Origin of the sequence: Nocardia africana NBRC 100379, assembly GCF_001612635.1 — a bacterium.
GTDB classification, from domain to species: domain Bacteria; phylum Actinomycetota; class Actinomycetes; order Mycobacteriales; family Mycobacteriaceae; genus Nocardia; species Nocardia africana.
In genome coordinates this window covers 115,343-230,685 of record NZ_BDAV01000015.1, presented here as the reverse complement: position 1 = coordinate 230,685, position 115,343 = coordinate 115,343, and the positions used below count along the sequence as shown (strand labels likewise).

Below are 115,343 nucleotides of genomic sequence, written 5' to 3'. Positions count from 1 at the left end.
GCGTCGCCGTTGCCGCGCGCGGCCACGGCCAGGCGCGCCGACACCGGAAGGATCTCGGGCTCGGCGCCGAGTACCCGGGCCAGCATGGCGGTATCGCGCTCCAGCACCGAACGCCAGTCGGGGTGAGCGTGAATTCCGTTCATGGCGAACAGGATTCGCGTTCCCACCGCGTGCAAGCGGGCCACCGGATCGAGCAGTGCGGAACCGACGGCGGCGCCGGGATCCACCAGCACCAGCGCCACCGGCGGACCGCTGCCGGGGCCGAAATCGGTGGCGGCGACCAGGGTTGCCGGATCGGCCACCGGATCGGTGAGTGCCACGCGCGGTTCGAAGCGGGACAGTTCGGTGCGCAGCAGGGTGGTGTTGGCATCGTCCGGTCCGATGACGGTGACCGGAACAGGCTGTGCTGCAACGGTTTCCGTATGGACCGCGGTAACTCCGCCCGGCGCGGCGGGTTTCGGGACCGGTTCGGCCGGAACCGCGCGCAGCAACGCGGAGCCCTGCGGATTCCACCGCTCGACGACGGCCAGCACCTCGGGATCCAACCCGGCCGCGCCGCCCGTCCGCCGGCCGTTCAGCTCGGCCGCCGCTCCGGGTACCTCACAGTCCGGCACTACTCATCCGCTCCCACATCCGCATGTATCCGTTGTGCAGCCGGATCGCGGCGCGGCGGGCGGCGGCCGGCATATCGCTGGCGGCCACCGCGCGCCAGCGTTGCGCGCGAACCAGCGCGTCGTCGGCGTCCGCCGGCGTCGCCGACGGATATCCGGCCGCGAGATGACGAACCTCCGGGCGAGCCAGTCCGGCCTGCAGCGCGGTCCACAGCGCCTCGTCACCGGCCAGGTAATCCTCGATCAGGTCGCGGGCACGCCCGCCGTCACCCTGCGGGATCGCGCGGGCGGCGATGCGAGCCAGCTCGTCGAGCAGATCACCGCCGCGCAAGGCCGCGATCTGCTCGTAGCGCTGGTGCAGACGCGCGTGCACCGGATCGATCCCGCTCACGGCGTGCAGTAGCTGCAGCAACTGCTGCGGTCCCAGCTCCGGTTCGTGACGCAGTGCGACCAGGGCACAGCTCACCCCGTACAGGCCCCAGCGCTCCAGGAGCGCCTGGCGATCGGCCACATCGGGCCCTGCCGATCGGTCGACGAACAGGTCGGGGGAGAGCGTGAGCGCCGCGCCGCCACCGGCCGCATGGCGGCGCAGCGTGCGCAGATCGTCGTCGCTCGGTGTGCCGGCGCGGGTACGGACGGCCAGTTCGGCGACCATCGGCGCCACCGGAACGCCCAGCACATGCGCCGCCTGATCGGCGGCCACCACCGCATCGCCCCAGCGTGAGCCCACGGCATCGGCCTTGTTGAGCACGACCATCGTGGTGTCGGGCCGCAAGGATTCGAGGACGCGGCGATCGGCGGCCTGCAGCGAACCCGCCAGCACATAGACCACGAGATCGGCGTCGAGCACCGGATCCGGCACGCCCGGCTGATCCACCGGCGCGGTCTCCTCCGCCGACATCAGGGCCAACCCCCGCAACAACGTCGACTTCCCGGCACCGGCCCGGCCGGTCACCTGAATCCGCAGCGGCCGCCGGAAGGCCACGGCCGCGCTCGCCAGCTGATCGGCGATGCCCGGTGCGGACCCGGCGCCGATCCGCACGGTGGAGATGAGTTGTTCGAGCTCCGGCACGGGCCCGGCGTGGTCGTTCACGAAGCCCGGCGAAGCGCTGGACGCAGTGGCTCTCGACACGGTTGATACCCCCTTCCGGCGGCAAATTCTGTCAGAAGCCGCGGTGGTTGTCGGCACCGACCGGATTTTCACCGGCAGGTCCGATGTTCGTTGCGCCACACGATGATGTGTAATCGATCACACGAAACCGCTTGCCCGAGCCCGCGACCGGCGACGATGGCCTGTGGATCGACAATCACCGCAGGTGAGCGGGATTCGGCGCGGAATTGGGAATCTCTCCGGTGGAACGATGGTTGCGCCTGTGGCACAGCATAATTCGACAGTGGTGAACTATCGGGTCACGGATCCGATCACCTACGCTGAAGCCGCCGGCGGCACCGCCGGTGCGCGGCCTCGGCGGTGTGGAACCCGGTCGGCCGTGCGCCTGTGCGCCGGCCCCGTGGATCCGAAGGAGGTTGCGATGAGCGTCAACGTGGACGTCATCGGTGACGACGGCGCCGCCGTCGCGACGAAGAACGAACGGCCGTTGCCGCCGTCGCAGGACCCCTTCTATCGCGCACCCGCCGACGTCGCCGCACACGCACCCGGAACCGTCCTGCGCAGCCGGCCCGTGCAGATCGCGCTGCTGGGCCTGATTCCGCAGCGGGTGACGGCGTGGCAGCTGCTGTACCGCAGCAACGACCTGCACGGTAACGCCGAGGTCGCGGTGACCACGGTGCTGCTGCCCGCCGATGCCGATCCGGCCGAACGCCGCCCGCTGCTGGCCTTCGAATCGGCGATCGACGCCGTCACCGAGCGCTGCGCTCCCTCCTATGTTCTCCGCCGCGGAGCCATCGTCCCCGGCGCGATCACCCAGCTCGAACTGCTGCTCGTCGCCAACGCACTGCGGCGCGGCTGGGCGGTGAGCATCGCCGATCACGAGGGACCCGACGGCCGTTTCGGTGCGCCCCGGGAACCGGGTTACCGCTCGCTCGACGGCATCCGTGCCGCCATGCGCTTCCGGCCGTTGGGACTCGATACCGATACTCCCGTCGTGGTCTGGGGTTATTCCGGTGGCGGGATGGCCGGCTCCTGGCTGGTCGAGATGGCTCCTACCTATGCGCCCGAGCTGACCATCGCCGGTGCGGTACTCGGTGCGCCGGTCGGCGATCCGGGTGAGGTGTTCATCCGGCTGAACGGCGGTCGGTACGCCGGGTTCCCCGCCATCGTGATCTCGGCGCTGCGCCAGGTATATCCGGCACTCGAGGACGTGCTCGACAAGCACATCACCGGCGCCGGGGAACGCCTGCTGGAACGCGCGGCTCAGCTGCCACCGATCGTGGCGCTGGCCCGGCTGGCCGGCCACGACGTCAGCAAATACCTCGATCACCCGCTGGAAGAGGTGTTGAGCACCCCCGCGATGTGCGAGATGTTCGACGATATGCGGCTCGGAAAGCACACCCCGCACTGTCCGATCCTGGTGATCCAGCCGCTGCACGATCGCATCATCGACGTGTCGTGTATCGATGCGCAGGTCGAGCGCTATCGCGCGGGTGGCGCCGCCGTCGGATACCTGCGCGACCGGCTGAGCGACCACTTCACGCTGTTACCGCTGGCCACGCCGCTGAGCCTGGACTGGCTGGCCGACCGCATCGCCGGCCGTCCGGTCACCGACGCCGACACCGATACCCGGACCGTCTGGTCGGTGGTGGCGTCCCCCTCGCGCTGGCGCGGGCTGTTCGAGCTGGCCGGTACCGCGGGCCGGATGATCCTGGGCCTGCCGCTGGGCAGGCAGAGCGAACCGGAACTGCCGCAGACACAGCCGCTGGCTGCCTGACACCGGGCCCCGCGCCCACTCGGCAACACTCCTGACCCGGGATTTTCCTGCTCGACGCGGTCGATTGCGGCCCTGATCATCGAATACTGGACAATGGACGCCGTGAACGACGCCGCGAACGACACCGCTGGTAGCGACGGGGCCGGAGGCGGCAGCTTGCGTAACCACGAAGGCCCCCGCGAACAGCGCGAAGATACCGCTGGTAGCGACGGGGCCGGAGGCGGCAGCTTGCGTAACCACGAAGGCGCCCACCCCGAGCGTGAGTCCTCCCGCCTCTACCCACGGGTGACGAGCTTCCGCTCGCGCCGTGGCGCGTTGACCGCGACCCAGCAGCAATCCTGGGAGCGGATGTGGCCGCGCATCGGCCGCGAGGTGAGCGACGAACCACTCGACGCCGCCGCCTGGTTCGGCCGGACCGCGCCGCTGATCATCGAGATCGGCTGTGGCACGGGGACGGCGACCGCAGCGATGGCCCAGGCCGAGCCGCAGTTCGACCTGATCGGCATCGAGGTGTACAAACCCGGTCTCGCCCAGCTCGTGCAGCGGATCGAGCGCGAAGGCATCGAGAACATCCGGCTCCTGCGCGGGGATGCCGTCGACGTCCTCGAACACATGATTGCCAAAGATTCGCTAGCTGGCGTGCGAGTCTTCTTCCCGGACCCCTGGCCGAAGGCTCGCCACCACAAGCGCCGGCTGCTGCAGCCGGCGACGATGACCTTGATCGCCAGCCGCCTGCAGCGCGGCGGGATTCTGCACGTAGCCACCGACCATGCCGGCTACGCCGAACACATCGCCGAGGTGGGCGCGGGAGAACCGCAGCTCGTAGGCCTGAACGAGGCCACCGGCGGCGATGTGGAACACCCCGGAACCGAGACGGTGATCGGCCTCGAACGCCCGGTGACGAAGTTCGAGAGCAAGGCGCATCGAGCCGGAAGCGCCATCACCGAGTTCATTTGGGGGAAGATCTAACTATGAGTCTCAGGGAGATGGCCCAGCCGGCCGACGAGGTTGCCGGAACAGTGCGCGGCGACGAATCGGACGTCGTCGCCGGCGCGGCGACCCCCGCCACGCCGGTCGCCGAACCCGCCGGCGTGCGGCGGGTGCTGCTGGTGTGGGACGCACCGAACCTGGATATGGGCCTGGGCGCGATCCTCGGCGGCCGTCCCACCGCGGCGTACCGGCCGCGTTTCGACGCACTCGGCCGCTGGCTGCTGGCCCGCACCGCCGAGTTGTCCGCCGGCAGCACGCAGCGCATCGAACCCGAGGCCACCGTCTTCACCAATATCGCCCCGGGGACTGCCGATGTGGTGCGTCCGTGGGTCGAGGCGCTGCGCAACGTCGGCTACGCGGTCTTCGCCAAACCGAAGATCGACGAGGATTCCGACGTCGACAGCGACATGCTGGCACATATCCAGTTACGCCGCGGCGGAGCCGGTCTCGCGGGGATCATGGTGGCCTCCGCGGACGGTCAGGCCTTCCGCGAACCGCTCGAGGAGGTCGCGGCGACCGGAGTTCCGGTCCAGGTGCTCGGATTCCGCGAGCACGCGAGTTGGGCTGTCACGTCCGATATCCTCGATTTCGTCGATCTCGAGGACATCCCGGGCGTGTTCCGTGAACCGCTGCCCCGGGTCAGCCTCGACTCGCTGCCCGACGAGGGAGCCTGGCTGCAGCCCTTCCGGCCGCTGTCCGCACTGCTCACCTCCCGCCCCGCTCAAGGAGTCGCTTAGTGTTCACCCGCTGGGGCGAGCTGGTCCACAGGTTCCGCTACACCGTGCTGGGTGTAGCGGTGGCCGCACTTCTCGCCCTGGGCGCGTACGGGTTCGGTCTGGAAAACCATCTGAGCTCCAGCGGCTGGTTCGACCCCGGTGCGGAGTCCTCGCAGGCCGCGGTGCTCAAGGACCAGGTCTACGGCCGCGACCACATGTCCGATGTGATCGTGCTCTACACCGCGCCGGACGGTAAGACCATCGACGATCCGGAGTTCGGGCGGAAGATCACCGACAATCTCAACAGCCTGCCCAGGGACCATCCGGACCAGATCAGCAAGGTCAACGTCGCCTACTGGAAGACCGAGACGGGCGATTGGAGCGCCTCGGCCACCGGTAGTAAGGACAAGAAGTACGCGTTCGCGTCGGTCGCCATCAAGGGTGACGACGACACGACCACGATGAACAACTACCGCGCGGTCAAGAACGCCTTCTACATCCCGGGTGTAGATGTCCAGCTGGCGGGCATGCAACCGGTCGCGGGAGAGCTGAACGACACCATCGCCTCCGACCAGAAGCGCATGGAGATGCTGGCCATTCCGGCCGTCGCGATCCTGCTGTTCTTCATCTTCGGCGGTGTCGTCGCCGCGGCCCTGCCGCTGATCATCGGTGGTCTCACCGTCCTCGGCGCCAACGGCATCGTCATGGCGATCACCCATGTCACCGAGGTGAACTCGTTCGTCGGGGCCGTGGTGTCGATGATCGGCCTGGGCCTGGCGATCGACTACGGCTTGTTCATAGTCAGCCGATTCCGCGAGGAACTGGCCGAGGGTTACACCACCCGCCAGGCCGTACGCCGATCGGTGATGACCGCCGGACGCACGGTCACCTTCTCGGCGACCATGATCATCGCCGCCAGCGCCGGCATGCTGCTGTTCCCGCAGGGCTTCCTGAAATCGGTCGCCTACGGCACCATCGCGACCGTGCTGCTGGCCGCACTGGCCTCGCTCACCATCCTGCCCGCGCTGCTGTCCATCCTCGGACCGCGCGTCGACGCGCTGGGATTCAAGCGGTTCCGCAAGACCAAGACCGCCGAAGAGGTCGAGAACGGGTTCTGGGGCCGCACCACGCAGTGGGTGATGAAGCACCCGCTGAAGGTGGCGGTGCCGCTGTGCATCATCCTGCTGCTGCTGATCATCCCGGTGAAGAACCTGAAGTTCGGCGGTATCAGCGAAACCTATCTGCCGCCGGACAATCCGACCCGCGTGGCGCAGGAGAAGTTCGACGAGATCTTCCCGCTGCGCCAGACCGACCCGATCCAGCTGGTCATCACCACCCAGAACACCGGCGAGATCAAGGCCATCCTCGACGAGGCCAGTGGCGCACCCGGACTCACCGATCCGTTCGGCACCCCGGGCATCCCGCCGAACGGCTCCGACGTCTGGGTGTCCGAGGCGACCATGGCGCCGGACGCGAACGTCGAGGACACGATCGCCTATCTGCGTTCGATCCACGTCCCCGACGATGTGGATCTGATGGTCGGCGGCCAGCCGGTTCTGATGCAGGACAGCATCGATTCGCTGCTGGACCGCATGCCGCTGATGATCGTGCTGGTCGTCTTCGTGACCACGCTGCTGATGTTCTTGACCTTCGGCTCACTGGTGCTGCCGATCAAGGCGGCGTTGATGAGCGCGCTGGGCCTGGGCTCCACGCTCGGCATCCTGACCTGGATCTTCGTCGACGGCCACGGCGCCGGGCTGCTCAATTTCACACCGCAGCCGATCATGTCGCCGGTGCTGGTGTTGATCATGGCGGTGATCTACGGCCTGTCCACCGACTACGAGGTCTTCCTGCTCTCCCGCATGGTGGAGGCGCGCGCCCAGGGCGCGAGTACCACCGAATCGGTGCGCACCGGAACCGCGCAGACCGGTCGCATCATCACCGCCGCGGCGCTGATCCTGCTCGTGGTGGTCGGCGCGTTCGCCTTCTCCGATCTGGTGATGATGCAGTACATCGCCTACGGCATGATGGCCGCGCTGTTCATCGACGCCACCGTGCTGCGCATGCTGCTCGTTCCCGCGACGATGAAACTGCTGGGTGACGACTGCTGGTGGGCCCCGGCCTGGATGAAGCGCATTCAGCAGCGCATCGGCCTGGGCGAACCCATCCTCGACGACGAACGTCCGGGCACCGGCGAGGTCGTCGACCTGGTCAAGACCACGCCGGTGACCGATCCGGTGACCATGCAGCTGCCGCAGCTGCCCGACGGGACGCCGAAGGGCCCGCGCAAGCCGCGGCGGTTGAAGTTCCTGCGCGTCGACCCGGAGGCCCCGACCGAGCAGTTGGATCGCATCGATCCGGCCGCGGCCGGTGCGCCCACGCGCGCGACCCACGCCAAGAGCCCGACCGCGCCGCGCGCGGAGAGCCCGACGCAGTCACGAGCCGAGGGGACCGACCGGACTCGCGTCGAGAGTTCCGAACCGTCGCGGGCAGAGGGCACCGAGCCGTCGGCGTCGCGGAGTGGGGGGCTCGAGGCGCGGGCCGGCGAGCCGGCGAAACAGCGGGCAGCGGAATCCGTTGCTCTCTCGGACGCCGAGGCCCAGAAGTCCGGCTCGTCCGCATCGGAGAAGCCGGACAAGGCCGAGAAGCCCGGGAAGTCGGAGAAGTCCCCGAAGCGCAAGCGTTTCGGCTTGCGCCGGTCGGACTCCGGCGCAGATGCGCCGTCGGCCGATTCGGGCAATGCCTCGCCCGGCGATCACGCTGACGACGCCTCGGACGGCACCGCGAATCAGGCACCGCCCGCTGCCCCTGGCTCCGCCGATGCCGCTCCGGCACACTCCCCGTCGGGTCCGGAGGCCGGTCGCTCGTCAACCTCGCCGCAAACGCCGGGCATCCGTTCCTCCCGCGTGCTGCCCCCGCCCGCCCGTCCGCAGCCGCCGCGCGCATCCGGCGGTTCCGGTGTCATCGGTGGTTCCGGAGTGATCGGTGAATCCGGTGTCATCGGCGCCGGTCCCTCCGCCGCAGACGAGGCGGTGCCTGGCGCGGGAACGTCCGAACCCGCCCCGAACCCGGGGCACGCCGCGCCGAATCCGGGACAGGCCCCTTCGCGCACCCCGGAACCCCCAGCGCCGCAAGCACCTTCGGCGCCGCCCTCGGTCTCGCTGCCCGGTTCGGATACCGCGCCGAACCGCGGCGTGGTGCGGCCACCGCAGGTCGTCCGCCCCGGTATGCCGCCCCGGACGGTGCCCGCCCCGGACACCGCTCCCGATGCCACCGATTCGGTGCCGCCGACGGCTCCGGTCGGCACCACGCCGCGGGTGCTGCCACCGAAACCGTCGAAGGTACCGCCGCATCCGTCGGTCCGCGCCCAGCTCTATCGACCGGACGCTCCGCCGTACCACCCGGGACAGCCGCCCGCCCAGGGGCCCGGGCAGACGCCGAGCGCCGGACGGCCCGGCCACAGCGGACCGCCCGCCGCTCCCGACGGCTCCGGACACACCCCGAACGCGCCGCAGGGCACCCCGGGTTCGTCCACACCGACCCGGCACGGCTCCGGACGGGCCGAACCGGCCGGACGCCCCCAGCAGGGGCCCGACCGGACGCAGCGCGTCGCCCCCGACGGACGGCCGCCCGCCGTGCAGCCGCCGCGGCGGATCCAGCCCGACGGCATGCGCCCTTCGCCTACGCGGACAACGGAATCCGGGCCCGGCAGTGTGCCCCCCGGCATGCCCCGGGAGCCGAAGGACACGGAGGCGACCCAGGAGTTGCACGAACCGGCGAATCCCGGAAACCGGCCACCGGCCGGCGGCCACAATGCCCCAGGGCCTGGGGCCGACCTCGGCTCGGCGATGCCGCATGGTCCTGGGCCGGCCGCTTCCGGCGCCGTGGACTCCGGAGCCTCGACGGCGCCGGACCGTGAAAACTCCGCGCCCGCAACCGAATCCGATACGTCCGGAGATGCGTCCGCTCACCCCGCCGGACCCGGTGGGGACAACCGCAACAACATCGAACAGTGGATGGCGGACCTGCGCTCGTCCCGCCGTCGCCCCGAGCCGGAACCGGCCGATCCCGACGACGAGGGGAAGCACCGCACCAGCGGCCGCACGGTGAGCGTCAACGAACTGCTGCGCCGCCAGAACCGGGACTGATCGCCTCGGGCGGGCCGGCGGTTTCCGTACCGGCCCACGCCCGAGGCTCTACCATGCCCCCATGCTGAACTCCGCGCGGAACGGGGTGCGTTGTTCCGCGACGGCGAGGGAAACATGATCGGACTCGGCCAGGTCGTCGAGTCAGAACCCCGACATCAGCTTCTTCCACTGCACGCCGAACGGATGCTTCGCGGTGATCGAGCTGAACCGGCTGCGCCCGTGCACGATGATGTGCAGCGGTCCGATCGGCGGGCCGGTACGCACCTTGTTGTTGGCGCTGGAGCCGATCAGCTCCACGCCGTTGAGGTCGACGGTCGCCTCACCGGGCAGGATCATGGTGAGCGAGCTGCAGAAATCGTCGACCCGGATCTCGACCACCTGGGTCGACATCACGGCCTGGGTGAAATCCAGCGTGACGCCCGACAGATAGCTGTTGACGTACAGCGAGGGCGGCACCTGCCACGGTCCCTTCCGGGTGACGCCGGACAACCGCGGACGAATCGCGGTTTCGGTCTCGACGCGTCCGCCGGGGGCGCCCCACCGCCACGTCGGAGCCGATCCGGGCGAGGCGGCCGGCTGCGCGGGATTCGGTTGTCCCGCAAGGCGAATCCCGGGCAGGTCGATCAGGACGGCGTTGAGTTCGCCGCGCGTCTTGGCCGCCAGCGCGGTATCCATCCGCTCAGTGAACTCACCCAGGGACAACATGCCCAGCCCGACCGCGCGCTGCAGCAAGGTACCGACGTGTTCGCGTTCTACATCCGATACTCGCAGGTCACGGTCGCCCACGGCTCCCCCGGTTCCCGCGGACCCCGGGGCGGAAACGGTCTCACCACCCATGTTCACGAGGCTACCGGCGCCGCAGCCGCGGCACATCAGGGCAATCCCTGATCCTGCCCCCGGCTCAGCCTTCGCCCGCGTCACCGCCGCCCGCATCGGACCGCGATTCGGCCGGTCGATACCGGCCCAGCTCGGGCCGGTCGGGGTCGGCGTGGAACATCGGCTCCCCGGGTTCCCCGGTATTGAGTTCCTGATACAGCTCTTCCGGGCTGCCGACCAGCAACGAGCGGATCGCGGTGTTCATCACCGCGACGAACGGCACCGCCAGCAGACCGCCCGCGATACCGGCCAGCACCACGCCAGCCGTGATCGCCAGCACTACCGCCAGCGGATGGATGCGCACCGCGCGTCCCAGCAACAACGGTTGCAGCACATGGCCTTCCAGCTGCATCACCGCCACCGTGATGCCGAGCACGATCAGCGCGGTGACGACGCCCTTCGTCATCAAGGCCAGGAACACCGCGATGAAACCCGCGAGCAGGGAACCGACGATCGGAACGAAGGCGCCGATGAACACCAGCGATGCCAGCGGAAGGGCCAGCGGCACACTCAGAATCGCCAGCCCGGCACCGATGCCGATGGCGTCGACGGCCGCCACCACGACGGTGGCGCGCACGAATCCGATCAGCGTGCCGAAGCCGAGCCGCCCGGCGGTACGCACCCGTTCGCGTTGCGGGGTGGGCACGATCCGGGTCACGAAATTCCAGATCTGGTCCCCGCCGTAGAGGAAGAAGATCAGGATGAACAGCGTCAGGAAGGCGCCGGTCAGGAATTCGCCGACCGCCGCGGCGGTCGTCAGAGCGCCGCTGGTCAGCGAATCCTGATTGGCCTCCAGGGTTTTGATGATCGTATTGCCACCGTTGCGGATCTGGTCGTTGCTCAGATGCAGCGGACCGTTGATCAGCCAGTCCTGCACGGTGTGGATGCTGGTCTTGAATTCGTCGGTCAGCTGCGGCACACCGGTGATGAACTGCTCGATCACGAAGGTGAAGATCCCCGCCAGCAAGCCCAGCGATCCGACCAGGGCCACGAATACCCCGATGCCGCGCGGCATTCCGAGGCGTTGCAGCAGATCCACCAGCGGCGAGAGCAACGCCGCCGCGAGCAGGGCGATCGCGACCGGAATGACCACCGTGGTCAGCTTGTGCGCCAGATAAGCGACCGCCAGCACCGCCACCAGGATGATCAGCAATCGCCAGCACCATTCGGCGCCTTGACGCACCAGCGGATGCACCGAGTCGGCGGCGCTGCGCTCGCGCCCGCGATCGGGTGCGCTACGGCTCGAAGCCGCCGATGCGACGCCCGCCGGGGCAGGCTCGGCCGGATTCCCGGAGGTCTTGCTGTCCCCACTCACGCCGCGAGCCTATCGGCCGGGGACGCAACCGGCACGTGTCCGCTCCGCCCGAATCCGGTGACCTACGACGCGCACCGCTAGATTGGTCAACGTGTCAGCGCCTCTGGAAGCGGTCAAACAGACCATGCGAACGCGCTGGCCGCTGTACCTCGCATCGATGCTGGCGGCCAATGCCTTCAGTGCGGTCCTGGTCTACGCGTTCATCCAGTACGGGCTGCCCGCGCCCGAGGGCACACCGAACGGGTTGCGGCGCGCCGGCCTGCTGCTTCCGGTGCTCGTGTTCTCGATCGGCGGATTTCTGAGCGTCACCGCCTCGGCGCTGATGCTGCGGCCGGTGATGCGCTGGCAGATGCGCGGCGGTCCGCCCAGTCGCCAGGAACAGATGGCGGCGTTGCACGCGCCGCTGCGGCAGTCCATCCTCCACCTGCTGTTGTGGCTGGTGGGTGGTGCGGTGCTGGCCGCGCGGATCATCGTGGAAACACCCGAGCTCGCGGGTGCGGTGATCGTCACCGAATGTATGGCCGCCACCATCGTGTTCGGCTTCACCTACATGCTGGGGGAACGGATCCTGCGCCCGGTCGCCGCGCACGCGCTGACGACCGGCACCTTCGATCACACCCTCACCCCCGGTGTCGGCACGCGCATGGCGATGACCTGGGGTATGGGCACGTTCGCGCCGACCATCGCGATCGTGCTGCTGTGCGTCACCCAGATCACCTCGCAGGTGCATTTTTCGGCGCAGTCGCTGGCCATCTCGATCCTGCTGCTGTGCGGGGTGGTGATCATGCAGGCGCTGGCGCTGTCGATGCTCACCGCGTCGAGCATCTCCGACCCGGTGCGACAGCTCTCCCGGGCGATCAACCGGGTGCAGGCGGGCGCGCGCGATGTGCAGGTCGAGGTCTTCGACGGCAGTGAGATCGGCCTGCTGCAGGTCGGTTTCAACCGCATGATGGAAGAGGCCGCGCAGCGCCGCGAACTCCAGGAACTGTTCGGCCAGCACGTCGGCGAGGAAGTGGCCCGGCGCGCGCTCGAGTACGGCACCGAACTGGGTGGTGAAACCCGGTTCGTGGCCGTGCTGTTCGTCGATATGGTCGGCTCGACCGCCACCGCCGCCGAGCGGCCGCCCACCGAGGTGGTCAGCCTGCTCAACGAATTCTTCCGGGTGGTGGTCGATGTGGTCGACCGGCACAACGGCCTGATCAACAAGTTCGTCGGCGATGCGGCGCTGGCGATCTTCGGTGCGCCACTGGACCGTCCGGACGCGCCGACCGCCGCGCTGGCCGCCGCCCGCGATCTGCGTGAGGCGCTGCGCGAGGTGCCGGGCCTGGACATCGGCATCGGGGTCTCGGCCGGACTCGCCGTCGCCGGAAATATCGGCGCCGCGAATCGCTTCGAGTACACGGTGATCGGCGATCCGGTGAACGAGGCCTCGCGCCTCACCGAATTGGCGAAGGAACATCCGGGCCGCGTCCTGGCCTCGGGCAGCGCCCTGTACTTCGCCGACGACGACGAACAGAAGCAGTGGATCTCCGGCGACGAGGTGCAATTGCGCGGCCGCCGTCGCAAGACCAGGCTCGCGTGGCCGAAGGCGCTGGGCTGAGCCGCCCGATGCTCCACCCCGCGCCGTCGTGGCCGGTTGACCGGCCACCACGCGTCCGCTGCCGCCTTCGGCCCCGGCCGCACTAGGCTGGGCGTCGTGACGGCCCACGCTGAACCCGGCGCCGAACCGGCGCGGCCCGTGCGGCGCAGGTTCCGCTGGTTGAAATGGGCCCTCGGCGTTGCCCTGTCGGCGTTGCTGATCGCCGAGGGCGTATACCTGTGGCCGCGCCTGCACGATTCCTGGCGCAACCTCACGGAGATCCACTGGGGCTGGGTCGCCCTGTGCATCTGGATGCAGGCGTTGTCGATGAGCGGATTCGGCCGCATCCAGAAACGCCTGCTGCGCGCCGGCGGGGTCGATGTCTCGCAGCGCGCGTCGGTATCGGTCGTCTACGGAGCCACCGCGATGTCGGTGTCGCTGCCCGCAGGCCAGGTGTTCTCCACCGCCTTCACCTATCGCCAGACCCGCCGCTGGGGTGCGAGTGCGATCGTCGCGTCCTGGCAGCTGCTGATGTCGGGCGTGGTCGCGACGAGCGGAATGCTGCTGCTCGGTGTGGGCGGCGCGCTGCTGGTCGGCAATCGCATCGGTCCGTGGAAGCTGGTACTCACGCTCGGAGCGGTGGCGCTGCTGGTGTGGGCGGGCAAATACGTCTCCGGCAATCCCGGTGCGCTGCAGGCGCTGGTGCGCCGCGGGGTGCGGCTGGTCAACCGGATTCGGCGACATCCGGCCGATGCCGGTCTGGCGCACGTCGACGAGGTGTTGCGACAGCTGGAATCGGTGGACCTGAACCGCCGCGACGCCGCGTGGGTCGCGTTCTGGGCGGTCGTGCATCGGCTCGGTGATGTGGCCTGCCTCGGTGCGGCCTGCTACGCGGTCGGCGCCGATCCCCGCTGGGCGGGCCTGCTGATCGCCTTCAGCGTGGGCAAGGCGGTCGGCACCATTCCGTTCGCACCCGGCGGCATCGTCTACGTCGACGCCACCCTGATCTACAGCCTCACCGCCGCCGCGGGACTGCCGGCAGCGCAGGCTGTGGCCGCCGCGTTCGTCTATCGCATGGTGAGTTTCATTCTCGTCGCGATCATCGGCTGGATCGTCTTCGTCTTCCGCTTCCGCAACCCGCAGTCCGATGACGCCCAGTTCGAGCAGGAATTCGAACAGCGCTCGGCTCTGCTCGCCGAACCCCGGCGCGCGGACGGCGACGTGAACCGGTCGCTACGGGGGACCGATTCGCCCGGTCCGGCCGAACCCGACGGCGAACCGCAGCCCTGAGCGGTCCCGGGATCCGGCTGCCGCATCGCTGTCACTACCCTGGCGACCGTGAGGAAATGGCTGCCGCTGCTGATCGATGTCGTGCTGGTGATCGTGTTCTGCGCGATCGGCCGGCGCAGCCACGACGAGGCGGTGGCGGCGGGTCTGTTGCGCACGGTCTGGCCGTTCGGGGCCGGCCTGCTGATCGGCTGGGTGATTGCTCTGGCGGTTGCCGGCCGCGGTCGGCTGTCCGCCGCGCTCGCGCGATTCGACGGATCGGCGGTGTGGCCGACCGGCGTGACGGTGTGGTTGTCGACGCTGATCGGCGGCATGGTGCTGCGAGTGATCAGCGGTCAGGGCACCGCGGTCAGCTTCGTCATCGTCGCGGCGACCGTCCTCGCGGTCTTCCTGCTGGGCTGGCGCGCGGTGTGGGCCCTCGCCGCCCGGCGCATTCGTGTCAGCGGCGCATCCGTGAACTGAGGTCCGATCGCTACTTGTTGTCGTCCGGGGTGGCGAGCGACTGCAGCATCCGCGCGGCCATCCGGGAGGTGGCGTCGCCGCTGTCGATATCGTCGATGTGGATCGCGAAGGCCAGGTCACCGGCGTTGGCGAGCAGCCACCCATCCGAACCGGCGTTCGCGGTGAAGGCGGTGACCCCGGCGTAGCGGGCGACCGTCACCTCCTGCGGACTTCCGGTCGCGTCGCGCAGCATGCCGCGCAGCTTGTCGACCACATCGCCGGGCAGCGGTTCCAGCTTGGCCTCGGTGCTGCCGGGCCGGCCGATCTCGATCATCGGCGGAGCCACCGATCCGCGCGCGATCGTGGCCGCCGCGATCGCCATCCCGAACGGGCTGGCCAGGATCGGATCGTTGGTGCCCTGCTTGACCTGCTCGACGCCGCGACCACCGATCGGGAGCCGGCCCGTGGTCTCGTCCAGTCCGGGCACCTTGAATCCGATGCCGACGCCCAGCATGGCCGCCGCCTCGGCCGCATCCTGCACCGAAACGTCCTGCGGCGCCTTCTTCTTCACGATCGACGCGACCGCCTTGAACAGGTCCATCGCACCGCCGACCGGATAGGTCGCGGTGAAGGCGGGCGCACCCTGGGCGCTGGCGTAGTTGTTCTGGGCCGCCGCGACCACCGCACCGGTGGAGGGCTGGATCGCCACGATCGACGCCGCCGTGCCCACGCTGACCACGGCGTCCTCGGCCGCACGCTGCAACTTCTGGTCCATCGTGGAGGCGATGTCCGGGCCGGGCGGGCCCTGATATCCGGCCAGCTGGGTGACCATCCGGCCGTCGGGCTCGAACAGCTGCACACCCCAGCCGGCGTGCTGATCCCGGTTCTCCTGCCACACCTTATGCAGCGCCTCGGTCATGGGCGACCACACCCGCCGGTCGGCGACGATCAGCTTCGGCTGCTTCTCCATCACCACGCCCGGAATCGAGGCCATCCGGGGTTCGAGAATCGCGAAATCGTCCTCGCGCAGGCTCACCGCGGTGATCGGCTTGCCCTGCGAACCCGCCAGCTGCTGCATCAGTGAGGCGCCGGTGATCAGCGGCGCGACCGGTGCGATGGCGTCGGCCAAGGCGTTGGTGGTGCCGACCGGATCACCCGTCTTGGTGGGATCCACCTTGATGACGTTGATGGTCTGCTGGGTCAGCAGCGGCCGGCCGTCGTTGTCGTTGACCTTCGGCGGCGGCGTCGCCTCGGTGCGGACCAGCTTCACCGACCGCTTGGAATCCAGTTGCGGCATGACGACGGTGGGGTCCCAGGAAATCCGCCAGCCGATAGCCAGCTTGCGGATGTTGCCCTGCAGGTCGTAGCTCCAGTCCTTACCCGGCCCGAAGTTCCAGGCGGCTTTCATGTTGAACATCGCCGAATCGCCGTCGAGGCTGATGAACTGAACCAGCTTGTAATCGGGCTTACCGGGCTGGAGTCCGTCGAACATGGACTTCAGAGTGCTCTCGGCACCGGAGGGGTACGAGGTCAGTGCGGCGGCGCCGGCGGCGTCGCGATCGTCCATTAGCTGGGTGAAATGCTCGACGACCGCTTCGGGTCCACTCGGCGTGCTGTGAAAATCGCACGACCCCATCACGATCGCTACGGCAGCAATTGCGGCCAGTGCCACTGCGCCCCGAACGCGAAAGCGGCGGGATCCCCACACATCCATGTCGCCCACTCTTCACTCTTGTCACTCCAGCAACAAGACCAACGGTACCCGAAGGAGTTGCCCGCGGTCCCACCTAGGCACCGACCGCATCTTCCATGCTCAGCGACCACAATAGTGCCCGATCACCGACATCCGTTGCAGCCGGTCGGCGAAATCCACGGACGTGTTCGGAGCTTCCCCTTTCCTCCGACAGCGAAACCTCTCGTGCTCTATGCGGCGTAATCTTGTAATCACAGTTACACAGGAACTTTGACAGTGAGGAAATGTCATGAGACACGGACACGGACGTGGATTCGGTCGGCCCGGCGGCTGGCAACAAGCGGACCTTCCGGACGCCGCCGACGCTCCGGACTGGTTCGCCGGAAGGTTGCCGAGCGAGTGGTTCAGCGGTCCGGCGACCATCGAGATCGACCGCGACGAGATCGTGGTGATCGGGGAACTGGCGCTGCCGGAACCCGAAGCCGGCGAGGACGAGGCAGCCGGATCCGAACCGTCACCCGCGACGGTGGACGGTCTGATCGCCCGCTTCCGCGAATCGACCCGCCCGGCGCGCATGCAGATCGCTCAGGAGGCTCAGGCGCGCTACGGCCGCAATGTCGCCTGGGGCGTCTCGGTCAACGGGGAACGCACCCTGTTCACCCATCTCTCGGTGCCGGTGATGACGCGGCTGCGCCAGCCCGAACGCAAGGTGCTCGACACTCTCGTCGACGCCGGCGTCGCCCGCTCCCGCGCCGACGCGCTCGCCTGGACGGTGAAATTGGCCGGTAAGCACGCCGAGGAGTGGCTGGCCGAACTGCGGTCGGCGATGCGCAAGGTGGACGACCTGCGAGCCGAGGGGCCGCGCGGCCTGTGACCGGGCTAGGGTACCGATCATGGCACCGATTCTCGTGCTCAACGGCCCGAATCTGAATATGCTCGGCACCCGCCAGCCCGAGGTCTACGGCTCGGACACCCTCGACGACGTGGTCGAGCTGTGCCGGGAGACCGCCGCCCGCTTCGATCGCGAGATCACCGCCTATCAGTCCAATTCCGAAGGGGCGCTGATCGATCGAATCCATGCGGCCCGCGGGGTGGAAGCCGGGATCGTGATCAATCCCGGCGGCCTGACCCACACCTCGGTCGCCCTGCGCGACGCCCTGGTGATTCCCGAGGTGCCGATCGTGGAGGTGCACATCTCGAATGTGCACGCGCGCGAGGAATTCCGGCACCACTCCTACATCTCGCCGATCGCCACCGCGGTGATCGCCGGAATGGGGATCCGGGGCTACGCGGCGGCGATCGAATTCCTCTGCACCCGTTGAGCTTTCGCTCAGACGCCGTCGCGCAGTAGCCGGTACATCGGCACTCCACCGGCGGCGACCACCTTCTCCCACAGCTCCCGCACGGTATGCGACAGCGTGGCGTCCACACCCACCTCCGCGCTGGTCTCGACGACGTGCGCCGCCCCCGCCACCATCATCCGGGCGGAAGCGGCGTCACCCCAGCCGCCGGATTTCGCGGCGGCGGCGTATTCGGCCATGAAGAAGGGGAACGCTTCGGCGGAGCGCTGCGCGAACGGCAGGAAGCGGTCCACGTCGTGGCCTGCGCGCTCGACCACCGCGAGGGCCTGGTTGTAGCCGATCAGCCAGGGATGGAACAGCGTGAGCAGGGCCTGGTAGAACAGCTGCGCCAGCCCGTCGTCGGTGCCGAGGTACTCCGGCGCGCTGAGCGGGCGCAGCAGGTCGGCATGTGCGTCGAAGACCTCGCGCGCACCGCTGTAGAAGATGTAGGACGCCGGATGGGTGATGGTGTCGCCGGCCGACATGAACCCGCCGGACAGGAACCGCGCCCCGTGCGAGCGCACCCATCGGGCGCCCGCGCGGGTGCGCTCCGGAGAATCCGAGGACAGGTTCACGATCACCTTGTCCCGCAACCGTTCCGGAGCCCGCCCCAATACGTCGTACATGGCGGCGTAGTGGGTGAGGCTCAGCAGGATCACCTCGTTGCGGTCCAGTGCCTCGGCCACCGACTCGGCGCGATGAGCACCCAGTTCCGCCATCGCCTCGGCCTTGTCGGCGCTGCGATTCCAGACCGTCACCTCGGTGCCCGCGGCCAGCAGCACGCGCACGATCGCCCGGCCCATCGGGCCCAGCCCGATCACCGTGACGGAGGAACGTTCGGACATGGTGTACTCCTTGCTGTTTCGAAGTTCTTCCGATCGGCGCCGGATTCGATCGTCACCGGGATCCGCGTCCGCGGCAATAACGCACGTCGACGTCCGGTTGCTTACCTCGACGTTCGGAAAATGGTCAGGAGGCCGAGATGGCGAACGAATGTGACACACAACACTCGGTATGCGGGATGTCGGTGGCCATCGACGTGGTCGGCGGCAAGTGGAAACTCCACCTGATGTGGGTGCTGGGTGAGGGCCCGCAGCGCTTCGGCCGCATCCGCGCCCTGCTGCCCGGGGTGAGTGAGAAGGTGCTCACCGAGAATCTCCGCCACCTGGAATCCCACGGCGTGGTCCGCCGCGAGGTGTTCCCCGAAATCCCGCCCCGGGTCGAATATTCGCTCACTCCCTCGGGCGTCGAATTGGCCGCTGCCCTGCGACCGCTCGAACAGTGGGGCGAGCGGCGCCGCGACGAACTGTTCGACACCGCGTCGGCGTGAGGGCGGATCAGCGCAGATAGTCGCCCGCTATGCGGGCGCCGAGTTCTTCGAGGAGGCGGGCGGCCTCGGCGATGGATCGCTCCGGATCGGGTTCGAGGTCGCTGAGGGGGTAGCAGCGGGCGAAGCCGGCGGCGCGGAGTCGCTCCGGGCTCAGGGCGCAGCGTCCGGCGACGGCGACTACCGGCGCGCCCGCGGCGGCGGCCGCGACTCCGGCGGGCGCCTTGCCGCGCAACGTCTGCTCGTCCATCGCACCCTCGCCGGTCACCACCACGTCCGCGTCCCGGACCCGGCCGGCGAAATCGATCAACTCGAGAATCACCTCGATGCCGGACCGCTGCCGCGCTCCCAGCACCGCCATGGCCCCGAATCCGGTGCCACCCGCGGCGCCCGCTCCGGGATGCCCGGCCAGGTCGGCGCCGCGCTGAGGCGCATCCCCCGTCCGGAGCGGGTGACCACTCGTGTCGACCAGGCGCGACCAATGAGCAAGGATCGCTTCGAGTTCGGCGCACTGCCGGGGTGAAGCGCCCTTCTGCGGCGCGAAAACCGCTGCGGCACCGTCCGGTCCGAGCAGCGGATTGTCGACGTCTCCGGCGAGTACGAAGTCCGCGTCCCGGACGGCCGGATGCAGAGCGGAGTGGTCGAGTCGACGTGCGCGAGCCAGAGCCGCTGCGCCCGAGCCGATTTCGGCGCCGTCCTCGTCCAGGATGTGCAGCCCCAGCGCTTGGAGCATGCCGGCGCCGCCGTCGGTGGACGCACTACCGCCCAGCCCGAGGACGACCTCGCGGATGCCGTGGTCGAGCGCGTGGCGGATCAGCACACCGAGCCCGTACGTGCCCGCACCCATCGGATCCGTTCGGCCGCCGGGTAATTCGACCAGCCCGACCGCTGCGGCCAATTCGACGACAGCCGTATTCCCCCGTACCGCGTAGCTCGCCGAATGCGGCGCGCCGGTCGGCCCGACGGTGTCGACCCGCACCCGCTCCCAGCCCGCGGCCACGAACGCGTCGACGGTGCCGTCGCCACCGTCGGCGACGGGTACCTGCCGGACCTCCGCATCGGGGGTCTCGCGCGCGATTCCGGCCGCGAGCGCCGCCGCCACCTCCGGCGCCGCCAGCGATCCCTTGAACTTGTCCGGTGCTATCACCACTCGCCACGGCTTTTCACGCACCATCGCCACCCCGATCCGTCGGCAAGCAGTCGAACACGCTCACGGTACTGCCCGTGCCCCGACCATGCCGGGAACCCGATCCACCGGAGCGGCCCGTCGCTCCGGCATCCCGGTGCGACGGTCGCGGGGCGGCCGGATCACGGCATCGGCGCCTGATCCACATGATCGATCCCGGCCTCGCCGGTACGCAGGTACCGCACCACGGCGTCGTCCAGCGGAGCATTACCGCGACCGAAGGTGCCGTGGTCACCACCGTCGACGGTGATCAGATGTCCGTGCAGGGCCGCCGCCATCGCGGGACCGCCCGGATACGCGGTCACCGCGTCGTGGCGACTCTGCAGTACCAGCGGCGCGGTGGCCAGGCCGTGGTCGGCGATCGGCGTCGGCGTCGTCACGGGATCCCAATCGGCGCAGGCCAATCCGCTGCGCACCAAGTCGGCGCGGGCGTCGAGGGCATTGCCGCCGGAGGCGACGATGGCGGCCGCCGAACCGATGGCGTCCAATCGGGCCGGCACCGCGTTCTCGTTGCAGGTGATCGCGGCGAACACCGCCTGGCCGGTCGGGTCGGTGCTCGCCACGCCCGCGATCGCGCGCATCCGCCGCAGATCGCCGGGTTGCGCGTTCGCCTCGGCCATCGCCTGCGCCAGACTCGGCCAGAAGCCGCGGGCGTAGGCGGCCACGGTGGTCGCCGACACCAGCGGCACCTGGGCCGACATGCCGCCGGAGATCAACGCGCGCACTAGATTCTGCGCCTTGCCCATCTCCTCGGTGCCGGCGTTCACTCCCTCGCGCGCCACTGCCGGCAGCGGTGCGGGCAGCTCGCGCGGCAGGTCGGCCGCCGACACCGGGGGCGGAGTCAGATTGGCGTACCAGCCGCCGCCCTGGGCCGACACCAGCCGAACCCAGGTCTCGTACACCCGCAGCGCCGAATCACCGAGGTGATAGACGGTGTCGTGCTGGGCGATCCAGCCGAACAGGTCGTCGAGCCGCTGTTTCCCGGCGTGCTGCTGCTGTGCGAACTGTTCGGTCCACACCCACCGGGGGTCGACATTCGAGTCCAGCACCATCCGCTCGACATGCTGGGGGAACAGCGACGCGTAGACCGCGCCCAGATAGGTCCCGTAGGAGATGCCGAGGAAGTCGATGCGCTCCAGCCCCAGCGCCGCGCGCACCGCGTCCATATCGCGGGCCGTGGTCTCGGTGGTGATGGTCCGCAGGTAGCCGGGCTGGGCGGCATCACATGCCTTCCGCAGCGGCTCGCGCTCGTGGTCACCGTCCTGTGTGACCTCGGCCCCGCACGTCAGCGGCGTCGACCAGCGCAATCCGCGCGGCTGTACGGCCACCAGGTCGTAGTGTTCGATCAGATCCTTCGGCAGTCGGTCCAGCCGGACGCCCCAGTAGTCGAGGGCGTCCGCACCGGGCCCGCCCGGATTGGCGAACAGCGTTCCGTAGCGCTGCCCGCTCGCGCGGATTCGACTGACGGTCACCTCGATTCGCGAACCGTCCGGCACGGCGTAGTCCATCGGCACCGAGATCGACGCGCAGCGCGTCGGCCGCCCGTCGCCGACGGAACCGGCCGGGCACGTCCCGAAATCCGGCTCGGCCCGCGCGGTCGCCGGCACCAGCGCGGCGAGCACCGCCGTCAGTACCGCGATGGTGGCCGATCGTGCCGCCGCAGGTAGTCCCCGTCGTCCCATCCCCGCTGTCTCCCCGTCCGGCCGGTCGACGGCCGTCGTCGCATCGAGCATCCGACCACTCGAGCCCCCGCATTGTCGCCACCCGTGCCGGGGTGCGACAACTCGAACCACGTCCGACACGGGGAAGGATGTCGGCGTAGTCGCGCACCGTCGGTGATCGACACGCTCTAGGCTCAGCGAATGACGCAGGGTGCGCAGCAGAACACCGAGATTCGAGACAACCCCGAGTTCGACCGATTCGAACTGTATGTCGACGGACAGCAGGCCGGGGTGGCCGCCTATCAGGACACCGCCTCCGAGCGCGCCTTCGTGCACACCGAGATCTATCCGCAGTTCGAAGGCCAGGGCTACGGTCGCCTGCTGGTGCAGGGTGCGCTCGACCGGACCGTGGAACAGGGCTTCGGCATCCTGCCGCTGTGCGCGATGGTGCATCATTTCGTCGAATCCCGGCCGCGCTATCTGGCGACGGTGCCGCAGTGGGCGCGGGAACGATTCGGCCTGCCGCAGTAGCCGGGGTGGCCGCTTCGGAACCGAACCGCGAATCACGCGCCACTAAACACAGCGCGCGCCCCGCGTCGGTGCGATGATGACTAGCGTGGCACGCGCAGAGGAACACGGCGACCGCCCGAGACGCGAATCCCGGTACGAGGAACAGGCGGTGCGGCCCGGCACCTTGCTGGTCTCGGCAACGGAGCTGGTCGAGCCCACTTTCCGGCGCACCGTGATCTACATCGTCGAACACAACGATGCGGGCAGTCTCGGTGTCGTCCTGAACCGCCCGAGCGAGACCGCGGTGCAGGACGTGCTACCACGCTGGGCCGATCTCACCGCCGGACCCCGCACCCTGTACGTGGGCGGGCCGGTGAAGCGCGATTCGGCACTGTGTCTGACCACGGTCCGCGTCGGTGCCTCGATCGAAGGCATCCGCGGGCTGCGCCGCGTGGACGGTCGCGTGGCGCTGCTCGATCTGGACTCCGACCCCGATTCGATCGCACCGCTGGTCGAGGGCATCCGCATCTTCGCCGGCTACGCCGGGTGGACCTTCGGTCAGCTGGAGGGCGAACTGGAACGGGGGGACTGGATCGTGTTGTCGGCGTTGCCGTCGGATCCGTTGGCGGGACGCACCGATCTGTGGGCGCACGTGTTGCGCCGGCAGCCGCTGCCGCTGTCGCTACTGGCGACACACCCCATCGAACTAGAACGCAATTGATTACGTATCCACGGAGTGTGGTCCCCCGACGCTCGCCTCGACCGAGGCGGCGGATACGCCCGGTCGGCACCGATGTCTGACTCCGCGATCCCCCCCGTCGACGCGGCGCCCGCCCGGGCGCATCTGTTGCGGGTGCTCTACGACGAACACGCACCGACCCTGTGGCGTTACACCTACAGCCTGGTCGGCGATGCCGGACGCGCCGAGGACATCGTGCAGGAGACGCTGTTGCGGGCCTGGCAGCGTCCGCAGGTCCTCGACCAGTCGACGGCCTCGGCGCGGGCGTGGCTGTTCACCGTGGCCAGGCATCTCGCGGTCGACGAGTTCCGCAGTGCGCGGCATCGGCGCGAGTACGGCACCGACACGCCGCCCGAACAGGCGGCTCCGGACGAGGCGGAGCGTGCAGTGGACAGTTGGGTGATCACCGACGCGCTGGCTCGGCTCAGCTCCGATCACCGAGAGGTGATCGTGCGGGCCTACTATCGCGGACTGTCGACACACCAGATAGCGAAAGAACTGGCGATACCCGAGGGCACCGTCAAATCCCGGATGCATTACGGGATGCGAGCGTTGCGTTCGGCCCTACAGGAGATGGGGGTGACGAAATGACATCGGCCGACACCGCGTCGCACGACGACTATGCGACCTGGGATGCCCCGTATGTGCTCGGCGCCCTCGATCCCGAGCAGCGGCTCGAATACGAGACGCATCTGTCCGAATGCGCCGAATGCCGGCTCGCCATCGCGGACCTGTCGGGCTTGCCGGGTCTGCTCGGCCACGTGCCCGATGACGTCGCACTCTCGCTGATCGACGACGCGTCCGCCGCCGACCATGCCGGCGGTTTCGGTGACGCCGGCTTCGACGCCCTGCTGAACCGGGTGCGCACGAGCGAAGCCACGACCGACGGCGCCGGGATACTGCCCTTCGAATCGCATCCCGGCACCGGCCCGGTACCCGAGTCGCCCGCGGCCGAGCCCGGCGGAACTGCGGGCACCGCGACGGCCGGCGAAACCCCCGCCGAATCCGGGCGAACCGAGCCGGAGCAGCCCCCCGCCTCGCTGGCCGCGGCGCGCGAGCGCAAGCGCAGCCGCAGCGGCCCGTGGCTGGCCCTGGCCGGTGCGGTGGCCGCCGCCGCGGCCGCGGTCGCCATCACCATCCCGATCACCGTCGCGCACACTCAGCACAACAATCCGCCCACCGCCGAGCAGGTGGTCACGGAACGGCAGATGGATCAGGTGATCCCGTCCCCGATCACCGCGAACTTCACGCTCACGCAGCTGAATTCCGGCACCCGCGTGAACATGTCGTGCAACTACGCGCCGTCGGATACCGATTACACCTGGGACGGCGCGCTGTGGGTGGTGCACACCGACGGCACGCAGTCGATGGTGGCGCAGTGGACGGCACATCCCGGGCAGACGGTGACCGCGGACGGCATCACCTCGTCCCCGGCGGACAAGATCCAGTCGGTCGAAATCCGTTCGACCACAACGAATCAGGTGTTCCTGCGCGGAACGGTGTGAGCGGCGGAGCGACAGTGCGGTCGCACCGGTACGGCTACCGGTGCGACCGAGTCCGTCGGCCCGGCTTCACAGCAGGACGAGGGTGGTGCACAGGGCGGCGACGGCGAGTGCCTGCAGGCCGACCCGGTAACCCAGGATGCTCTCCCACTTGTCCTGCAGTGCGCGAGCGTCGGCGGGAATGACACCGGTTTGCGCGGCCTGCGTCTGCGCGGTGTTGATCGGCTTGGCGATCCGCGCGTAGAGGCCGAGCCAGCACAGCAGCGCCAGCAGTGCGATTCCGGCCGCCACCGCGGCGCCGGTGGCTCCCGCCACGACCGCGAGGACGACGGCGAGCACGGTGCTGATCACACCACCGGCGCCGGCGAACGGCATCCGCCGGTCGCCGTAGTAGTGCCCCCAACCGGCCGAGACGGTCATCGTCGCGTCGTCGAGCTTGCGATAGACGGGCCGGAAGATGAGCGTGGCGGCGACATCGGTGCCGTAGACGATGGCGTTGGTGAGAACGGCCAGCACGGTGAGCATCTGGGCGGATGTGGTCAGCATGGGAAGGCTCCTAGTCGTCATCTAGCGTTGCTAGCTTCTGCAGCAACAGTAGATGGATCCGACTAGCTTGTCTAGCGATGCTAGAAAATTTACCGACGCCCTCCTACCGGACCGCGGCGCACCGATCTCCCGGGGCCTGCACAGGCCCCGGACGCATCCGAGGCACCGGCTCGGCGCGGCCCTCGAAAGCGTGCAGTACCGCGGCATCGGCACGCGGATCACCGACCGCGATCCGCGCACTGCCGTCGGGGTAGCCCTTGGCCGCGATCCCCGCCCCCGCCAGCGTCGCGTGGACCGCGGGGCCCGGCAGGTAGAGAAAGTTGCCGCGACTGCACGGCACGGCGAGGCCCCTGTGCCGCAAGGCCGTTCGAAGCAACTCGCGCTCGGCGGTGATATCGGCGATCCGCTCGGCGAGCTCCGCCGCCGCGGCATAGCAGGCGCGCACGGCGGCGACGGCGTAGTCGGGCATACCGAACGGCAGTTGCAGTCGCCGCACCCGTGCGATCAGCTCCGGCGCGCCGAACGCATAGCCGATGCGCAGTCCGGCCAGGCCGTACGCCTTCGAAAAGGTGCGCAGCACAAGCAGGTTCGGGTAGCGGTCGACGAGTTCGCGGTGGTCGACCGTTTCGTCCTCGGCCAGGAACTCCACATAGGCCTCGTCCAGGATCACCGGCACATGTCGCGGCACACCGAACAGGAAAGCCTTCAACTCCGCGGCGGGGGTCACGGTGCCGGTCGGATTGTGGGGGCGGCAGATCGCGACCAGCGCCGTGCGCTCGTCCACCGCCCGGGCCATCGCCGTCAGCCGCTGTCGTCCGCTCGAATCCAGCGGTATGCCAACAGCTTCCAGGCCCGCCATCGACGCCATGATCGGATAGCCGTCGAAGGTCGGCGTCGCGAGCACCATGCGCCGCCCCGGCCCCGACACCGCCTGCATGATCTGTAGCACCACACCGGTCGCCCCCGCACCGACGACCACCTGATCGGGATCGACGCCGAGGTGCGCGGCGATCACGGCCGGTAGCCGCCGCGGCAGGAATTCCGGATACCGATTGGCGCCGCGAATCGCCTCGTTCACCACCGCGAGCACCGAAGGCAATGGCGGGAAGGGGTTTTCGCTGAGCGTCAGATCGAACCGCGCCGGCGGCATCGGCTGCGTCACAGCGGGTTCCGGGGCGGAGGAATTCATCACGCCGCACCCCAGCGCACCGCGGCCGCGGCCGCGAAATCCCCGGCATGGGCGAAGGCCGCCAGCAGCACCACCGACCCGTTGCGCAACCGGCCGGCGCGGTTCTCGATATCCAAGGTCACCGGAATACCGGCGGCGAACAGATTTCCGCACCGATCGAAGGAATCCGGATGGCGTTCGGGGGATAGTTCCAGCGCATCGTGCCAGTTCCGCAGGAACAGCCGATTCGGCTGATTGGTGACGAAGGTGTCGATATCGCGGCCCTTCACCCCGATCCGATCGCACACCGCGAGGGCGAGTTCGGGAACCAACCGGTTGCCGCGCGCGAAGACCTTCGTCACCTTCGATTCGGTGAAACTCACGCAGCCCTGTCCTTCGCCGGGCTCCCAGTACTTGCGTTCGGAGCCGGTCGAGAAATCCATATCGCCGGCGAATTCCGGGAAGGTGCGGCATTCGATATCGAGAATCGGCGCACTGTTGTCCTTGACCAGCAAGCCCACCCCGCAGCCGTCACCCGGCACCGGCGCCTGCGCGAGCTTACGAATCTCGGTCTGCGTGAAGACCGGACCGGCGGTGTTCTGCGTGGTGGCGATCAGGGCGGTGCGGGCGTCGGTCGTCCGCAGAATCATCCGGGCCAGCATCATCATGTGGATGAATGCCGCGCAGCCGCCGTTGTGCACATCGAAGACCCATTTCGGGTTCATCCCCAGTCGCCGCGCCACCTCCGGCCCGGCGCCCATGACCGGATTGTCGGGGAGTTGGGTGTGGGTGAGCAGCACGTCGATATCGGCGAGCGTGCCGGCGCCGTGCCGTTCGATCAGCGGCGCGACCGCGCGTTCGACCATATCCACGGCGGTTTCGTCGCGGCCCTTGTGATGGCGGGCGCGCGGCGCGCGGAACATGACGTTCTTCGCCATCCGCTCCGAGCGCGAGAATTGCGTGAAATATTCGGTACCTACCGGCTCACCCGGCAGATAGCAGGCGACATCGACCAGACTGACCGGTGCCAGCCCCAGGGCGGGATCGGTGAAATCCATCTCGACGGACCTCCTCACTTCATCCACTCGGGCGTGATCGGAAGTCCGTGCGCGGCACGGTATTCGGCGATCGCCTTCAGGTTGTCCAGCTCCAGCCGATGTCCGGCGGAGAACATCTCCCAGAAATCGCCGACCCAGACCGGGCGGCCCGCCGGGGCCTTGTCGGGATAGGGATTCGCGTCGTAGAACGGGTGGCGGCAATTGGTCCACAGCACCACCGAACCGGGCTTGTTCAATACCACCTGGGCGTCGACGACCCGCATCAGATAGATCATCCACAGGTGTTCGCCCTGATCCCACGCACAGTGGTAGTCCACGGTCATCGCATCCGGGTTGGCCTCGGTGCGGGTGAAGATCCGGGTGTCCTTACCCAGCCGGTCGTAGGATTCCCACAGTCCCGGGGTGGCGGTTTCGGTGAATCCGCGCAGACTGTAGGTCCATTCCTCCAAACTCTGTGTGTGCGAGAGGTATTCGTACAATTCGCGCGGTGGTGCGGCGATGTAGTCCTGCACCGGGCAGAATTGACCGAAAATCTGGTCGTGGGGATAGACCGAGCGCAGCATATCCATGATGATCGGCGTGGTCTCCTCGCGATCGGAATTCTCGATACGCAACAATCCGGGTATGACCCGGTGCGGAAGATCGGGTATATCGCTGAGAGCGGGTGCGGTGCTGATGGTCACGGATTCCTCCTCGATGCGGACAGGAAGGGGATGAACGGCGGTATCTCGTCCGGATCGCAGTCGATCGAAACGAACGAGGGCCCGGGCGTTTCCAGGCAGTACGACAGCACTGTCGCGAGCTCGGCCGGCGTCGCCGGCGAGAAGGAGGGCAGATCCGGGAACATCGCCGCCATGCCGGCTCCCAGATGTGCTGTGTGGAATCGGTTGAAGCTGTACCGATCTCCGTAGAACAGTTGCTCACGGGTCACACACATGGCATGCGCCGAATTGTCGAGTACGACGAATGTCACCGGCAGCCCGTACTGGATCGCGGTGTGAATCTCCATGCCGTGCATGTAGAAGGCGCCGTCGCCGGCCACGACCACGGTGCGCCGCTCGCTACCGTCGTCGCGGTGCCGGCGGGCGAAACAGGAGCCGATGGCGGCGCCGAAAGCGTAGCCCATGCCGCCCATGCCGAGGGCGACGACGAAGCGGCCGTCGCGCGGTGGGCGGAGGTGATGCACCACCGATGCGCCGGTATTGCCCGCGTCGGCGAAGACATCGGTATCGGAATGCAATGTGCCGTTGAGTGTTTCGACGATATCGCGATACCGCAGGCCCGGTCCGTCCGCGGGCGGCACCGGTAGTGGATCCGGCGCCCGGCGCGGACGACGGGGATCCCCCCTGCCCGCGCCGGACTTCAGCTCGGAGGTCAGTTCACGGAGGGTGGTGGCCAGATCGGTACTGGTGGCGTGCACCGCGGAGACGTAGGGCGGCTCGCCGCCGACCGACGCCGTCGATGCGCCGAGCACCGCTTCCAGTCCGGCTCGCGCGGTCACCGGCATCCGGGTGCCGACCAGCAGGCACAGGGCGCTGCCGCGCAGAGCGTCGGCCAGTTCCGTATGGCCCATACTTCCGGCGACACCGAGAAATCCGTGTTCGGTGCAGTCGTACACATCCTTGGCGTCCGGCGCGACGCCGACCCCGGCGTCGAGAACCGCCGCCAGATCACGCAGTTGGTCGCGAGCATCGTCACGGGCGACCTGCGCGCCCGCGATGATCACGACCTTGCCGACGGCCCGGGCCGCCCGCAGCCCTTCGAGGAGCCGCTCGATACCGGCGTCGTCTCGGCCGTGTACCGGGCGTGGTGCGACGAACCGGCCGGCCACGAGTTCGGCTTGCTGAATATCCTTGGGCAGCAACAGGACCGCCGGACCGCCCGCTCGGGCGGCCGCGACGGCGCGGGACAGATGCGCCGGTAACGAAGCGGGCGTCTCCACCCGTGCGCAATACAGGGAGATCGTGTCGAAAAGCTCGGCGGCGTCGAAGGTTCCGGCTCGTCCGCTGGAATCCTGAAACGCGCCCTTACCTTCCAGATCGGTCGGCGCCTGGCCGACCAGGGCGAGCACCGGAATCCGCGAGGCGTGCGATTCCGCCAGTCCGGCAACCAGATTCATCGCGCCGCCACCGGAGGTCGCGCAGACCACGCCGAGACCCGCGGTGGTTCGGGCATACCCGTCGGCCATGGTGGCGGCGGCGAATTCGTGTTTGGCCACCACGGCGGTGATCCGGTCCGAGGCGTCGTAGGCCGCGTCGTAGAGATCTTCGATATTGGCGCCGTCCACACCGAAGATGTGTCGCACGCCCATGTCCGATACAGCCTGCACCAGGTAGTCGACCACTCGTGTCGGCATCGCCGCTCCTTCCCGTGGGGCGGTCCGAAGCCGGCCGCGCTGCCGGACCGAACGCACTCAGCGGAGATACGAACCACGCCCCCGGCCGGTTCACCGTCGCGGCATGTCGTCGCGAAAGGATTTTCTTGCCTGTACGTATACATCTACGTATAGTTGGGACATGCCGAACAAGACCGTGTACGTCTCCGACGACGATCTCCCCCTGTTCCAGCGCGCCCAAGAGCTGGTCGGCGGCAATCTCTCGGGTGCGATCGTGACGGCACTGCGCCGGTACATCGAGCTGGAGGAGGGGCGGCTGCAGGGATTCGACGAGATCGTCCTACGGGTCGGCCACAACGGCGCCCGGCAGGTGCGGTTCTCGGGGGTACTGCTCACCGAGTCGAGCGATATGGGCGACGAGCGCTTCGAGCGCATTCGCGTATATCGCACCCGCAAGGGCAAATACGTGCTGCACCGGCAGCGGTCGGAATGGACCGACTACCCCACCGACACCAACTGGCTCAAGGATCTGACCAATTGGCGGCGGATGCTCGGCGTCACCGATCCGGACTGGGGCGAATTCACCATGGACATCTACGAGTCACCGGCCGACCTGAAAGGCAGGGTTCCCGACAAGCTGTACGACCGCATCAGCGATCTGACCGAGCATCCGCAGATCGAGGATCTCGACATCTGATCGACCGCTTCGAGCCGAAATAACCCCGGCCACACCGCAACTCGATAACGACTCACCTTGTCCGCCGGTACCCTGCGGACACGGCTCGGTCGACGCATGCATTCATCGCCATCTTATTATGAAAGGACCACCATGAGTTCACCGGCCATATCGGTCACCGGTCTGCGGAAATCGTTCGCCGACCACGTGGTGCTCGACGGCATCGACCTCACCGTGCCGGAGGGCAGGATCTTCGCGCTGCTCGGCCCCAACGGCGCGGGCAAGACCACAACCGTGCACATCCTCGCCACCCTGACCCGGCCCGACGGCGGCGACCTGCGCGTCGGCGGCCACGATCCGGTCGCCGAACCCGACGCCGTTCGCACCGCCATCGGCGTGACCGGCCAGTTCTCCGCGGTCGACGAACTGCTCACCGGACGCGAGAACCTGCTGCTGATGGCGGATCTGCACCATCTGCCCCGCAGCGAGGGCCGGCGCATCGCCGACGACCTGCTGACCCGCTTCGACCTGCTGGACGCCGCCGACAAGGTGGCCGGGAGCTACTCCGGCGGCATGACGCGCCGGCTCGACCTGGCGATGACGCTGGTCGGCGGGCCGCGGATCATCTTCCTCGACGAACCCACGGTCGGCCTGGATCCACGCAGCCGGCGCGGGATGTGGGACATCATCCGCGAGCTGGTCGCCGACGGCGTCACCATCTTCCTCACCACCCAGTATCTGGAAGAGGCCGACCAACTCGCGCACCGGATCGCGGTGCTCGACCACGGCCACATCGTCGCCGAGGGCACGCCCGAACAACTGAAACGCCTTGTGCCGGGCGGACATATACGCCTGACCTTCGGCGACGAGGAACAGTTGCGCAGCGCCGCCGAACTGCTCGGCGGAACGACCACGGACTCGACCCTGGCGGTGCCCAGCGACGGCGGCGTCGCATCGCTGCGCGACGTCCTGGACCGGCTCGGCCGCGCCCGCATCGAGCCCGAAAGCCTCTCGGTACACACCCCCGATCTCGACGACGTCTTCCTCACCCTCACCGGCCGCACCACTCCCGAGAAGGAATCCGCACGATGACTACCCACACCCTCGCCGACTCCCGCACCATGTTGCGCCGGAACCTGGTGCACGCCAAGCGGTATCCCGGCATGACGATCAGCATGTTCGTGATGCCGCTGGTGATGTTGCTGATGTTCAACTACATCTTCGGCGGCGCACTGGAAAAGGCCACCGGCGGCAGTTACATCGATTACCTGGTCCCCGGCATGATGCTGATCATCCCGGCCTATCTGGTGGTCGGTGTCGCGGTGGCCGTCGCCTCGGATATGACCAAGGGCATCGTGAACCGGTTCCGGACCATGCCCATGGCACATTCCTCGATCCTCACCGGGCAGGTCGCCGGGACCGTGATCCAGGGAGTGCTCGGTGTCGGGCTCATGGTCGCGGTCGCGGCGCTGATCGGCTTCCGTCCCGACGCCACGATCGTGGAGTGGCTGGCCGCCTTCGGCCTCATCACCCTGGTGATCTTCGGATTGGCCTGGCTCGGAGTGGGTTTCGGGCTGGCCGCCAAAACACCGGAGAGCGCGAGCAACACCCCCACTCCGCTGATCTTCCTGCCCTTCCTCGGCAGCGGCCTGGCCCCCACCGACACCATGCCCGCCGGTGTCCGGCAATTCGCCGAGTACCAGCCCTTCACACCGCTGACCGAGACGCTGCGCGGACTGCTCATGGGCACGGCCATCGGCGGCAACGGCATCGCGGCGGTCGCCTGGTGCGTCGGCTTCGCGGTGGTCGGCTACCTGTGGTCGCGCTCGCTGTTCCGCCGCAAGACCAACTGAGCTATCGCCCGGTGATAAACGGACATACCGGTCGAAACCGCGTCGTCCGCGCGTGAGAACGTAGGACCGAGGCCGAGCGGCCCGGGCCGGCACCAACCGGCCCGGGCGGTCGGCGCAGTCGACGACCGGAAGGAGTGCGTCCATGGCCGCCCTGGACGAGAAGCTGCAGGACATCTATACCGAGGTACTGCAGCGCAACCCCGGCGAATCGGAGTTCCACCAGGCCGTGCGCGAGGTGCTCGACAGCCTCGGACCGGTCGTCGCCAAACATCCCCAGTACGTCGACGCGGCGGTGATCCGGCGGTTGTGCGAGCCCGAGCGGCAGATCATCTTCCGCGTGCCGTGGGTCGACGACAGCGGAACGGTGCAGATCAACCGCGGTTTCCGGGTGGAGTTCAATTCCGCGCTCGGCCCCTACAAGGGGGGCCTGCGGTTCCATCCGTCGGTCTATCTGGGCATCGTCAAATTCCTGGGCTTCGAGCAGATCTTCAAGAACGCGCTTACCGGAATGCCCATCGGCGGCGGTAAGGGCGGCTCGGATTTCGACCCCAAGGGGCGGTCGGACGCGGAGGTGATGCGCTTCTGCCAGTCCTTCATGACCGAGCTCTATCGCCATATCGGCGAGCACACCGATGTTCCCGCCGGGGATATCGGCGTCGGCGGACGCGAGATCGGCTATCTGTTCGGTCAATACAAACGCATCACCAACCGCTACGAATCCGGCGTGCTCACCGGCAAGGGCCTGAGCTGGGGCGGCTCGCAGGTGCGCCCCGAGGCGACCGGATACGGCACCGTCTTCTTCACCGAGCAGATCCTCGACCGGCGCGGCGAGAGCTTCGAGGGCAAACGCGTGGTGATCTCCGGCTCCGGCAATGTCGCCATCTACGCCGTGGAGAAGGTGCACCAGCTGGGCGGCACCGTCGTCGCCTGTTCCGACTCCTCGGGCTACATCGTCGACGACAAGGGTATCGATCTCGAACTGCTCAAGGAGATCAAGCACGACCGGCGCGGCCGCATCCACGAATATCCCGACATCGCCCGTGGCTCGGCGTATTTCGCGGATTCCGGCTCGATCTGGGCGGTGCCCTGCGATATCGCGCTGCCGTGTGCGACGCAGAACGAACTCAACGGCAGCGATGCCCGCCTGCTGATCGAGAACGGCTGCACCATCGTGGCCGAGGGCGCCAATATGCCCTGCACGCCCGAGGCGTCCCGGATGCTGGTCGACGCGGGCGTGATCTTCGCACCGGGAAAGGCCGCCAATGCCGGCGGCGTAGCCACCAGCGCACTCGAGATGCAGCAGAACGCTTCCCGCGATTCGTGGACCTTCGAACACACCGAACAGCGCCTCGAGACGATCATGCGCGACATCCACGACCGCTGCCTCGAGACCGCCGACGAGTACGGCACCCCGGGTGATTACGTCGCCGGTGCGAACATCGCCGGTTTCACCCAGGTCGCCGACGCGATGCTGGCGTTGGGCATCGTCTAGGGCGCGGCGGGGACCGCTGCGGTAGGCCATCATCGGAAATATGCCCGTTCCCCGACGTTTCCAGCCCAATCCGCCGCCGGCCGTGGGCACCCGCAGCCGGGTGCTGCTGCGGTTCCGGTGCGCGGGGCGGGAATTCCTGCTCCGGCAGACGATCGTCGAACCGGGCGGGGACAGTGGGTGGCATTATCACGACGGCACCCTGTTCGTGCTGGTCACCGGCAGCACTCTCGATCACCCCGGCACCGACTGCGTACCGGTTGCCTACCGCCGTGGCCGGATATTCCGCGAGCCCGCCGGCGCCGCCCACGCCCACACCGCCCGCAACCGCACGCGAAAACCCTTGCGGCTCACCGTCTTCTACGTCCTCCCGGCCGGCAGTCCGCTGTCCCGCTCGATCCCCGCACCGGAGTGCGACACCCACCGTGGATAGGACGCGCCCGGCGGTCAGCTCGTGAGCTCGCGCAGCACGCCGGGGAATTCGGTGAGATCTCGCAGGACGACATCGGCACCGGCGGCCCACAGCTGCGCCGCGTCACACGGACCGCTGGTCACGCCGACCGCATACGCCGACGCCGCGCGGGCGCCGCGCATATCGCCGATGTGGTCCCCGACGTACACGCTCGCCTCGTGGTCGCGCAGCGCCTGGGCCTTCTGTTCGGCCCAGAGGTCGCCGATCACGGCGTCGGCCGGGATGCCGAGATGCGTGAGGTGGAGTTTGGCATTCGGTTCGTATTTGCCGGTGACCACGATCACGCGGCCACCCAGCGCCCGGACCGCCGCGGTCGCCGCGCGGGCGCCGGGCAGTTCCACCGTGCCGGTGATGGCGAAATCCGGATACATCTCCCGGTACAGCTCGGCTACCGCCGGGACGCGGTCGGCGGGGAACCAGTTGGCCAGCTCGTGCTCCAGCGGCGGGCCGAGACGCGTGACGACCAGATCGCTGTCGATCGGGGTGCCGGTGCGTCTCGACAACTCCCGATAGCAGGCGCGAATGCCGGGACGCGAGTCGATCAAGGTCATATCGAGGTCGAAGCCGACCGTGAGCGGACCCGTCATATCCGACGGCCGGGCGCCGGACGGATCAATTGGCGGGCTGGCAGGCGTCGCGCAGCGAGCACGCGCCGCAGGAGCTGCCGCAGCCGCCGACCTCGGCGGGGGCGAGCCCCGCGATCGCGTCGTTGGCCGCGTTGACTCCGGCGCCCAGTGTGAACAGCGCCACCACCAGCGCCACCGCGGCGGCAACCAAGCCCACCCATACCGTCGCGACCAGCGCGATCGCACCGGCGGCGGCGAGCAGCAGACCCGCACCGACCGAGGTGGGCCCGGCGACGCGATTGGCCACGCGGTACGCCTCTTCGGTGCGGAGGGCTTCTTCGGTGTGCACACCGAAGAACCGATTGGGTGGCAGCGTGCCGGTCAGCCCGAGCACGCCCGTGACCACGGCCACGGCCGCCAGCAGAAACAGGAGGAGCGCGACCACGAACACCCGGCATACGGTACTCCGGTATCAAAACCTGGTGCCCGCGGGGCTCGCCGCCGCCGAGAACGCCCCGCTCACCCCTTTTTGGGTGCTGACGTGCGCAGGCTCTACCCTGAGTGACGACGTTGTCCACAGACGTTCACCAGGGGAACTCGGCGACAAGAAGGCAGGACCGTGCAGGACACTCGTGCAACCGATACAGCCGGCGCATCGACCGGCCGGGGCGACGGGCCCGAAAGCAGCCTGCCCACGCTTCCCGGAACCGATGTGCCCGCGCACCGCTACAACGCCGAACTGGCCGGCGCCCTGGAGAGCAAGTGGCAGCGGGTGTGGGCGGAGCGCGGCACCTTCCATGCGCCGAATCCGGTCGGCCCGCTGGCCGGCGAGACCCCGGCCGACAAGCTGTTCATCCAGGACATGTTCCCGTATCCGTCGGGCGCGGGTCTGCACGTCGGCCACCCGCTGGGTTACATCGCCACCGATGTGTTCGCGCGCTACCACCGCATGCACGGTCGCAACGTGCTGCACGCGCTGGGTTACGACGCCTTCGGCCTGCCCGCCGAGCAGTACGCGGTGCAGACCGGCGCACATCCGCGGGTGACCACCGAATCCAATATCGCCACCATGCAGCGCCAGCTGGACCGGCTGGGTCTGGGCCACGACCGGCGGCGCTCGTTCGCGACCACCGACCCCGAGTTCTACAAGTGGACGCAGTGGATCTTCCTGCGTATCTACAACGCCTGGTACGACACCTCGGCGAACAAGGCCCGCCCGATCGCGGATCTGGTGGCCGAATTCGCCGCGGGTGAGCGCCCCACCCCGGACGGCCGTGCGTGGGCCGAATTGTCCCCCGCCGAACAGGGCGCGGTGCTGGACTCGTATCGGCTGGTGTACCAATCGGATTCGATGGTCAACTGGTGCCCGGGACTGGGCACGGTGCTGGCCAACGAGGAGGTCACCGCCGACGGTCGCAGTGAGCGCGGCAACTTCCCGGTGTTCCGGAAACGCCTGCGGCAGTGGATGATGCGCATCACCGCCTATTCCGACCGCCTGGTCGACGATCTGGACCTGCTGGACTGGCCCGACAACGTGAAGGCCATGCAACGCAACTGGATCGGGCGCTCGCGCGGCGCCGAGGTCTCGTTCGGCGCGAACGGCGAGAACATCGAGGTCTTCACGACCCGGCCCGACACCCTTTTCGGTGCGAGCTATGTGGTGCTGGCCCCGGAACACGAGCTGGTGGACCGGCTGGCCGCCGCGCAGTGGCCCGCCGAGGTCGACGCCCGGTGGACCTTCGACGCCGCCACGCCGGCCGAAGCCGTTGCCGCCTACCGCAAGTCGATCGCCGCCAAGTCCGATCTGGAGCGGCAGGAGAACAAGGAGAAGACCGGCGTCTTCCTGGGCGCCTACGCCACCAACCCGGTCAACGGCGCGCAGCTGCCGATCTTCATCGCCGACTATGTGCTGTCGGGCTACGGCACCGGCGCGATCATGGCGGTGCCGGGCCACGACCAGCGCGACTGGGAGTTCGCGCGGGCGTTCGGCCTGCCGATCGTGGAAGTGATTGCCGGAGGCGACATCTCGGAGTCCGCCTACTCGGGCGACGGCCTGCTGGTGAACTCCGACTACCTGAACGGGCTGGACGTCGAGACCGCGAAGGCCACCGTCATCGAGCGCCTGGAGCGCGACGGCCACGGCAAGGGCACCATCCAGTACAAACTGCGCGACTGGCTGTTCGCCCGCCAGCGCTACTGGGGTGAGCCGTTCCCCATCGTCTACGACGAGCAGGGCGCGGCGCATCCGCTGCCGGAATCCATGCTGCCCGTGGAACTTCCGGAGGTGCGCGACTTCGCGCCGGTCACCTTCGATCCGGACGACGCCGATTCCGAACCGTCGCCGCCGCTGGCCAAGGCCACCGATTGGGTGAACGTCGAACTGGATCTGGGCGACGGGGTGAAGACCTACCGCCGCGACACCAACGTGATGCCGCAGTGGGCCGGTAGCTCCTGGTACCAGCTGCGCTACACCGACCCGACCAATTCGGAGGCGTTCTGCGCGCCGGAGAACGAGCGCTACTGGCTGGGCCCGCGCCCGGCCGAACACGGTGCGAACGACCCGGGCGGCGTCGATCTGTACGTCGGCGGCGTGGAACACGCGGTCCTGCATCTGCTGTACGCGCGGTTCTGGCAGAAGGTGCTGTTCGATCTGGGCGAGGTGTCGGGTCCGGAACCGTACCGGCGGCTGTTCAACCAGGGCTACATCCAGGCCTTCGCCTACACCGACGAGCGCGGCACCTACGTCCCGGCCGCCGAGGTGGTCGAGCGGGACGGAAAGTTCTTCTGGACCGGCACCTCCGGCGTGAAGATCGAGGTCTTCCAGGAGTACGGCAAGATCGGCAAGTCGCTGAAGAACGCCATCTCTCCCGACGAGATGTGTGATCTGTACGGCGCGGACACCTTCCGGCTGTACGAGATGTCGATGGGCCCGCTGGACACCTCGCGTCCCTGGGCGACCAAGGACGTCGTCGGTGCGCACCGCTTCCTGCAGCGGGTGTGGCGCCTGGTGGTGGACGAGGAGTCCGGGGCCGCACGCGTCACCGACGCCGAGCCGGCCGATGCCACACTTCGCCTGCTGCACAAGACGATCGACGGTGTCGACGCCGACTACGCCGCCCTGCGCGACAACACCGCCGGCGCGAAGCTGATCGAGCTGACCAACCACCTGACCAAGCAGTACCCGCAGGGCGCCCCGCGCACCGTGGTGGAACCGCTGGTGCTGATGCTGGCCCCGATGGCACCGCATATCGCCGAGGAACTGTGGGAACGCCTGGGCCACACCACGGCGCTGGCGCACGGCCCCTTCCCCATCGCGGATCCCGCACTGCTGGTGGAGGATTCGGTCGAATATCCGATCCAGGTCAACGGCAAGGTCCGCAGCCGGGTCAGCGTACCGGCCGACGCCGATGCGAAGGCGGTCGAGACGGCGGCGCTCGCCGACGAGAAGCTGCTGGAATTCCTGGCCGGCAAGACCCCGCGCAAGGTCATCGTCGTTCCCGGCAAGCTGGTCAACGTCGTCGCGTGAGCCCCTGCCGCGCTGGGGTTTTCAGCGCTGGAGATGTCAGCGCGGTGGCAGCAGCACGTCGTCGAGGGTGACCATCGAGAGGTGACGCTCGCGGATGATGTCGACCAACCGGCCGTAGCAATGCGTGACGGCCGGATGATTGGCATGGCCGATGACGATCGCCTGCGGGTTGAAGTACTTCGTGGCCATCTGGATCAGGAAGTCCTCGGTGACGATCGAGGAATCCGACAGCGAGCCGAACCACAGCGTCGGAACCGTATATCCGAGATCGGCCGCGACCCGGTCCACCGCGGCGTTGTGGTATCCGTACGGCGGGCGATAGTAGGGCGTTCCGTCCACGCCGAAGGTGTTGTGCAGGAACGTTTTCGTGCGGCGGAGCTGGTCGGCGACGGCACTGCCGGAGATCTTGGTGAGCGCGGGATGGTCCCAGGTGTGGTTGCCCAGCTGGATCTGCCCGGATTCCACCAGGGGCCGCAGCGCATCCCGGTGCACGGTCCACGAGTCGTAGACAGCGGTCACGAAGAAGGTGAAACGGGCGCCGGTATCGCGCGCGAAGCGGATATACGCGCCCACGACCTCCGGGCTCGCGCCGTCGTCCACGGTGAGCGCGAGATTCGTGCCGGTGCCCGGCAATGCGGTCACTGTGCCGGCGGGCACCACGGCCTTCGGCCCGGTGGGCGGCGGCGGTAGCAGCGGGGGCGGAGGCGCCGGAGGCGAAGTGACCGGCGCGGCGGCGGGTTTCGCCTTTTCGTCGGTCGCGCTGTGGGCCGTGGTGCAGCCGGTCAAGGCGGCCGCCGTGCCGGCGGCGAGCAGCGTCAGCAGCTGCCGCCGGTTCGGACGCGCGTCACCCATGTCGGTGTCGCGCCTGGTAGGAGGTCATTTCTGCCCTAAGCTACCGCACCCTCGGCACCATCGCCACCCGAGCACCCGTTGTCCCGGCGCGTCGCCCCCTGCGCCGGCGGCACGATTCCGGCCGGCCGCGGGCGCCGTATCGGCCCGGCCGCCGCGCCGATTCAGCGGGCGATCGGACGCAGCACTATTTCGGTCGGATGCGCATCGCGGGGCGTCTCGACGGCGTTGCGGACGGCCCGGGCGACCGTTGCCGCGGTCAAGAACTCGTCCGGGTTGTACTCCCGCTCCTCGGAGGCGACTATCGCGCGCTGCATTTCGGTGTCGATGCGTCCCGGATGGACGGAGGTGACACGCAGGCGGGGTTCCTCGAGCCGCAGCGCGTCACCGAACGCGCGCAGGCCGAATTTGCTCGCCGCATACACACCCCAGCCCGGATTGGCGCGCAGGCCGGCGCCCGAATTGATCAGCACGACATGGCCGCCGGCGGCGCGCAGGGCGGGCAGCAGCAGCCGGGTCAGCTCGGCAATGGCAATCAGATTGGCTTCCAACGTATTTCGCCACAGCTCGACCGACGAGTCGGCGATCGACCCCAGTTCGGCGATGCCCGCGTTGTGCACCAGCACATCCAGACGGTCGATCGGGGCCGTCGCCGCGGGCAGCGCGGCGTAATCGGTCAGATCGACCGGCCACGGTTCGGCATCGGGAAGTTCCGTCCGGATCGTCTCCAGCGATTCCGCCGACCGCGCGCCCAGCAGCAGTCGATGTGTTCCCGCGAGTTCCCGCGCGATCGCGGCTCCCAGTCCGCGACTGGCGCCGGTGATCAGTGCGGTCGGCAGGTCCTGCGCGGCAGTGCTTTCCGAAGATGCGGCCATCAGCCCACCGTAAACCCCGCGCTTACCCGCTGTCGCAGCGCTACGCACCCGGGCGGGCCGGACAATTTCGCCGCCGCGACCGGACATCTGTCGTCCATCGGTGGCGAGCCGATGCCGATGGGTGTAATCCAGACTCGAGCAACCGGTTCACAGCGGCGAGCGGGGGCGGACACCGCGCATGACACAGAACGAGGCGATGAGGGTGGACACTGCCGAACAGGTGACCGGGCCGGACCATGCCCCGGTGGCGGCCGTTGCGCGGCACGCGACGCCCGGGCGGCGCGCATATCTGAAGGTGACGTCGCAGAATAGGGAAATGAACGGTCCCGGCTTCACCCCCACCCAGCTGGCTGCCCGGGCCTCCTATCTGCTGCGCGGCAACGATCTGGGGACCATGACCAGCGCGGCGCCCAAGCTCTACCCACATATGTGGAGCTGGGACGCCGCCTTCGTCGCGGTCGGCCTGGCCCCGCTGAGCGTGGAGCGCGCCGTGGTCGAACTCGACACCCTGCTCTCGGCGCAGTGGCGCAACGGAATGATCCCGCACATCGTCTTCGCCAACGGCGTGGACGGCTATTTCCCGGGACCGAGCCGGTGGGAGTGCCGCCGGCTGGCGGCGAACGCCCCCGCCGGTGTCGACACCTCGGGCATCACCCAGCCGCCGGTGCACGCGATCGCGGTGCAGCGCATCCTCGACCACTCCCGCCGCCACGGCCGCACCACCCGGGCGGTCGCCGCGGAATTCCTGGATCGGCGCTGGGTCGATCTGATGCGCTGGCATCGCTGGCTGGCGCACGCCCGCGACCCCAAACAGCACGGCAGGATCACCCTGTATCACGGCTGGGAGTCCGGGATGGACAATTCGCCGCGGTGGGACCGCGCCTACGCCAATGTGGTGGTCGGCGACCTGCCGCCGTATCGGCGGGCCGATATCGACGTGGTCGACCCGGCGCAGCGGCCCTCCGATCGCGAATACGACCGCTACCTGTGGCTCGTGGAGCAAATGCGCCGGTGTGGCTACGACGATTTCCAACTCGCCTCGACGATGAGCTTCGCTGTGGAGGACGTCTTCGTCACCGCCGTCTTCGCGCTGGCCTGTGAGGTGCTGGCCGGAATCGGCGAGGACTACCGCATGCCGAACGCCGATGTGCGCGAGCTCTACGAGTGGGCCGACTATTTCCGCGCCGGCGTGATCGCCACCGCCGATCCGCGCTCCGGCGCCGCGCGCGACTTCGATCTGCGCACCGGCGAGTGGATCAGCACCGAAACGCTGGCCATGTTCGCGCCGCTGCTGTGCGGCGGACTGCCACGCGCCACCGAACGCGGTCTGCTGCGCCTGTTCGAGGGGCCACGCTTCTGCGGACATCCCGATCTGCGCTACGCGCTGCCGCCCTCGACCTCGCCGGTGTCGAAGGATTTCCGCCCGCGCGAATATTGGCGCGGACCGGTGTGGCCGGTGATGAGCTGGCTGTTCTCATGGGTCTTCGCCCGCCGCGGCTGGGCCGAACGATCCTTCATGCTGCGTGCGGAAGGTTTGCGGCAGGCGGGCGACGGCAGCTTCGCGGAGTACTACGACCCGTTCACCGGGGACCCGCTGGGAAGCATGCAGCAGTCGTGGACGGCGGCCGCGGTCCTCGACTGGCTCGGATGAGTCACGCGTAAACACTGGTCACAAGCGCCTCGGCTGCCTACTCTCGTAGCCATGTATCGACGCACCGTGGCTCGTCCGAAAGTTCGTCGCTTCACCGCAGCCCTGCCGCTGCTCGCCGTTGCCGGCATATTCTCGGCAACCGGTATCGCCTCCGCCGGACCCACCGGGCCGGATGTGTCGTCCTGGCAGCACATCGACGGCCGTCTGATCGACTGGTTCGCGGTCCGGGCCTCCGGGCACAACTTCGCGATGGTGAAGGCCACCGAGGGACTGAACTACGTCAACCCCTATTTCGTCCCCGACAGCCTGCTGATGCGCGCGGCCGGAGTGGCGCGCGGAACCTATCACTACGCCCATCCGGATCTGCCGCCGGAACCGCAGGCCGCCCTCTACGCCGCGGTCGTCCTCGGCCAGAACGGCCCGCTGGATCTGCCGCCGGTGCTCGATATGGAGAATTCCGGCGGGCTGCCCCCGGCGGCGCTGATCGATTGGACCCATCGCTATCTGACCACGGTGCAGGCGTTGACCGGCCGGGTGCCGATCATCTACACCTACCCGCGGTTCTGGCAGACGGCGATGGCAGATTCCGACCAGTTCCACCAATATCCGCTGTGGATCGCCGATTACCGCGGTAATGCCCAGCCCGAGGTGCCCGGCGGCTGGCCGGCCTGGACCTTCTGGCAGACCACCGATTCCGGCAGTGTGCCGGGTATCGCGGGCAATACCGACCTCAACGTCTACAGCGGAGCGCAGGGCAGTTTCGCGGAATTCGCCAATATGCCGTTCAGCGGCAGCGGCTAGAGGATCTGGGACAGAAACTGTTGCAGGCGTGGGGTTTCCGGATCGTCGAAGAGGCGGTCCGGGGCCCCCGACTCCACCACCTTGCCCTGGTCCATGAACACCACGCTGTCGGAAACCGAACGGGCGAAACCCATTTCGTGGGTCACCACGATCATGGTCATACCGCCGGACGCCAGATCCGCCATCAACGCGAGCACGCCCTTGACCAATTCCGGGTCCAGGGCCGAGGTCGCCTCGTCGAACAGCATCAATTCCGGCTTCATCGCCAGCGCGCGGGCGATGGCGACGCGCTGCTGCTGACCACCGGACAGATTCGCCGGGCGGGTATCGGCGCGCGCCGCCAATCCGACCGCCTCGAGTTGTTCCAGGGCCAGCGCCCGGGCCGCGTCCTTGCTCAGGCCACGCAATTTCCGCGGTCCCAGGGCCACGTTCTCCGCCACCGTCTTGTGCGGGAACAGGTTGAAATGCTGAAAGACCATCCCGATGCGCTGGCGCAGCCGATCCGGATTCTCACCCAGCACCGAAACCCCGTCGATCAGCACATCGCCGGAATCGGGTTCGTGCAGGCGGTTCAGCACCCGCAACAGGGTGGACTTTCCCGAACCGGACGGGCCGATCACCGTGGTGGTGTGCCCGGCCTCGACATGGATGTCGACGCCGCGCAGCACCTGGTTGTTGCCCAGGGTCAGATGCAGGTCGACCCCGGTCAGCGAGGAACTGGTGCGCACGCGCTCGGCGGCCTTGTCGCTCACGCCGTTGGCATCCTGGTCGCTCACGCCCTGTGCATCCTGGTCGCTCACGCTCCGCGTCCTTCCGTGATGACAGCCTGGTCGATTTCGTCGGCGGCGGCTTCGGCGCGGCCGGTGCGCAATCGGCGGTCGATGTAGTTCACCAGGTGGGTGAGCGGAATGGTCAGCAGCAGGTAGACCAGACCCGCCGCGACCAGCGGCGACAGATTTCCGGTCTGCGAATTGAGATCGCGGCCGACCGCGAACAATTCCCGCTGGGAAGCGAGCAGGCCGAGGAAGTAGATCAGCGAGGAATCCTTGATCAGCGCGATGAACTGGTTCATCAGCGCCGGCAGCACCCGCCGCACACCCTGCGGAATCACCACCAGCGTCATGGACTGCCGATAGCCGAATCCGATCGCCCGCGCGGCCTCCAACTGCCCCGGCTCCACCGACTGGATACCCGAGCGGAAGATCTCGCCGATATAGGCCGAGGCCAGCAGCGCCAGCGCCACCGCACCCAGCCAGTACGGATTGTTCCCGGTGATTCCCTTGACGATCGGGCCGATACCCAGCCCGATCAACAGGATGATCACCACGGCCGGCAAACCGCGGAAGATGTCGGTGTAGACCCGGGCCGGCCACCGCAGCCAGCGGGTGCGCGAAATACCCGCCACCGCCAGCAGAATGCCGATGAATGTGCCCAGCACTCCTGAAACCAGCGCCAGAATCAGTGTATTCGGCAGACCGGTCGTGAACAGGTCGGGAAAAGCCTTGCGGTACAACGACCAATCGAAGAACGTATCCTTCAATTGCGCCAGGGTAGATTTCGGCGCGTTCTGCCGAGCGCTGTGCTGATGTTCGGCCGCGATCTTCTCGAAGTCCGGAAGTTGCGGCATCGGAGCGGATTTGGAGCCCGGTTTCCAGCCCGGCGGCAGCGGACGCGGCACCCAGTCGGAGTAGAGCTTGGCGTAGGTCCCGTCGGCGATCACCGCGTCGAGGCCGGAATTGAGCGCGTCGATCAGCGGCTGATTGTTCTTGCGCACCGCCCAGGCGGTGAAATTGTCCAGGCTGAAGGTGTTCTGCACGATCGAGGTGGGATCCCCCGGTTTGATCGCACCGGTGGCCTGCTGGGAGGGTGCGACCCAGGCGTCGATCTGACCGGTCTTCAAATTCGCGTAGGCGGTGTTGTAGTCGGGGAATTTCACCGCGTTCAAATGCAAGGTGCCGGTGACGTACTCGTCCTGCACGGTGCCCTGCACCACGCCGATTCGCACGCCCGGTTTCAGATCCGAAAAGCCCTGGATCGCACTGCCGTTGGGCACCACGAGCGAGAAGTAGCCGAAATCGTAGCCGTTGGTGAAACCGACCTGCTGCCGCCGGGCATCGGTGGTGGTGATGCTCGACGATCCCACGTCGAACCGGCCCGTGGCGACCAGCGAGAGCAGCGAGGCGAATTCGGTGCCGGAGAACTGCACCCGTAGCCCGAGTTTCGCGCCGATCGCCTTCAGCAGTTCGTTGTCGAATCCGGTGAAGGTCCCCGACGGATTCACGCAGATACTCGGCGGCGCGTCCGACAGCGTGCCGACGCTGAGCACACCGGGCTGGGACAAACCGAGCTTGGTGATATCGATCGAACTCAGCGGCGCGGTGGTCGCGGTGGTGTAGCGATCGGTGCCGGCCGTCGCACCGCTCGCCAGTTTCGTCGGCGCGGGGGAGGCGGCCGGCGGTCCGGGCGGTGCGCACAGGTTCGAGGCCTGCGACGAGCTGCCGCCGTCGGAACTGCAGGCGACGGCGAACAGCAGCATCATCGCCGCCATCAGCGCGATCAGCGCACGCGGGCGCGAGACGGGCAAACGGGCCATAGCCGAGAACCCTAGCCGGGGCGGTAGCACACCGAGGGCGGCGGCGCGGGTCGACGGGCCGCCGCCCCTGCCACATCGCCCGGCGGAAATCGAATCCCGCTGATTCGATCCCGCGGTGTGCGTTCGGGCCGGTATTCGATCAGGCGATACCCGTCACCGACTCGGGATTGAAGTTGTCCCGCCACGCGACGGCCTGCTCCACCACACTCAGGTCGTAGTCGGGTCCGCCGGCGCCCACGGTGAACAGGGTCGCGCCGGCTCGCACCAGCCGCTCGGCCTGCTCGGCGCCGGGCCAGGACACCGACCGCTCGATCCGGGTCGCGTCGGTGCCGACCTCGGCGCAGTGCTCGGCCAGGATCTTCGACTTCCGTTCCAGCGCTTCGATATCGGCGAAACTGTGCCAGATGTCGGCGTATTCGGCGACCAGTCGCAACGTCTTTCGCTCACCACCACCGCCGATCAGAATCGGAATGTGGCGCGTCGGCCGCGGATTCAGTTTCGGCAGCCGGGCGTCGATGCGCGCGAGATAGTCCTTCAGCAACGCCAGACGTGTTCCGGGCGTGCCGAATTCGTAGCCGTACTCGTCGTAGTCCTTCTGGAACCAGCCGGCGCCGATGCCGAGGATCAGCCGGCCGCCGGAGATGTGGTCGACGGTGCGGGCCATATCGGCCAGCAGATCGGGATTGCGATATCCGCCGCCGGTCACCAGTGCGCCGAGTTCTACTCGTTCGGTCTGCTCGGCGATCGCGCCGAGCATGGTCCAGCATTCGAAATGCGCGCCGTCGGGATCGCCGGTGAGCGGATAGAAGTGATCCCAGTTGAACACGATGTCGACGCCCGCATCCTCGGCCCGGCGCACCGCATCCCGGATCAACCCGTAATCGGGAGCATGTTGCGGCTGTAGCTGAACTCCGATGCGAACCGGTCGAGTCATCCGATGCTCCTTCGTCTCGTGAGGTGCTCTCGCGGCCGGTCAGCGGCCCTTGACGAGGCTACTCGTCTACAACACGTCCGGCTTCACTCTGAAGGACCTGCTATCCGGACAGTCCAGGACCGAATCATCGCGAGGTCGCAGGCAGCCACTGCGCCACCGCTACCGCCGTCCGCCTCTACACCCTCTGTCTGGAAAGGCCCCGCTAGCTAGCGTCGGGTGATAGTATGCCGAGAAGAGGGGGCTATGTGTCTGTTGAATCGAGTTCGCCTGAACAGGTTTTCGCAATGGTGCCGGACGAGGTCACCGATGCCGGCAGCTACATCCAGCAAGTTGCCGAATCACTCATCGATGGGCTGAACACCCTCGATCGCGAGGTCGTCGCCGTCCTCACCACCTGGACCGGCACCGCCGCGGAGTCCTTCGATAGCGGGTGGACCGAAACGAAATAAGGTGCCGCCGATGTTCTCGATGCTCTCGCCGCCATGGCTGCCCTGCTCGGGGTCACCAGCAAAATCATCGCCCACCAGGACACCGCAGGCGCGTCTACCTTTCACAGCCTCGACCTATCGATCCTGAATATGTGATGACCGACTATTCCCGCGACTTCAGCTTCGACCTCGATGACCTCGACCAACTCGTCTCTCGCGCCGACGGATTCATCGGTTTCCTCACCGATAGCCTCGACGGCATCGACCAGCGCATCGCGGCCATCCAGCAAACCTGGCATGGCAAAGCCGCCGACGCGCAGCACCAGGCCTACCAGGAATGGGCCCCGGGAGCCGCCGAAGTCGTCGAGGGCCTCACTACCATGCACGCCGCCATCCGAACCGCCCGCACCGCCTACCAGGAAGCGCAGGACATCAATCTCAGGATGAGCGGCGGGTAACCCCCATGGTCACGGTCGCTCGCTCTGATTGCGCATCGCCGTCGTGGACTCGCGAAGTTTCCGCTGGACGTTCCAGGACTGCCGCAGGAATGCGATGAACCCGTCCGCAAGCTTCGTTTCCTCGGGATCCCCCTCTTGGTAGGTATAGACAGCCTCCGACCCCAGCTTGAAGAAATAGACTTTATAACCTTGGTGATCGCCGAAGAAGAAACGATCGTCCAAAGACAGCCCCTCACCGGAGATGTCTACCGCCGCATCTCTGGAGTCAAGCATCTGCGGAAAGAATAAGTCAGTTCCTCTGAAAAGGGTACCGGCCTTCTTGCCCATATGTTCGAGAAAGGCATGATACTCGCCCGGAACAGGGAATCCAACGGGGGCAACCGCGTACACTTGCGCTATCTCTTCGGCATTACATCCGATGATCGATTCCCGGGTCGCAAACCCGGATTCCAACAGCTCTCTACCGAACGATTCTATATCTTGCCTGCTAGCATCACTCGCCATAGGTAACCACAACCTCTACTCCGGGATATTTGTGCTTGAATTGCTCGATAACATTGAGGCAAGAGTCGCAGGGCGGGCGCTCAGTATACAAGTTGATAGTACCCTTGGCGCCCGGGCGGAGTTGTTGTGCCAGGTTATCGAGGATCTTGAACTCGGAATCAGTAGGCCGGGCGACAGACCCGTCCTCCGATTGCGGCTCGAGGACCGGGTTCTCCGGCGTAGGAACGGTACTCGTCGGCGAGTTTGTGCCGCTGACCGCGTCCAGGCTGACTTCCTGGCCATCGATCTCGCCCCGAGCGACTGCGACATTGCGCTTCTTCCCGATTGCCTCTCCGCTTGCGCCCAGGCGATCTCGGACTTTTTGGGCCTCATCCGCTCCGTTGAATGCGGGCCGGCCCTGATCAGTACCATCCTTCTTATTGGGGTCTATTTCGGTCAACAATACCGGTAGTCCGGCAATGGCCGGTAATCCGCCCGTCGTCAGGACAGCGACCGTAAAGATGAACCCCTCGAGCGCTGTGAGAAATGTATTGGCGGGGCCGGCCAACGCTCCGGCAGCCTGGTCCAGGAAGTCGTTCTCTTCTCGGCTATCGCTGGGTATCGGTTTCTCACTCGGCTTCTTTTGCTTCGTTGGTGGCGCTTTGACCCGCACCATCGAACGCCCGATCTGGATGGAGGTGACGACCACCACCATGGCGAATTGGGTGTTCATATCCGAACGCATCGTGGTCAAAGCCGTCTTGTGGGTATCGACTGCGGTCGCTATGTCGCGGGCAGCGGCTTCGATCTCGCGGAGGCTCTGCGCGAGCGTGTGTAGGTGGTCTACGTGGTTGGGTATGTCGGCTGGGGGGTTGGCTCCATAGCCGCGTTGCAGGCCCGCGGCGACCGCTAATAGTCGTCCCGTCCCGCCATATACAGGGTCTGACTCAGCGAATGTCTTCCATGCGGTTGCCGCGCTTGCGAGCTTTTCCGTGTCCCCGTCAGGGACTTCTCCGCCTGAGACCAGCGCGGTCACCTTGTTTTGCAGTTCGGCCCAGTCTGTCTCCAGTCCGTGGCTTTGGGTCCCGGATGACGCGACACCGGTAACTATCCCTGAGCCGTAGGGCAGCTCCGAAGGGAAACCGCTCGGCAACGATGGCGGGTCGCCCTTGTTGGGATTGTGATTCGCTTTATACTCCGCGCACTTCCAGTTATAGCCGGCCGCAGTCAATACGTCCCCGAAGTGTTGCAGTGCCCGCGCGAAGTTGGTCGCCACGAGCGTCACTGCGGCGGAGCGGTCGTCGTAAGCTTTGGACCATGACTTGACCGCCTGATAGCCACCGGCCATCGCGCTGGTTTCCAAGAGTACGCTTTGCAACGAATTGTATACGGTCTGGAATTTTTCCGACAAGTCGTAGCAGTTCTTTGCCGCGCTCTCATAGGACTGCGGCGAGATTGCTCCCACCGAGTTCAGCCACCGCTCATTCTCACTACGCCTGGAACCATCGCGAAATGTGTTCCGGGCGTGCCCAACTCAGTCGACACGCGAGCCCCCTTCTGTGTATCTCGACATCAACATAGCGACAGTCGGGTACGGAACGCAACAGCGTAGGCTTGATCTGGTTTGCGCCCATAGGGTTTCGATTGGGCCGAGTTCAACTGTTGTTCCTGAGGGGGAGTCTGGTCGAACAAATCTCAGCCCCGGATACGACGAACCACTGCTGCACATTTCCGGAGTGCTCACGGTATAGACGTTGTCGCGACTGAACCGAGCGCACTCGGCCAACCGCGACGCGTTCGCCGCGGGATTTCCTCAGCCGTCCGCGACGCCCTTCACGAACGCACCCCATTCCTCGGATGTGAACGAAAGCGTGACCTTCGCACTGCACACTGTGGCGCCGTCGTTCCGGACCAGGATATCCAGGGCGCCGGCTACGCCTACGGCGCGGGAACGATTTCCGCGCCGGCTCTCGAGTCCGGCGGACACAGAACTCGAGTTCGGGGCGCTGGGTTACTGTGGGGCGCGCACCGCCCCCTCTACTCGGATCGTCCGGCACGTTCCTGCCGGTGAAGGGATTGATTCACCATGGCCACGGTCACCTTCGACCACGCCACCCGGCTCTACCCGGGTGGCACCAAACCCGCCGTCGACAAGCTGAATCTCGAGATCGCCGACGGCGAATTCCTGGTACTGGTCGGACCGTCGGGATGCGGCAAATCGACCTCGCTGCGCATGCTGGCCGGCCTCGAGGAGGTCGACGACGGCCGCATCCTGATCGGTGAGAAGGATGTCACCGACGCCGAACCCAAACAGCGCGATATCGCAATGGTCTTCCAGAACTACGCGCTCTATCCGCATATGACGGTCGCGGAGAACATGGGTTTCGCGCTGAAGATGGCCAAGGTCGGCAAGGCCGAGCGCAACCAGCGCGTGCTGGAGGCGGCAAAACTGCTCGACCTGCAGGAATTCCTGGACCGCAAGCCCAAGGCGTTGTCCGGCGGTCAGCGGCAGCGGGTCGCGATGGGTCGCGCGATCGTGCGCCAGCCGCAGGTGTTCCTGATGGACGAGCCGCTGTCGAATCTGGATGCGAAACTGCGCGTGCAGACCCGCACGCAGATCGCCCAGTTGCAGCGCCGGCTCGGCACCACCACCGTCTACGTCACCCACGACCAGGTCGAGGCGATGACCATGGGCGACCGGGTCGCGGTCCTCAAGGACGGACTGCTGCAGCAGTGCGCCTCGCCCCGCGATCTCTATCGGGATCCGGCGAATCTGTTCGTCGCGGGCTTCATGGGCTCACCGGCGATGAATCTGTTCACCCTGCCGGTGTCGGACGGTTCGGTGACCCTCGGCGGACAGTCGATCGCGCTTCCGCGCGCGGTGGCCGATGCCGCGGGCGAGACCGTGGTGGTCGGCATCCGGCCGGAGCATTTCGACCTGGCCGGCGGTTCCGACGGCATCGCCATGGAGATCGATGTGGTCGAGGAGCTGGGTTCGGATGCCTACATCTACGGCCGCACCCTGGGTGAGGCCGGCGGGGATCAGACGATCGTCGCCCGCGCCGACTGGCGCAATCCGCCGCAGAAGGGCGACAAGCTGACGCTCACCACGGATGCGGAGCACACCTACTTCTTCGATCCGGCCGGCGGCCGGCGACTGACCTAGTCGCCGAAACCGACTGCCCCCGAATGCTTTCCGGTGTTCGGGGGCGGGCGGCGCCAATCCTTGTTCACACGGATCCGGATGTCCTCCAGTCCGATTTCGCCGCCACCGGCGCCGCGCAATTCCACCCGCACCGGTTCACCGGTGGTGTCCTCGACCCGCTCCAGCGGCGGCACCCCGCCCTGCAGATATTTGTCACCCCACTGCCACAGCGCGAAGATCGCCGGCACCAGATCCCGGCCCATATCGGTGAGCACGTACTCGTTGCGGGTGCGCTTACCCTCCTCGCGATAGGGCTGTTTGCGCAGCAGCCCGGCGTCGGTCAGTTTGCGCAGCGCGGCGGCCGCGGCGGCGTCGGTGATACCCACCCGCGCAGCGAAACCGTCGAAGCGGGTGGTGCCGTAGATGGATTCGCGCAGAATCAGCATCGCCGAGCGTGCGCCGACGATATCCAGCGCCTTCACGATGGAACAGCCGTCCGGCTTCCACGAATTCAGGTCACGCAGGGGTCCTTCCAGCTTCACGGGCATGACGACGATCATACCAACTCTGACTTGCCATAACTAATGTCAGCTCCTAGCCTGACTTTAGGGCGACTAAGTCAGATTGTCGCAACGGCGCGATACCGGAGGAATCGCCATGAGAGACGCAGTGATCGTCGAGGCCGTACGCACCCCGATCGGGAAGGGCAAAGCCACCGGAGCGCTGCACGACCTGCATCCGGTCGACCTGTTCGCCCACAGCCTGCGCGAGGTCGTGCGGCGCAGCGGGATCGATCCGGTGCTGATCGACGACGTCATCGGCGGCGTGGTCACCCAGGTCGGCGAGCAGTCGGTCAACATCACCCGCCGGGCCGCGCTCGCGGCCGGATATCCGGAGTCCGTTCCGGCCACCACGGTCGACCGGCAGTGCGGTAGCAGCCAGCAGGCCACCCACTTCGCCGCGCAGGGGGTCCTGGCCGGGGCCTACGACATCGTCGTCGCCGGCGGCCTGGAGTCGATGAGCCGGGTGCCGATGGGGTCGAACGTGGTGGGCGCGACCGATATCAACGGCGTGGCCTTCGCCGAGCGGTATCCGGACGAGCTGGTACCGCAGGGAATCAGCGCGGAACTGATCGCGGCACGCTGGGGCATCTCACGCACCGCGATGGACGAATTCTCGCTCGCCAGTCACGAGAAGGCCGCCGCCGCAACGAAGAACGGATCCTTCGAGGCACAACTGGCGCCGGTGGCCGGGTTGAGCACCGACGAGGGCATCCGGGTCGGCAGCACCCTGGAAACCCTGGCCGGACTGCGCCCCGCCTACTACAGCGAGGCCTACGCCGCCCGATTCCCCGAGATCGGCTGGAACGTGACCGCCGCCAACGCGAGTCAGATCAACGACGGCAGCGCGGCGGTGCTGATCATGACCAGCGAGAAGGCCGCGCAACTGGGCCTGCGGCCATTGGCCCGGCTGCACAGCTTCGCGGTCGCGGGCGACGATCCACTGCTGATGCTCACCGCGGTGATCCCGGCGACTCGGAAGGTGCTGCAGCGCTCCGGCCTGTCGCTGGGCGACATCGATCTGTTCGAGGTCAACGAGGCCTTCGCCTCGGTGGTACTGGCCTGGGCCTCCGAGACCGGCGCGGATCTGTCCCGGGTGAACGTCAACGGCGGCGCGATCGCGCTGGGGCATCCGCTCGGCGCCTCCGGTGCGCGGCTGGCGACCACGCTGGTCCACGCACTGCACGAACGCGGCGCCCGTTTCGGACTGCAAACCATGTGCGAGGCAGGTGGTTTGGCGAACGCGACCATCTACGAGCGGCTGTGATCGTCAGACCGACACCACGACCAGCGCCGCCGCGAAACCGAGCAGCCACGCCTCGGCGAGCAGCGGCAGGGTGAGCAGCGCGTAAGGCCAGGCCGGGCGGCGTTCCCGCAACGCGCGCACGGTCCACCGCCCGGCCAGCAGCAGCGCACCGGCCAGGGACAGGAAGGCCACGGCGTAGGCCGGCGGCAGATGACTGTGCCCCGGACGAGTGCGCTGCTGGGCCATCTCCCGGTACGGCAGGCCGTAACGCCAGATCACCCACGCCACACCGCAACCGGCCAGATAGACCACGACACTCAGCACGGCATCGCCGCGCCGCAGCGGCGGGCGATCCGGCCGGAACTCCATAGCTACTCATGGAAACCTCCTCCGGCCGCGCCCGCAAGCACCACCGGCCCGGCGCTGTTGCGCGGTGGTTGCGGCGGCCGTGCTCGACGCGGCGTCGAGCGGGCGCCGACCTCTCGGAGCCGTAGTCCGCGGTCTCCCGAACGGCGGTGGTTAGGCTGGCTCGGATGAGCGATCTGGATCCGGCGTCCGCCCTGGTGTACGCGATTCCGCTGCGGACTCGCTTCCGCGGCATCACCGTCCGCGAAGGGATGGTGCTCGAAGGACCGCGTGGCTGGGGTGAGTTCTGCCCGTTCGTCGAATACGACGACCGGGAGGCCGCGAACTGGCTCGCCACCACGGTCGAGCAGATCGAGGACGGTTGGCCGGAACCGGTCCGGGATCGTATTCCGGTCAATTGCACCGTGCCCGCGGTCGGACCCGAGCGCGCGTATGCCATCGTCGCCGAATCCGGTTGCCGCACCGCGAAAGTCAAGATCGCCGATCATCCCGAATCGCTCGCCGAGGATATCGAGCGGGTGGCGGCCGTGCGCGATGCGCTGGGCCGCGACGGCGCCGTCCGGGTCGATGCCAACGCGGTGTGGGACGTCGATACGGCGGTGGCGAACCTGCGGCAGATCGACCGTGCCGCACAGGGTTTGGAATACGCCGAGCAACCGTGCCGGACGATCGAGGAGCTGGCGGCGGTCCGGCGGCGGGTCGACATTCCCATCGCCGCGGACGAGTCCATCCGGCGCGCCGAGGATCCGCTGCGGGTCGCGGTGGCCGGAGCGGCCGACATCGCCGTCCTGAAATGCACGCCGCTCGGCGGGGTGCGGCGGGCGCTGCGGGTGGCGCAGGCGGCGGGGCTGCCGTGCGTGATCTCCTCCGCACTGGAGACGAGCGTCGGACTGTCGGCCCAGCTCGCACTGGCCGGTGCGCTGCCGGAACTCGATCACGCCTGCGGACTGGGCACCGTCAATCTGTTCGCCGGCGATGTGGTCGCGGATTCGCTGCGCCCGGTCGACGGCTGTCTGAGCGTTCCGCGCACCCCGCCGGCGCCGGATCCCGAACTCCTGGAACGATTCCGCCATCCCGATCCGGAGCGCACGGCGTGGTGGCGGAGCCGGCTGGAGCGGGTGCTGCGGCTCCTGGACTGATCGCGGCGTCCCGGACCTCGGCGGGGCCGGGACGAGGGTTTTCCCACCCGCCCGTCTGTGATTAGCTGATCGTGTGCCATCGGCAGTTCTCACGTGCTCGAACACACGATAGGAGTTCCGCAATGCCCACTCGTGATTCTGCGTGGCCGCAGGGTACGCCCTGCTGGGTCGACTGTTCGGTCGACGATCCGCAGGCTGCCCGCGACTTCTACTCCGGTTTGCTGGGCTGGGAGATCATGGACAGCCCGCCCGAGGCCGGGGGATATCTGATGGCGATGCTGGGCGGTAAACCGGCCGCCGGAATAGGCCCCAAGATGGGCGAGACGCCGATGCCCTCGGTGTGGACCACCTACCTCGCCGCCGACGACGTCGACGCGATCGCCGAGGCCATCGGCGCGGCCGGGGGAACCGTCTTCGTCCCGCCCTTCGACGTCATGGACGTGGGCCGCATGTGCGTGGCCGCCGACCCCACCGGCGGGATCTTCGGCGTCTGGCAGGCCAAGGCCCACACCGGCGCCGGCATCTACAACGAACCCGGCTCCTACTGCTGGAACGAACTGCACACCGGCGACTACGCCACCGCGCAGGAGTTCTACCGCCGCGTCTTCGGCTGGACCTTCGACGAAATCGGCGACGGTGAGAACTTCGTCTATTCGACCTTCTCCCCGCCCGGCGCGGACGTCGCCGGAGGTGTCATGGATGCCGGCAGCGCACCCGGCGACAACCCGCCCTACTGGCTCACCTGGTTCCAGGTCGCCGGGACGGACGACAAGATCTCTCGCGCAACCGAACTCGGCGCGACGGTACTGATGGGTCCGGACGACACCCCGTTCGGCCGCTCCGCCGTCGTCCAGGCGCCCCAGGGCGAGATCTTCGGCCTCATCGACCCGACGGTGCGGTCCGGGGAGGCACCCGGGCAGTAGTGCATCCGTGCCCCGGGCCGCCCGATCGGGTCCGGGGCACCGGCATGCGCCCGCGGCCGAACCCGGCTCAGCCGACCCGGGCGCCGCAGTCGTGCAGGGTGGCGCGCAGGAGAAGGGCGGCTTCGGGGCCGATGACCCCGTCGACCAGCTCGAGGTAGCGGGTGCAGAACTCGGGGCCGTGCGGGGCGAGGTCGGCGCCGGGCGGCTCCAAGTGGTGCGCGAGTTCGTGCAGGACGACCAATTCGCGCAACGCCCACGCGGTCCCGCCGGTGTGCAGGGGGACGGCCAAGACGGCGCGGCCGGTCTCGTAGTGCGCCGCCGCGGTGCCCGCCCGGGCACGCACGGCGAGCGGCGTGCCGGCTCGCACCCAGTGCGCGCGGACCCAGTTCAGAGCCAGCACCCGATCCACATAGCTCTGCACCGACTCGACCGAGGCGAACTTCCGCTCGACCGGCAACGTGAGCTGCGATCCGTGCAGGTCGACCGTGCGAGCCCCGAACTCCTCGGCTCGTTCGAACATGCGCCGCACCAGGCCCTCGGCATCGTAGACCCGGCTGCGCTGCGAATCGCGCTGCGTCACAGCGCTTTCCGGCACGCTCGGGCGTCGGCGAACGACATGTACTTCACGACGGCACCGCGCCGCGCCGCTCGCGTGCGGCTCATGCGCCGGGCGCTTCCAGAGTGCCGCGGGCAGCGGGCAGTTCGGGCGAGAGGCCCAGGCGCGCGGTGCGACCGGCTCGGTCACCCGCCCGGCGCGCGGCCGGTGAATACCCGGTCGATTCCTGCGGCCCGCGCCATGTGCCGCGGGCTTCGGAGGTGCGGGAGTAGAAATCGGTCAATTCGAGGTCCTTGTTGCGCAGCGCCAGAGCCGTGCCCGCTGATTCGGCGGCGGTCGTATCCGCGCCCACCGCCTCGGCTTCCACGTCCGCCTTCACCTGCGCGAGGCGGCGGCCGATCCGGTCGGCGAACGCCATCTGGAAATTCAGCCGAGCCGTCACGGCTGCGACAGGGGCCTGTATGCGACGCTGCACCGTGCGACCCCAGCGCGTCTCCACCACGACCTTCTCCACGGTCGCCGATTTGTAGGCGCCGGATTTGATGTAGTGGTCGGACGCCCGGACCATCTGCACCAGCAGGCTGGTGTACAGGGCCTCGCATGTCGCGATATCGGTATCGAAGCCGTAGGCGTACACCTGCGTGGACGTTCGGGTCACATCGCAGCGCACATCGTTGGCCGCGGCGATCGCCACGAACAACTGCACGTAGGTGCGCAGCCCTTTCTTCCCCGCCTCGCCGATCGGAACGACCTTCTGCATCGGCGTCGGGCGGCGTTCACGGCCGGCGATATGGGCGCGCGCCACCGCCAGGTCGATCGACGAACGGGTCGCCAGGCGCTGGGCAGCCGCCATGAAGGCCTCGGCCTCGTGCTCGTTGTCGGTCGACTCGGCCTGACGCAACAGCCCACCGATCCGGGTGAGCAACTTGTCCTGGGGCATCTGGGTCGACATCGAGCGCCAGGATACGAGACGTCACCGACATCCCCGGACGATGGCGAGCCGGGGAGCGGCAGCTCGCGTCACCACGAGGGCGGGTGCGGACGCCGAGTCCCACGGAGCAGCCGAACAATGTATCTTGCCTTGTGCAACCGGCGCAGTGTGCGGGCGCTCACGCATGGCACTGTGTTCGTTACGACCCTGGAGTATCGATGGCTTTGAACAAGGCGTCCTCGAACAAGGCGCGTAAGGTTCGCGCGCGCGCCGCGTCGCGACGCTCGTCCCTCGTGTCCCGCGCCGCACTGGCCACCGCGTCGGTGGCACTGCTCACCGCCGGGTTGACGAGCGCCTGTTCGAGCGGCGACGGCAGCAACCCGACCAGTCAGAACCTGGGCGGTCGCGGTCCGATCACCTACGTCGAGGGTAAGGACACCACCGAGACCGGTGCGGTCAAGCAGCTCATCGACCGGTGGAACGCCGCCCATCCGAACGAGCAGGTGACGTTCAAAGAGCAGTCGAACGACGCCTCCCAGCAGTACGACGACCTGGCCCAGCACATGCGGGCCAAACAGCCCGACTACGACGTGATGGCGCTGGACGTGCCGTGGACCGCGGAGTTCGCGGCCAAGGGCTGGATTCAGCCGCTGAAGGACTCCTTCGCCCTCGACACCTCCACGCTGCTCTCGCCGACCGTCGCCAGCGCGACCTACCAGGGCACCCTCTACGCCGCGCCGCGCAACACCAACGGCGGCCTGCTGTACTACCGCAAGGATCTGGTCCCGAATCCGCCGAAGACCTGGTCGGAGCTGCTGGCCGACTGCAATATCGCACACGACCACGGAATCGGTTGCTACGCAGGGCAGTTCGCGCCCTACGAAGGTCTGACCGTGAACGCGGCCGAGGTGATCAACGCCTACGGCGGCTCGTTCGTCGGCCCGGACGGCAAGACCGCGACCGTGAACTCCCCGCAGTCGCGCGCCGGCCTGCAGGTGCTCACCGACGCCTACAAGAACGGCGACATCCCCAAGGAGGCCATCTCCTTCAAGGAGCCGGAGAGCCAGAACGCCTTCGCCTCGGGCAAGCTGCTGTTCCTGCGCACCTGGCCGAACTTCTACGGTGTGGCACAGGCCGACTCCTCCGCTGTGAAGGGCAATTTCGCTGTGTCCCCGCTGCCCGGTAAGGACGGCATCGGCGCCTCCACGCTCGGTGGTTACAACGCCGCCATCAGCGCCTACTCCAAGCACAAGGCCACCGCGCTGGACTTCCTGCGCTTCCTGATCAGCGAGGACGCCCAGCGCATCGTCGCCGAGGGCGCGTTCCCGTCGGTGCGGGCGTCGATGTACGACGATCCGGCGCTGATCGCGAAGTTCCCGTATCTGCCCGCGCTGAAGGATTCGATCGCCAGCGCCGTGCCGCGTCCGGTGACCCCCTTCTACCCGGCGGTGTCGAAGGCCATCCAGGACAACGCATATGCTGCGTTGACCGGTAAGAAATCAGTCGATGACGCGATCATCGGCATGCAGAAGGGCATCGAAGCCGCCGGCTCCTGACCCTGTCCGCAGTCTGCCCCGTAGGAGAGTTGAACGTGTCGAGTCCTTCGGGTGCGACCGATCTCGCGCCACCCGATGATCAGCCGGTGAGCCCGAAACCGCAGCGCGACAGTAACTCCCGGGGCTTACGGCTCCCGCAGGGTGCGGGGCGCGCGTGGTTGTTCGTCGCACCGGTGCTGGTGGCGCTCGCGGTCGTCATCGGCTATCCGGTGGTGCGCGCGGTGTGGATGTCGTTCCAGAAGGACGCCGGGCTCGACCCCGCCACCGGCATGTTCGTCGAGGGCGGCAGCGCCGGGTTCAGCAACTACACGCACTGGCTGCTGCAGCAGTGCACCCTGCCCGGTGGCGGAACCGAGCCCTGCCCCACCGGCAACCTGGGTTCCCAGTTCTGGGCGGCCATCGGCATCACCCTGCTGTTCACGGTGATCACCGTGACGCTGGAGGCGACCATCGGCCTCGGTATGGCGACCGTGATGGGCAAGACCTTCCGCGGGCGTGCGCTGCTGCGGGCCGCGGTGCTGATCCCCTGGGCCATCCCGACCGCGGTGACGGCCCGGTTGTGGGAGTTCATGTTCCAGTACAACGGCGTGGTCAACCGGGTCCTGCACACGCACATCCTGTGGCAGACCGATCCGTGGTGGTCGCGGCTCGCGGTGATCATCGCCGACGTCTGGAAGACCACTCCGTTCATGGCGTTGCTGATCCTCGCCGGACTGCAGGTGATCCCGAACGACGTGTACGAGGCGGCCAAGGTCGACGGCGCGTCGGCATGGCAGCGCTTCACCCACATCACGCTGCCGCTGCTGAAGCCGGCGCTGCTGGTCGCGGTTCTGTTCCGGACCATGGACGCGCTGCGGCTCTACGACCTGCCGGCCATCATGATGCAGGGCAATCCGGCGACCCGGACCATTTCGATCCTGGTCGTCGATCAGGTGCGGCAGGGCTCCAACAGTGCCGCCGCGCTGTCGGTGCTCACCTTCCTGATGATTTTCGCGGTGGCGTTCGTGCTGGTGAAGATACTGGGCGCCAACGCGGTGGCGACGCAGGAAGAACAGCGGAAGGCACACTGATGACCACTGCTACTTCTGGCCGCAAACCGTGGCGGTCCGCGCGGGTGTACGTCGGTGCGCTGATCGTGCTGATCTGGGGTCTGGCCCCGTTCTACTGGATGGCGGTGACCGCCTTCCGCGATCCGGACTACACCTTCGACAACACCCCGTGGCCGACGCACCTGACCTTCGAGAACTTCCGCAACGCGTTCGACACCAGCCGCGGCAACGACTTCGGGCGGGCGCTGACCAACAGCGTCGTCATCGGCACGGCCACCACCGTGATCGCGCTGCTGATCGGCATGATGGCCGCCTACGCGCTGGCGCGCATGGCCTTTCGCGGTAAGACCCTCGTCGCCGGATTGATCCTGAGCGCCTCGATGTTCCCGGTGGTCGTCCTGGTGACACCGCTGTTCCAGCTGTTCACCAACATCGGTTGGATCGGGCACTACCAGGCGATGATCATCCCGAACATCTCGTTCGTGCTGCCGATGACGGTCTACGTCTTGGCCTCGTTCTTCGCCGAACTGCCGTGGGAGCTCGAGGAGGCGGCCCGCATCGACGGCGCTAGCCGGTTCCAGGCCTTCCGGCTGGTGATGCTACCGCTGGCCGCGCCGGCGGTGTTCACCACGGCGATCCTGGCGTTCATCGCCGCGGTGAACGAGTACCTGCTGGCCAGTCTGCTCTCGGTCGACCGGACCGAACCGGTGACGGTAGCGATCGCGCGGTTCTCCGGTAACGATCCGCTGGTCCAGCCGTATGCGGCGATCATGGCGGCGGGCATCATCGTCACCGTGCCGCTGGTGATCATGGTGCTGCTGTTCCAGCGCCGCATCATCTCCGGCCTCACCGCGGGCGGCGTCAAGAGCTAGGCCGTCAGGCTCCTCCGCCTCCCCCTGGAATTCCGGCGGCCTGATTCATCCGTTCCGGTCCCGGCAACCGGGCGGTCGGCGCGGCGTCGAATACACGTTGTCTTCCGCCCTCCCGCGATGCCGGCGAGGGCGGTTGCGGTCGTGGTTATTCCGCTCACATCGATGCGCACTCGGCCGGTCGGGACCGGTTTTCGCGTGAGATCACGATTTACTGGGTATTAGCTGTTCTGGTTGACCACCGACCGGCCCCGTAGGCTGGACGGGATCGTTGTTTCTCGCTCGTTCGCCGACGCTCCGGGAGGATGATCGTGAGCTCGACCCGCAGACCGCGGCGCGGCCGCCCGGAAACGGCGCCGTATGCCTCGATTGCCGGGTGGAAGCAGCTCGACGGTGTGTCCCGGCCGAACAGCGGTCGTCCCCGTCGCCGCGAGAAACCTTCCGGCCCCCGCCCGCCTCGCACGCGCGGGCAGCGGATTCGGCGCCAGCTGCTGGCCCTGTTCCTGATCTTCGTCGCGATCCCGTCGTTGCTGCTGGTGCTGGCGTACTGGAGCGCCGAGATACCCGATCCGAGTGCGGTGCAGACCAATCAGATCGCCACCGTCACCGCCGCCGACGGCACGACCGTCCTCGCGAAAATAGTTCCCCCCGAAGGCAATCGCACGCCGGTGCCGCTGTCGGAGGTGCCGCAGACCATGCGCGACGCCATACTGTCGGCCGAGGATCGCGACTTCTACCGCAACCCCGGATTCTCGGCGTCGGCCTTCCTGCGGGCGGCGCGTGACAATCTGCTCGGCCACGACGACGCGGGCGGTGGGTCCACCATCACCCAGCAGTACGTCAAGAACGCTTTCCTCAGCTCGGAGCGCACCCTGTCGCGGAAGATGCGGGAGCTGGTGATCTCGGCGAAGATGGCGCGGCAGTGGAGTAAGGACGACATCCTCGCCGCGTATCTCAACACCATCTACTACGGCCGGGATGCCTACGGGATCGCGGCGGCCGCGCGCGCCTACTTCGACAAACCGGTCTCGCAGCTGACGCTGGCCGAGGGCGCGGTGCTGGCCGCGGTGGTGCGCACACCGTCGATCCTGGACCCCGAGACGCACCTCGACCAGCTGAAAGCCCGCTGGAACTACGTGCTCGACGGCATGGTCGGCATGGGCGTGCTGCCGCTCGGCGAACGCGACAAGGTGCAATTCCCGACCATCGCGCCGCCCCCCAAACCCGACGATGATGCCGCCCGCGGCCCCGCCGGGCTGATCCGCACCCAGGTATTGAAGGAGTTGCGCGCGGCGGGGATCAGCGATCAGGAGATCAATACCGGTGCGCTGCAGATCATGACGACCATCGATGCCAAGGCGCAGCAGGCCGCGCTGGACGCGGTGCATCGCAGCCTCGACGGCCAGCCCCCGCAGCTGCGCAGTGCGGTGGTGTCGATCGATCCACGCTCGGGTGCGATCCGGGCCTATTACGGCGGCGAGGACGGTGTCGGCTACGACTTCGCCCAGGCTCCCCTGCAAACCGGGTCCTCGTTCAAGACCTTCGCCATGCTGGCGGCGCTGCAGCAGGGCTTCACGCTGACGTCCCAGCTGGACAGTTCACCGGTCGTGGTGAACGGGGTGCGGGTGACCAACGTCGAGGGCGAATCCTGCGGAACCTGCAGTCTCGCCGAGGCGTACAAACGTTCGCTGAACACCAGTTTCATCCGGCTCACCCAGGCCATCGGACCACGGGCCGTGGCCGATGCCGCCCACCAGGCCGGTATTCCGCACCAGATCCCGGGCGTACCGGGCACCTCGCTGTCGGAGCCCGACGGACAGCCGGCTCCCACCATCGTCCTCGGTGTGTACTCGGTGCGGCCCGTCGATATGGCGTCGGCCTATGCCACCATCGCGGCGTCGGGCAGCTATCACCAGCCGTACTTCGTGCAGCGCGTGGTGGCCGGCGACGGCCGGGTGCTGCTCGATCGCGGGGCGCCCGGGGCGGGGCAGTTGCCACCGCCGCAGCAACGCTTCCCGCGCGGGATCACCGACACCACCACCAAGGCGATGCAGCCGATCCCCGCGTATTCGAACGGCCACACGCTGGCCGGGCGGCCGGCGGCGGCCAAGACCGGGACCACGCAGCTCGGTGACACCGGCGAGAACAAGGACGCCTGGATGATCGGATTCACCCCGTCGCTGGCCACCGCGGTGTGGGTGGGTACCGATCAGCCGGAGCCGATCCGCACGGCGGGCGGCGGCATGATCTACGGCTCCGGGCTGCCGTCCGACATCTGGAAGCGCACCATGGACGGCGCGCTCGCCGGCACGCCGGTCGAGCAGTTCGCGAATCCCGATCCGAGCGCTGCCGGGCCGTTCGCGCCGCCGCCGCCACCGAATTCGGCCGGGCCGTTCGCGGAGCCGCAGCCCCAGACCGCGGCGCCGCAGCCGACCGGGAACGCGCCGTTCGACATCCTGCAGCCGCCCTCGCAACCGGAGCAGCAACAGCAGCAGCAACAACAGCCACCGGTGATCGTCATTCCGCCCGCTCCATCGCCACCGCCACCTCCGCCGCCGCCACGGCAGGTGGAGATCTTTCCGGGGCTGACCGTCCCGGTTCCGGGGTGACGGCCCGATCCGGCACGCTGTGATGCAACGAATTGGAGTAATCCGGCCATCACCCAGCACACGCCGATAGGGTGGAACGGGGTTGAACACGAGACATTAGGGGCGACACGGGTGGATTTCGAAGTGGTGGAGCGCCACGAGACACTGGTGGCGGGCACGGTGCTACGCAGCCCGGCGCTGGCGGTCGAGGGACCGCGCCGGCAGAAGGTGGAGGAGGCGTGGAAACGAACTCTGGCGCGCCGGTTACCCGGCCCGCCGGCGACCGCATATGTCGACCACGCGCCCGAGATCGGTTCCTATCTCACCCATATCGTCGGCTACCGGTGTGAAAGCCTCGACGATCTGCAGCCCGGTGATGTGCTGGCCCGCATCCCGGCGGCGAAGTTCGCGCGCTTCCTGCGCACCGGCGACAACCTGGGCGACACGATCGTCTCGATCTGGCGCGCGGTCTGGGATCTGGAAGCGGCCGGCGCGCTGGTGCGGGCCTACACCGGCGACTTCGAGCACTATCCGGAGGCGCGCACGGTCGAGGTGTTCGTGGCCCTGCAGAGCGACCCGCTGACCGACGCGCTGAACAACGGTGTGGCCCAAGCCGATTCCGGCGAGAACAGGTAGGGACTCGTGGACTTCGAAATCGTCACCCTGGAACCGAGCCTCGTCGGCGGGCTCACCGTCCCGCTGGCCGGGCGCGAGGTGACCGCGCGAGACCTGGATCTGGTGAACTTCACCTGGGACCGCTATCTGTCGCGGGAGAAGAACGTCCCGCGCGTGGCGGCCTACATCGGCCAGGACGACCACGCGGTCGCGGTCCTCGGCTATGAACTCGGCGGACTCGACGAACTGGACACCGGCGATGTGATCACCCGCATCCCCGCGGGCCGCTACGCCAAGTTCGTCGTCTCCGACAAGCCCTACGACCTGCTCCGCACGGCCTGGGCCGAGGTCGCCAAGGCCGAAAGCGCCGGCACCATCACCCGCTCGCACACCGCGGAGATCGAACGCTACACCGGCCCCACCTCGGTCGAGGTATACGTGTCACTCGACTGACCGCCGATCGCAGAGCAACGAAATCAGGCTGGGCCCCCGCGATAACCGCAGGGGCCCAACCTGATTCGAAGTTCGTTCACAGGCGACATACGCGCCTACTCACCCCGCACGGGCCGACCTCGAGGAGGCCCGTTCGCGGCCCCAGGGGCCGCGAACACCCGAGCGGAGCGAGGCCGGACTATTCAGCGCCGATGATGAACGCTTCGAGCTGGGTGCGCGCGACGTCGTCGGCGAGCTGCTTCGGCGGGGACTTCATCAGGTAGGCCGAGGCCGGGATGACGGGTCCGCCGATGCCGCGGTCCTTGGCGATCTTGGCGGCGCGCACGGCGTCGATGATGATGCCCGCCGAGTTCGGCGAGTCCCACACCTCGAGCTTGTACTCCAGGTTCAGCGGCACGTCGCCGAAGGCGCGGCCCTCGAGGCGCACGTAGGCCCACTTGCGGTCGTCGAGCCAGCCGACGTGGTCGGACGGGCCGATGTGCACGTCGTTGGCGCCCAGCTCCTTCTTCAGGTTGCTGGTGACGGCCTGGGTCTTGGAGATCTTCTTCGACTCCAGGCGCTCGCGCTCGAGCATGTTCTTGAAGTCCATGTTGCCGCCGACGTTGAGCTGCATGGTGCGGTCCAGCTGCACGCCGCGGTCCTCGAACAGCTTGGCCATCACGCGGTGGGTGATGGTCGCGCCGACCTGAGACTTGATGTCGTCACCGACGATCGGCACGCCGGCGTCGACGAACTTCTGCGCCCAGGCCGGGTCGGAGGCGATGAAGACGGGCAGCGCGTTCACGAATGCGACGTTGGCGTCGATGGCACACTGCGCGTAGAACTTGTCGGCGTCTTCCGAACCGACGGGCAGGTACGAAACCAGCACGTCGACCTCGGCATCCTTCAGCGCCTGCACGACGTCGACCGGCTCGGCCTCGGAGAGCTCGATGGTCTGCGCGTAGTACTTGCCGATGCCGTCGAGGGTCGGCCCCCGCTGGACGGTGACGCCGGTCGGCGGCACGTCGGAGATCTTGATGGTGTTGTTCTCGCTGGCGAAGATCGCATCGGACAGGTCGAATCCGACCTTCTTCGCGTCGACGTCGAATGCGGCGACGAACTTCACATCGCGCACGTGGTACTGGCCGAACTTGACGTGCATGAGGCCGGGCACAGTCGAGTTCTCGTCTGCGTCCTTGTAGTACTGCACGCCCTGGACCAGCGAGGAGGCGCAGTTGCCCACGCCGACGATGGCCACGCGAATCTCATTGGCAGCCGGGTTGACATCACTCATGGCCGACATTTCCCTCTTTCTGTGGTGCCGCCTTCATTGATTGCTCCGCTGCAATCAACTCGTTGAGCCAGCGCACTTCGCGCTCGCTTGATTCGAGACCGAGTTGATGGAGCTGGCGGGTGTAGCGATCCAGTGTTCCGCTGGCGCGTTTGATCGCCTCCCGCAGTCCTTCTCGGCGCTCCTCGACCTGCCGTCGTCTGCCCTCGAGGATCCGCATCCGCGCCTCGGCGGGGGTGCGGCTGAAGAAGGCGAGATGAACGCCGAAGCCGTCATCGGTGTAGTTCTGCGGGCCGGTATCGGCGAGCAGTTCACCGAACCGCTCCCGGCCCGATTCGGTCAGTTGGTAGACCCGGCGGGCCCGGCGGGTGACCGCGCCGGCCGGACTCTCCTCGGCGATCAGACCGTCGGCCTGCATGCGCCGCAGCGTCGGGTACAGCGACCCGTAGGAGAAGGCCCGGAACGGTCCCAACAGGCCCGTCAACCGTTTGCGCAGCTCGTAGCCGTGCATGGGTGACTCCAGGAGCAGCCCGAGAATCGCGAGTTCGAGCACGGGCCTCACCTCCTGACTCTATTGAACAGACCTAACCGATGGATGCGATTTCAAACTATATCGGACCGATATAGTGAGCGGAAAGGAACGTGTGGCTTCTCTCGGTGGCATGCCGTGCCCCCGCCGACGCAAGTACTCTGGGATCCGTGCGAATTCAGCGGCAGGTGGTCGACTATGCGCTCCGGCGCAGGTCGCTGCTGGCCGATGTCTATGCGGGCCGTGTGGACGTCGCCGAGGTATGTGATGCGAATCCGTACCTGCTGCGTGCGGCGAAATTCCACGGGCGGGGAAGCGACGTCACATGTCCGATCTGCCGGAAAGAGCAGCTCACGCTCGTTTCGTGGGTCTACGGCGACGGACTGGGACCGATCGCGGGTTCGGCCCGAACCCCCGAGGAACTGGTGCGGCTGGCCGAGACTCGGGAAGAGTTCTCGGTGCACGTGGTCGAGGTGTGCCGGACCTGTAGTTGGAATCATCTGGTGCAGTCCTATGTGCTGGGGCACACCCCGGCACCGCGGCGCCGCCGGGGTGGCGGCGCTCGTCGGACTGCCGCCGAATGACGGGCACACTCGACTGATATGTGGAGCGGTTCCCATACCGGCCGGCGACGGCCGTGCACGCCCGCACCGAGCTATCCGGACCGTATCGAGTTATGGAGATCCAGGCTGTGACTTCGCCTTACGACGATGGACCGAACGGCGGTCGGCCCCCGCGCGGCCCGCAATCCGGACCCGGTGGTCAACCACCGCGTCCGGCAGGCGGCAACCCGCCCGGCGCCCGGCCGCTACCGCCGCGTCGCCAGGCACCGCCCCCGGGACCGGGCGGTCCCCGCGGCGGCCAGCCGGGCGGACCACCGAATCCGGCCGGCGGCCCACCGCGACGCCCCGGCCCGCCGCCGGGCGGTGACCGTACGCCGCCGATGCGCGGCCCGGCCGGTGGCCCGCCACGCACGGGCGGGCAGCCCACGGTGCGCGGCGGTCAGCCGAATCCGGCCGGTGGCCCGCCGCGGCGCCCCGCGAACCCGGCATCGCGTCCGGGTGCGCAGCAGAAGCCTCAGGCCACCCAGAAGATCGCGGCCGGAACCCTCGGCGAGGCGATGGCGCAACGCGGCCCGCGCTCGACCGCGGCCAACCGGTCGGCTCCCGGTGGTGCCGGGACACGCCCCGGATCCGGTCCGGGCACCGGCGGTCGCCGCGCGGTCGCCGGAGGTACTCCCCCGTCGGGTCCGCCGCCGCGCAAGGGCAACGGCGGCGGCGACGGCCCGGGCGGGTCGGCGGGCAAGGGCCCGAAGACCAAGAAGAAATCGCCGTGGCGCATCGTGCGCCGAGTGATCTATGTCCTGGTGGCATTGGCCATCGTCGTGCCGAGCGCGGTCTTCCTGATCGCGTACACGACGGTCTCGGTACCCCGGCCCGGCGATCTCAAAACCCCTCAGGTCGCCACGATCCTGGCCTCCGACGGCACCACGCAGATCACCAGAATCGTTCCGCCGGAGGGGAACCGGACCGACGTCACCATCGACCAGATCCCGCCGCACGTGCGCAATGCGGTGATCGCGGCCGAGGACCGGGACTTCTACTCCAACCCGGGCTTCTCCATCAGCGGTTTCGCTCGCGCCGCGCGCGACAACCTGATGGGCAAGGACACCGCCGGTGGTGGTTCGACGATCACCCAGCAGTACGTCAAGAACGCGATGGTCGGCAATCAGCATTCGCTGAGCCGCAAGATGCGCGAGCTGGTGATCTCGGCGAAGATGGCGCGGCAGTGGAGTAAGGACGACATCCTCACCGCGTACCTGAACACGATTCCGTTCGGTCGCGGCACCTTCGGTGTCGACGCCGCGGCCAAGGCCTACTTCGGCAAGTCGGTCGAACAGCTGACCGTCGAAGAGGGCGCGATGCTGGCCGCTACCATCAACCAGCCGTACGGCCTGGACCCGGAGAACAATCCGAAGGGCGCCGAACAGCGCTGGAACTACGTCCTCGACGGCATGGTCAAGGCCGGTTCCCTCCCCGCCGCCGAACGCGCCAAGATGGTGTACCCGAAGGTCCTGCCGTCCAGCGCCAACAGCGCCGACAGCGAGAACAAGACCGCAGGCCCGAACGGCCTGATCAAGCGGCAGGTGCTCAGCGAGCTGTCCGAGGCCGGCATCAGCGACACCCAGCTGAACACCGAGGGTCTGCAGATCACCACGACCATCGATCAGAAGGCCCAGCAGGCCGCGATCGATTCGGTGCACAAGAACATGCAGGGTGAACGCGACGAGGTCCGGACCGCGGTCGTCTCCGTCGATCCGAAATCCGGTGCGGTGCGCGCCTATTACGGCGGCGACAACGCGACCGGCTGGGACTTCGCCAACGCCGGGTTGCAGTCCGGCTCGACCTTCAAGGTCTTCGGCCTGGCCGAGAACCTCGAACTCGGCAAGCCGCTGTCGACCATGTACGACAGCTCGGATCTCACGGTCAACGGCATCAAGATCACCAACGCCGAAGGCGAGACCTGCGGTACCTGCACCATCGCCGAGGCGCTCAAGCGGTCACTGAACACCAGCTTCTACCGCATGGAACTCGATATGCCGGACGGCCCGGCCAAGATCGCGGCGATGGCGCACCGGATGGGCATTCCCGACGCGATTCCGGGCGTGGGCAAGACCCTGACCGAACCGGATGGTTCCGGGCCCAACAACGGCATCATCCTGGGTCAGTACCAGGTGCGTCCGCTGGATATGGCCTCCGCGTACGCGACCATCGCGGCCTCGGGTGTGTATCACAAGCCGCATTTCGTGCAGAAGGTCGTGACGGCCGACGGTCAGGTCCTGCTCGACCGCGGCCAGGTCGCCGGGGAGCAGCGGATCTCCGCCGCGGTCGCCGACAACCTCTCGGCGGCGATGCAACCGATCGCCGCCTCGTCTCGCAACCACGGCCTGGCCGGCGGCCGGCCGTCCGGTTCCAAGACCGGTACGACCCAGCTCGGTGACACCGGTCAGAACAAGGACGCGTGGATGATCGGCTTCACCCCGTCGCTGTCGACAGCCGTCTGGGTGGGTACCGCGGACGGCGTCGCGCTGAAGACGCCCGGCGGGTCGATCATGTACGGCTCCGGTCTGCCGTCGGATATCTGGAAGGACACCATGGACGGCGCGCTCGAGGGCACGCCGAAGGAGAACTTCCCGAAGCCGGCCGCGATCGGCGGTCAGGCCGGTGTGCCGTCCTATTCGGCGCCCTACACCGCGCCGAGCACCACGCAGCAGGAGTATCAGCCGCCGGTCGTGGTGAAGCCGTCGCAGGTCGAGATCCTGCCGGGCATCACCATTCCGGTGCCGGGTGTCCAGCCGAATCCGCGCTCGCAGCCGCAGCAGAACCAGCCGCAGTCGCAGGACACGGGGCCGCTGCCGGGGCAACCGGTGGCACCTGCCGACGGCAGCTCGCCGAGTACCTCGAACTCCGGTGACACCAGCGGCAATTCACGGTCCCAGCGCCCGGGCGCGGGCGCGGCCAACAGTACCGACGGGACAGGAGACGGGTACACCAACAGTCACCGGTAGCCTCGGGTGACGTGAGTGAACAACAGCCGGTGGCGGCCTCGACGTTCGGTGACGAAGGTGTCGAGACCGCCACCGGTTTCGTTTCCGCGGCGCCCCTCGCGGCGGATCGGAGATCGGCGGTCCGCCGGGACAAACCCAGCCGCACCGATTCGATGACCGCTCAGTTGAGCAGCACGATCGGCGGCCCGGTCGGCGACCACGCCCTGATCGGTCGCGCCCGCTTCTGGACTCCGCTGCGCATCCTGCTGGCCTTCGCGGTGGTGTTCCTCGCCCTCGGCTGGGCCGGTAAGGCCGGCTGTATTCAGCAGACGACCACCTCGGAGGGCCATCTCACCCTCGACTGGAACAACGGCCGCCAGTACGTGGCCATGTGCTACTCGGATACGGTGCCGCTCTACGGCGCCGAACATCTCGACGAGGGCGCGTTCCCCTACAAGAAGAAGTGGACCGAGGTCGGTCCCGACGGCAAACTGCAGACCCGGTACATGGAGTATCCGGTGCTGTCGGGCCTCTACCAGTACCTGGCGATGGAGGTCGCCAACATCTGGATGTCGCTGCCGCTGCCCAAGGCGCTGTCGGTGGTGGTGTATTTCAACGTCGTCGCCGTGGGACTGGCACTGGCCTGGCTGGTGACGGTGTGGGCCTCGGCGATGCTGGCGGGCCGCCGCATCTGGGATGCGGCGCTGGTGGCGCTCTCACCGCTGGTGCTCGTGCACATCTTCACCAATTTCGACGCCCTGGCAACCGCTTTCGCGGCCACAGGCCTGCTGGCGTGGGCAAGGCGGCGGCCGGTGCTGGCCGGGATACTGCTCGGGCTCGGCGGCGCGGCCAAACTGTATCCGCTGTTGCTGCTGGGCCCGATCGTGGTGCTGTGCCTGCGCGTCGACGGCCGCGACCGCTTGCCGGGCCTGCGAGAACAGCTGCGGCGCAATGGCACCGACGTGTTCGGCGCGCTGCGCGACTATCTGGCCGGAGCGCGGATCAGCCCGTTGCGCGCGGCGCTGGTGACGGTGGTGTCGGCGGCGCTGGCCTGGCTGGCGGTGAATCTGCCCATCGCCGTGCCGTTCACCGAGGGCTGGTGGGAATTCTTCCGGCTCAACAGCGAACGCCATGCCGATCCGGATTCGCTCTACAACGTGGTCACCTCCTTCACCGGCTGGCAGGGATTCGACGGTCCACTCGCCGCCTCCGACACGCCGATCGCGCTGAATGCGGTGTCGCTGGGGTTGTTCGCGGCCGCCTGCGCGGTGATCGGCTACATCGCGCTCACCGCCGCCCGCCGGCCCCGCGTGGCGCAGCTGGCCTTCCTGGTGGTGGCGGCGTTTCTGCTGACCAACAAGGTGTGGAGTCCGCAGTATTCGCTGTGGCTGGTGCCGCTGGCGGTGCTGGCCCTGCCGCACCGGCGAATCCTGCTGGCCTGGATGACGATCGACGCGCTGGTGTGGTTCCCGCGCATGTACTACTACCTCGGCACCGACAACAAGGGCGTCCCCGAACAGTGGTTCACCAGCGCGGTCCTGATCCGCGACGTCGCGGTCGTGGGCCTGTGCGCATTGGTGGTCCGCCAGATCTACCGGCCCGGCCTGGACCTCGTCCGGGGCGACGGCGCCGACGATCCGGTGGGCGGAATTCTGGACCGCGCGCAGGATCCCGCGCTGCCGTGGTTGCCGTCGGCCCTGCGACCCAAGGCGCCGTATCCGGCCGCTGGCGCGAACACCCGCTCATGGGCCAGGATCGACGCATGACCGCATTGAGCGAGCAGGCGACCACCTTCCTCGAGCTGCACCGCCCCGGCGCCCCGGCGATTCTGCCGACCGTCTGGGATGCGTGGTCGGCGAATCTGGTGCAGGCGGCCGGGTTCCCCGCCCTGACCGTCGGCAGCCATCCGCTGGCGGACTCGCTGGGCAAATCCGATCAGGAGGGGATGACCTATCCCGAATCGATGGCCCGAGTACGCGAGATCACCGCTGCGGTGGACATTCCGGTCTCGGTCGACATCGAATCCGGCTACGGCCTGAAGCCCGCACAGCTGATCGACGGACTGCTGGAGGCGGGCGCGGTCGGCCTGAACATCGAGGATTCGGTGCACAGCGAGGGTGGCCGCCTGCGCGAGCCGAGCGAGCACGCCGACTTCGTCGCCGGACTGCGGCAGGCGGCCGATGCCGCCGGTGTGCACGTGGTGGTCAACGCCCGCACCGATCTGTTCCTGCGCGAGGACCAGAACACACCGGACCGGGTCGAGCGGGTGCTGGAGCGGATGCGGCTGGCGGCCGAAGCGGGCGCCGACGTGTTGTATCCGGTGGGCCAGCGCGATCCGGAGATCCTGCGCCGGCTGTGTGCCGAACTTCCGTTGCCGGTCAATGCCATCGGCCTGCCGGACCAGGGCGATCGGGCGTGGTTCGCCGAATTGGGCGTTGCCCGAGTCAGTTTCGGGCCGTTCCTGCAGCGCGCGCTGAGCACCGAGGCGAACCGGTTGCTGGCGCGCTGGCAGTAATCCCGTGACCCCGGCACCGAACCGGGCGCGGTTCTGTGACAATGGAATACGCCGATGCCCGTCGCAACGCATGCCACGAAGCCCGAGATGAGCGAGCCGACGGCATGCGAACGGGGCGGTCATCGGCGCTGTGATTCCCGCTCAGGCCACCCACTCGTCGTGGTCGATCCAGGACGGGTAGTCCGTATATCCGGCCGGCCCCCGGCCGTAGAGACCCTCCTCGCGCACCGGCGCCAACACTCGATGGTGCCGGATACGCGACACCAGATCGGGATTGGCGATGAAGGCGCGCCCGAAGGACACCAGGTCGGCCAGGCCGTCGGCGAGTACCCGCTCGGCCGCCGCCGGTGTGGTCGGCGCCCGGTTCTCGCCGACATTGGCGACGAGCGTGCCGTTCCAGCGCGGACGTAGATCGGCGAGCGCCGGATAGTCGTCGTTGTCGGTGAGGTGCAGATAGGCGAGATCTCGTCCGGCGAGTTCCCGCACCAGGGCGCGATAGAGCGGTGCCGGATCGGCCTCACGGATCCCGAATTGCGGATTACCCGGCGACAGCCGGATCCCGACCCGATGCGAACCCGCCACCGCGGCAACGGCATCGGTGACCTCGAGGGCGAATCGCATGCGATCGACGATCGTGCCGCCGTAGTCATCGCTGCGCAGATTGGTGTTGTCGGCCAGGAACTGGTGCACGAGATAGCTGTTCGCACCGTGGATTTCGACGCCGTCGAATCCGGCCGCGAGCGCGTGGGCGGCGGCCTCGGCGTAATGCCCGACGGCCTGTGTGATCTCGGCGCGGGTCATGGCGCGAGGTTGTGGCGCCGGGGCCTTCCCGCCGTCGAGCAGGTGGACCGGATCGGGCGCCGGCACCGCGGACGGACCGGCCGGCAGCGTGCCGTCGATCCGGGCCAGGGGATGCCCCAACCGTCCACCGTGCATGAGCTGGGCGAAGATCCGGCCGCCCGCGCCGTGGACGGCTTCGGTGACCCGGCGCCACCCGATGACATGCGCATCGGTGGCCAGGCCCGGCACCCACGCCTCGCTCTGCCCGCTGGAATGCGGCCAGATTCCCTCGGTGACAATGAGTCCGGCGTCTGCCCGCTGGGCATAATAGGTCACCACATCGGCGGTCGGCGAGCCGTCGGGACGCGAGCGCAGCCGAGTCATCGGCGCCATCACGACGCGATTGGGCAGGTGCAGGTGGTGTTCGTGATAGTCGGTCAGCAACAGCATGCGCGTACCGTAGAACCTGACATCAATGTGAGGTGCAAGGGAGAAACCGGTGCGCATCGGCGAACTGGCACGACGCACGGGCGTCAGCGTGCGGTCGTTGCGATACTACGAGAGCCAGGGCCTGCTCGCCTCGACCCGGACCTCGGGCGGTCAGCGCGAATACCGTGAGCAGGCGGTGGACCGTGTCATTCGCATACAGGAGATGTTCGCCGCGGGACTGCACAGCCGCACCATCGCCGAACTGCTCCCGTGCGTCAACGACACCGACGGCACGCCCGCGGCGACCGCGACACCGTGGCTGACGGAAACCCTTGCCGCCGAACGTCAACGCATCGACGCGTGCATCAAGGACCTGATCCGCACCCGCGAGGTGCTCGACGGCGTGATCAGCGCGGCGCAGGGCGAGCCGCAGTAGCGCCCGTCGGTCAGGCGGCCAGTCGCGGGTGGCGCACACCGACGCCGCCGGCAGCGGTTGCCGGCGATTCCGGCTCGGCGGCCGCCACGGCATCGGGCCGGGTTCCGGAGCGCAGCGAGGCCAGCACCATCCCGATCAAGCCGACACCCAGACCGGCAATCGTCAACGGGCGCAACGGTTGTGCGATCAGCAGGCAGGCCAGCACCGCCGTGACGAGCGGGGTGACGAAGAACAGCTTGCCGACCCGGGTGGCGTCCCAACGCCGCAGCATGGCGTTCAGCAACAGGAAGCAAGCGACGGCGTTGATCGCCACCATCCACAGCAGCGAGCCCGCGAACCGAAGCGGATCGTCGATATGGGCACTGCCGCTCGCGAGCAGGAAGATTCCCGCCACCGGCGCGCTGACCAGAACGTGCACAGCGGTATTGGTGCGGGTGTCGACCTGCGGCACGAAACGCTTCTGATAGACCGTGCCGAGGCTCAGTCCCAGCAGACCGACCACGCACAGCACCAATCCCGTTGCGGAGAAGTGGGATTGATCGACGACGGCCAGTCCGACGCCGAGGCCGCCGACACCGAATCCGATCCACTGCCGCACGGTGACCGACTCGCCGAGCACGGTCCCGGCGAACAGCGCGATCACCACCGGATTCAAACCCTGAACCAGTGAGATCACCGCCGCGGAGACATGATCGGCCATGGCCGTGTAGAAGGCCCCGAACTGCATCATCTGCATGAGCAATCCGGCGACCGCGACATGCAGCAATTGCCGGCCGCGCGGCCACGTCGCCCGGACGGCGACGGCATACCCCGCCAAGGCCACTCCGGCGCAGGCGAAGCGGGCGAACAACACCACCATCGGCGGCGCCGCGCCGACGCCGATGATGCCGGCGATGAACGCGCTGCTCCACATCACCACGAAGGCCGCGGGCGCGGCCGTCTCCATCAGTCGGTTCCGCACGACACCTCCCGAATAACCGCTTCAACTGGTTACCAACCCTGACATCGGAGCAACTAACCTGTCAAGGGGGTTACCATGGAGACGTGTTCACTTTCGTCAGCGGCAACGTGGCCCTGGATTTCGCCGGCACCGTCCAGGAGCGCAACGCCGGTTTCATCGACCTGCTGACGGCACCCGCCGCACTCGACGAATGGCTGGTCGCGGCCGGATTACTGGACTCCGCCGCGCAGTGCGACGCGGCGGCACTGGCGCGCGCGGTCGAACTGCGTGAAGCGGTCTACCGCTTGGCCCTGGCCTCGAGCGTCGGCGAGCCGTGGCGCGATGCCGACCGGGTGCTGGTCAACCGGATCGCCGACGGCCCGAAGCCCTCGATCGCCCTGCGCGCCGACGCCGGCGTGACCCGGCGCGGCGACTGCGATCATGCCCTCGCGCGGATCGCGACCGAGGCGATCGAACTCCTCGGCGGACCCGAGCGCGATCGGATCAAACAATGCGGCCGCGACATCTGCACACGTCTCTACCTCGACACCTCCCGCGCGGGTTCCCGGCGCTGGTGCGATATGACGCTGTGCGGCAACCGGGCCAAGAGCGCGTCGTTCCGCGCTCGCCACGGCCGGTCGTGATTCAGCGCGCGGGAACGAGTTCCCGCGCCACCGGCGAGACCACCGGCCGGTATCCGCGCGGGCGGGCGCGGACGAACGCGAAGAAGAAGAACACCAGCAGGATCGCGCGTCCCCAGACCCCGAACTGCACGAGCTTCTCGTAGAAGTCCGTGCCCGTCCCGCTACCCAGGGCATGGAAGTAGCGGAAGACCCCGATGCCGAGGGCCAGATCGGCCAGCAGATAGGCGCCGACCGCCGCCCACGGCACCTCGAGCAGGACGAAGAACGGCAGCACCCACAACGTGTACTGCGGTGAGTGCACCTTGTGGAACAGCAGGAATCCACACAGCATCGCCGCGCTCACGCCCACCCAGGGGTAGGAGCCGTATACGGGAAAACGCTTCCACCCCAACCACATAGCGAGCGCGAACGAAACGACCACCAGGACCGGCGAGGCCGTCGCCACGACGTCCTGGAACGACGCTTCCCCGCTCTGTCCCTGCGCGAACATCGGCCGCAGCCCCCAGTACCAGACGGAGTTGGTGGTGATATCCGCCTGGCGCATCTGCTGGAAGGTGAACGAGGCCCGCCAGCCGTCGTAGCCGAGCAGCGCGAACGGCAGGTTGATCGCCACCACCGTCGCGATCGCGGCACCCGCGGCCGCGAACGCCCCGCCCGGGTCGTAGCCGCGGCGGTGGGTATCCGCACGTGACTCGCCGAGGTCCGGCTCGCCGAGAAAGAGGTAGAGCATCAGCGGCAGGACGAAAATCCCCGGATACAACTTCAGGCAGAACCCGATGCCCAGCAGGACCGCCGCGACAATTCCCCTGGTGCGCAACGAGTATCGGGTCAGCGTGGTCATCACGTAGACCGCGCCGACGGCCGTGCACACCACCGGGAGTTCCCAGTTGTGGAACGCGTAGAGCACCAGCGGCGGGCCCACCGACCACAGCAGCGCGACGGCTCCCGACATCCGGCCCAGCATCCAGGCGGTCAGCAGGGCGAACGGCGCCAGCAGCAGGGCCGAATGCAGCAGGAAGCCGGCGTCGTCGTGCACCCCGGCCGCGCCGAGCCACATCAGCAGCCCGCTGAGCACGGGATATTCCACGGCACCACCGGTCAGCGTGCCGTCGGGGGTGATGCCGCCGCCGACGTACGGAAACAGATGCTCGTCGATGCCGCGTCCCAGCCAGAGGAACTGGATGTCGGAATAGCAGACCTCGGCATCCTTGATGCGATCGAAGATCAGGCTGCGCCCGTCGCCGTCGAACGGCGCGCCCGCGCAGCGGGCCTTGTTGAGATAGGCGAAGATCAATGTGACCGCGCAGGCCAGGACCGCGACCGCGGCCGCGACCCGGCCGGTTGCGCGCGCCCGGACTACCGCATCGGCCACGCGGCCACCTCCGCGGACACGCCGTCGCCACCGCCGCGGTCCCAACGGTCGGCGGGTCGAATCGGCATGTGCACCACGATAGGTGGGCTACCCCGCGAACGTCGTTATTCCCCGGGAAGGAGACCCATTTCGCACCCGGTGCCCCGGATTCGGGTCCGGACCGGCCGTTCATGTAGCCTTGTCGGGTTGCTGACGCAACGACCCCTCCTGCCACGGAAAGTCCGTGGCCGTTCACAGTCCACAGGAGGTGATGGGTTCCCGTGCGTCATTACGAAGTGATGGTCATCCTCGATCCGAACCTGGACGAGCGCACTGTCGGTCCGAACCTGGACAAGATGCTCAGTGTGGTCTCGCAGCAGGGCGGCAAGATCGACAAGGTCGACCTCTGGGGCCGCCGCCGGCTGGCCTACGAAATCGAGAAGCGCGCCGAGGGCATCTACGCCGTCGTCGACCTGACCGCCGAGCCGGCCACGGTCAGCGAGCTCGACCGTCAGCTGGGCCTGAACGAGTCGGTGTTGCGCACCAAGGTGCTGCGGCAGGACAAGAAGTAAGCCCCCTGGCATACCTGTCGGAAAGCAAACCGCACTTGTCGTTGCCTGGCCTTAGGCTCTAGCGCAACAGGCGAGTGCACAGCTGATCGCACCGGAGACCAGGAGGAACCATGGCAGGCGACACCGTAATCACCGTCATCGGCAATTTGACGGCAGATCCGGAACTTCGATTCACGCCCGCGGGCGCGGCGGTGGCCAATTTCACCGTCGCCTCGACTCCCCGGGTGTTCGACCGCAACGCCAACGAATGGAAAGACGGCGAGGCACTGTTCCTGCGCTGCAACATTTGGCGTGAGGCCGCGGAGAATGTCGCCGAGAGCCTGACCCGAGGCGCTCGCGTCATCGTGAGCGGACGGCTCAAGCAGCGCTCCTACGAAACCCGCGAGGGTGAGAAGCGCACGGTCGTCGAACTCGAGGTCGACGAGGTCGGTCCCTCCCTGCGCTACGCGACCGCGAAGGTCAACAAGACCTCGCGCGGCGGTGGCGGCGGTGGTTTCGGCGGCAATTCCGGCGGCAGTGGTGGGGGCTTCGGCGGCTCCAACGGTGGCAGTCGCGGCGGACAGGGTTCCGCCGGCGACGATCCGTGGGGCAGCGCTCCCGCGGCCGGCTCCTTCGGAGGCGGCCAGATGGACGACGAACCGCCGTTCTGAACGGCTCACATATCGGGGCCCGCGATACGCGGCTCCCAGGCAAACGGAGTGAAGACCCATGGCCAAAGCACCGGCACGCGAAAAGGTGCTGAAGAAGAAGGCTTGCGCCTTCTGCAAGGAAGCGAAGAAGGACGGCGCGGCCGTCATCGACTACAAGGACACGGCGTTGCTGCGCAAGTTCGTCAGCGACCGCGGCAAGATCCGCGCCCGCCGCGTCACCGGCAACTGCGTGCAGCACCAGCGGGACATCGCCGTCGCGGTGAAGAACTCCCGCGAGGTCGCGCTGCTGCCCTACGTGTCCACGGCTCGCTGAGAACGGGAGGCAGACGATGAAGCTGATTCTGACTGCTGATGTGGACAACCTCGGTGCGCCCGGCGACACCGTGGAGGTCAAGGACGGCTACGGCCGCAACTACCTGCTGCCGCGCGGCCTGGCGATCGTCGCCACCCGTGGTGCCGAGAAGCAGGTCGAGGGCATCCGCCGGGCGCAGGACGCCCGTCGGGTGCGCGACCTGGACCACGCCAAGGAGCTCAAGGCCACGATCGAGGGCCTGGAGGGCGTGTCCCTGTCGGTGAAGACCGCCGGCACGGGCAAGCTGTTCGGTTCGGTCACCGCGGCCGACGTCGCCGGCGCGGTCAAGGCCGCCGGTGGCCCGGTGCTCGACAAGCGCAGCATCGAGCTGCCGAAGTCGCACATCAAGAGCACCGGCAAGCACAGCGTCACCGTGCACCTGCACCCCGACGTGATTGCCAAGTTCGACCTGCAGGTTGCTGCCGCGGAGTGACATCCGCTCCGCCGTCCGGCGGGGTACCGATCGGTTCGCCGATGTGCTCGCTCCGGACGGTGGACCACAGTTCTTCGACGACCATCCCCGTAGTCACTGCGGGGATGGTCTTCGCCTGCGCGCGTTCGCCGTTTCCGACAGGCCCGTATACGGCTCTTGTCGCATTTCGAGCCGGAATCGGATCCGACACGATAGAGTTGCGAAAGATTTGCTCGATGGTGACGATGGACACCGCATCCCGCCGTCGACCGACCGTGCGCACTTTCTACCCAGCTCCTGGGGATTTGTGGACAAGTAGCCGAACCGACCGCCTTGAATGTGATCTGCGCCATAGTCCGAGAGAGCAGTGTTTACCCAACACGCCCGGCTGTTCATCTCGAGTGACACGCCGACGGCATTTCGATCCACATGTGGGAAATCCAAAAAACGTGGTTCCACCTGGTCATAGCCGCTGCGCATGCCGGGTTGTCCCCAGTTGATACACAAGGCCTGCACAACAGCGGGTGAACTGTGCCCAGTTTATCCACAGTTGTTTCCACAGGCCGGTTTGGCGATCCCCAACTCGGTCCCTTAGGTTCTTCCAGGCGCCGTCACCACGCGCCGGTAGCGCCGCGGTTCCCGATGCGCGGAATCGTTAGCTACAGGCGGGTTTCCGATCACGTGGCGGCCACCGCGACGACCGGTGCGACATGTTCGGACGTGTCGGTACCCGGGCGTACAACAAGTCATCAATAGGGTCGAAGCCGGGTGGGATCGGGCCGGGTGCGATGAGAGAGGACGGTCGAGTGGCAGTCGTCGACGATCGCGGGCACTCGGACTACAACGACCAGCCCGGCGAGGATTTCGGTCGGCAACCGCCGCACGATATGGCCGCCGAACAGTCGGTTCTCGGCGGCATGCTGCTCAGCAAGGACGCCATCGCCGACGTCGTCGAGGTCATCCGGCCCGGCGACTTCTACCGTCCGGCGCACCAGGCCGTGTACGACGCGATTCTCGACCTCTACGGCCGGGGCGAACCCGCGGACCCGGTCACCGTCGCCGCCACCCTGGACCGCCGCGGCGAACTGAAACGCATCGGCGGCGCGCCCTACCTGGTGACGCTGACCCAAACCGTGCCGACGGCGGCCAACGCCTCCTATTACGCCGAAATCGTCGCGGAGAAGGCGATTCTGCGGCGCTTGGTCGAGGCCGGCACCCGCATCGTCCAATTCGGCTACGCCGGGTCCGAGGGCCAGGACGTCGCCGAGGTCGTCGACCGCGCCCAGGCCGAGATCTACGAGGTCACCGAACGCCGGTCCACCGAGGACTTCCTGCCCCTGGAGGAACTGCTCCAGCCGACGATGGACGAAATCGACTCCATCGCCAGCCGCGGCGGCATCTCCCTCGGCGTGCCGACCGGCTTCACCGAACTCGACGAGGTCACCAACGGCCTGCACCCCGGCCAGATGATCATCGTCGCGGCGCGACCCGGCGTTGGGAAGGCGCTCGCGCTGGATACTCCGCTGCCCACTCCGGACGGCTGGACGACCATGGGCGAGGTGGCGGTCGGAGACGAACTGCTCGACGCACACGGACGGCCGACGCGTGTCGTAGCCGCCACCGAGACGATGCACGAACGCCCTTGCTACGAGGTGGAATTCTCCGACGGCACGGTGATCGTCGCAGACGCGGAACATCAATGGCTCACCGAAACGCGCGCCTCACGGCGCTCCGCTCAGCAAGCCGCGGCAGGCCGCAACCGGTCCCGGAACCAGCGGATGTGCGCCGAGGTTCGGACCACCGTCGATATCGCCGGAACACTGCGCTGCGCGACCGCGGACGCGCGGCTCAATCACTCGGTCACCAACGCCGCGCCGCTTCAGCTGCCGGAGCGTCACCTGCTCGTTCCGCCCTACACCCTGGGCGCCTGGCTGGGCGACGGCACCGCCGCCTCCGCCCAACTGACAACTGCCGACCCGGAAATCGTGCTGCGCATCGAGAACGAAGGGCTGCTCGCGGTGCCGTCGGCGAGTGCCGTGTTGCGCTACCACCTGCGCCTGCCGGAACCCGATCCCATTTCTCCTCGCAACTGCGTCGTGTGCGGGGCCGAGTTCGTGCCGTTCACCTCCGAGGTGAAGACCTGCGGCCGATCCTGCGGTGGTAAGTCGCGATTCGTGTCTTCCCGCTCGCCCCGGCCTACGTGCCCGCAGTGCGGCCGGCCTTCCACGGGTCTGCGGATGTGCCAGGGCTGCCGCAATGCCACGGGAACGGTGCAAGCACGGTTGCGCACGATCGGTGTCCTGGGGAACAAGCACATACCCACCGCCTATCTCCGTGCTTCCGAAGCACAGCGGCGCGCGCTGCTGGCCGGTCTGCTCGACACCGACGGCACTGTGACCCACGGCGGTTCGGTGCAATTCACAGTGACGAACGAACGACTGGTCTCCGATGTCGAAGAACTGATCGTCAGCCTCGGATACCGATGCCACCGATCGGCCAAGAACGTGCGCGGACGCACCGCGGACAGTTCCGTGGCGTACACGCTCACGTTCGCGACCGACGACGAGGTGTTCGGCCTGAGCCGAAAGAACCTGCTGCACAAGCAGCGTCGGCGCGCGACCGGCACCGCACGGTCGAACTCACGGTTCATCGTCGACGTCCGCCCGATCCCCAGTGTTCCGGTCCGCTGCGTCGAGGTCGACAACTCCGAACACCTCTACCTGGCCGGGCGCTCGATGGTCCCCACGCACAACTCCACCCTGGGAATGGATTTCATGCGGAGTTGTTCGATCAAGCACGGCTTGGCGAGCGTTATCTTCTCGCTGGAAATGAGTAAGACCGAGATCGTGATGCGTCTGCTGTCGGCGGAGGCGAAGATCAAGCTCGGGGATATGCGGGCCGGGCGGATGAGCGACGACGACTGGACCAAACTCGCGCGCCGGATGAGCGAGATCAGTGAGGCGCCGCTGTTCGTCGACGATTCGCCGAACCTGACCATGATGGAGATCCGGGCCAAGGCACGGCGGCTCAAGCAGCGCCACGATCTGCGGCTCGTCGTGGTGGACTACCTGCAGCTGATGACATCCGGTAAGAAGGTCGAATCCCGCCAGCAGGAAGTCTCCGAATTCTCCCGGAGCCTGAAACTACTGGCCAAGGAACTGGAAGTTCCGGTGGTCGCGATCAGTCAGCTGAACCGTGGTCCCGAACAGCGAACGGACAAGCGCCCCATGGTCTCCGACCTCCGCGAATCGGGTTCCCTGGAACAGGACGCCGACATGGTGATCCTGCTGCACCGCCCGGACGCGTTCGAACGCGACGACCCGCGCGGCGGCGAGGCCGACCTGATCCTCGGCAAACACCGAAACGGCCCCACGGCGACCATCACCGTCGCCCACCAGCTCCACCTCAGCCGCTTCGTGGACATGGCTCGCGGATAGCGGGAAGCTGTCGCGGCCAGGCGATTGGTCGACGGAGAGCCACGGTGCGGTGGCGACGGCCGTGGTGGTCATTCCGGCGAAGTCGACGATGTCGCGATGGAGATGGGACTGATCGACGAAGCCGGCTTCGGCGGCGACCCGGGCGGGGCGGTGGCCGGCGGCGAGGCGATGGGCCGCGTGGTCGAAACGCACCAGGCGGGCGCTCTGTTTGGGCGTGATTCCGATCTGAGCGCGAAAGCGCGACCACAGCCGCTGACGGCTCCAGCCGACCTCGGCCGCCAGCGATTCGATCCGAGCCCGGCCGTGGCTGTATGCCAGTCGCCGCCAGACGAATTCGACCTCCGGATCCACCTCCGGTCCGGCGGCGAGTCGGCGGGCCAGGGCGGCGTGGGCGAGCGCGAAGCGCGTATCCCACGATCGCGCGGCACGTAACTGCTCCTGGATTCGCGCGGCCTCGCCACCCCACAGTTCGTCGAGCCCGACCACCAGGCCGTTCAGTTCCGCACCCGCACCGAGCACCGCGTGGGCGACCACGGGAGAGAGCCGGATCTGCAGCAGGTCGACCTCGCGGCCCGACCCCCGCAACGCGGCCCGGGGCAGGCCGACCACGAGGGCGCCGCCCGTGCGCTCACCGCTCACCCCATCGACGACCAGCGCGTCACGGGCATCGATGAAGACCGTCAGCGCCGGATACGGAATCAGCTGCAATGCGACCGATTCGCCGGCTCTCCCTCGGAACCCGGCCATACTCACTCCCGGCATGCCGCGCCCCGCCGGTACCGCGACATCCATCGAGGCACCGGCCAGCGATACCGGCTGGACAGGCATGCCGTCATGGTACGAGCCGTTCACCGGGCCGCCGGGGGTGGCGAATTCAGTTCGGGCGGTAGCGCGCTCGCAGGTGGAAACGTTCGCCCTGAGGGCCGAGAATGCTCAGGAATTCCACCGCGCGGGCGTCGGCGTTGCCGAACCAGTGCGGGAGGTGGGTGTCGAATTCGGCGACCTCGCCGGTGCCGAGGATCAGGTCCTGGTCGCCGAGCACCACGCGCAACCGGCCGTCGAGCACATAGAGCCAGTGGTAGCCCTCGTGCGAGCGCGGCGCCGGCTCGCGGTGACCGCCTCCAGCGGGCAGGATCTGGCGGAATACCTGCAGCCCACCGGGATTGTGGGTCAGCGGAATGACGGTCATGCCGTCGCGTGTGAACGGTTGTGGATAGACGCGCGGGTCACCGCTCGCGGGCGCGCCGACGAGTTCGTCCAGCGGAACCCGGTAGGCCCGCGCGAGCGCCAGCAACTGTTCGAGTCCGGGTTTGCGCTGCCCGGACTCCAGCCGCGACAGGGTGCTGACCGGAATCGCTGTGCCGGCGGAGAGCTCGGTCAGCGTCCGCCCGCTGCGACGGCGCAGCTCGCGCAGCCGTGGTCCCAGCGCCGCCACTACCGGTTCGAACCCGTCGTCCACGCCTTCACCGTGCCCAGTGCACCGCCCGCAGCGCAAAGAAATTTGCCGGATCGTCAAAGGGTGGTGCCAGCCGCGGCGGCGGAAAGGGCGTTATCGCTGCGGGAGGGCTCGGTGTTTACACACCGCGGTTCAGATCACAGAACTGTTCCGGCTGGTAACGCTGGCCACGCCGTTCCCGACACCTCTCGTGACACACACGGCCCGTCGGGGGGCCTGTCCCGCTTTCTTGTCGGATCGAATTGGGGATCAGGACATGGCTCTTCGCGAGTTCATCAGACGGCACCGCATCGCCTCGGCGGCCGCCGGACCAGCAGTTTTGGGGGTGGCGGCCATTGTCGCGGCCTCGTGGGGCCTGATGGCGACACCCGAGTCCCGCGATACGCGGCTCACCTCGTCGGTCACCGAATGTCATGACATGGTGACCATCTCGGTGGCCGGTCGCAACGACAGCCCGGACCCGAACAAGACGGCCATGCTGGTCGACGCGAACGGCAACGCGCTGCCGGCGGCGCTGTCGAGTGACTACAGCAGCCACTGGGTCGATCCGGTGGTCAACGCACCCGCCGACAAGGTCGATCCGGGTTCCTACGCCGCGGTGTACATCGCGTATCCGGCGAATATGAGCACATACGAGCAGGCTGTCGACACCGGTGTGGCCAATGCCGAGAAGGTCATGCACGACATCGCGCAGGCCTGCCCCGACACCAAGTTCTCCATCGTCGGTTACAGCGAGGGCGCCGACGTCGCGCGCCGCGTGGCCATGGGCATCGGCCACGACCAGCCGGGCGCCGACGGCAAATACGATGTCGTCGACCCGAAAAACGTTCTAGGCGTGGTGATTCTGGCGGACGCGGGTCGTACCGCGGGCGATGGTCCGTTCCCCGGCGCCCACGATCCCAACCACCCCGACGGCTTCGATCAGAACTACCAGAACGGCAACAAGCCGATCTCCGGACAGGGCGCGCTGCCGGACCAGGCCGGCGACTTCGGTGCGCTGAACGGCAAGGTCGCCTCCTTCTGTTCCGAAGGCGATCTCACTTGCGCTGCGCCGCAGAACATTTCGCTGCTGCAACTGGCGGCGAACGTGGGCCGGCAGTTGAACGTCGACGCCTTGCAGAACGAGGGGCTGACGCCCGCGACGGGGCAGGACGTGGCGGTCACGCTCGGCCGGATCGCGATGAACGCCTTCTCCTACATCGCTTCGCAGCCGAATTGGATGGCGAGCAACGAGACCTTCCTGCAGGTGCTGTTGAAGGTGTCCGAGCCGGGCTACAAGCCGGGCGACCATCCGCCCACACCCGCTCCGGCACAGTCGATTTCGACCGATCAGATGGCGCCGCTGGCATATCTGCCGCAGAAGGTGCTCAACGAGATCATCGGCCTGATCGTCACCAACCAGAACACGATCCCGGTGATCATGAGTGATCCGTACCAGCTGACTTTGGGCCCCAACGGCACCGGGCACCACTTCGATTACTGGCGCGATTCCGATGCCGCGAACGGCAAGCCGATGACCTCGGCCGAGTACGCGGCGGCGTGGCTCACCCACCTGGCGCAGCAGGCGCAGGCGGGTCAGCAGATCGATCCGAAGTCGCAGCCGACCCAGGCCGACGTCCAGGCGGCGTACAAGACCGTCCAGGACAGCAAGGCGGCGGACACCAAGGCGGCCACCACGACGAGCCCCGCGGCCACCACCACTGCGCCCGCGCCGACGACAGCGACGCCGACGACCACCAGCACGACGCCGACCACCACGCCGGCCCCGACCACCACGACCACGACCGTCGCGCCGGCCGAACCGCCGGCTCGCACCCAGGTCGCGGCTCCGGTCGAGACCACGGCACCGCCCACCACTCAGCCGACGACCATCGAGCCGACCACCACGCAGCCGACCACCACATCGGCGGCGCCTACGACGACGGCCACGAAGTAGCCGACCACAGGTGAGCCGACCACGGCCGGGCCCGTCACGACGGGCCCGGCCGTGTCAGTTGGCCGCTCGCTCGGTGAGCATCGCGGCCGCGGTCAGTTCGACCGATCGGACGCGGTCGCCGATATCGGTGGCGTGGTGCACGAGGATCAGCTCGTCGGCGCCGATCGAGGCGGCGAAGTCGTCGAGGTAGTCGCGCACTTCGTCGGCGGTGCCGGCGGCGGTGTAGCGCGTCATCGAGGACAGCTGGGCGCCGTTCGGGGAGGCGAGGAAGGCGTCGATCTCCTCGTCGGTGAAGGTCGCCGTGCCGGCGCCGCGGGAGATCATCAGGCGGGCACGGGCCCGGTAGGAGACGGTCTTCTGCGCGATCGCCGCGTCGCGGGTCTCGGCGGCGAAGACGTTGGCGCCGGCCATCACATACGGTTCGGAAAGCTGCTCGGAGGCTCGGAACTTCTCGCGGTAGACCTCGATTGCCTGGTGAAGCGCGTCCGGTGCGAAGTGCGAGGCGAACGCGTACGGCAGGCCCAGATGCGCCGCGAGCTGGGCCCCGAACAGCGAGGAGCCCAGGATGTAGAGCGGCACGATGCCTTCCGCGCGCGGCACGGCCTCCACGCCGGGGATCCGCGACTGCCCACTCAGGTATCCCTGCAGCTCCAGAACGTCCTGCGGGAACGAGTCGGCCGAATGCGGATCGCGGCGCAGGGCGAGCATCGTCTTCTGATCGCTGCCGGGCGCGCGGCCGAGGCCGAGATCGATGCGGCCGGGGAAGAGCGTTTCGAGGGTGCCGAACTGTTCGGCGATCACCAGCGGGGAATGGTTGGGCAGCATGATGCCGCCCGCGCCGAGCCGGATCGTCTCGGTGTGTTCGGCGACGTGGCCGATGAGCACACTGGTGGCGCTGGACGCGATCGAGCGCATGTTGTGGTGTTCGGCGTACCAGACGCGCCGATATCCGCTGCGCTCGGCGGCCTGGGCGAGGGCGACGCTGTTGGCGAAGCTCTGCCGCGCGGTCGCGCCGGGTGCCACCGACGCCAGATCGAGGATGGACAGGGCGGTAGGCACAGTGGCGGTAGGCATGGTCGCTGCCTTTCGTACTCGGGGCGCGTCGATCAGAGCACGCGATGTAGTCGGTCGGTGAAGTGCCGGATGCGGGCCTCATCGCGGCGGTAGTAGGTCCACTGCCCGCGCCGGGTGGCGGTGAGGAAGCCCGCGCGCTGCAGTACCGCCAGATGGGCCGAGATGGTCGAGGCCGAGGTTCCGGCCCGGCGCTGGATCAGTCCGACGCACACGCCGAGCTCGGCCGAATCCTGGTCCAGTTCACCGAAATTCGCGTGCGGGTCCTTGAGCCAGTGCAGGATCTGCAGTCTGGTCCGGTTGGCCAGCGCCTTGCATTCCTCGAGCATCTCGCATTCGGCCTCGCTCACCTCGGCGAGGTCTCCCGCGCGGACCGATCCGCTGTCGCGCACATCCACCATCCTTCGGCATTTCGCTAATTAACGAATTTAGGCGCCGAACTGCGGCACGGCACTGTGTCACTGGTCACTACCGGTGATCGACCACGCGGTCGGCATCCGTGCCACGACGCCCGGATCCGCCCCCGCGACCACCTCGTTCCGCCCATCGGGATCATCGGTGACGCGTGGACGCCGAGCGCTCTACCGTGAGCGCAGACGAGTGCTGGGAGTGTGCGGTGACGGACTGGAACGAAGAAGTCGATGTACTGGTCGCGGGATCGGGCGGCGGTTTGGCCGGTGCCTATACCGCTGCGCGGGAAGGGCTTTCGGTGGCCGTGGTGGAGGCGACCGAGAAATTCGGCGGCACCACCTCGTATTCGGGCGGCGGCGGCGTGTGGTTCCCGTGCAATCCGGTGCTGCGGCGGGCCGGTGTGGACGATACCTTCGAGGACGCGCTGACCTATTTCCGCGCGGTCGTCGGCGATCGGACACCCGCCGACCTGCAGGAGACCTATGTCCGCAACGGCGCCCGGGTGATCGAATATCTGGAGAGCGACGACAGTTTCGAATTCCAGATGTTCCCGTGGCCGGATTATTTCGGCGCGGCGCCGAAGGCTCGCATCGACGGTAAGCGTCATATCGTTCCGGCGCCGCTGCCCGCCGCGACGCTGGGGGAACTCGCCGCCGCCGTGCGCGGCCCGCTGGGGACCGACCGACTGGGCGAGCCGCAGCCGGACTATCTGATCGGCGGCCGCGCGCTGGTCGGGCGGTTCCTGCTGGCGCTGTCGAAGTATCCCGACGTCTCGCTGCGGCTGAATACGCCGCTCGTCGAGCTGGTCACGGAGAACGGCGCGGTGGTCGGCGCGATCGTGGAACGCGAGGGCGCGCGGGTCGCGATCCGGGCCCGCAAAGGAGTTCTGCTGGCGGCGGGCGGTTTCGAGGGCAACGACGACCTGCGCCGGCGCTTCGGCGTCCCCGGCGAAGCAAGGGACACCATGGGGCCCTGGGGAAATCAGGGCAGGGCACACGAGGCCGGGATGGCGGTCGGCGCCGCTACCGATCTGATGGATCAGGCATGGTGGTCGCCGGGAATGATTCATCCCGACGGGCGTGCGGCATTCGCGCTGTGGTTCACCGGGGGCATCTTCGTCGACGGGGCGGGACAGCGTTTCGTCAACGAATCCGCGCCTTACGACCGGCTGGGCCGCGACATCATCGCCCGCCTGGACGAGGGCGCCATGACGCTGCCGTTCTGGATGATCTACGACGACAGCGCCGGTCCGGTACCACCGGTACAGGCCAGCAACGTGCCGATGGTGGATCACGAGGAGTATGTGCGCGCGGGGCTGCGCCACAGTGCGGCGACCCTGGACGAACTCGCGGAGAAGATCGGCATTCCGGCGCAGGCGCTGGCCGAGACGGTGCGGCGGTTCAACGACTTCGCCGACCGCGGCGTCGACGAGGATTTCGGACGCGGCGACGAGGCCTACGATCGCGCGTTCTCGGAAGGAAAGTCACCGCTGGTGCCGATTCGGAAGGGACCGTTCCACGCCGCCGCCTTCGGCATCTCCGACCTGGGCACCAAGGGCGGGTTGCGCACCGATACGGCCGCGCGGGTGCTGAACGAATCCGGCACACCGATTCCCGGGCTGTACGCCGCGGGTAACACCATGGCCGCGGTGAGCGGAACCGTCTATCCCGGCGGCGGCAATCCGATCGGGGCCTCGGTGCTGTTCAGCCATCTGGCCGCGCTGGACATGGCCGGACGCTAGTCCCCGCCGGCTTTGGGGCGGGCCCGCACGTGGGCGCGCTCGCCCTGTTTGCCGAACAGGCTCAGGAATTCGACGGACCGATCGTCGGCCGGGCCGAACCAGTGCGGGACGCGGGTATCGAATTCGGCGGCCTCACCGGGAGCCAGCACGAGGTCGTGTTCGCCGAGGATCAGGCGGAGACGGCCGTTGAGGATGTAGAGCCACTCGTAGCCCTCGTGCGTCTGCGGGTCGGGTTCGCCGCGCCGGTTCTCGGGGTGGATCACCATTTTGTAGGCCTGAATGCCGCCCGCGCGCCGGGTCAGCGGCAACATGGTCATCCCGTGCCGGGTGATCGGCCGCAGGTGGATGCGCGGGTCGCCGGTGGGCGGGGCGTCGACGAGTTCGTCGAGCGTGACGCCGTGCGCCCGGGCCAGCGGCAGCAGCAGTTCGAGGGTCGGCTTGCGGTCGCCCGATTCCAGCCGGGACAGGGTGCTCACCGAGATGCCGGTTGTCGCGGACAGGTCGGCGAGCGTGGTCTGGCGTTGTTGTCGCAGTGCGCGCAGCCGCGGGCCCACGGCGTCGAGCGCACGGTCCAGGTTGTCGTCCATGCTCCCATTTTGCCATTTCGGCAAAGAAGTTTGCCATGGTCTCGTTCTGTCCGGCACGGTGGTTCCCAGGAGGTGGTCATGGTGACCGATGAGCTGAACAGCAACTACGACGTGGTGATCGTCGGCGGTGGGGCAGCCGGATTGAACGGCGCGTTGATGCTGGCCCGGGCCCGCCGATCGGTGGCGGTGGTCGACGCCGACGCTCCCCGCAACGCCCCGGCCGACGGGGTGCACGGGCTGCTCGGCCGGGAAGGGATGCCGCCGGCGGAACTGCTCGCCCGCGGCCGGACCGAGGTGCGCGGCTACGGCGGGCACATCGTGTCCGGTGAGATCACCGGCGCGATCCGCGAGGACGGCGAATTTCTCCTCGAACTCGCCGACGGGCGGACCGTGCGGGCGCGCCGCCTGCTGGTGACCACCGGCTTGGTCGACGAGATTCCGGATATCGCGGGCCTGCGGGAGCGCTGGGGCCGCGATGTCGTGCACTGCCCGTACTGCCACGGATGGGAGGTCCGCGACCGCAGGATCGGGGTGATCGCCAACGGGCCGATGGCCGTGCACGGCGCGCTGCTGTTTCGGCAGTGGACCGACGATGTCGTCCTGTTCACCCACACCATGGACGCGCCCGGCGGCGAAGCGGCGGAAAAGCTTGCCGCGCGCGGCATTCCGGTGATCACGGGGGAAGTAGCGGCGCTGGACATCGCCGGGGACCACATCACCGGCGTGCGGCTCGCGGACGGAACGGTGGTGGCGCGCGAGGTGATCACCGTCGGCCCGCGCATGGTCGCGCGGTCCGAGGTCCTTCGCAAACTCGGTCTCGAACCCGTCGAACATCCCTCGGGCGCAGGCGAATACATCCCGACCGATGCGATGGGCCGAACCGACGTCGCGGGAGTCTGGGCCGCGGGCAATGTCACCGACCTGAGCGCACAGGTGGGTGCGGCGGCCGCGGCGGGCGCGTTCGCGGCCGCGCAGATCAATGCCGATCTGGTGGAGGAGGAGACGCGCCGGGCGGTGGAGCGGCACCGCCGCGGATTCTCCGCCGACGATGAGAGGGAGGTCGCCGAGCGCGTTCTCGGCGATCGGCGCCACGGCCTGTGAACTCGCACCCAGCGAAGGAGTCGACATGAGCGGCAGTCATGGGACCGGCGGTGACGCGACGGACGGTCACGCGCACCACGAGCACCGGCACGGCTCCGGCGGGCGTGAATTCGACCGGCACTATTGGGAACGGCGCTACCACGGTGCCGGTTCGGCCTCCGAAACCGAAGCCAATCCCCACCTCACCGGCGAGCTCGCCCACCTGAAGCCCGGCACGGCCCTGGACGCCGGCTGCGGCGAGGGGGCGGAGGCGATCTGGCTGGCCCGGCACGGCTGGCGGGTCACCGCCGTCGACATCGCGGCGGCGGCGGTCACGCGCGGCCGGGAGCGGGCCGATCGGGCCGGCCACGATATCGCCGGCCGGATCGATTGGCATACGGCGGATCTGACGCAGTGGAACGCGGGTGTGGACCGGTTCGACCTGGTCTGCGCATGCTACGTGCACCCGGTCGATTCGAACGACGCCCTGTTCGAGCGCCTGGCCGCCGCGGTGGCGCCGGGCGGAACGCTGTTCATCGTCGGCCACGCCCCCGGTGACCACGAGTCGGCCGCGCACACCTCCGCTTCCCACGTGCACGTCACCGCCGAGCAGATCGCCGAAGGGTTGGCGCCGGATCGCTGGGATATCCAGCTGGTCGAGAGCCGGACGCGGTCCGTGGTCCGGCCGACCGGGGAGGCGATCACGCTGCGGGACAGTGTGTTCCGCGCTCGGAAGCGGTGAGCGCCGCCGGATCAGCGGCGCTCGTGGAGCAGGAGCAGACCGTAGGCGGCGATGGTCTGGGAGTCGGTGATGTCGCCGGTGCGGATCATCCGTTCGACGGTGTCGCGGTCGAACCACTGCGAGCGCATGTCCTGTTCCTCGGGTTCGCGTTCGGGTTTGCCGGCGGTGAGACCGGTCGCCAGATAGGCGTGACCGCGTTGGGCCAGCGTGGCCGGAGCGGCGTCGAGGATGCCGAGGTGGGTCAGGTCGGTGGCGCGCAGACCGGTCTCCTCGCGCAGTTCGCGGCGGGCGATCTCGACCGGGTCGTCGGACTCGCCACCCGGCAGCGCGCCCGCCGGGAACTCCCAGCATCGTTGCCCCAGTGGATATCTGAACTGCTCGACCAGATGCAGGCGGTCGCCCTCCAGCGGTACCACCACCGCGAATTCCGCCCGGTGCACCACGCCGTAGATGCCGGTGGAGCCGTCGGCGCGGCGAATACTGTCCTCGCGGACCTCGATCCAGGGATTCCGATACACGATGCGGGAGGTGAGCGTCCTCATTCGTCCGCCTCCCGGTGCTGCGTCGAGGTGGCCATGCCGCGACCCTACGCGCCGAAGCCGCGGGGCGGCCGGGATCGGCGTGGGTAGGCTGCCGGAGTGAGTGCGAATTCCGATGCGGTGGCGGCCGCATACGACGAGGTAGCGGAGCTCTATACCAACCTCTTCCGGGATGCGATGGTGAACGCGCCGGTCGATCGGGCGATGTTGGGACTGTTCGCGGAGTTGGTACAGGCCGAGGACCGCGGGCCGGTGGCGGATCTGGGATGTGGGCCGGGCCGGATCACCGGATATCTGGATGCGTTGGGGCTGAACACTTTCGGGCTCGACGCGTCGGCGGAGATGATCCGGATGGCCCGCGAGGCCCATCCGCACCTGCGATTCGAACACGGTTCGATGGAGCAGCTGGACGTCGCCGACGGTGAGCTCGGCGCAATCGTGGCCTGGTACAGCATCATTCATATGCGGCCGGAACACCTGCCGGAGCTGTTCGCCGAATTCGCTCGCGCGCTGGCCGCCGACGGCTATCTGATGCTGGCGTTCCAGGCCGCCGACGACGGCGCCGATCGGCAACCGTACGACCACAAGGTGGCGCCGGTGGTGCGGTGGTCGCCCGAACGCCTCGCGGAAATGCTGCGGCCGCACGGGTTCGTCCCGGTGACCCGGATGGTGCGCCCTCCGGAGCCCGACGAGCGGTGCCCGCACGGGTATCTGCTGATGCGCAAGTCCGCGACACCCGGCGGATCGGACGCGGGTCGTGCGAATTCGTGATATCCAGGGCTGATGCGCGACTCCTATGACGTCGTCATCGTCGGCGGCGGGCACAACGGGCTGGTGGCCGCGGCGTATCTGGCACGCGCCGGACTCTCGGTGCTGGTCCTCGAGCGGCAGGACCACACCGGCGGGGCGGCGGTGTCCGAGCGGGTTTTCGCCGGGATCGATGCGCGACTGTCGCGCTATTCGTATCTGGTCAGCCTGCTTCCGGACCGGATCGGCCGGGATCTGGATCTGCGGTTCCGGACCCGCGAACGGCGGATCTCCTCGTACACGCCCGTCGGCGACACCGGATTGCTCATCGATACGGCCGATGCCGGGCGTACCCGCGAGAGCTTTCGCCGCGTCACCGGATCCGACGCGGATTTCGAGGCGTGGCAACGGTTCTACGCGACGACCGCGCGGGCAGCGCAGCGGCTGTCTCCGACGATGCTGCGACCACTGCCGACCCGTGCCAAACTACAGCGGACGCTCGATGACCCGGATGCCTGGGAGATGCTGTTCGAGCGGCCGCTCGGTGACACCGTGGAGGCGCGATTCCGGGACGACACGGTGCGCGGTGTGGTCTTCACCGATGCGCTGATCGGCACGTTCACCCATGCGCACGATCCCGCGCTGCGGCAGAATCGCTGCTTCCTGTACCACGTGATCGGCAACGGGACCGGCGAGTGGAACGTGCCGGTCGGCGGGATGGGCGCGCTCACCGATGCCCTCGCCGATGCGGCACGGCGGGCGGGTGCGCACCTGCGCACGTCGTGCACGGTGACCGGGATCGACACCGACGGCGACACGGCCCAGGTCCGGTTCGACACACCGGACGAATCCGGTCTGGCGGAGGCCCGCCACGTCCTGGTCAACGCGGCGCCCGCGACCCTCGCCCGGCTGTTGGGTGAGCCGGCCGACGCGATGCCGGAGGGCAGTCAGTTCAAGGTGAATATGCTGCTGCGCCGACTGCCCCGGCTGCGCACCGATATCGATCCGCGCGAGGCGTTCTCGGGCACGTTCCACATCGCGGAGGGATACGACCAGCTCGAACGGGCATATCGCGAGGCGGCCGGCGGGCGATTCCCCAGCGCCCCGCCGTCGGAGATCTACTGCCATACGTTGACGGATCCGTCGATTCTGAGTTCCGACGCCGCCGCACAGGGCATGCACACACTGACCCTGTTCGGTTTGCACACGCCGGCAGCCCTTTTCGAGCACGGATCACGCGACGAGCTGCTGGCATCGACGCTGCGTCAGCTGGATGCCGTTCTCGCCGAGCCGATTTCCGAATGTCTCGCCGCGGATGCCAACGGCGATCCGTGTATCGAGGCCAGAACGCCGTTGGACTTGGAATCCGAACTCGGCCTGCCGCGCGGCCATATCTTCCACGGCGACTTGGAGTTTCCGTTCCGCACAGACGACGATTCCGCGCCCGCCGCCCGCTGGGGCGTCGGCACGGGCCATCGCAACATATTCCTGTGCGGCGCCGGCGCGGTCCGCGGCGGTGGAGTGAGCGGAATCGGCGGTCACAACGCGGCCATGGCGATACTGGAGATCACCGGCCGCACCACCCCGACATCGGACTAGCTCACCATCCGCGAGTGAGCCGCGGCCGGTCAGCCGAAGCTCGGGCGCACCACCGAATTGGCGGTGACCCGATAGGTGCTGAGGACGACGCCGTTGTCGAGCACCTCGGATTCGGCGAGGGCGAGGGTGGCTTCCGGCTCGACGGCCTCGAACAGCCGCAGGCCCCTGCCCAGCAGGACGGGATAGACGACCAGGCGGTACTCGTCGACCAATTCGTTTTCGCGCAGGTACTTCACCAGCGAGGCACTGCCGAAGACGAGCAGGTTCTGCTCGGTCCGCAGTTTCGCGATGCCGGCGGCGAGATCGCCCTCGATGCGCTGGGCGTTCCACTCCAGATCACGCAGCGAATCGGTCGCCACATACTTGGGCATGCTGTTCATCTTGTCCTTGTACGCACCCTCTTCCGGGTGGTCCGGCCAGGACGCGGCGAACATCTGATACGTGGTGCGGCCCAGCAGCAAGGCGTCGGCCGCCTCCAGCTCACCGGATTTGTAGTTCGCGATGCCGTCGCACCAGAAGGGCGCGGTCCACAGCGGATCCTGGATGAATCCGTCCAGCGAAACGAACTCGGCGACAACGATCTTCCCCATGATTGTTCTGCTCCTCTGCAACCGGTGATCGGCCGGATCGGCCGATGCGTTCGAACCATGAAGACGGGACGAACAACGCTAACTAATCGGTGCGCAGAAAAACGCGCTGCGGAGAAACGCGGATCAGCTCACCGTGGAGAGACGGGTGCGAGGTTCGGTCAGCCATTGCAGCCAGTGCGGGCCGATCATGGCCGCCAGTTGCTCGTAGCCCGGCGCGCCGGGGTGGTAACCGTCGCCGTCGCGCAGTTCGCGCATCCAGATGTCGTTGTGGCGCAGGGGTTGGTGAACGCGGAGATAGTGAACCTGTTCACGGGCGCACATTTCGGTGAAGCGATCGTCCAATTCGATTGTGCGCGCGTTCTGTTCGTCATCGATGCAGGGCGGTGGCGCGACCACCAGGGCGGTCCAGTCGAGTTCGGCGCAGCGGCGCAGCATGCGGCGGAGATTGGCCGCGGACTCGTCGGCCGGCACCCGAATCGCCTCGTTTTCCCACAGCGTGTCGTTGACGCCGAAGCAGAAGACGACTCGGGCGTCGACCTCGCCGGATAATCGCTGTCCGCATTCGGCCTCCCAGCGGGCGGCGATATCGGACGAGGTCTGGCGACGCACCCCGAGGTTGTAGTAGGTCAGCGGTATTCCGGCCGCGGTCGCACGCCCGGCGAGCCGGCCCGCCCACCCGAGGCACTGCGGATCTCCCAGTCCCGCAACCAGAGAATCCCCCACGAAACAGACCCGAACGTCGCGCACCACCGGCTGATGGTTGCACAAACCGGGACGAACTCGGCGCGGTACCGGGAACGCAATAAGATCGGCGGGTAGTCCGGGAGGGAGCTTGTATGTTGTCCGAGGCGCCGTTGCCGCGCTGGTTCATCGATCTGCTGGCACATCGGCGATGGATTCGTCGCACCCGTCCCTTTCCCCATGTCTACGTTCGTGACGTCTTCGTCGCCGAGTTCTACCAGCGGCTCGCGGTCGAATTCGACCGGGTGCGCACCGATCGGCCGGACCTGTTCGGTCCGGTGGCCGCGGGGTACGGCGCCTCCGGCGCGAGCCTGACCCGGATGCGTAACGGACCGCTCGAGGTCTTCCTGTCGCGGGCCTGGCACGACCTGATCGAACGGGTCGCGGGCGTTCCGGCCAGCGGCGATGTCGAGGGCTCGCTCCACCATCACCCGCCGGGAAGTCCGCGCGGCTGGCCGCATCACGACCTCACCCCGGCCTGGTTCCCGGGGGCAGCGCCCGGACCGGACACGGTCGGCCTGCCGGGCGACGATATCGATCTGAAGTCCGGCGCCCGGCTCGCGGGGGTGCCGGCGCGGGAAATGGTGCGCGCCGTCGCGGTGCTGTTCTATCTCGGCAACGGCGAGTGGAAGCCGGGCGACGGCGGCGAGACGGGACTGTTCGCCGATATCGGCGCCGCGGAGCCGACGCCGACGGTGATCGTTCCGCCGGTGGACAATTCGATGGTCGTCTTCGAATGCACGCCGCGGTCCTGGCACACCTTCCTCGGCGCCAACACCGCGGCCCGCAACAGTGTGGTGATGTGGTTGCATCGGCCGAAGGAGCAGGCGGCGAGCCGCTGGGGAGGGGATCGCATTGTCCACTGGTGACAACCGTCGAGTGTGCCTGGTCACGGGAGCGGGTGGGCGACTGGGCGATGCGTTCTGCCGCGCGTACTACCAGAACTACGACATCGTGGCCGTCTGCCGCACTCGTGTTCCGGCCGCGCCCTCCCAGGAGGAATGGTTCATCGATCCGCTGGAACCCTGGCAGCCGGTTCCGGAGAACGACTCCCGCATCTTCGTCGTCCGCGCCGATCTGGGCCGTGCGGGCGAGGCCGAGCGAGTGGTGGATCTGGCACTGGCGAAATTCGGCGCGGTCGATCTGCTGGTCAACAATGCGGCGCGGCTGGATCTGCAGCCGAACGGGCTGGTCGACGGCGACACCGCCCTCGACGCGTTCGCGCCGCAGTTCGCGATGAACGTCGAGGTGCCGCTGCGGCTGGCGACGCGGCTCGCCCAGCGCTGCTGGCTGCATCGCGGTGACGAGAATCGGGCGCGCAATCGCAATATCGTCAACGTCTCGAGTTTGTCCGGATCGCGGGTCTATTCCGGCGGGCAGGCCGTCTACTCCGCGACCAAGGCCGCACTCGACCACCTGACCAGGCATATCGCCGCGGAATTCGCCGAATTCGGGGTCCGCGCGAATGCCGTCGCCCCCAATTCCTTTCCCGCGCTGGTGCCGACCGAGCTGGTCGCGGCCGCGATCGCCGAACTCGACACCGGCACCATGACCGGCGGCATCTTCAGCGTCGGCGACACCGACGCACCCCAACCCGTCACGGCCGGTCCGGGATCGCCCGGGTGACGCTGCGCCCTGCCGGTCCGCGAAGACCCGGGCCCTCGCGCGGTGGCCCCGGCACGGCGCACACGCCTACCTGCGCGAACCGGGGGAACGGCGTGTTGCCGACGGGCGCTCGAACGGCCTCCTGCATACTCACACCCGAGCCGACCCCGGGGCCGACGCAGCTCCCTCGATCCGAAAGTTTCACGACATGCGAGTAGACGGGCGGGAGATCCCCGTCTCCGGCAGTCTGCTGCAGCCGCGGATCAGGCGGACCAGCGACATCATTCGCGTCGTGCTGTCCGCGCTGCTGGTCGCGCTGGTGGTCGCCGGATCGCTCATCACCCGGCCGCGCTGGGAAGCCCTGGAGCGATCGGTCTCCGATATCGTCGGTTTCCTCACCCCCGAACAGTCCAACCTGGTCTATCTCCTCTACGGGATCGCGATTCTGGCATTGCCCTTCGCGATCCTCGTCCGACTGATCTTCCGGTTGCAGTGGAAACTGCTCAGCGGCTACGTCGCCGCGGGTCTGATCGCGGTGCTGGCGCTGTCCATCACCGAATCCGGAATCTCGGCACCGCAGTGGCATCTGGCGGTGCCCCGCCAGCTCGATACCTTCCTGTCGCAATTTCTCGACGATCCGCGCTGGATCGCGATGCTGGCCGCCGGGTTGACCGTGGCCAGCCCGTGGTTGCCGGCGTCCTGGCGGCGGTGGTGGTGGGCGTTGTTGATCGCGTTCGTGCCGCTGCATCTGTTCGTCAGTCTGGTGGTGCCCTCCCGGGCGATGTTCGGGCTCGCGGTGGGCTGGTTCGTCGGGGCGGTGATCGTTCTGGTGGTCGGCACGCCGGCGTTGGAGGTGCCGCTGGAGGCCGCCGTGCGAGTGCTCGCCGGGCGCGGATACACCGTCACCGGTTTCACCGTGCTGCGCCCGGCCGGTCCCGGACCGCTGCTGCTGAGCGCCGACACCGGGCCGCATCGCCAGCTGGTCATGGAGATGTACGGACAGAATCAGCGCAGCTGGGGAATGTTGCGGCAGGTCCGGCGCTGGCTGACCTTCCGCAGCAGTGAACGCACCCCCGCCTTCGCCTCGATGCGCCGTGCGGTCGAGCATCGCGCACTGATGGGTATCGCGCTAGGCGATCTGGGCCTGGCCAGCAACAAACCGCTGACGGTGGCCGCGCTGAGCCGCGGCTGGACCCTGTACGCGCACACCGCGCCCCGTGGCCGCCAGCTGGCCGCCGGCGACAGTGAGGTGGTGCTGACCAACGTCTGGCGGTCACTGCAGAACATGCATCGCGCCCAGATCACCCACGGTGATCTACGAGTCGAGGAAATCCGCATCGCCGAGGGACGGGTCCTGTTCGGCGGCTTCATGGCGGCGGAATTCGGCGCGTTCGACTCCCGCTTCTCCGCCGACATCGCGCAGCTGCTGCTCACCACGAGTTCCCTGTTCGGGGCGAAAACGGTGGTGGCCACCGCCATTCACGTACTGGGGGCACAGGCGGTGCTCGACGCCTCCCGCCGGCTCACCAAGAACGGGATCGGCGCCCAGGTCCGCAAATCGGTGCCCGACAGCGGCGAACTGATGAAAACGGTCCGCGCTCAAGTACTTCAGCAGACCGGCAAGGATCGCATCGAGGCCGCGCGGATCACCCGGTACTCGCGTAACCAGATCGTGCAGCTGGTGTTGCTGATCGCGCTGGTGTACGTGGCCTACCCGTTCATCAGCCAGGTACCGACCTTCTTCACCGAACTGCGCACCGCGAACTGGTGGTGGGCGCTGCTGGGGCTGACGATTTCGGCCGCGACCTACGTGGGCGCGGCGATGGCGCTGTGGGGATGCGCCGGGACGTCGGTGAATTTCCGCAAGCTGCTGGGTATGCAGGTCGCCAACACCTTCGCCGCGACCACCACACCGGCCGGGGTCGGCGGGCTCGCGCTGAGTGTGCGATTCCTGCAGAAGAGCGGCCTGGGCACGGTGAAGGCGACCGCGGCGGTGGCGCTGAACCAGGCGGTGCAGGTGATCACGCACGTGGTGCTGCTGATCGTCTTCAGCGTGGCCGCCGGTGTCTCGGCGAACCTGGAACATTTCGTGCCGAGTGCGACCGTGCTGTATCTGCTGGCCGGTGGCCTGCTGGGCGCGGTCGGTGCGGCCATGTTCGTTCCGACGGTGCGGCGCTGGCTGCGCAACGAGGTGCGACCGCAGCTGGCGGAGGTCGTCGCCGAACTGCGCACGCTCTCGCGGGAACCGAAGCGGCTGCTGATGATCGTCGGCGGCTGCGCGACCACCACGCTCGGCGCGGCGGGCGCGCTGTGGGCGGCCATCGAAGCCTTCGGCGGCGCAACGACATTCGTGACCGTGACGGTCGTGACGATGATCGGCGGGACGCTGGCCTCGGCCGCGCCCACGCCCGGTGGCGTGGGCGCGGTGGAGGCGGCGCTGATCGGTGGTCTGGCCGCCTTCGGCGTACCCGCCGCGATCGGCGTGCCGGCGGTCCTGCTGTACCGGGTTCTGACCTGCTGGTTGCCGGTCTTCTGCGGCTGGCCGCTGATGAACTGGCTCACCAAGCACGACATGATCTGAGCCGTCAGCCGACACACAGCCGGAGGTCAGCTCGCGTACTCCTTGCGCAGCTGCACCTTCACCACCTTGCCGCTGGCGTTTCGCGGCAGCTCCGGCACGATCACCAGATCCTTCGGATGCTTGTACCGGGCGAGGTTCTCGTTGAGGAACGGGGTCAGCTCCTCGAGGGTCAGCGTTTCGCCGTCGGGCAGTGCGACCACGGCCACCGGCACCTCGCCCCACTTCTCGTGGGCCCGGCCGACCACCGCGGCCTCGTGGATCTTCGGATGCGCGAACAACACGTTCTCCACTTCGGCACAGTAGATGTTCTCGCCGCCGGAGATGATCATGTCCTTCTTGCGGTCGACCACCCAGACGAAGCCCTCCTCGTCCTGGCGAACCAGGTCACCGGAGTGGAACCAGCCGCCGGCGAAGGCTTCCGCGGTCGCCTCGGGCTTGTTCCAGTAGCCCTGCATCATGGTCGGCCCGCGGTAGACGATCTCGCCGATCTCGCCCGGCGCGACGTCGTTCATCTCGTCGTCGACGACGCGGCTCTGGATGGTCGGGATGGGTTTGCCGACCGAGCCGAGTTTGCGCAGCGCGTCCTTGCCCTCGAGCACGCAGGTGATCGGCGACATCTCGGTCTGGCCGAAGACCGCGACGTTCTGCGCGTCCGGGAAGCATTCGGCCATCGCCCGCAGCACGGTCTCCGAGGCCGGCGCCGCACCCCAGCTCAGTGTCTCCAACGCCAGCTTGCGCTCCTTGACGGTCGGGTCCTCGCAGATCAACTGCCACTGCGCGGGGACACAGAACGCGGTGGTGGCCTGCTCGGCCTCGATGGCGTCGAGGAATTCGGTCGGGTTGAACGCGCCGAGCGGATGCAGCACGGTCTTGGAGCCGAGCATGAACGCCGGGGCGAGAGAGCCGAGTCCGGCGATGTGGAACAGCGGTGAGGTGCAGAAGCCGATGCTGTCGGGAGTCGAGTTCATCGCCCGAATACAGGTCAGCGCCTGGGCATTCAGGTTCGCGTAGGACAGGATCGCGCCCTTGGGGCTGCCGGTGGTGCCCGAGGTGTACATGATCAACGCCGGAGTGTCCTCCGGAATGTCCTGCGGCACATGTGGTTCGCCGGTCTCGGCGAGGAAGTCGTCGTAGCCGATGACGCCCTCGCCCGTGGTGCCGCCGATGACGACGCAGGTGCGCAGCGTCTCGCTCTGCGCCATCACACCGGTGGCCAGCGGTTGCAGCAGCGAGTCGGTGACGATCGCCGCGGCTCCCGAATCGGCCACGATGTAGGCGACCTCGGGCGGGGTGAGGCGGAAGTTCACCGGTACCGCGATCGCCCCCAGCGCGTTGATGCCGAAAACGGTCTCCAGGTACTCGGTGTAGTTGAGCGCCAGAATCAGCACCCGGTCGCCGAAGCCGACACCGCGCCGCGCCAGGGCGTCGGCGAATTTCAGTGACCGCTCGTGCAGCTGTTTCCAGGTGGTGTCCTGCCCGCGGAACCGGATCGCCACCGCGTCCGGGCGCATCAGCGCATGCGTGGCGATCTGGTTGTTCCAGTGGTTGCGACGCGACCGGATCGGTTCGTCGGTCTGGACACCGGTGGTCATGCAGGAACTCCTCTCGGACCGTCGGAGTTCGCCACCGAATGGGCCCGGCGGCGTCGACGGCTGAACCAACAGCGAGAATAGCAACTAACTTTTTGCCGTGACAAGGGTTACATACGAGAATCCCGGTTCACAGAAGGCTCGCCATATCCAGCCGTCCCGTGGCGATAACCTGGGAATTTGTCTGAGGGCACGGTGACGTCAGTCTGAGGCCCTGTCAGACCGCCGAAGCAAACTGCGGCTCACATCCTGTTGTCTCCGACGCGGTCGCCATGCCAGTATCGACCCATCCGGGCAGGCCCGGCTCGCACGCGGCCAGGCACCCGAGGGGCGGCAGTCTGTGCACACACCGGCATCGAATCGTGCCGGAGATGCCCGGCGCGCCGCCCCGAGTCGTACCGCGGCCAGGAGGACAACCAGATGTTGCGCACCAGATTCACCGAGATGTTCGGTATCGAACACCCGATCGTGCAGGGCGGGATGATGCACGTCGGCCGCGCCGAACTCGTGGCGGCGGTCGCCAACGCCGGGGGCCTCGGTTTCATCACCGCGCTCACCCAGCCGACCCCCGACGATCTGCGGCGCGAGATCGAGCGCACCCGGCAGCTCACCGACAAGCCGTTCGGCGTCAACGTCACCATCCTGCCGTCGATCAACCCGCCGCCGTATCAGGAATACGTTCAGGCGATCATCGAATCGGGCGTGAAGATCGTCGAGACCGCGGGCAGCAACCCGGAGCCGTTCCTGCCGTACTACAAGGAAGCCGGAATCAAGGTGCTGCACAAGTGCACCAGCGTCCGGCACGCGCTCAAGGCGCAGAAGATCGGCGTCGACGGCGTGAGCATCGACGGTTTCGAATGCGCCGGCCACCCGGGTGAGGACGACGTGCCCGGCCTGATCCTGATCCCGGCCGCCACCAAGGCACTCGACATCCCGGTCATCGCCTCGGGTGGTTTCGCCGATGCCCGCGGCCTGGTCGCCGCGCTGGCGCTGGGCGCCGACGGCATCAACATGGGCACCCGCTTCCTGTGCACCGAGGAGTCCCCGGTGCATCGGAAGGTGAAGGAGCAGATCGTCGCCCACACCGAGCGGGACACCCAGCTCATCTTCCGCACCATGAACAACACCGCCCGCGTGGCCGACAACGAGATCAGCCGCAAGGTGGTCGAAATCGAAGCCGCCGGAGGCACATTCGAGGATGTGCGGGATCTGGTCGCCGGTGCTCGCGGCCGCCGCGTCTTCGACGAGGGCGACCTCGACGCCGGCATCTGGTCGGCGGGACAGGTGCAGGGCCTGATCGACGACATCCCCACCTGTGCCGAGCTGATCTCGCGCATCGTGGACGAGGCCGAGACGCTGATCAACTCGCGGCTGGGCTCGCTGGTCGGCTGAGTCCCGGCGCACGAGGCGAGCCGCGACCCTTGTGGTCGCGGCTCGTCTTCGTCACTCTCGCCCCTGTGGCCTCAGCTGTCTCGACCTCTTCACCGGGCCCCGACTTGTCGGCATAATCGCTGAGGAACCTGCACTACGCGGGATACCCGCACCCCGGTCTGCGCCGTGAGCCGCTGCGCGAGAAGCGCTCACGTGGCCGCCCGACCGTCGTGCGTCGGCGCCGGATACGGGGAGGAGAGGGCGGTGGGGCAGCGGGAACGGATCGGCACCTCGACCGACGCGGCGGTCGCGGCGGTGGCGCACATGCTGGGCGCCGAACCCGAAACCGTGTCGACCACAGTGCCTTTCACCGATCTGGGCTTGAGTTCCGCGCAGCTCGCCCGCCTCGCCGGTGTGCTGGAAGATGCGCTGGGCGTGGAGATCTCGCTGACCGAGCTCTACGACAACCCGGATATCGAGCGGCTCGTCGACCATCTCGAGGGCCGATGACCGCCGTCACCCCACCGATGTCGATCATCGGTATCGGCTGCCGAGTGCCGGGCGCGTCCGGTGCGAACGACTTGTGGCGCTTGCTGGTCGAGAGTCGCAGCGGCGTCGGAGACCCGCCGCCGGGGCGCGACGGCGCGGGCCGCGGCGGTTACCTGGATTCGATCACCGAATTCGACAACGAGCGGTTCTCGATCTCCGATCGCGAAGCGGCCCTGATGGATCCGCAACAGCGGCTCGCGCTGGAGGTCGCGGTCGAGGCGATCGACGACGCCGGAATCGGTTATCGGCTGGGCGGGTCGAATACCGCGGTGCTGTTCGGCGCGTGCGGGTTCGACCACGGCGCGGTCGTCCTCGGCGACGGCGGACAGGACCCGCCCTACGCGGTGACCGGATCCGCGCTGAGCATCATCGCCAATCGAATCTCGTATGTGCTGGATCTGCACGGACCGAGTGTGGTGCTCGACAGCGCGTGTTCGTCCTCGCTGGCCGCGGTGGACCTCGCCGTGCGGTTGCTGGCCGATGACGCGGTGCCGTACGCCGTGGTCGGCGGCGTGAATCTCGCGCTGCTGCCGCATACTTCGCAGTATCTGGCCCAGGGCGGTTTCCTCGCCCCGGACGGGCAGTGCAAGCCGTTCGACGCGGCCGCCGACGGATACGTTCGCGGTGACGGGGCGACCGTCTTGGTACTGCAGCGCACGGCCGACGCGCAGCGTGAGGGCAACCGGTCCTATGCCGAAATCGTCGGTGCCGCAGTGGGTTCAGACGGCCGCTCGAACGGTCTGTACGCGCCGAACGGGCGCGCCCAACAACAGGTGATCCGCACAGCGTGGGCGCGCGCCGGCCTGGATGTCCGCTCCGCCGGATACTTCGAATGTCACGGCACCGGAACACCGGTCGGCGACGCGGTGGAGATCGAGGCGCTGGCGACGGTACTCGACGCGCCGCGTGGCGCGGTGAAACCGTATGTCGGATCGATCAAATCGAATATCGGCCATCTGGAAGCTGCCGCCGGGGTGACCGGGCTGGCGAAGGTGGCGCTGTGCCTGCACCACGGAACCATCGTCCCCACCATCAACTTTCAGCGCGAGAATCCGCTGCTGCGATTGTCCGAACGCGGCCTCCGCGTGCCGGGCGAGGTGGTCGGCTGGCCCGCGGACTCCGGTATTCCGCGATGTGCGGGCGTCAGTTCGTTCGGCTTCGGTGGCACCAACGCGCATGTGGTCGTGCGCGAGGTGGAGCCGGGACCGGTGCGCGAGGTGCGGCCTCCGGTGCTCATCGGACTCACCGGTCGCGACGAGGACGAACTGCGTGACACCGCGGCCGAGCTGGCGGGGACCGGCGAGAGGTCGCTTTCGGTCTTGGCCGCGACCGGACGCGCACTGCCGCAACCGATTCGGGCCGCGATCGTCGCGGAGGAAGCCGACGATGCCGCCGACGCACTGCGCGCGGTGGCGTGCGGCTCCCGTTCGCCCGCCCTGCTCGGAGTCGGTGAGCGCCGCCGCGGACGTGTGCTGTTCCTGTTCTCCGGGCAGGGCGGTCAGCATGCGCGGATGGGGCGGGAGCTGGCGGCCCGATACCCCGAATACGCGCGGGCCGTAGCCGAAGCGGCCGACGCCGTGGCGGATGCGGGCGGACCGCGAGTGTGGACGCCCCGGCACGGCTTCGCCGACAGCGTCGGGACCACCGAGACGGTGCAGCCGGCGCTGTTCGTCTACCAGGTGGCGCTGGCGCGGTTGCTCGCGGCGTGGGGAATCGAACCGGATGCGGTGGCCGGGCACAGCCTGGGGGAGATCGCGGCCGCGGTGATTGCGGGCGCACTGTCCCTCGACGATGCCGCACATCTGGTCACCGTGCGCTCGAGGGCACTGGGCCGGCTGGCCGGACAGGGCATGATGGCGCTGCTCGAGGTCACACCGGACCAGGCGCGGCGGCTGATCGAACCACTGCGCGCGGAGGTCGCCGTCGCGGCGGTGAACGGGCCCCGGGCCGTGGTGGTCTCCGGGACGACGCGGTACATGGAGACACTGCTGCGGCGAGCGCGCCGGCGGCAGTACTACGTGCGACCGGTGCCGGTGGACTTCGCCGCGCACAGCCCGCAGGTTCGCGCGCTCGCCGACGAGTTCATCACCGCGCTCCGAGCGCCGGTGCCACGGGCACCCCGCGTGCCGGTGTTCTCGACGGCACGGTCCGGCCAGGTCATCGATACCGCCGCGATGGATACCGAGTACTGGATCGACAACCTCTGTGGCACGGTCGATCTCGACGCGGCCGTCGAATCCGCCGCGGGCCGGGGATACACCTCGATCGTGGAGATATCACCGCATCCGGTGCTGGCGCCGGCCGTGCGGGACTATCCCGAGCTGGCCGACTCGGTCTTCTCGGCCGCGCATCGCGACGGTGAGGTCACCGCCCTGCTCCGGACCGTCGGTGCCCTGTATGTGCGGGGGCGTGACGTCGACTGGTCGATCCAGGGCGCGACGCCCGGTCCGGCGGTCGCACGGCGGTGTCGGCGAAAGACGTTCCCACTGCTCACCCGCACCGCGACCGATCCCGGCCGCGAACGACTGGACGATCACGTGGTGGACGGCGTGCCGACCGTGCCCGCCGCGTATTGGATTCGGCGCCTGCTGGATTCGGTTCCGGGGCCGATTCGGCTGGCCGACTTCACGGTGCACGAACGGACGGATATCGCGGATCTCGCGGCGGTCGGCTACCGCAGCGGATCGGACCTGCGCGTACTGCTGGGTCCGGTGTCGCTGGCCTCGGCGCGAGCGGAGGGGCCCGCCTCACCCGCCGACATCCTCGGGTGGATGCGCACGGTGGACGACCATCGGACCTCCCTGACGACAGCGGAGGAACTCGATATCGACGAGTTCTATACGTCCTTGCGTCACCGCGGACTCGACTACGGTCCGCGTTTCCGGACGCCGGCCGCCGTGCGCGCCGGTAGTCGCAGCGCCGTCGGGCTTTTCGATTCGATTCCGCTGACCACCGCCGCGCTCGACGGCTGTTTACAGCTGATTGCCGCCGCCGGCCGGGAGCTCCTGCCCGCGGACGGGCTCACGGTGCCGGTAGCCATCGCGTCGGTATGGCTTTCCGACGCACCCCGCGTGCTGCTCACCGAGGCGCACGCGTTCGTGCGTGAACACGGGCCGGACGGGCTGCTGTGCGACGTCATCGCGCTGGACCAGCACGACGCCCCCGCAGTGGCATTGACCGGCGTGCGAATCGCCTTCTCGGGCACGGGTGTTCCCTGGCAGAGCAATCCGCTCGGGCACCCGGCGACCCATCCCGCTCCCGTAGACACCGGGGGCGTCAGCTGTTCCCGCACGGCCGTGATCGCCGACGACGGTACACAGACAGCGGACGCCGGCGCACCGGTCACCGACGATGCGACGCGCGAAAGCAGAAGTGCAGCTTCCCTTCGCGGCGGCATCGCAGGCGCGGGGATGAACCCGCTGCGGGGGCGCACCGCTGCGCGCGGGCGGGCGGAGTACGACGCGACCGTCGCGACGGCGCCGGAGTGGGCGGATTCCGTCCTGCGCGAGGAACAGTGGATCACGGTGCCGTCCGCCGCGGTTACCGCGGAATCGACGCGACCGACCATCGAACGGGCGATGATCGTCGGCGAGTCGGCCCTCGCCACGTCGATTACGCGCGCGTTGGATCGGCGGGTTCCGGCCCAGCGGATCGCTCGGGACCCCGGCGAGTCGGCGGCCCTGCTGGCATCGACGGCAGGAGAAGGATCGACGGCCGTCGTACTGGTCTGGCCCGAGCCTCCGGCTCCGCACGGCCGGGTTCTCCCGGCGCTACCCGGATCCGGTGGGAATGTGGCCGACGCGCACGGCACCGCACCGGACCGGAAACCGCGGCGCGAGGTAATCGGCGCGCCCGCCGAGGTGCACACACCCGTCTTCGACGCCGAACGAGCTCTGCGCGTGCTGCAGCAGATCGTCGCGGCGGAGACGACGGCGAGCCTCACCGTGGTGCTGCGCGACCCGGCATCCGTCACACAGAATGCCGTCGCCGCGCTGGTCCGGACGCTGCAGCTGGAATCCGGCCGCCCGGTGCGGCTGATCTGGTCCGATGACCGCGGCGCCGATACCGTGCGCGATCTCGTGCTGGGCCAGGCCGGGCCCGCCGAAGTTCGGGTGGAGGGGGCGCGGACGCTGACGCGGCGGTTCGGGCAGCTCGGGGGCGCCCGCTCCGAGGTCCCGCTCTGCGCCGACGGCACCTATGTGGTCACCGGCGGGCTCGGCGCGCTGGGAGCCGCCGCGGTCCGGTGGCTGCTCGAACAGGGCGCACGTGACGTGGTGGTGCTGACCCGGCGCCCTCGGCCGCTGCCGCCACTGCTCGACGGCGCCGAGGACCGCGTGGTGGTCGTGCGGTGCGATGTCGCCGATCGCGCGGATCTGGCCAACGCACTCGACGACATCCGGGCGTGCGGATCGACGATTCGGGGTCTGATCCATGCGGCGGGTGTGTTGCAGGACGCCGAATTCGACCGCGTGACAGGGGAATCCCTGGCATCGCACTTCGAGCCGAAAGTGACCGCGGCCGTCTCGCTGCTGGAGCTGACGGCGAGCGACCCGGTCGACTTCACCCTCCTGTTCTCCTCCGCCACCGGCTTGTTCGGATCGCCCGGACAGGCGGCGTACGCCGCGGCCAACGCGGCATTGGACGCACTGGCTCGCGGCACCACCGGCCGCGCCGTGACCAGCATCGCGTGGGGTAGCTGGGACGCCGGCCTCGCCCGCTCGGCCGGGGGCGCCGCACATCTACGGACCGCCGGCATCACCCCCTTCGATGCCGCCCGCGGCATGTCCGTGTTGTCCGCGATCCTCGGCCGCCCCCAGGCGGTGGTGCTCGCGCTGGATTACACGCCCACCGACGACCCGGGACCGGTCGCGGCCAGACTTCGCGAGGCGCTGGCGCCTTCCGGTTCCTTCGCAGCCGATCTGCCACGCGGACGAGCGCCGGGCTCGGCGGCCGACAACGGTGTATCCGACGTTGCCGACGCTGTTTCGGGCGCCGACGTTCAGCGAATCGTCCGCGCTACGGTCGCGGGTGCGCTGTCGCGCGAGGTCGAATCCGTCGATCCCGAAGCGGACTTCGCGACGCTGAATCTCTCCTCACTGTTGGCCATCGATCTGCGGCGCCGTCTCGAGCGCCGGCTGGGGATCCGGATCGCCACCGCCGAGCTGTTCGACAATCCCTCCGTCACGGCGCTGTCGGCCGCGTTGGCGCTTCGAATGCCGCGACAGGAGTGACCATGATCAACCGCGTGGCGGCGATCGTCGCGAGCCGGGCTGCCCGGACACCGGACGAACCGGCCTTCACCGCGCTGTCGTATCCGGGCGGCCGGCGTACGGCGGACACCGTCACGATCGCCGAATTACACAGTGCCGCAGGACTACTAGCCGCGCGGATTCGAGAGCGGTCTTCACCCGGTGATCGTGTCGCGATCCTGTGCGAGCACGGCCTCGACTATGTCGTCGCCTTCCTCGCCTGTCTCTACAGCGCCCGCACCGCGGTGCCGCTGTTTCCGACGGCGATGCGCCGCAATGCCGTTCGGCTGCGAACGATCCTCGTCGACGCCGAGCCGCGTCTGAGCCTCGTCTCGTCACGCCACTCGTCCGGCGCACCCGAATTGCCGGATGCCGCCGACATGCCGCACGGTGAACTCCTCACGGTCGATGCGCACGCCGGCACCGGCGACGTGCGCTTGGATCCGGTCGGCGCGCATCCCGCCTACCTCCAGTACACCTCCGGCTCCACCACTTCGCCTGCCGGAGTGCGCATCACCCACGCCAATCTCACGGCCGCACTCGATCAGTTGCGGACGGCGCTGGCACCGGCCGCCGACCGCCCGATGGTGACCTGGCTGCCGTTCTTCCACGATATGGGCCTGGTGTTCGCCCTGTCGCTGCCGCTGCACCTCGGCGTTCACGCGATCACCCTGCCACCGGCCGACTTCGCCAAACGCCCGATTCGATGGTTGCGCGCGTGCAGCGACTATCGTGCCGCCGTCACCGCCAGCCCGAATTTCGGCCTGACACTTGCCGTTTCGGGAACGTCGGCGGAGGAACGTGACGGCCTCGATCTGTCATCGCTGGATCTGCTGCTCAACGGCGCCGAACCGATTCGCGCCACCGCCCTGGGCGCCTTCACCCGCACCTTCGCGCCGCACGGATTCCGCCACCGGGCCCACACCGCGGGATACGGGCTGGCGGAGGCGACCCTTCCGGTGACCATCTCGTCCCCGGAGGCGGAACCGATATGCGTCGAATTCGACCGCGCCGCCCTGAGCGCGGGCCATGCGATCGTCGCGTCCGCGGGCCACGACGGTATCGCGCTGGTCGACTGCGGCCGTCCCGCCGGGCAAACCGTGCGCATCGTCGACCCGATCACTCTCGCTCCCCGCGACGACGGTGCCGTCGGTGAGATCTGGGTGCGGGGTCCGAATGTCGGCGCGGGATATGCGGGACTGCGCGAGCGGACCGCCGCCACCTTCGGCGCCGTTCTGCCCGGGCAGACCGGAACGTGGCTGCGGACGGGAGATCTCGGTTTCGTCCACGACGGAGGTCTCTACATCGCGGGCCGCTTGCGCGACACGATCGTCATCGACGGCCGCAACCATTTCCCCGCCGATATCGAAGCCACTGCCGCCGACTCCGCGCCCGAACTGCGCCCCGGGCATATCGCGGCGTTCGGGGTCGATACCGGTGAACGCGAGGACCTGGTGGTCGTCGCCGAAGTGGTGAGTCCAGAAAAGGTGAGCCCACCGGCCGCCGCGAGCGATATCGGCCGGCGGATCCGGGCCGCGGTGGCGACTGTGCACGGCATCGCACCGGTGGACGTGTTGTTGCTGCCGCGCGGCGCGATTCCGAAGACCTCGAGCGGAAAGGTGCGCCGGGGCGAATGCCGCACTCTCTATCGGACAGGAGAGTTCAGCAGGGAATTCAGTACCGCAGCGGACGCCCTCCGCGCGAGTTCAGGTCGAATCGCGACCGAGTAGCCGATCGGTTTCGCGGCGTTCGCGCTTGGTGGGCCGTCCGGCACCACGGTCGCGCTTGGGCATCGCGGCGACGATCTCCGGTGCGGGCGGCGGAGGGCTCTTGTCGATATAGCATTGCGTCGCGATCGAAGCGCCGACGCGTTTGACCACCAGCCGGACCACCACGACGATGCGTTCGACCCCGGCGTTGCGGACCCGCACTTCATCACCGGGCTTGATCTGATGAGCAGGTTTGACCGCCGTGCCGTTGACGCGCACGTGACCGCCGCGGCACGCGGTGGCCGCGGCGGATCGAGTCTTGAACAGCCGGACAGCCCAGATCCAGGAGTCGACCCGAGCTGAAGCTGGTTGTGCCTGTTCCAGTTTCGCTCCTCACAGTAGGCCCGGCGGATCACCGCCGGGCCTACTGTCGAGCGGAACGACTAGGCGACGCGGCGTGCGGTGACGATCGAGTCGGGATCCAGATGCGCGTAGCTGACGGTCTCACCCGACTGCGGCGCCTGGAGAATCTTGCCATCCCCGGCGTACATGGCCACGTGGCCGCCACCGTTCTGGATGACCAGGTCGCCCGGCTTCAGGTCCTGGAAGGCGACCGGCTTGCCGACATGCGACTGTTCGAAGCTGGTGCGCGGCAGCTGAATTCCGGCCTGCTTGTACGCCCACTGCACCAGACCGGAGCAGTCGAAGTTCGAAGGACCGGAGGCGCCCCACACGTAGTCGGCGCCGATCTTGCTGCGCGCGGCGTCGAGGGCGACATCGCCGACCCCGTGCTGCTGCTGCGACTGGCCGAACATGCCACCCATCGGGTTCTGTGCGGCGTTGGGGATGCTGGGCGCGACCGCCTGCGAGCTCAGCGCCTGCTGAACTCCCTTGATCTGATCCGCGTGATCGGCGAGTACCTGGTTCGCCTGGCTGACCTGCTGGTCGAAGTCCGAACCCAGCGGAACGTCGAAGTTGCCGACGCCGGGAACGTTGATCGTGGCCGCCATGGCCGGAATCGCCGGAATCGCACCGGTTGTGGCCGCTACTGCGCCGCAGACCAGCGCACCCTTGACGGAATTCGGCAGCCGAGATTCCCGTTGCAGACTGTGTTTACCCACCGAGCTGAGTCTCCTGTTTCTTCCTTGCCCACGCGCCGACCGGGTTAGCTGACGGGTTCGGACCGGGAAGATCGGCCCTACCCCATCGACCTTGCGACCGAAGAGGATTCACCCCAGAAACCTGGGTCCCCGGTTCAGCGATCGAGCTGCCCACTCGACTGCTGATTAGGCGGTGACTCAACGGGCCGCCCCTCTAATGAAGCGACATACTCCGCGAAGTCACGAAGAGATTACGACGGCTCGGTGTTGTTGTCCACCCCACACGGCGGCGTGTCTGCCCGCGTGTCACCAAAACGCCAGGACTACCCCCGATTACAGCCCGGCGGATCGCATCTGCTATGGAGATCACGGCACGGTATCCGCGGCTCTGCCCTCGTTATCGAAACGAGTCGGCGCAGCGTTACATGTGCGGCCGAGTCACTCGGCCGCACCGCGCGGATGGACCGCGCGCTCGAGTTCCGCGATACGTCCGCGCGCGTCCGCCAGTTCTGTTTCCAGCCGGCCCAGGGCGATCACGAGCGGACCGACCGCCAGATCGGCCACCAGTTGCGGATCGTCGTATCCCTGGGCGATCGCGTGCAGGATGTTGTCGCGAATCTGCCGGGCCACGCTCGCACCGGCGGGCACGTCCCAGGATCCGACGACCTCGGCCACCGTGGGGTTCGGCCGATCGCCGGACTGCTGATCTTCCGAATCGGTGGACATGGACCCTCCTGCGACATTTCGGACCTCGATCAGCCACCAGCGTAGAGAGCGCATCGCGCCCGGTCACCCCGCGCAGCGGCTGCCATTCGCTCGGATAGCGCAATCTAGGACATCCCCTATATATCCCGAGATTTCGGTGCGAACGCGCTACGGTGTCGGGGCATGGACCCCGTGCGGAATCCGTATGCCCCGGGCGCCGGCCAGCGCCCGCCCGAACTCGCCGGGCGCGATAAACAGCTCGACGCCTTCGACATCGTGCTCGAACGCATCTCGCGCGGACGTCCCGAACGCAGCGTGATGCTCACCGGCCTGCGCGGCGTGGGAAAGACAGTGCTGCTCAACCAACTTCGGTCCACGGCCCGCTCGCGCGGCTGGGGGACCGGCAAACTCGAGGCGCGACCGGATCAGGAATTGCGGCGCCCGCTGGCATCGGCCCTGCATATGGCGGTGCGTCAGATCGCCGTCGCCCACCGCAATCCCGAGATGGTCGACGATTTCCTGGGCATCCTCAAGGCCTTCGCCCTGCGCGCGACCGCCGACAAGGGAATGCGGGAGCGCTGGCAGCCCGGTATCGACGTCCCGGCCGTCACCGGGCGCGCGGACTCCGGTGACATCGAGATCGATCTGGTGGAGTTGCTGTTGGAGGCCGCCCAGCTCGCGCGCGATATCGGCGTCGGCATCGCCGTGTTCATCGACGAGATGCAGGATCTGGGGCCGGCCGACATCTCCGCGATCTGCGGCGCCTGCCACGAATTGAGCCAGGAGACAGCGCCGTTGATCGTGGTGGGCGCGGGCCTGCCACATTTGCCGGCCGTCCTCTCGGCCTCCAAAAGCTATTCCGAGCGACTTTTCAGCTACCACCGAATCGACCGGCTCGATCGCGATTCCGCGGACCGCGCGCTGATCGCTCCCGCGGAGCGCGAGGCGGTGGAGTTCACCGAGGAGGCACTGAAAGCCTTGTACGACAAGGCGGATGGTTATCCCTATTTCGTTCAGGCCTATGGGAAGGCCACCTGGGATGTGGCCGCCCGCAGCCCGATCGGCGCCGAGGATGTGGAACTGGCGGCCCCTGCGGCCGAGGAGGAATTGGCGGTCGGATTCTTCGGCTCCCGCTATGAACGGGCAACTCCGGCCGAGCGCGAGTACATGCGGGCGATGGCCGATCTGGCCGGCGACGACGGGCCGGTGCCGACCGCGGCCGTCGCCCAGGAGCTGGGCCGCAAACCCGCCTCGCTGTCCCCGGCGCGGGACGGACTCATCAAGAAGGGGCTGATCTATTCCGCCGAGCGGGGCACGATCGGCTTCACCGTGCCGCATTTCGGACGCTATCTGCGCGGCGTGCAGTAATTCTCCACCTCCGATTTCCCCGGAAGCCTACCGGCGAGTAACCGACTCTCCTACACTCGAATGTGATCCTGATCACGTTTCGAGGGAGGATCCCATGGCGACAGCCGCGAAAGTTCACGCCACCGAAGAGCAGGCTCGCGCACTGGTCGAGGAATCGCGCGAAAGCACCTGGGCCAAACCGTCGTTCGCCAAGCAGATGTTTCTCGGCCGGTTCCGGCTCGACCTGATTCATCCGTATCCGCGGCCGGCTCCCGACGATGCGGCGCGGACCGAGGCTTATCTGGAACGGCTACGGGCCTTCTGCGAGACCCTGGACGGGTCGGTCATCGAGGCCGAATCGAAGATTCCCGACGACTACGTCCGTGGGCTGGCCGAACTCGGCTGCTTCGGACTCAAGATCCCGCCGGAATACGGCGGGCAGGGCCTGTCGCAGGTCGGCTACAACCGGGCGTTGATGCTGGTCGGCTCGGTGCACGCGAGTTTGGGCGTGCTGCTCTCGGCGCATCAGTCGATCGGCGTGCCGGAACCGCTCAAGCTGGCCGGCACCGAGGAACAGAAGCGCGAATTCCTGCCCCGTTGCGCGCGGGGCGCGGTCAGCGCATTCCTGCTGACCGAACCGGACGTAGGATCCGACCCGGCCCGAATGGCGAGTACGGCGACCCCGACGGCCGACGGCGAGGCCTACGAGCTCGACGGAGTGAAGTTGTGGACGACCAACGGTGTCGTCGCCGAACTGCTGGTGGTGATGGCGCGGGTACCGAAGGGGCCCGGACATCGCGGCGGGATATCCGCCTTCGTGGTGGAGGCCGACACCCCCGGCATCACCGTCGAGCGCCGCAACGCCTTCATGGGTCTGCACGGGATCGAGAACGGTGTCACCCGCATGCACAAGGTCCGGGTGCCGGCGCGCAATCTGATCGGTCGCGAGGGCGACGGCCTGAAGATCGCGCTGACCACACTCAATGCCGGACGGCTGGCGATCCCCGCGCTGTGCACGGCGGCGGCGAAGTGGTCGCTGAAGATCAGCCGCGGCTGGTCGGCGGCACGGGTGCAGTGGGGCCGACCGGTCGGTGAGCACGCGGCGGTCGCGTCGAAGATATCCTTCGTCGCCGCAACCGCTTTCGCGCTGGAGGCGGTGCTCGAACTGTCCGGGACCATGTGCGACGAGGCGCGCAACGACATTCGGATCGAAGCCGCACTGGCCAAACTGTGGGCCTCCGAGATGAGCTGCCGCATCGCCGACGAACTGGTGCAGATCCGCGGCGGGCGCGGCTACGAGACCGCCACCTCCCTGCGCGCGCGGGGTGAGCGGGCGGTACCGGCCGAACAGCTGGTGCGCGATCTGCGGATCAACCGGATCTTCGAAGGCTCCAGCGAGATCATGCGGCTGCTGATCGCCCGGGAGATGGCCGATGCGCACATGGCCGCGGCGGGCGCACTCGTGGATCGTCATGCGGCGTTGAAGGATAAGGCCACCGCGGCGGTCGGGGCGAGTGGCTTCTACGCGAAATGGTTCCCGCAGCTGGCGGTCGGCCGTGGCACACTTCCGGCCGGATATACCGAATTCGGTCCGTTGGCAACGCATTTGCGCTTCATCGAGCGCATGTCCCGCAAACAGGCGCGCGAACTGATGTACGCGATGGCGCGCTGGCAGGCGAAGCTCGAATACCGCCAGGGATTCCTGGGGCGCCTCGTCGATATCGGCGCGGAGCTGTTCGCCATGTCGGCGGCCTGCGTGCGGGCGCAGGCCATGCGCGCCGACGACAGCCGGGACGCGGCCGCGGCGACGGAACTGGCCGACGCCTTCTGCCGCCAGTCCCGGTTGCGGGTGGAGGCTGCCTTCGCCGCGCTGTGGGACAACACCGACGACGCCGACACCGCGCTGACTCGGCAGGTGCTCGAGGGCCGCTACGAATGGCTGGAATCGGGCGTGCTCGACCCGAGCGAGGGCACCGGTCCGTGGATCGCGGAATGGGAATTCGGGCCGTCCACCGAGCAGAATCTGCTCACCCCGTTCCTGCCGTCCACGCGCACGGCGGCCGACGTGTAGCGATCCATCGGGAAATCTAGGGCTGTCTAGTTCAGAGAGTCGAGAGCCCTAGATTTTCCGATGAACGTCGCTCAGCCGAGATTTCCGAAGAACGTGCGCAGGTCAGCCGCGTATGCCCGCGGTTGATCCATCGCGATGAAATGGTGCCCCGGGGGATTGCCCTCGGGCCAGTGCACGATCTTCGCGGTGCGCTCGGCGAGCCGGCGGATGCCCGGGGCGCCGCTGTACACCCCGGTCGGGACCTGCGCCGAACCGGTGGGCCAGGCGAAGCCGGTGCTGTCGTAGTACGACCACGCGGACGTTCCGAAGCTCTGGGTGAACCAGTAGATGCCCACGGTGGTGAGCAGCGCATCGCGGTCGATCGCCGCATCGAGCGGGCCGGCGGCGCTGAAGTCGGTGTACTTCTGCATCATCCAGGCCAAGGCGGCGGCGGGTGAATCGTTCCATCCGATCGAGAAGGTCTGCGGCGCCGCACGCAGCAGACCGTGATGATCCACGCCGTTGACCCAGTCCGCCGCCATCATCGCCTCGTAGCCGGCCCGTTCGGCGTCGGTCAGGATCGGCACATCGGCCTCGGTGGGGAAGCCCAGGCCGGCGGTGATGTAGAGCCCGGCCACCCGGTCCGGCGCCGCCTCGGCCATCGCGGTGCCCACGTAGGTGCCCAGGTCGCCGCCCTGTACGCCGTAGCGCTCGTAGCCGAGCCGGCGCATCAGTTCCACCCACATCCGGCCCACACGCTCGGCACTCCAGCCGGTTTCGGAAGGCGCGGCCGAGAATCCGTATCCCGGCACCGACGG

102 protein-coding genes, 2 pseudogenes and 1 riboswitch (2 of these 105 running past the window's edge) are annotated in these 115,343 nt (G+C 68.0%); of the genes and pseudogenes, 60 read left to right on the top strand and 44 right to left on the bottom strand.

The window, feature by feature from the left end; genetic code table 11:
• On the bottom strand, window positions 1–614 hold the start of the coding sequence (locus NA3_RS27480) for a hypothetical protein (protein ID WP_227995604.1). 1,006 nt of this gene lie to the left of the window's left edge; 614 of the gene's 1,620 nt are visible here — the first part of the coding sequence; it begins with the start codon at window positions 612–614; the stop codon falls past the left edge of the window.
• The gene (locus tag NA3_RS27475; RefSeq protein WP_227995605.1) at window positions 601–1,743 is read right to left on the bottom strand and encodes a hypothetical protein; all 1,143 of its coding nucleotides are present in this window, start codon (window positions 1,741–1,743) and stop codon (window positions 601–603) included. The genes NA3_RS27480 and NA3_RS27475 overlap by 14 nt, the downstream gene beginning before the upstream one ends.
• Before the next feature lie 400 nt (window positions 1,744–2,143).
• On the opposite strand from NA3_RS27475, the gene NA3_RS27470 reads away from it, so the two are divergent.
• The 4 genes and pseudogenes from NA3_RS27470 to NA3_RS39520 form a co-directional block, all read left to right on the top strand.
• Complete coding sequence (locus NA3_RS27470; protein ID WP_062966636.1) at window positions 2,144–3,499, top strand: lipase family protein; 1,356 nt, start codon at window positions 2,144–2,146, stop codon at window positions 3,497–3,499.
• Between the two features lie 102 nt (window positions 3,500–3,601).
• Entirely contained in the window at window positions 3,602–4,468 is an 867-nt protein-coding gene (trmB, locus tag NA3_RS27465; RefSeq protein ID WP_439956192.1) for a tRNA (guanosine(46)-N7)-methyltransferase TrmB, read from the top strand.
• A 2-nt stretch (window positions 4,469–4,470) separates the two neighbouring features.
• Entirely contained in the window at window positions 4,471–5,226 is a 756-nt protein-coding gene (locus NA3_RS27460; protein ID WP_062966523.1) for an NYN domain-containing protein, read from the top strand.
• Window positions 5,226–7,874, top strand: a pseudogene (locus tag NA3_RS39520) (MMPL family transporter); the annotation flags it as partial. The gene NA3_RS27460 and the pseudogene NA3_RS39520, both read left to right, overlap by 1 nt.
• 1,620 nt (window positions 7,875–9,494) lie before the next feature.
• Here the strand turns inward: NA3_RS39520 and NA3_RS27450 are convergent.
• Both NA3_RS27450 and NA3_RS27445 read right to left on the bottom strand, forming a co-directional pair.
• Window positions 9,495–10,139, bottom strand: coding sequence for a DUF1707 SHOCT-like domain-containing protein (locus tag NA3_RS27450; protein ID WP_128145006.1), 645 nt, complete (start codon window positions 10,137–10,139; stop codon window positions 9,495–9,497).
• 115 nt (window positions 10,140–10,254) lie between these two features.
• Window positions 10,255–11,424: an AI-2E family transporter gene (locus NA3_RS27445; RefSeq protein WP_062966634.1), complete on the bottom strand. Its 1,170-nt coding sequence runs from the start codon at window positions 11,422–11,424 to the stop codon at window positions 10,255–10,257.
• Between the two features lie 244 nt (window positions 11,425–11,668).
• Here NA3_RS27445 and NA3_RS27440 point away from each other — a divergent pair, with 244 nt between their 5' ends.
• The 3 genes from NA3_RS27440 (at window position 11,669) to NA3_RS27430 (ending at window position 14,872) form a co-directional block, all read left to right on the top strand.
• Window positions 11,669–13,144 carry an adenylate/guanylate cyclase domain-containing protein gene (locus NA3_RS27440; RefSeq protein ID WP_062966633.1) on the top strand — a complete coding sequence of 492 codons (1,476 nt, stop codon included), beginning with the start codon at window positions 11,669–11,671 and terminating at the stop codon, window positions 13,142–13,144.
• 96 nt (window positions 13,145–13,240) lie between these two features.
• A complete protein-coding gene (locus NA3_RS27435) occupies window positions 13,241–14,413 on the top strand; it encodes a lysylphosphatidylglycerol synthase transmembrane domain-containing protein (protein ID WP_062966521.1) in 1,173 nt (390 codons plus the stop codon).
• A gap of 48 nt (window positions 14,414–14,461) precedes the next feature.
• Complete coding sequence (locus tag NA3_RS27430) at window positions 14,462–14,872, top strand: DUF3054 domain-containing protein (RefSeq protein WP_062966520.1); 411 nt, start codon at window positions 14,462–14,464, stop codon at window positions 14,870–14,872.
• A gap of 10 nt (window positions 14,873–14,882) precedes the next feature.
• Here the strand turns inward: NA3_RS27430 and NA3_RS27425 are convergent, their stop codons facing one another.
• A complete protein-coding gene (locus NA3_RS27425; protein ID WP_062966632.1) occupies window positions 14,883–16,565 on the bottom strand; it encodes an NTF2-like N-terminal transpeptidase domain-containing protein in 1,683 nt (560 codons plus the stop codon).
• A gap of 268 nt (window positions 16,566–16,833) precedes the next feature.
• Here NA3_RS27425 and abmR point away from each other — a divergent pair, with 268 nt between their 5' ends.
• Entirely contained in the window at window positions 16,834–17,418 is a 585-nt protein-coding gene (abmR, locus tag NA3_RS27420) for an ATP-binding transcription factor AbmR (protein WP_062966519.1), read from the top strand.
• 19 nt (window positions 17,419–17,437) lie between these two features.
• A complete protein-coding gene (gene aroQ, locus NA3_RS27415) occupies window positions 17,438–17,866 on the top strand; it encodes a type II 3-dehydroquinate dehydratase (protein WP_062966518.1) in 429 nt (142 codons plus the stop codon).
• A gap of 8 nt (window positions 17,867–17,874) precedes the next feature.
• On the opposite strand, the gene NA3_RS27410 is transcribed toward aroQ, so the two are convergent.
• The gene (locus NA3_RS27410) at window positions 17,875–18,774 is read right to left on the bottom strand and encodes an NAD(P)-dependent oxidoreductase (RefSeq protein ID WP_227995635.1); all 900 of its coding nucleotides are present in this window, start codon (window positions 18,772–18,774) and stop codon (window positions 17,875–17,877) included.
• Between the two features lie 92 nt (window positions 18,775–18,866).
• Between NA3_RS27410 and NA3_RS27405 the strand changes: the two genes are divergently transcribed.
• A complete protein-coding gene (locus NA3_RS27405; RefSeq protein WP_062966516.1) occupies window positions 18,867–19,214 on the top strand; it encodes a winged helix-turn-helix transcriptional regulator in 348 nt (115 codons plus the stop codon).
• A gap of 7 nt (window positions 19,215–19,221) precedes the next feature.
• On the opposite strand, the gene NA3_RS27400 is transcribed toward NA3_RS27405, so the two are convergent.
• Together NA3_RS27400 and NA3_RS27395 are read right to left on the bottom strand one after the other, a co-directional pair.
• Entirely contained in the window at window positions 19,222–20,385 is a 1,164-nt protein-coding gene (locus tag NA3_RS27400; RefSeq protein WP_062966631.1) for a glycerate kinase, read from the bottom strand.
• A gap of 134 nt (window positions 20,386–20,519) precedes the next feature.
• Entirely contained in the window at window positions 20,520–22,130 is a 1,611-nt protein-coding gene (locus tag NA3_RS27395) for an alpha/beta hydrolase (RefSeq protein WP_227995606.1), read from the bottom strand.
• A gap of 129 nt (window positions 22,131–22,259) precedes the next feature.
• Between NA3_RS27395 and NA3_RS27390 the strand changes: the two genes are divergently transcribed.
• From NA3_RS27390 to NA3_RS38265, 4 genes are all read left to right on the top strand, one after another.
• Window positions 22,260–22,589: a GNAT family N-acetyltransferase gene (locus tag NA3_RS27390; RefSeq protein WP_062966514.1), complete on the top strand. Its 330-nt coding sequence runs from the start codon at window positions 22,260–22,262 to the stop codon at window positions 22,587–22,589.
• Between the two features lie 76 nt (window positions 22,590–22,665).
• A complete protein-coding gene (locus NA3_RS27385) occupies window positions 22,666–23,289 on the top strand; it encodes a YqgE/AlgH family protein (RefSeq protein ID WP_084491924.1) in 624 nt (207 codons plus the stop codon).
• A 72-nt stretch (window positions 23,290–23,361) separates the two neighbouring features.
• Window positions 23,362–23,898, top strand: coding sequence for a sigma-70 family RNA polymerase sigma factor (locus tag NA3_RS27380; protein WP_062966629.1), 537 nt, complete (start codon window positions 23,362–23,364; stop codon window positions 23,896–23,898).
• On the top strand, window positions 23,895–24,812 hold the full coding sequence (locus NA3_RS38265) for an anti-sigma factor family protein (protein WP_062966513.1): 918 nt from the start codon (window positions 23,895–23,897) through the stop codon (window positions 24,810–24,812). Before NA3_RS27380 ends, NA3_RS38265 begins: the two co-directional genes overlap by 4 nt.
• Before the next feature lie 66 nt (window positions 24,813–24,878).
• Here the strand turns inward: NA3_RS38265 and NA3_RS27370 are convergent, their stop codons facing one another.
• The 5 genes from NA3_RS27370 to NA3_RS27350 form a co-directional block, all read right to left on the bottom strand.
• The gene (locus NA3_RS27370) at window positions 24,879–25,355 is read right to left on the bottom strand and encodes a hypothetical protein (RefSeq protein WP_062966512.1); all 477 of its coding nucleotides are present in this window, start codon (window positions 25,353–25,355) and stop codon (window positions 24,879–24,881) included.
• A 103-nt stretch (window positions 25,356–25,458) separates the two neighbouring features.
• Window positions 25,459–26,544 carry an aminotransferase class I/II-fold pyridoxal phosphate-dependent enzyme gene (locus NA3_RS27365; protein WP_128145007.1) on the bottom strand — a complete coding sequence of 362 codons (1,086 nt, stop codon included), beginning with the start codon at window positions 26,542–26,544 and terminating at the stop codon, window positions 25,459–25,461.
• Window positions 26,544–27,581 carry a 3-oxoacyl-ACP synthase III family protein gene (locus NA3_RS27360; protein ID WP_062966511.1) on the bottom strand — a complete coding sequence of 346 codons (1,038 nt, stop codon included), beginning with the start codon at window positions 27,579–27,581 and terminating at the stop codon, window positions 26,544–26,546. Before NA3_RS27360 ends, NA3_RS27365 begins: the two co-directional genes overlap by 1 nt.
• Before the next feature lie 14 nt (window positions 27,582–27,595).
• Complete coding sequence (locus NA3_RS27355) at window positions 27,596–28,264, bottom strand: hypothetical protein (RefSeq protein WP_062966510.1); 669 nt, start codon at window positions 28,262–28,264, stop codon at window positions 27,596–27,598.
• Window positions 28,261–29,937, bottom strand: a complete 1,677-nt coding sequence (locus tag NA3_RS27350) for a thiamine pyrophosphate-binding protein (protein WP_062966509.1) — start codon at window positions 29,935–29,937, stop codon at window positions 28,261–28,263. Before NA3_RS27350 ends, NA3_RS27355 begins: the two co-directional genes overlap by 4 nt.
• Before the next feature lie 160 nt (window positions 29,938–30,097).
• Here NA3_RS27350 and NA3_RS27345 point away from each other — a divergent pair, with 160 nt between their 5' ends.
• From NA3_RS27345 to NA3_RS27325, 5 genes are all read left to right on the top strand, one after another.
• Window positions 30,098–30,613, top strand: a complete 516-nt coding sequence (locus NA3_RS27345) for an EXLDI protein (RefSeq protein ID WP_062966508.1) — start codon at window positions 30,098–30,100, stop codon at window positions 30,611–30,613.
• Window positions 30,614–30,745: 132 nt separating this feature from the next.
• A complete protein-coding gene (locus NA3_RS27340; RefSeq protein WP_062966507.1) occupies window positions 30,746–31,684 on the top strand; it encodes an ATP-binding cassette domain-containing protein in 939 nt (312 codons plus the stop codon).
• Window positions 31,681–32,445 (top strand): ABC transporter permease, encoded by a 765-nt coding sequence (locus NA3_RS27335; protein WP_062966506.1) that lies wholly within the window; start codon window positions 31,681–31,683, stop codon window positions 32,443–32,445. The genes NA3_RS27340 and NA3_RS27335 overlap by 4 nt, the downstream gene beginning before the upstream one ends.
• Before the next feature lie 142 nt (window positions 32,446–32,587).
• Window positions 32,588–33,937 (top strand): NADP-specific glutamate dehydrogenase, encoded by a 1,350-nt coding sequence (gene gdhA / locus NA3_RS27330; protein WP_062966505.1) that lies wholly within the window; start codon window positions 32,588–32,590, stop codon window positions 33,935–33,937.
• Window positions 33,938–33,977: 40 nt separating this feature from the next.
• Complete coding sequence (locus NA3_RS27325; RefSeq protein ID WP_062966504.1) at window positions 33,978–34,367, top strand: cupin domain-containing protein; 390 nt, start codon at window positions 33,978–33,980, stop codon at window positions 34,365–34,367.
• Window positions 34,368–34,381: 14 nt separating this feature from the next.
• On the opposite strand, the gene NA3_RS27320 is transcribed toward NA3_RS27325, so the two are convergent.
• Together NA3_RS27320 and NA3_RS27315 are read right to left on the bottom strand one after the other, a co-directional pair.
• Window positions 34,382–34,993 (bottom strand): HAD family hydrolase, encoded by a 612-nt coding sequence (locus NA3_RS27320; protein ID WP_062966503.1) that lies wholly within the window; start codon window positions 34,991–34,993, stop codon window positions 34,382–34,384.
• A 25-nt stretch (window positions 34,994–35,018) separates the two neighbouring features.
• The gene (locus NA3_RS27315) at window positions 35,019–35,423 is read right to left on the bottom strand and encodes an SdpI family protein (RefSeq protein WP_062966502.1); all 405 of its coding nucleotides are present in this window, start codon (window positions 35,421–35,423) and stop codon (window positions 35,019–35,021) included.
• 237 nt (window positions 35,424–35,660) lie between these two features.
• On the opposite strand from NA3_RS27315, the gene leuS reads away from it, so the two are divergent.
• Complete coding sequence (gene leuS, locus NA3_RS27310) at window positions 35,661–38,498, top strand: leucine--tRNA ligase (RefSeq protein ID WP_062966627.1); 2,838 nt, start codon at window positions 35,661–35,663, stop codon at window positions 38,496–38,498.
• 36 nt (window positions 38,499–38,534) lie between these two features.
• Here the strand turns inward: leuS and NA3_RS27305 are convergent, their stop codons facing one another.
• On the bottom strand, window positions 38,535–39,350 hold the full coding sequence (locus tag NA3_RS27305; RefSeq protein WP_062966501.1) for a polysaccharide deacetylase family protein: 816 nt from the start codon (window positions 39,348–39,350) through the stop codon (window positions 38,535–38,537).
• 161 nt (window positions 39,351–39,511) lie between these two features.
• A complete protein-coding gene (locus NA3_RS27300; RefSeq protein WP_062966500.1) occupies window positions 39,512–40,222 on the bottom strand; it encodes an SDR family oxidoreductase in 711 nt (236 codons plus the stop codon).
• A 316-nt stretch (window positions 40,223–40,538) separates the two neighbouring features.
• Between NA3_RS27300 and ggh the strand changes: the two genes are divergently transcribed.
• Together ggh and NA3_RS27290 are read left to right on the top strand one after the other, a co-directional pair.
• A complete protein-coding gene (gene ggh / locus NA3_RS27295) occupies window positions 40,539–41,873 on the top strand; it encodes a glucosylglycerate hydrolase (RefSeq protein ID WP_062966626.1) in 1,335 nt (444 codons plus the stop codon).
• A gap of 51 nt (window positions 41,874–41,924) precedes the next feature.
• Window positions 41,925–42,674 carry a glycoside hydrolase family 25 protein gene (locus tag NA3_RS27290; protein WP_062966499.1) on the top strand — a complete coding sequence of 250 codons (750 nt, stop codon included), beginning with the start codon at window positions 41,925–41,927 and terminating at the stop codon, window positions 42,672–42,674.
• Here NA3_RS27290 and NA3_RS27285 read toward each other — a convergent pair.
• From NA3_RS27285 to NA3_RS27275, 3 genes are all read right to left on the bottom strand, one after another.
• Window positions 42,671–43,402, bottom strand: a complete 732-nt coding sequence (locus tag NA3_RS27285; RefSeq protein WP_128145666.1) for an amino acid ABC transporter ATP-binding protein — start codon at window positions 43,400–43,402, stop codon at window positions 42,671–42,673. The genes NA3_RS27290 and NA3_RS27285 overlap by 4 nt on opposite strands.
• A gap of 68 nt (window positions 43,403–43,470) precedes the next feature.
• Window positions 43,471–45,267, bottom strand: a complete 1,797-nt coding sequence (locus tag NA3_RS27280; RefSeq protein ID WP_062966498.1) for an ABC transporter substrate-binding protein/permease — start codon at window positions 45,265–45,267, stop codon at window positions 43,471–43,473.
• Window positions 45,268–45,406: 139 nt separating this feature from the next.
• Entirely contained in the window at window positions 45,407–46,201 is a 795-nt protein-coding gene (locus tag NA3_RS27275) for an LLM class F420-dependent oxidoreductase (protein WP_062966497.1), read from the bottom strand.
• Window positions 46,202–46,485: 284 nt separating this feature from the next.
• On the opposite strand from NA3_RS27275, the gene NA3_RS36305 reads away from it, so the two are divergent.
• Together NA3_RS36305 and NA3_RS27270 are read left to right on the top strand one after the other, a co-directional pair.
• Window positions 46,486–46,650, top strand: coding sequence for a WXG100 family type VII secretion target (locus tag NA3_RS36305; protein WP_128145010.1), 165 nt, complete (start codon window positions 46,486–46,488; stop codon window positions 46,648–46,650).
• A 134-nt stretch (window positions 46,651–46,784) separates the two neighbouring features.
• Window positions 46,785–47,087 carry a WXG100 family type VII secretion target gene (locus NA3_RS27270; protein ID WP_062966496.1) on the top strand — a complete coding sequence of 101 codons (303 nt, stop codon included), beginning with the start codon at window positions 46,785–46,787 and terminating at the stop codon, window positions 47,085–47,087.
• Between the two features lie 9 nt (window positions 47,088–47,096).
• Here NA3_RS27270 and NA3_RS27265 read toward each other — a convergent pair whose 3' ends face one another.
• Together NA3_RS27265 and NA3_RS27260 are read right to left on the bottom strand one after the other, a co-directional pair.
• Window positions 47,097–47,591: an SMI1/KNR4 family protein gene (locus tag NA3_RS27265; protein WP_157126599.1), complete on the bottom strand. Its 495-nt coding sequence runs from the start codon at window positions 47,589–47,591 to the stop codon at window positions 47,097–47,099.
• Complete coding sequence (locus NA3_RS27260) at window positions 47,581–49,035, bottom strand: deaminase domain-containing protein (RefSeq protein ID WP_128145011.1); 1,455 nt, start codon at window positions 49,033–49,035, stop codon at window positions 47,581–47,583. Before NA3_RS27260 ends, NA3_RS27265 begins: the two co-directional genes overlap by 11 nt.
• Before the next feature lie 621 nt (window positions 49,036–49,656).
• Here NA3_RS27260 and NA3_RS27255 point away from each other — a divergent pair.
• The gene (locus NA3_RS27255; RefSeq protein ID WP_062966493.1) at window positions 49,657–50,736 is read left to right on the top strand and encodes an ABC transporter ATP-binding protein; all 1,080 of its coding nucleotides are present in this window, start codon (window positions 49,657–49,659) and stop codon (window positions 50,734–50,736) included.
• On the opposite strand, the gene NA3_RS27250 is transcribed toward NA3_RS27255, so the two are convergent.
• Complete coding sequence (locus NA3_RS27250) at window positions 50,733–51,263, bottom strand: winged helix-turn-helix transcriptional regulator (protein ID WP_062966624.1); 531 nt, start codon at window positions 51,261–51,263, stop codon at window positions 50,733–50,735. The genes NA3_RS27255 and NA3_RS27250 overlap by 4 nt on opposite strands.
• Window positions 51,264–51,372: 109 nt before the next feature.
• Between NA3_RS27250 and NA3_RS27245 the strand changes: the two genes are divergently transcribed.
• The gene (locus NA3_RS27245) at window positions 51,373–52,542 is read left to right on the top strand and encodes a thiolase family protein (RefSeq protein WP_062966492.1); all 1,170 of its coding nucleotides are present in this window, start codon (window positions 51,373–51,375) and stop codon (window positions 52,540–52,542) included.
• A 3-nt stretch (window positions 52,543–52,545) separates the two neighbouring features.
• Here NA3_RS27245 and NA3_RS27240 read toward each other — a convergent pair whose 3' ends face one another.
• Window positions 52,546–52,890: a hypothetical protein gene (locus NA3_RS27240; protein ID WP_062966491.1), complete on the bottom strand. Its 345-nt coding sequence runs from the start codon at window positions 52,888–52,890 to the stop codon at window positions 52,546–52,548.
• A 164-nt stretch (window positions 52,891–53,054) separates the two neighbouring features.
• Here NA3_RS27240 and NA3_RS27235 point away from each other — a divergent pair, with 164 nt between their 5' ends.
• On the top strand, window positions 53,055–54,026 hold the full coding sequence (locus NA3_RS27235) for an o-succinylbenzoate synthase (protein WP_062966490.1): 972 nt from the start codon (window positions 53,055–53,057) through the stop codon (window positions 54,024–54,026).
• A 122-nt stretch (window positions 54,027–54,148) separates the two neighbouring features.
• Window positions 54,149–54,949, top strand: coding sequence for a VOC family protein (locus NA3_RS27230; protein WP_062966489.1), 801 nt, complete (start codon window positions 54,149–54,151; stop codon window positions 54,947–54,949).
• A 67-nt stretch (window positions 54,950–55,016) separates the two neighbouring features.
• On the opposite strand, the gene NA3_RS27225 is transcribed toward NA3_RS27230, so the two are convergent.
• Together NA3_RS27225 and NA3_RS27220 are read right to left on the bottom strand one after the other, a co-directional pair.
• The gene (locus tag NA3_RS27225) at window positions 55,017–55,529 is read right to left on the bottom strand and encodes a TIGR04338 family metallohydrolase (RefSeq protein ID WP_062966488.1); all 513 of its coding nucleotides are present in this window, start codon (window positions 55,527–55,529) and stop codon (window positions 55,017–55,019) included.
• Between the two features lie 79 nt (window positions 55,530–55,608).
• On the bottom strand, window positions 55,609–56,445 hold the full coding sequence (locus NA3_RS27220; RefSeq protein ID WP_062966623.1) for a DUF2786 domain-containing protein: 837 nt from the start codon (window positions 56,443–56,445) through the stop codon (window positions 55,609–55,611).
• Between the two features lie 284 nt (window positions 56,446–56,729).
• Here NA3_RS27220 and NA3_RS27215 point away from each other — a divergent pair, with 284 nt between their 5' ends.
• The 6 genes from NA3_RS27215 (at window position 56,730) to NA3_RS27190 (ending at window position 63,566) form a co-directional block, all read left to right on the top strand.
• Window positions 56,730–57,992: an ABC transporter substrate-binding protein gene (locus tag NA3_RS27215; protein WP_062966622.1), complete on the top strand. Its 1,263-nt coding sequence runs from the start codon at window positions 56,730–56,732 to the stop codon at window positions 57,990–57,992.
• A gap of 86 nt (window positions 57,993–58,078) precedes the next feature.
• The gene (locus NA3_RS27210) at window positions 58,079–59,062 is read left to right on the top strand and encodes a carbohydrate ABC transporter permease (protein WP_062966487.1); all 984 of its coding nucleotides are present in this window, start codon (window positions 58,079–58,081) and stop codon (window positions 59,060–59,062) included.
• Window positions 59,062–59,913, top strand: a complete 852-nt coding sequence (locus tag NA3_RS27205) for a carbohydrate ABC transporter permease (protein ID WP_062966486.1) — start codon at window positions 59,062–59,064, stop codon at window positions 59,911–59,913. The genes NA3_RS27210 and NA3_RS27205 overlap by 1 nt, the downstream gene beginning before the upstream one ends.
• 302 nt (window positions 59,914–60,215) lie before the next feature.
• The gene (locus NA3_RS27200; RefSeq protein WP_062966485.1) at window positions 60,216–62,519 is read left to right on the top strand and encodes a transglycosylase domain-containing protein; all 2,304 of its coding nucleotides are present in this window, start codon (window positions 60,216–60,218) and stop codon (window positions 62,517–62,519) included.
• A gap of 111 nt (window positions 62,520–62,630) precedes the next feature.
• Window positions 62,631–63,134: a GyrI-like domain-containing protein gene (locus tag NA3_RS27195; RefSeq protein ID WP_062966484.1), complete on the top strand. Its 504-nt coding sequence runs from the start codon at window positions 62,631–62,633 to the stop codon at window positions 63,132–63,134.
• Window positions 63,135–63,140: 6 nt separating this feature from the next.
• Window positions 63,141–63,566, top strand: a complete 426-nt coding sequence (locus NA3_RS27190; protein ID WP_062966483.1) for a GyrI-like domain-containing protein — start codon at window positions 63,141–63,143, stop codon at window positions 63,564–63,566.
• A gap of 178 nt (window positions 63,567–63,744) precedes the next feature.
• Here NA3_RS27190 and NA3_RS27185 read toward each other — a convergent pair whose 3' ends face one another.
• Together NA3_RS27185 and NA3_RS27180 are read right to left on the bottom strand one after the other, a co-directional pair.
• Complete coding sequence (locus NA3_RS27185; protein WP_062966482.1) at window positions 63,745–64,839, bottom strand: inositol-3-phosphate synthase; 1,095 nt, start codon at window positions 64,837–64,839, stop codon at window positions 63,745–63,747.
• Entirely contained in the window at window positions 64,832–65,389 is a 558-nt protein-coding gene (locus NA3_RS27180) for a PadR family transcriptional regulator (RefSeq protein ID WP_030514162.1), read from the bottom strand. Before NA3_RS27180 ends, NA3_RS27185 begins: the two co-directional genes overlap by 8 nt.
• Window positions 65,390–65,535: 146 nt before the next feature.
• On the opposite strand from NA3_RS27180, the gene NA3_RS27175 reads away from it, so the two are divergent.
• The 4 genes from NA3_RS27175 to NA3_RS27160 all read left to right on the top strand — a co-directional run bounded on the left by NA3_RS27175 (window position 65,536) and on the right by NA3_RS27160 (window position 71,427).
• Complete coding sequence (locus NA3_RS27175; RefSeq protein ID WP_158271251.1) at window positions 65,536–65,949, top strand: DUF5318 domain-containing protein; 414 nt, start codon at window positions 65,536–65,538, stop codon at window positions 65,947–65,949.
• Window positions 65,950–66,485: 536 nt separating this feature from the next.
• Window positions 66,486–68,933, top strand: coding sequence for a transglycosylase domain-containing protein (locus tag NA3_RS27170; RefSeq protein ID WP_063917792.1), 2,448 nt, complete (start codon window positions 66,486–66,488; stop codon window positions 68,931–68,933).
• Between the two features lie 29 nt (window positions 68,934–68,962).
• Window positions 68,963–70,678 (top strand): glycosyltransferase family 87 protein, encoded by a 1,716-nt coding sequence (locus tag NA3_RS27165; protein WP_062966620.1) that lies wholly within the window; start codon window positions 68,963–68,965, stop codon window positions 70,676–70,678.
• Entirely contained in the window at window positions 70,675–71,427 is a 753-nt protein-coding gene (locus tag NA3_RS27160; protein WP_062966481.1) for an isocitrate lyase/PEP mutase family protein, read from the top strand. The genes NA3_RS27165 and NA3_RS27160 overlap by 4 nt, the downstream gene beginning before the upstream one ends.
• Window positions 71,428–71,568: 141 nt before the next feature.
• On the opposite strand, the gene NA3_RS27155 is transcribed toward NA3_RS27160, so the two are convergent.
• Complete coding sequence (locus NA3_RS27155; protein WP_062966480.1) at window positions 71,569–72,657, bottom strand: alkene reductase; 1,089 nt, start codon at window positions 72,655–72,657, stop codon at window positions 71,569–71,571.
• Window positions 72,658–72,706: 49 nt separating this feature from the next.
• On the opposite strand from NA3_RS27155, the gene NA3_RS27150 reads away from it, so the two are divergent.
• Window positions 72,707–73,072 (top strand): MerR family transcriptional regulator, encoded by a 366-nt coding sequence (locus NA3_RS27150; RefSeq protein WP_062966479.1) that lies wholly within the window; start codon window positions 72,707–72,709, stop codon window positions 73,070–73,072.
• 10 nt (window positions 73,073–73,082) lie between these two features.
• Here NA3_RS27150 and NA3_RS27145 read toward each other — a convergent pair whose 3' ends face one another.
• Window positions 73,083–74,033, bottom strand: a complete 951-nt coding sequence (locus NA3_RS27145; protein WP_227995608.1) for a DMT family transporter — start codon at window positions 74,031–74,033, stop codon at window positions 73,083–73,085.
• A gap of 83 nt (window positions 74,034–74,116) precedes the next feature.
• On the opposite strand from NA3_RS27145, the gene NA3_RS27140 reads away from it, so the two are divergent.
• Window positions 74,117–74,656, top strand: coding sequence for a CGNR zinc finger domain-containing protein (locus tag NA3_RS27140; protein WP_062966478.1), 540 nt, complete (start codon window positions 74,117–74,119; stop codon window positions 74,654–74,656).
• A 1-nt stretch (window position 74,657) separates the two neighbouring features.
• On the opposite strand, the gene NA3_RS27135 is transcribed toward NA3_RS27140, so the two are convergent.
• Window positions 74,658–76,028: a glycosyltransferase family protein gene (locus NA3_RS27135; RefSeq protein WP_062966477.1), complete on the bottom strand. Its 1,371-nt coding sequence runs from the start codon at window positions 76,026–76,028 to the stop codon at window positions 74,658–74,660.
• A 260-nt stretch (window positions 76,029–76,288) separates the two neighbouring features.
• Here NA3_RS27135 and rpsF point away from each other — a divergent pair, with 260 nt between their 5' ends.
• The 5 genes from rpsF (at window position 76,289) to dnaB (ending at window position 81,430) form a co-directional block, all read left to right on the top strand.
• Complete coding sequence (gene rpsF, locus NA3_RS27130) at window positions 76,289–76,579, top strand: 30S ribosomal protein S6 (RefSeq protein ID WP_030514152.1); 291 nt, start codon at window positions 76,289–76,291, stop codon at window positions 76,577–76,579.
• A 110-nt stretch (window positions 76,580–76,689) separates the two neighbouring features.
• Window positions 76,690–77,229 carry a single-stranded DNA-binding protein gene (locus tag NA3_RS27125; protein WP_062966476.1) on the top strand — a complete coding sequence of 180 codons (540 nt, stop codon included), beginning with the start codon at window positions 76,690–76,692 and terminating at the stop codon, window positions 77,227–77,229.
• A 58-nt stretch (window positions 77,230–77,287) separates the two neighbouring features.
• Window positions 77,288–77,542, top strand: a complete 255-nt coding sequence (gene rpsR, locus NA3_RS27120) for a 30S ribosomal protein S18 (protein WP_062966475.1) — start codon at window positions 77,288–77,290, stop codon at window positions 77,540–77,542.
• Window positions 77,543–77,558: 16 nt separating this feature from the next.
• Window positions 77,559–78,014: a 50S ribosomal protein L9 gene (gene rplI / locus NA3_RS27115; RefSeq protein ID WP_062966474.1), complete on the top strand. Its 456-nt coding sequence runs from the start codon at window positions 77,559–77,561 to the stop codon at window positions 78,012–78,014.
• Between the two features lie 785 nt (window positions 78,015–78,799).
• A complete protein-coding gene (gene dnaB, locus NA3_RS27110; protein ID WP_062966473.1) occupies window positions 78,800–81,430 on the top strand; it encodes a replicative DNA helicase in 2,631 nt (876 codons plus the stop codon).
• Window positions 81,431–81,547: 117 nt separating this feature from the next.
• Here the strand turns inward: dnaB and NA3_RS36295 are convergent.
• Both NA3_RS36295 and NA3_RS27105 read right to left on the bottom strand, forming a co-directional pair.
• A pseudogene (locus tag NA3_RS36295) lies at window positions 81,548–82,177 on the bottom strand (helix-turn-helix transcriptional regulator); the annotation flags it as partial.
• A gap of 127 nt (window positions 82,178–82,304) precedes the next feature.
• On the bottom strand, window positions 82,305–82,889 hold the full coding sequence (locus NA3_RS27105) for a helix-turn-helix domain-containing protein (RefSeq protein ID WP_062966472.1): 585 nt from the start codon (window positions 82,887–82,889) through the stop codon (window positions 82,305–82,307).
• 253 nt (window positions 82,890–83,142) lie between these two features.
• Between NA3_RS27105 and NA3_RS27100 the strand changes: the two genes are divergently transcribed.
• A complete protein-coding gene (locus NA3_RS27100) occupies window positions 83,143–84,822 on the top strand; it encodes a cutinase family protein (RefSeq protein WP_062966471.1) in 1,680 nt (559 codons plus the stop codon).
• A gap of 54 nt (window positions 84,823–84,876) precedes the next feature.
• Here the strand turns inward: NA3_RS27100 and NA3_RS27095 are convergent, their stop codons facing one another.
• Complete coding sequence (locus tag NA3_RS27095; protein ID WP_128145667.1) at window positions 84,877–85,881, bottom strand: LLM class flavin-dependent oxidoreductase; 1,005 nt, start codon at window positions 85,879–85,881, stop codon at window positions 84,877–84,879.
• Between the two features lie 47 nt (window positions 85,882–85,928).
• Window positions 85,929–86,285 (bottom strand): ArsR/SmtB family transcription factor, encoded by a 357-nt coding sequence (locus NA3_RS27090; protein ID WP_227995609.1) that lies wholly within the window; start codon window positions 86,283–86,285, stop codon window positions 85,929–85,931.
• A gap of 224 nt (window positions 86,286–86,509) precedes the next feature.
• Here NA3_RS27090 and NA3_RS27085 point away from each other — a divergent pair, with 224 nt between their 5' ends.
• Window positions 86,510–88,045, top strand: a complete 1,536-nt coding sequence (locus NA3_RS27085; protein WP_062966618.1) for an FAD-binding protein — start codon at window positions 86,510–86,512, stop codon at window positions 88,043–88,045.
• Here the strand turns inward: NA3_RS27085 and NA3_RS27080 are convergent.
• Window positions 88,042–88,632, bottom strand: coding sequence for a helix-turn-helix domain-containing protein (locus tag NA3_RS27080; RefSeq protein ID WP_062966469.1), 591 nt, complete (start codon window positions 88,630–88,632; stop codon window positions 88,042–88,044). The genes NA3_RS27085 and NA3_RS27080 overlap by 4 nt on opposite strands.
• Window positions 88,633–88,710: 78 nt before the next feature.
• Between NA3_RS27080 and NA3_RS27075 the strand changes: the two genes are divergently transcribed.
• Both NA3_RS27075 and NA3_RS27070 read left to right on the top strand, forming a co-directional pair.
• Complete coding sequence (locus NA3_RS27075) at window positions 88,711–89,733, top strand: NAD(P)/FAD-dependent oxidoreductase (protein ID WP_062966468.1); 1,023 nt, start codon at window positions 88,711–88,713, stop codon at window positions 89,731–89,733.
• A gap of 25 nt (window positions 89,734–89,758) precedes the next feature.
• Window positions 89,759–90,454, top strand: coding sequence for a class I SAM-dependent methyltransferase (locus NA3_RS27070; RefSeq protein WP_084491899.1), 696 nt, complete (start codon window positions 89,759–89,761; stop codon window positions 90,452–90,454).
• Window positions 90,455–90,465: 11 nt separating this feature from the next.
• On the opposite strand, the gene NA3_RS27065 is transcribed toward NA3_RS27070, so the two are convergent.
• Window positions 90,466–90,996, bottom strand: coding sequence for an NUDIX domain-containing protein (locus NA3_RS27065; protein WP_062966467.1), 531 nt, complete (start codon window positions 90,994–90,996; stop codon window positions 90,466–90,468).
• Window positions 90,997–91,092: 96 nt separating this feature from the next.
• On the opposite strand from NA3_RS27065, the gene NA3_RS27060 reads away from it, so the two are divergent.
• Entirely contained in the window at window positions 91,093–91,764 is a 672-nt protein-coding gene (locus NA3_RS27060; protein ID WP_062966466.1) for a class I SAM-dependent DNA methyltransferase, read from the top strand.
• 12 nt (window positions 91,765–91,776) lie between these two features.
• A complete protein-coding gene (locus tag NA3_RS27055; protein WP_062966465.1) occupies window positions 91,777–93,339 on the top strand; it encodes a phytoene desaturase family protein in 1,563 nt (520 codons plus the stop codon).
• Window positions 93,340–93,368: 29 nt separating this feature from the next.
• Here the strand turns inward: NA3_RS27055 and NA3_RS27050 are convergent, their stop codons facing one another.
• Together NA3_RS27050 and NA3_RS27045 are read right to left on the bottom strand one after the other, a co-directional pair.
• Complete coding sequence (locus NA3_RS27050) at window positions 93,369–93,929, bottom strand: dihydrofolate reductase family protein (protein ID WP_062966464.1); 561 nt, start codon at window positions 93,927–93,929, stop codon at window positions 93,369–93,371.
• Window positions 93,930–94,052: 123 nt separating this feature from the next.
• A complete protein-coding gene (locus NA3_RS27045) occupies window positions 94,053–94,679 on the bottom strand; it encodes a GDSL-type esterase/lipase family protein (protein WP_062966463.1) in 627 nt (208 codons plus the stop codon).
• A gap of 86 nt (window positions 94,680–94,765) precedes the next feature.
• Here NA3_RS27045 and NA3_RS27040 point away from each other — a divergent pair, with 86 nt between their 5' ends.
• The 3 genes from NA3_RS27040 to NA3_RS27030 all read left to right on the top strand — a co-directional run bounded on the left by NA3_RS27040 (window position 94,766) and on the right by NA3_RS27030 (window position 98,856).
• Window positions 94,766–95,539 (top strand): 2OG-Fe(II) oxygenase family protein, encoded by a 774-nt coding sequence (locus tag NA3_RS27040; RefSeq protein WP_062966462.1) that lies wholly within the window; start codon window positions 94,766–94,768, stop codon window positions 95,537–95,539.
• Window positions 95,526–96,296, top strand: coding sequence for an SDR family NAD(P)-dependent oxidoreductase (locus NA3_RS27035; RefSeq protein ID WP_233427334.1), 771 nt, complete (start codon window positions 95,526–95,528; stop codon window positions 96,294–96,296). The genes NA3_RS27040 and NA3_RS27035 overlap by 14 nt, the downstream gene beginning before the upstream one ends.
• Before the next feature lie 187 nt (window positions 96,297–96,483).
• Window positions 96,484–98,856 carry a lysylphosphatidylglycerol synthase transmembrane domain-containing protein gene (locus tag NA3_RS27030; protein WP_062966460.1) on the top strand — a complete coding sequence of 791 codons (2,373 nt, stop codon included), beginning with the start codon at window positions 96,484–96,486 and terminating at the stop codon, window positions 98,854–98,856.
• A 26-nt stretch (window positions 98,857–98,882) separates the two neighbouring features.
• Here NA3_RS27030 and fadD5 read toward each other — a convergent pair whose 3' ends face one another.
• The gene (gene fadD5, locus NA3_RS27025; RefSeq protein WP_062966459.1) at window positions 98,883–100,448 is read right to left on the bottom strand and encodes a fatty-acid--CoA ligase FadD5; all 1,566 of its coding nucleotides are present in this window, start codon (window positions 100,446–100,448) and stop codon (window positions 98,883–98,885) included.
• 417 nt (window positions 100,449–100,865) lie between these two features.
• On the opposite strand from fadD5, the gene NA3_RS27020 reads away from it, so the two are divergent.
• The 4 genes from NA3_RS27020 to NA3_RS27005 all read left to right on the top strand — a co-directional run bounded on the left by NA3_RS27020 (window position 100,866) and on the right by NA3_RS27005 (window position 109,344).
• Window positions 100,866–101,837, top strand: coding sequence for an NAD(P)H-dependent flavin oxidoreductase (locus tag NA3_RS27020; RefSeq protein WP_174561111.1), 972 nt, complete (start codon window positions 100,866–100,868; stop codon window positions 101,835–101,837).
• 243 nt (window positions 101,838–102,080) lie between these two features.
• Window positions 102,081–102,326 (top strand): acyl carrier protein, encoded by a 246-nt coding sequence (locus NA3_RS27015; protein WP_063917779.1) that lies wholly within the window; start codon window positions 102,081–102,083, stop codon window positions 102,324–102,326.
• On the top strand, window positions 102,323–107,596 hold the full coding sequence (locus tag NA3_RS27010; RefSeq protein ID WP_062966457.1) for a type I polyketide synthase: 5,274 nt from the start codon (window positions 102,323–102,325) through the stop codon (window positions 107,594–107,596). The genes NA3_RS27015 and NA3_RS27010 overlap by 4 nt, the downstream gene beginning before the upstream one ends.
• A gap of 2 nt (window positions 107,597–107,598) precedes the next feature.
• Entirely contained in the window at window positions 107,599–109,344 is a 1,746-nt protein-coding gene (locus NA3_RS27005) for a fatty acyl-AMP ligase (RefSeq protein ID WP_062966456.1), read from the top strand.
• Here NA3_RS27005 and NA3_RS27000 read toward each other — a convergent pair.
• The 3 genes from NA3_RS27000 to NA3_RS26990 all read right to left on the bottom strand — a co-directional run bounded on the left by NA3_RS27000 (window position 109,321) and on the right by NA3_RS26990 (window position 111,149).
• The gene (locus NA3_RS27000) at window positions 109,321–109,707 is read right to left on the bottom strand and encodes an RNA-binding S4 domain-containing protein (RefSeq protein ID WP_062966455.1); all 387 of its coding nucleotides are present in this window, start codon (window positions 109,705–109,707) and stop codon (window positions 109,321–109,323) included. The two genes, NA3_RS27005 and NA3_RS27000, sit on opposite strands and share 24 nt — an antisense overlap.
• A gap of 59 nt (window positions 109,708–109,766) precedes the next feature.
• Complete coding sequence (locus tag NA3_RS39160; protein ID WP_063917778.1) at window positions 109,767–110,444, bottom strand: C40 family peptidase; 678 nt, start codon at window positions 110,442–110,444, stop codon at window positions 109,767–109,769.
• Window positions 110,445–110,462: 18 nt separating this feature from the next.
• Window positions 110,463–110,626, bottom strand: a riboswitch (cyclic di-AMP (ydaO/yuaA leader).
• A 235-nt stretch (window positions 110,627–110,861) separates the two neighbouring features.
• Window positions 110,862–111,149 carry a hypothetical protein gene (locus NA3_RS26990; protein ID WP_062966454.1) on the bottom strand — a complete coding sequence of 96 codons (288 nt, stop codon included), beginning with the start codon at window positions 111,147–111,149 and terminating at the stop codon, window positions 110,862–110,864.
• 162 nt (window positions 111,150–111,311) lie between these two features.
• Between NA3_RS26990 and NA3_RS26985 the strand changes: the two genes are divergently transcribed.
• Window positions 111,312–112,496 carry an ATP-binding protein gene (locus NA3_RS26985; RefSeq protein ID WP_062966453.1) on the top strand — a complete coding sequence of 395 codons (1,185 nt, stop codon included), beginning with the start codon at window positions 111,312–111,314 and terminating at the stop codon, window positions 112,494–112,496.
• Between the two features lie 94 nt (window positions 112,497–112,590).
• Complete coding sequence (locus NA3_RS26980; RefSeq protein WP_062966452.1) at window positions 112,591–114,546, top strand: acyl-CoA dehydrogenase family protein; 1,956 nt, start codon at window positions 112,591–112,593, stop codon at window positions 114,544–114,546.
• 71 nt (window positions 114,547–114,617) lie between these two features.
• On the opposite strand, the gene NA3_RS26975 is transcribed toward NA3_RS26980, so the two are convergent.
• Window positions 114,618–115,343, bottom strand: partial view of an epoxide hydrolase family protein gene (locus tag NA3_RS26975; protein ID WP_062966451.1) — the 3' portion only. Its footprint extends 405 nt past the window's final position; 726 of the gene's 1,131 nt are visible here — the last part of the coding sequence; its start codon lies off the right edge, out of view — the gene reads right to left on this strand; its stop codon occupies window positions 114,618–114,620.

Bases quoted from the DNA above. Each gene is read 5' to 3' on its own strand.
- NA3_RS27470 (WP_062966636.1), top strand. From the start codon at position 2,144: ATGAGCGTCAACGTGGACGTCATCGGTGACGACGGCGCCGCCGTCGCG.
- NA3_RS27460 (WP_062966523.1), top strand. From the start codon at position 4,471: ATGAGTCTCAGGGAGATGGCCCAGCCGGCCGACGAGGTTGCCGGAACA.
- NA3_RS27440 (WP_062966633.1), top strand. From the start codon at position 11,669: ATGCGAACGCGCTGGCCGCTGTACCTCGCATCGATGCTGGCGGCCAAT.
- NA3_RS27425 (WP_062966632.1), bottom strand. From the start codon at position 16,565: ATGGATGTGTGGGGATCCCGCCGCTTTCGCGTTCGGGGCGCAGTGGCA.
- abmR (WP_062966519.1), top strand. From the start codon at position 16,834: ATGAGACACGGACACGGACGTGGATTCGGTCGGCCCGGCGGCTGGCAA.
- aroQ (WP_062966518.1), top strand. From the start codon at position 17,438: ATGGCACCGATTCTCGTGCTCAACGGCCCGAATCTGAATATGCTCGGC.
- NA3_RS27405 (WP_062966516.1), top strand. From the start codon at position 18,867: ATGGCGAACGAATGTGACACACAACACTCGGTATGCGGGATGTCGGTG.
- NA3_RS27400 (WP_062966631.1), bottom strand. From the start codon at position 20,385: ATGGTGCGTGAAAAGCCGTGGCGAGTGGTGATAGCACCGGACAAGTTC.
- NA3_RS27395 (WP_227995606.1), bottom strand. From the start codon at position 22,130: ATGCTCGATGCGACGACGGCCGTCGACCGGCCGGACGGGGAGACAGCG.
- NA3_RS27390 (WP_062966514.1), top strand. From the start codon at position 22,260: ATGACGCAGGGTGCGCAGCAGAACACCGAGATTCGAGACAACCCCGAG.
- NA3_RS27385 (WP_084491924.1), top strand. From the start codon at position 22,666: ATGACTAGCGTGGCACGCGCAGAGGAACACGGCGACCGCCCGAGACGC.
- NA3_RS27380 (WP_062966629.1), top strand. From the start codon at position 23,362: ATGTCTGACTCCGCGATCCCCCCCGTCGACGCGGCGCCCGCCCGGGCG.
- NA3_RS38265 (WP_062966513.1), top strand. From the start codon at position 23,895: ATGACATCGGCCGACACCGCGTCGCACGACGACTATGCGACCTGGGAT.
- NA3_RS27370 (WP_062966512.1), bottom strand. From the start codon at position 25,355: ATGCTGACCACATCCGCCCAGATGCTCACCGTGCTGGCCGTTCTCACC.
- NA3_RS27365 (WP_128145007.1), bottom strand. From the start codon at position 26,544: ATGAATTCCTCCGCCCCGGAACCCGCTGTGACGCAGCCGATGCCGCCG.
- NA3_RS27360 (WP_062966511.1), bottom strand. From the start codon at position 27,581: ATGGATTTCACCGATCCCGCCCTGGGGCTGGCACCGGTCAGTCTGGTC.
- NA3_RS27350 (WP_062966509.1), bottom strand. From the start codon at position 29,937: ATGCCGACACGAGTGGTCGACTACCTGGTGCAGGCTGTATCGGACATG.
- NA3_RS27345 (WP_062966508.1), top strand. From the start codon at position 30,098: ATGCCGAACAAGACCGTGTACGTCTCCGACGACGATCTCCCCCTGTTC.
- NA3_RS27340 (WP_062966507.1), top strand. From the start codon at position 30,746: ATGAGTTCACCGGCCATATCGGTCACCGGTCTGCGGAAATCGTTCGCC.
- NA3_RS27335 (WP_062966506.1), top strand. From the start codon at position 31,681: ATGACTACCCACACCCTCGCCGACTCCCGCACCATGTTGCGCCGGAAC.
- gdhA (WP_062966505.1), top strand. From the start codon at position 32,588: ATGGCCGCCCTGGACGAGAAGCTGCAGGACATCTATACCGAGGTACTG.
- NA3_RS27325 (WP_062966504.1), top strand. From the start codon at position 33,978: ATGCCCGTTCCCCGACGTTTCCAGCCCAATCCGCCGCCGGCCGTGGGC.
- NA3_RS27320 (WP_062966503.1), bottom strand. From the start codon at position 34,993: ATGACGGGTCCGCTCACGGTCGGCTTCGACCTCGATATGACCTTGATC.
- NA3_RS27305 (WP_062966501.1), bottom strand. From the start codon at position 39,350: ATGGGTGACGCGCGTCCGAACCGGCGGCAGCTGCTGACGCTGCTCGCC.
- NA3_RS27300 (WP_062966500.1), bottom strand. From the start codon at position 40,222: ATGGCCGCATCTTCGGAAAGCACTGCCGCGCAGGACCTGCCGACCGCA.
- ggh (WP_062966626.1), top strand. From the start codon at position 40,539: ATGAACGGTCCCGGCTTCACCCCCACCCAGCTGGCTGCCCGGGCCTCC.
- NA3_RS27290 (WP_062966499.1), top strand. From the start codon at position 41,925: ATGTATCGACGCACCGTGGCTCGTCCGAAAGTTCGTCGCTTCACCGCA.
- NA3_RS27280 (WP_062966498.1), bottom strand. From the start codon at position 45,267: ATGGCCCGTTTGCCCGTCTCGCGCCCGCGTGCGCTGATCGCGCTGATG.
- NA3_RS27275 (WP_062966497.1), bottom strand. From the start codon at position 46,201: ATGACTCGACCGGTTCGCATCGGAGTTCAGCTACAGCCGCAACATGCT.
- NA3_RS36305 (WP_128145010.1), top strand. From the start codon at position 46,486: ATGGTGCCGGACGAGGTCACCGATGCCGGCAGCTACATCCAGCAAGTT.
- NA3_RS27270 (WP_062966496.1), top strand. From the start codon at position 46,785: ATGACCGACTATTCCCGCGACTTCAGCTTCGACCTCGATGACCTCGAC.
- NA3_RS27265 (WP_157126599.1), bottom strand. From the start codon at position 47,591: ATGGCGAGTGATGCTAGCAGGCAAGATATAGAATCGTTCGGTAGAGAG.
- NA3_RS27255 (WP_062966493.1), top strand. From the start codon at position 49,657: ATGGCCACGGTCACCTTCGACCACGCCACCCGGCTCTACCCGGGTGGC.
- NA3_RS27250 (WP_062966624.1), bottom strand. From the start codon at position 51,263: ATGCCCGTGAAGCTGGAAGGACCCCTGCGTGACCTGAATTCGTGGAAG.
- NA3_RS27245 (WP_062966492.1), top strand. From the start codon at position 51,373: ATGAGAGACGCAGTGATCGTCGAGGCCGTACGCACCCCGATCGGGAAG.
- NA3_RS27240 (WP_062966491.1), bottom strand. From the start codon at position 52,890: ATGGAGTTCCGGCCGGATCGCCCGCCGCTGCGGCGCGGCGATGCCGTG.
- NA3_RS27235 (WP_062966490.1), top strand. From the start codon at position 53,055: ATGAGCGATCTGGATCCGGCGTCCGCCCTGGTGTACGCGATTCCGCTG.
- NA3_RS27230 (WP_062966489.1), top strand. From the start codon at position 54,149: ATGCCCACTCGTGATTCTGCGTGGCCGCAGGGTACGCCCTGCTGGGTC.
- NA3_RS27220 (WP_062966623.1), bottom strand. From the start codon at position 56,445: ATGCCCCAGGACAAGTTGCTCACCCGGATCGGTGGGCTGTTGCGTCAG.
- NA3_RS27205 (WP_062966486.1), top strand. From the start codon at position 59,062: ATGACCACTGCTACTTCTGGCCGCAAACCGTGGCGGTCCGCGCGGGTG.
- NA3_RS27200 (WP_062966485.1), top strand. From the start codon at position 60,216: ATGATCGTGAGCTCGACCCGCAGACCGCGGCGCGGCCGCCCGGAAACG.
- NA3_RS27185 (WP_062966482.1), bottom strand. From the start codon at position 64,839: ATGAGTGATGTCAACCCGGCTGCCAATGAGATTCGCGTGGCCATCGTC.
- NA3_RS27170 (WP_063917792.1), top strand. From the start codon at position 66,486: ATGGCGCAACGCGGCCCGCGCTCGACCGCGGCCAACCGGTCGGCTCCC.
- NA3_RS27160 (WP_062966481.1), top strand. From the start codon at position 70,675: ATGACCGCATTGAGCGAGCAGGCGACCACCTTCCTCGAGCTGCACCGC.
- NA3_RS27155 (WP_062966480.1), bottom strand. From the start codon at position 72,657: ATGCTGTTGCTGACCGACTATCACGAACACCACCTGCACCTGCCCAAT.
- NA3_RS27125 (WP_062966476.1), top strand. From the start codon at position 76,690: ATGGCAGGCGACACCGTAATCACCGTCATCGGCAATTTGACGGCAGAT.
- rpsR (WP_062966475.1), top strand. From the start codon at position 77,288: ATGGCCAAAGCACCGGCACGCGAAAAGGTGCTGAAGAAGAAGGCTTGC.
- rplI (WP_062966474.1), top strand. From the start codon at position 77,559: ATGAAGCTGATTCTGACTGCTGATGTGGACAACCTCGGTGCGCCCGGC.
- NA3_RS27100 (WP_062966471.1), top strand. From the start codon at position 83,143: ATGGCTCTTCGCGAGTTCATCAGACGGCACCGCATCGCCTCGGCGGCC.
- NA3_RS27080 (WP_062966469.1), bottom strand. From the start codon at position 88,632: ATGGACGACAACCTGGACCGTGCGCTCGACGCCGTGGGCCCGCGGCTG.
- NA3_RS27075 (WP_062966468.1), top strand. From the start codon at position 88,711: ATGGTGACCGATGAGCTGAACAGCAACTACGACGTGGTGATCGTCGGC.
- NA3_RS27070 (WP_084491899.1), top strand. From the start codon at position 89,759: ATGAGCGGCAGTCATGGGACCGGCGGTGACGCGACGGACGGTCACGCG.
- NA3_RS27065 (WP_062966467.1), bottom strand. From the start codon at position 90,996: ATGAGGACGCTCACCTCCCGCATCGTGTATCGGAATCCCTGGATCGAG.
- NA3_RS27055 (WP_062966465.1), top strand. From the start codon at position 91,777: ATGCGCGACTCCTATGACGTCGTCATCGTCGGCGGCGGGCACAACGGG.
- NA3_RS27050 (WP_062966464.1), bottom strand. From the start codon at position 93,929: ATGGGGAAGATCGTTGTCGCCGAGTTCGTTTCGCTGGACGGATTCATC.
- NA3_RS27040 (WP_062966462.1), top strand. From the start codon at position 94,766: ATGTTGTCCGAGGCGCCGTTGCCGCGCTGGTTCATCGATCTGCTGGCA.
- NA3_RS27030 (WP_062966460.1), top strand. From the start codon at position 96,484: ATGCGAGTAGACGGGCGGGAGATCCCCGTCTCCGGCAGTCTGCTGCAG.
- fadD5 (WP_062966459.1), bottom strand. From the start codon at position 100,448: ATGACCACCGGTGTCCAGACCGACGAACCGATCCGGTCGCGTCGCAAC.
- NA3_RS27020 (WP_174561111.1), top strand. From the start codon at position 100,866: ATGTTGCGCACCAGATTCACCGAGATGTTCGGTATCGAACACCCGATC.
- NA3_RS27010 (WP_062966457.1), top strand. From the start codon at position 102,323: ATGACCGCCGTCACCCCACCGATGTCGATCATCGGTATCGGCTGCCGA.
- NA3_RS27005 (WP_062966456.1), top strand. From the start codon at position 107,599: ATGATCAACCGCGTGGCGGCGATCGTCGCGAGCCGGGCTGCCCGGACA.
- NA3_RS26990 (WP_062966454.1), bottom strand. From the start codon at position 111,149: ATGTCCACCGATTCGGAAGATCAGCAGTCCGGCGATCGGCCGAACCCC.
- NA3_RS26985 (WP_062966453.1), top strand. From the start codon at position 111,312: ATGGACCCCGTGCGGAATCCGTATGCCCCGGGCGCCGGCCAGCGCCCG.
- NA3_RS26980 (WP_062966452.1), top strand. From the start codon at position 112,591: ATGGCGACAGCCGCGAAAGTTCACGCCACCGAAGAGCAGGCTCGCGCA.